The 114,052-nt window shown below is 61.0% G+C and carries 105 protein-coding genes (2 of these 105 cut by a window edge); 48 read left to right on the top strand and 57 right to left on the bottom strand.

Annotation, left to right across the window (positions count from 1 at the left end; all coding sequences use genetic code 11):
* From JJN09_RS23030 to JJN09_RS23005, 6 genes are all read right to left on the bottom strand, one after another.
* On the bottom strand, positions 1-272 hold the beginning of the coding sequence (locus tag JJN09_RS23030; RefSeq protein WP_249483930.1) for a DUF1190 domain-containing protein. The gene continues 427 nt to the left of window position 1, outside the view; 272 of the gene's 699 nt are visible here — the first part of the coding sequence; it begins with the start codon at positions 270-272; its stop codon lies beyond the left edge, outside the window.
* Between the two features lie 17 nt (positions 273-289).
* Entirely contained in the window at positions 290-715 is a 426-nt protein-coding gene (locus JJN09_RS23025; protein ID WP_085712345.1) for a DUF350 domain-containing protein, read from the bottom strand.
* Between the two features lie 13 nt (positions 716-728).
* Entirely contained in the window at positions 729-1,364 is a 636-nt protein-coding gene (locus tag JJN09_RS23020; protein WP_249483929.1) for a DUF2491 family protein, read from the bottom strand.
* A gap of 123 nt (positions 1,365-1,487) precedes the next feature.
* The gene (locus JJN09_RS23015; RefSeq protein WP_249483928.1) at positions 1,488-2,186 is read right to left on the bottom strand and encodes a PspA/IM30 family protein; all 699 of its coding nucleotides are present in this window, start codon (positions 2,184-2,186) and stop codon (positions 1,488-1,490) included.
* Between the two features lie 17 nt (positions 2,187-2,203).
* On the bottom strand, positions 2,204-2,872 hold the full coding sequence (locus JJN09_RS23010; protein WP_249483927.1) for a YjfI family protein: 669 nt from the start codon (positions 2,870-2,872) through the stop codon (positions 2,204-2,206).
* A gap of 154 nt (positions 2,873-3,026) precedes the next feature.
* Positions 3,027-3,581 carry a cysteine hydrolase family protein gene (locus tag JJN09_RS23005; protein ID WP_249483926.1) on the bottom strand — a complete coding sequence of 185 codons (555 nt, stop codon included), beginning with the start codon at positions 3,579-3,581 and terminating at the stop codon, positions 3,027-3,029.
* A 101-nt stretch (positions 3,582-3,682) separates the two neighbouring features.
* Between JJN09_RS23005 and JJN09_RS23000 the strand changes: the two genes are divergently transcribed.
* From JJN09_RS23000 to JJN09_RS22990, 3 genes are all read left to right on the top strand, one after another.
* The gene (locus JJN09_RS23000; protein WP_249483925.1) at positions 3,683-4,678 is read left to right on the top strand and encodes a GlxA family transcriptional regulator; all 996 of its coding nucleotides are present in this window, start codon (positions 3,683-3,685) and stop codon (positions 4,676-4,678) included.
* A gap of 178 nt (positions 4,679-4,856) precedes the next feature.
* Positions 4,857-5,966, top strand: a complete 1,110-nt coding sequence (locus JJN09_RS22995; RefSeq protein ID WP_249483924.1) for a DUF3182 family protein — start codon at positions 4,857-4,859, stop codon at positions 5,964-5,966.
* A complete protein-coding gene (locus JJN09_RS22990) occupies positions 5,956-6,714 on the top strand; it encodes a S9 family peptidase (RefSeq protein ID WP_007955615.1) in 759 nt (252 codons plus the stop codon). Before JJN09_RS22995 ends, JJN09_RS22990 begins: the two co-directional genes overlap by 11 nt.
* Here the strand turns inward: JJN09_RS22990 and JJN09_RS22985 are convergent, their stop codons facing one another.
* From JJN09_RS22985 to JJN09_RS22970, 4 genes are all read right to left on the bottom strand, one after another.
* Positions 6,715-7,704: a lysylphosphatidylglycerol synthase domain-containing protein gene (locus JJN09_RS22985; protein ID WP_249483923.1), complete on the bottom strand. Its 990-nt coding sequence runs from the start codon at positions 7,702-7,704 to the stop codon at positions 6,715-6,717.
* Positions 7,701-8,987 (bottom strand): cardiolipin synthase ClsB, encoded by a 1,287-nt coding sequence (gene clsB / locus JJN09_RS22980; protein ID WP_249483922.1) that lies wholly within the window; start codon positions 8,985-8,987, stop codon positions 7,701-7,703. The genes JJN09_RS22985 and clsB overlap by 4 nt, the downstream gene beginning before the upstream one ends.
* Positions 8,984-9,781, bottom strand: a complete 798-nt coding sequence (locus JJN09_RS22975) for an endonuclease/exonuclease/phosphatase family protein (protein WP_249483921.1) — start codon at positions 9,779-9,781, stop codon at positions 8,984-8,986. The genes clsB and JJN09_RS22975 overlap by 4 nt, the downstream gene beginning before the upstream one ends.
* Before the next feature lie 171 nt (positions 9,782-9,952).
* Positions 9,953-11,164 carry an MFS transporter gene (locus tag JJN09_RS22970; protein WP_249483920.1) on the bottom strand — a complete coding sequence of 404 codons (1,212 nt, stop codon included), beginning with the start codon at positions 11,162-11,164 and terminating at the stop codon, positions 9,953-9,955.
* A gap of 372 nt (positions 11,165-11,536) precedes the next feature.
* Between JJN09_RS22970 and JJN09_RS22965 the strand changes: the two genes are divergently transcribed.
* A complete protein-coding gene (locus JJN09_RS22965; protein ID WP_249483919.1) occupies positions 11,537-13,642 on the top strand; it encodes a mechanosensitive ion channel family protein in 2,106 nt (701 codons plus the stop codon).
* Positions 13,643-13,779: 137 nt separating this feature from the next.
* Here the strand turns inward: JJN09_RS22965 and JJN09_RS22960 are convergent, their stop codons facing one another.
* Positions 13,780-18,075 carry a DEAD/DEAH box helicase gene (locus JJN09_RS22960; RefSeq protein ID WP_249483918.1) on the bottom strand — a complete coding sequence of 1,432 codons (4,296 nt, stop codon included), beginning with the start codon at positions 18,073-18,075 and terminating at the stop codon, positions 13,780-13,782.
* Positions 18,076-18,393: 318 nt separating this feature from the next.
* On the opposite strand from JJN09_RS22960, the gene JJN09_RS22955 reads away from it, so the two are divergent.
* Together JJN09_RS22955 and JJN09_RS22950 are read left to right on the top strand one after the other, a co-directional pair.
* Positions 18,394-19,278 carry a sugar nucleotide-binding protein gene (locus JJN09_RS22955; protein WP_249483917.1) on the top strand — a complete coding sequence of 295 codons (885 nt, stop codon included), beginning with the start codon at positions 18,394-18,396 and terminating at the stop codon, positions 19,276-19,278.
* The gene (locus JJN09_RS22950) at positions 19,271-20,200 is read left to right on the top strand and encodes an NAD-dependent epimerase/dehydratase family protein (RefSeq protein WP_249483916.1); all 930 of its coding nucleotides are present in this window, start codon (positions 19,271-19,273) and stop codon (positions 20,198-20,200) included. Before JJN09_RS22955 ends, JJN09_RS22950 begins: the two co-directional genes overlap by 8 nt.
* Before the next feature lie 189 nt (positions 20,201-20,389).
* On the opposite strand, the gene JJN09_RS22945 is transcribed toward JJN09_RS22950, so the two are convergent.
* The 5 genes from JJN09_RS22945 to JJN09_RS22925 all read right to left on the bottom strand — a co-directional run bounded on the left by JJN09_RS22945 (position 20,390) and on the right by JJN09_RS22925 (position 24,461).
* The gene (locus tag JJN09_RS22945) at positions 20,390-21,088 is read right to left on the bottom strand and encodes an OmpW family protein (RefSeq protein WP_249483915.1); all 699 of its coding nucleotides are present in this window, start codon (positions 21,086-21,088) and stop codon (positions 20,390-20,392) included.
* A 247-nt stretch (positions 21,089-21,335) separates the two neighbouring features.
* Positions 21,336-21,854, bottom strand: coding sequence for a DUF3299 domain-containing protein (locus JJN09_RS22940; RefSeq protein WP_249483914.1), 519 nt, complete (start codon positions 21,852-21,854; stop codon positions 21,336-21,338).
* A gap of 11 nt (positions 21,855-21,865) precedes the next feature.
* Positions 21,866-23,131 carry an ABC transporter permease gene (locus tag JJN09_RS22935; protein WP_249483913.1) on the bottom strand — a complete coding sequence of 422 codons (1,266 nt, stop codon included), beginning with the start codon at positions 23,129-23,131 and terminating at the stop codon, positions 21,866-21,868.
* A gap of 1 nt (position 23,132) precedes the next feature.
* Positions 23,133-23,843: an ABC transporter ATP-binding protein gene (locus JJN09_RS22930; protein ID WP_249483912.1), complete on the bottom strand. Its 711-nt coding sequence runs from the start codon at positions 23,841-23,843 to the stop codon at positions 23,133-23,135.
* A 15-nt stretch (positions 23,844-23,858) separates the two neighbouring features.
* Positions 23,859-24,461, bottom strand: a complete 603-nt coding sequence (locus tag JJN09_RS22925; protein ID WP_249483911.1) for a DUF2796 domain-containing protein — start codon at positions 24,459-24,461, stop codon at positions 23,859-23,861.
* Between the two features lie 135 nt (positions 24,462-24,596).
* Between JJN09_RS22925 and JJN09_RS22920 the strand changes: the two genes are divergently transcribed.
* Positions 24,597-24,953, top strand: a complete 357-nt coding sequence (locus JJN09_RS22920) for a hypothetical protein (RefSeq protein WP_249483910.1) — start codon at positions 24,597-24,599, stop codon at positions 24,951-24,953.
* Between the two features lie 4 nt (positions 24,954-24,957).
* Here the strand turns inward: JJN09_RS22920 and trxA are convergent, their stop codons facing one another.
* Genes trxA through JJN09_RS22905 form a run of 3 tightly spaced genes read right to left on the bottom strand, consistent with a single transcriptional unit; the run spans position 24,958 to position 26,987 of the window.
* Complete coding sequence (gene trxA / locus JJN09_RS22915) at positions 24,958-25,830, bottom strand: thioredoxin (protein ID WP_249483909.1); 873 nt, start codon at positions 25,828-25,830, stop codon at positions 24,958-24,960.
* A gap of 39 nt (positions 25,831-25,869) precedes the next feature.
* Positions 25,870-26,526 (bottom strand): methyltransferase, encoded by a 657-nt coding sequence (locus JJN09_RS22910; RefSeq protein ID WP_249483908.1) that lies wholly within the window; start codon positions 26,524-26,526, stop codon positions 25,870-25,872.
* Positions 26,523-26,987: a hypothetical protein gene (locus JJN09_RS22905; protein ID WP_249483907.1), complete on the bottom strand. Its 465-nt coding sequence runs from the start codon at positions 26,985-26,987 to the stop codon at positions 26,523-26,525. The genes JJN09_RS22910 and JJN09_RS22905 overlap by 4 nt, the downstream gene beginning before the upstream one ends.
* Before the next feature lie 128 nt (positions 26,988-27,115).
* On the opposite strand from JJN09_RS22905, the gene nrdR reads away from it, so the two are divergent.
* The 12 genes from nrdR to JJN09_RS22845 all read left to right on the top strand — a co-directional run bounded on the left by nrdR (position 27,116) and on the right by JJN09_RS22845 (position 35,813).
* The gene (nrdR, locus tag JJN09_RS22900; protein ID WP_249483906.1) at positions 27,116-27,580 is read left to right on the top strand and encodes a transcriptional regulator NrdR; all 465 of its coding nucleotides are present in this window, start codon (positions 27,116-27,118) and stop codon (positions 27,578-27,580) included.
* Positions 27,577-28,710: a bifunctional diaminohydroxyphosphoribosylaminopyrimidine deaminase/5-amino-6-(5-phosphoribosylamino)uracil reductase RibD gene (gene ribD, locus JJN09_RS22895; RefSeq protein WP_249483905.1), complete on the top strand. Its 1,134-nt coding sequence runs from the start codon at positions 27,577-27,579 to the stop codon at positions 28,708-28,710. The genes nrdR and ribD overlap by 4 nt, the downstream gene beginning before the upstream one ends.
* A 47-nt stretch (positions 28,711-28,757) precedes the next feature.
* A complete protein-coding gene (locus JJN09_RS22890; protein ID WP_102620871.1) occupies positions 28,758-29,423 on the top strand; it encodes a riboflavin synthase in 666 nt (221 codons plus the stop codon).
* A gap of 16 nt (positions 29,424-29,439) precedes the next feature.
* Positions 29,440-30,531, top strand: a complete 1,092-nt coding sequence (gene ribBA, locus JJN09_RS22885) for a bifunctional 3,4-dihydroxy-2-butanone-4-phosphate synthase/GTP cyclohydrolase II (protein ID WP_065259547.1) — start codon at positions 29,440-29,442, stop codon at positions 30,529-30,531.
* Positions 30,532-30,622: 91 nt separating this feature from the next.
* The gene (ribE, locus tag JJN09_RS22880) at positions 30,623-31,099 is read left to right on the top strand and encodes a 6,7-dimethyl-8-ribityllumazine synthase (RefSeq protein ID WP_003228649.1); all 477 of its coding nucleotides are present in this window, start codon (positions 30,623-30,625) and stop codon (positions 31,097-31,099) included.
* Entirely contained in the window at positions 31,096-31,596 is a 501-nt protein-coding gene (gene nusB / locus JJN09_RS22875; protein WP_096820751.1) for a transcription antitermination factor NusB, read from the top strand. The genes ribE and nusB overlap by 4 nt, the downstream gene beginning before the upstream one ends.
* 18 nt (positions 31,597-31,614) lie before the next feature.
* A complete protein-coding gene (gene thiL / locus JJN09_RS22870) occupies positions 31,615-32,580 on the top strand; it encodes a thiamine-phosphate kinase (RefSeq protein ID WP_249483904.1) in 966 nt (321 codons plus the stop codon).
* Positions 32,577-33,080 carry a phosphatidylglycerophosphatase A gene (locus tag JJN09_RS22865; protein ID WP_096820753.1) on the top strand — a complete coding sequence of 168 codons (504 nt, stop codon included), beginning with the start codon at positions 32,577-32,579 and terminating at the stop codon, positions 33,078-33,080. Before thiL ends, JJN09_RS22865 begins: the two co-directional genes overlap by 4 nt.
* Positions 33,081-33,108: 28 nt before the next feature.
* Positions 33,109-33,846, top strand: coding sequence for an ABC transporter substrate-binding protein (locus JJN09_RS22860; protein ID WP_249483903.1), 738 nt, complete (start codon positions 33,109-33,111; stop codon positions 33,844-33,846).
* Between the two features lie 133 nt (positions 33,847-33,979).
* A complete protein-coding gene (gene ribA / locus JJN09_RS22855; RefSeq protein ID WP_065259552.1) occupies positions 33,980-34,597 on the top strand; it encodes a GTP cyclohydrolase II in 618 nt (205 codons plus the stop codon).
* On the top strand, positions 34,594-35,013 hold the full coding sequence (locus tag JJN09_RS22850; RefSeq protein WP_249483902.1) for an MFS transporter: 420 nt from the start codon (positions 34,594-34,596) through the stop codon (positions 35,011-35,013). The genes ribA and JJN09_RS22850 overlap by 4 nt, the downstream gene beginning before the upstream one ends.
* Positions 35,013-35,813 (top strand): cobalamin-binding protein, encoded by an 801-nt coding sequence (locus tag JJN09_RS22845; protein ID WP_249483901.1) that lies wholly within the window; start codon positions 35,013-35,015, stop codon positions 35,811-35,813. The genes JJN09_RS22850 and JJN09_RS22845 overlap by 1 nt, the downstream gene beginning before the upstream one ends.
* Positions 35,814-35,922: 109 nt before the next feature.
* On the opposite strand, the gene JJN09_RS22840 is transcribed toward JJN09_RS22845, so the two are convergent.
* The 5 genes from JJN09_RS22840 to JJN09_RS22820 form a co-directional block, all read right to left on the bottom strand.
* Positions 35,923-37,806: a TonB-dependent receptor gene (locus tag JJN09_RS22840; RefSeq protein ID WP_249483900.1), complete on the bottom strand. Its 1,884-nt coding sequence runs from the start codon at positions 37,804-37,806 to the stop codon at positions 35,923-35,925.
* A 154-nt stretch (positions 37,807-37,960) separates the two neighbouring features.
* Positions 37,961-39,859 carry a 1-deoxy-D-xylulose-5-phosphate synthase gene (dxs, locus tag JJN09_RS22835; RefSeq protein WP_249483899.1) on the bottom strand — a complete coding sequence of 633 codons (1,899 nt, stop codon included), beginning with the start codon at positions 39,857-39,859 and terminating at the stop codon, positions 37,961-37,963.
* Positions 39,860-39,950: 91 nt separating this feature from the next.
* Positions 39,951-40,838: a (2E,6E)-farnesyl diphosphate synthase gene (ispA, locus tag JJN09_RS22830; protein WP_249483898.1), complete on the bottom strand. Its 888-nt coding sequence runs from the start codon at positions 40,836-40,838 to the stop codon at positions 39,951-39,953.
* The gene (locus JJN09_RS22825; RefSeq protein WP_007894317.1) at positions 40,835-41,077 is read right to left on the bottom strand and encodes an exodeoxyribonuclease VII small subunit; all 243 of its coding nucleotides are present in this window, start codon (positions 41,075-41,077) and stop codon (positions 40,835-40,837) included. The genes ispA and JJN09_RS22825 overlap by 4 nt, the downstream gene beginning before the upstream one ends.
* Before the next feature lie 37 nt (positions 41,078-41,114).
* Positions 41,115-42,311: a Fic family protein gene (locus JJN09_RS22820; RefSeq protein ID WP_249483897.1), complete on the bottom strand. Its 1,197-nt coding sequence runs from the start codon at positions 42,309-42,311 to the stop codon at positions 41,115-41,117.
* A gap of 277 nt (positions 42,312-42,588) precedes the next feature.
* Between JJN09_RS22820 and JJN09_RS22815 the strand changes: the two genes are divergently transcribed.
* The 6 genes from JJN09_RS22815 to JJN09_RS22790 are packed head-to-tail and all read left to right on the top strand — an operon-like array spanning position 42,589 to position 52,778.
* The gene (locus JJN09_RS22815) at positions 42,589-43,380 is read left to right on the top strand and encodes a YfaP family protein (RefSeq protein WP_249483896.1); all 792 of its coding nucleotides are present in this window, start codon (positions 42,589-42,591) and stop codon (positions 43,378-43,380) included.
* 51 nt (positions 43,381-43,431) lie between these two features.
* On the top strand, positions 43,432-45,144 hold the full coding sequence (locus JJN09_RS22810) for a DUF2138 domain-containing protein (RefSeq protein WP_249483895.1): 1,713 nt from the start codon (positions 43,432-43,434) through the stop codon (positions 45,142-45,144).
* The gene (locus JJN09_RS22805) at positions 45,114-45,779 is read left to right on the top strand and encodes a DUF1175 domain-containing protein (protein WP_249483894.1); all 666 of its coding nucleotides are present in this window, start codon (positions 45,114-45,116) and stop codon (positions 45,777-45,779) included. Before JJN09_RS22810 ends, JJN09_RS22805 begins: the two co-directional genes overlap by 31 nt.
* On the top strand, positions 45,776-50,341 hold the full coding sequence (locus JJN09_RS22800; protein ID WP_249483893.1) for an alpha-2-macroglobulin: 4,566 nt from the start codon (positions 45,776-45,778) through the stop codon (positions 50,339-50,341). The genes JJN09_RS22805 and JJN09_RS22800 overlap by 4 nt, the downstream gene beginning before the upstream one ends.
* A 1-nt stretch (position 50,342) precedes the next feature.
* Positions 50,343-51,962, top strand: coding sequence for a DUF2300 domain-containing protein (locus JJN09_RS22795; RefSeq protein WP_249483892.1), 1,620 nt, complete (start codon positions 50,343-50,345; stop codon positions 51,960-51,962).
* Between the two features lie 3 nt (positions 51,963-51,965).
* Positions 51,966-52,778 carry a YfaP family protein gene (locus JJN09_RS22790; protein WP_249483891.1) on the top strand — a complete coding sequence of 271 codons (813 nt, stop codon included), beginning with the start codon at positions 51,966-51,968 and terminating at the stop codon, positions 52,776-52,778.
* Here JJN09_RS22790 and JJN09_RS22785 read toward each other — a convergent pair.
* The 15 genes from JJN09_RS22785 to JJN09_RS22715 all read right to left on the bottom strand — a co-directional run bounded on the left by JJN09_RS22785 (position 52,765) and on the right by JJN09_RS22715 (position 67,965).
* Positions 52,765-53,940: a diguanylate cyclase gene (locus JJN09_RS22785; protein WP_249483890.1), complete on the bottom strand. Its 1,176-nt coding sequence runs from the start codon at positions 53,938-53,940 to the stop codon at positions 52,765-52,767. The genes JJN09_RS22790 and JJN09_RS22785 overlap by 14 nt on opposite strands.
* A gap of 216 nt (positions 53,941-54,156) precedes the next feature.
* On the bottom strand, positions 54,157-55,242 hold the full coding sequence (locus JJN09_RS22780) for a macro domain-containing protein (protein ID WP_249483889.1): 1,086 nt from the start codon (positions 55,240-55,242) through the stop codon (positions 54,157-54,159).
* The gene (locus tag JJN09_RS22775; protein ID WP_249483888.1) at positions 55,239-55,883 is read right to left on the bottom strand and encodes a DUF4433 domain-containing protein; all 645 of its coding nucleotides are present in this window, start codon (positions 55,881-55,883) and stop codon (positions 55,239-55,241) included. The genes JJN09_RS22780 and JJN09_RS22775 overlap by 4 nt, the downstream gene beginning before the upstream one ends.
* The gene (locus JJN09_RS22770) at positions 55,880-56,461 is read right to left on the bottom strand and encodes a DarT ssDNA thymidine ADP-ribosyltransferase family protein (protein ID WP_249483887.1); all 582 of its coding nucleotides are present in this window, start codon (positions 56,459-56,461) and stop codon (positions 55,880-55,882) included. Before JJN09_RS22770 ends, JJN09_RS22775 begins: the two co-directional genes overlap by 4 nt.
* A gap of 185 nt (positions 56,462-56,646) precedes the next feature.
* The gene (locus JJN09_RS22765) at positions 56,647-57,567 is read right to left on the bottom strand and encodes a restriction endonuclease (protein WP_249483886.1); all 921 of its coding nucleotides are present in this window, start codon (positions 57,565-57,567) and stop codon (positions 56,647-56,649) included.
* A 129-nt stretch (positions 57,568-57,696) separates the two neighbouring features.
* Positions 57,697-58,128 (bottom strand): hypothetical protein, encoded by a 432-nt coding sequence (locus JJN09_RS22760; protein WP_249483885.1) that lies wholly within the window; start codon positions 58,126-58,128, stop codon positions 57,697-57,699.
* 466 nt (positions 58,129-58,594) lie between these two features.
* A complete protein-coding gene (locus JJN09_RS22755; protein WP_249483884.1) occupies positions 58,595-59,332 on the bottom strand; it encodes a helix-turn-helix transcriptional regulator in 738 nt (245 codons plus the stop codon).
* A 221-nt stretch (positions 59,333-59,553) separates the two neighbouring features.
* Complete coding sequence (gene ppa, locus JJN09_RS22750) at positions 59,554-60,081, bottom strand: inorganic diphosphatase (RefSeq protein ID WP_007990564.1); 528 nt, start codon at positions 60,079-60,081, stop codon at positions 59,554-59,556.
* Between the two features lie 112 nt (positions 60,082-60,193).
* Positions 60,194-61,006 (bottom strand): zinc-dependent peptidase, encoded by an 813-nt coding sequence (locus tag JJN09_RS22745; RefSeq protein ID WP_249483883.1) that lies wholly within the window; start codon positions 61,004-61,006, stop codon positions 60,194-60,196.
* Between the two features lie 4 nt (positions 61,007-61,010).
* Positions 61,011-61,661: a DedA family protein gene (locus tag JJN09_RS22740; protein WP_249483882.1), complete on the bottom strand. Its 651-nt coding sequence runs from the start codon at positions 61,659-61,661 to the stop codon at positions 61,011-61,013.
* Positions 61,662-61,898: 237 nt separating this feature from the next.
* A complete protein-coding gene (locus JJN09_RS22735; protein ID WP_249483881.1) occupies positions 61,899-62,360 on the bottom strand; it encodes an N-acetyltransferase in 462 nt (153 codons plus the stop codon).
* 115 nt (positions 62,361-62,475) lie between these two features.
* Positions 62,476-63,300 carry an ethanolamine ammonia-lyase subunit EutC gene (eutC, locus tag JJN09_RS22730; protein WP_249483880.1) on the bottom strand — a complete coding sequence of 275 codons (825 nt, stop codon included), beginning with the start codon at positions 63,298-63,300 and terminating at the stop codon, positions 62,476-62,478.
* 5 nt (positions 63,301-63,305) lie between these two features.
* Complete coding sequence (locus tag JJN09_RS22725; RefSeq protein ID WP_249483879.1) at positions 63,306-64,700, bottom strand: ethanolamine ammonia-lyase subunit EutB; 1,395 nt, start codon at positions 64,698-64,700, stop codon at positions 63,306-63,308.
* Between the two features lie 80 nt (positions 64,701-64,780).
* Positions 64,781-66,151, bottom strand: coding sequence for an ethanolamine permease (gene eat / locus JJN09_RS22720; RefSeq protein WP_249483878.1), 1,371 nt, complete (start codon positions 66,149-66,151; stop codon positions 64,781-64,783).
* Positions 66,152-66,444: 293 nt separating this feature from the next.
* Positions 66,445-67,965: an aldehyde dehydrogenase family protein gene (locus JJN09_RS22715; RefSeq protein WP_249483877.1), complete on the bottom strand. Its 1,521-nt coding sequence runs from the start codon at positions 67,963-67,965 to the stop codon at positions 66,445-66,447.
* Between the two features lie 299 nt (positions 67,966-68,264).
* Between JJN09_RS22715 and JJN09_RS22710 the strand changes: the two genes are divergently transcribed.
* The 4 genes from JJN09_RS22710 to JJN09_RS22695 all read left to right on the top strand — a co-directional run bounded on the left by JJN09_RS22710 (position 68,265) and on the right by JJN09_RS22695 (position 72,808).
* Complete coding sequence (locus JJN09_RS22710) at positions 68,265-70,184, top strand: sigma-54-dependent Fis family transcriptional regulator (RefSeq protein WP_249483876.1); 1,920 nt, start codon at positions 68,265-68,267, stop codon at positions 70,182-70,184.
* Positions 70,185-70,537: 353 nt separating this feature from the next.
* Complete coding sequence (gene mpl / locus JJN09_RS22705) at positions 70,538-71,887, top strand: UDP-N-acetylmuramate:L-alanyl-gamma-D-glutamyl-meso-diaminopimelate ligase (RefSeq protein ID WP_007958628.1); 1,350 nt, start codon at positions 70,538-70,540, stop codon at positions 71,885-71,887.
* Positions 71,884-72,531, top strand: a complete 648-nt coding sequence (gene ubiX / locus JJN09_RS22700) for a flavin prenyltransferase UbiX (protein WP_249483875.1) — start codon at positions 71,884-71,886, stop codon at positions 72,529-72,531. Before mpl ends, ubiX begins: the two co-directional genes overlap by 4 nt.
* A complete protein-coding gene (locus JJN09_RS22695) occupies positions 72,524-72,808 on the top strand; it encodes a YceK/YidQ family lipoprotein (protein WP_249483874.1) in 285 nt (94 codons plus the stop codon). Before ubiX ends, JJN09_RS22695 begins: the two co-directional genes overlap by 8 nt.
* Positions 72,809-72,850: 42 nt before the next feature.
* Here the strand turns inward: JJN09_RS22695 and JJN09_RS22690 are convergent, their stop codons facing one another.
* The 4 genes from JJN09_RS22690 to JJN09_RS22675 all read right to left on the bottom strand — a co-directional run bounded on the left by JJN09_RS22690 (position 72,851) and on the right by JJN09_RS22675 (position 78,643).
* Positions 72,851-75,256, bottom strand: coding sequence for a hypothetical protein (locus JJN09_RS22690; protein WP_249483873.1), 2,406 nt, complete (start codon positions 75,254-75,256; stop codon positions 72,851-72,853).
* Positions 75,257-75,680: 424 nt separating this feature from the next.
* Complete coding sequence (locus JJN09_RS22685) at positions 75,681-76,322, bottom strand: oxidoreductase (RefSeq protein WP_119428903.1); 642 nt, start codon at positions 76,320-76,322, stop codon at positions 75,681-75,683.
* Between the two features lie 27 nt (positions 76,323-76,349).
* Positions 76,350-78,077, bottom strand: a complete 1,728-nt coding sequence (locus JJN09_RS22680) for a C13 family peptidase (RefSeq protein ID WP_249483872.1) — start codon at positions 78,075-78,077, stop codon at positions 76,350-76,352.
* Positions 78,078-78,187: 110 nt separating this feature from the next.
* Positions 78,188-78,643 (bottom strand): MaoC family dehydratase, encoded by a 456-nt coding sequence (locus JJN09_RS22675; protein ID WP_007909575.1) that lies wholly within the window; start codon positions 78,641-78,643, stop codon positions 78,188-78,190.
* A gap of 193 nt (positions 78,644-78,836) precedes the next feature.
* Here JJN09_RS22675 and JJN09_RS22670 point away from each other — a divergent pair, with 193 nt between their 5' ends.
* The 3 genes from JJN09_RS22670 to JJN09_RS22660 are packed head-to-tail and all read left to right on the top strand — an operon-like array spanning position 78,837 to position 80,516.
* Positions 78,837-79,199 (top strand): CidA/LrgA family protein, encoded by a 363-nt coding sequence (locus tag JJN09_RS22670; protein WP_119428901.1) that lies wholly within the window; start codon positions 78,837-78,839, stop codon positions 79,197-79,199.
* Positions 79,199-79,915, top strand: coding sequence for an LrgB family protein (locus tag JJN09_RS22665; protein ID WP_096820777.1), 717 nt, complete (start codon positions 79,199-79,201; stop codon positions 79,913-79,915). The genes JJN09_RS22670 and JJN09_RS22665 overlap by 1 nt, the downstream gene beginning before the upstream one ends.
* 10 nt (positions 79,916-79,925) lie before the next feature.
* Complete coding sequence (locus tag JJN09_RS22660; RefSeq protein ID WP_249483871.1) at positions 79,926-80,516, top strand: LON peptidase substrate-binding domain-containing protein; 591 nt, start codon at positions 79,926-79,928, stop codon at positions 80,514-80,516.
* Here JJN09_RS22660 and JJN09_RS22655 read toward each other — a convergent pair.
* From JJN09_RS22655 to JJN09_RS22640, 4 genes are all read right to left on the bottom strand, one after another.
* A complete protein-coding gene (locus JJN09_RS22655) occupies positions 80,513-82,234 on the bottom strand; it encodes a hypothetical protein (RefSeq protein ID WP_249483870.1) in 1,722 nt (573 codons plus the stop codon). The two genes, JJN09_RS22660 and JJN09_RS22655, sit on opposite strands and share 4 nt — an antisense overlap.
* A 4-nt stretch (positions 82,235-82,238) precedes the next feature.
* Positions 82,239-85,667 carry a calcium-binding protein gene (locus JJN09_RS22650; RefSeq protein ID WP_249483869.1) on the bottom strand — a complete coding sequence of 1,143 codons (3,429 nt, stop codon included), beginning with the start codon at positions 85,665-85,667 and terminating at the stop codon, positions 82,239-82,241.
* A 148-nt stretch (positions 85,668-85,815) separates the two neighbouring features.
* Entirely contained in the window at positions 85,816-87,132 is a 1,317-nt protein-coding gene (locus JJN09_RS22645) for a bifunctional DedA family/phosphatase PAP2 family protein (RefSeq protein ID WP_249483868.1), read from the bottom strand.
* A gap of 54 nt (positions 87,133-87,186) precedes the next feature.
* A complete protein-coding gene (locus JJN09_RS22640; RefSeq protein WP_249483867.1) occupies positions 87,187-87,882 on the bottom strand; it encodes a DNA-3-methyladenine glycosylase in 696 nt (231 codons plus the stop codon).
* 177 nt (positions 87,883-88,059) lie between these two features.
* On the opposite strand from JJN09_RS22640, the gene JJN09_RS22635 reads away from it, so the two are divergent.
* The 13 genes from JJN09_RS22635 to JJN09_RS22575 all read left to right on the top strand — a co-directional run bounded on the left by JJN09_RS22635 (position 88,060) and on the right by JJN09_RS22575 (position 100,643).
* Complete coding sequence (locus tag JJN09_RS22635) at positions 88,060-89,331, top strand: glutamate-5-semialdehyde dehydrogenase (protein WP_249483866.1); 1,272 nt, start codon at positions 88,060-88,062, stop codon at positions 89,329-89,331.
* The gene (gene nadD, locus JJN09_RS22630) at positions 89,300-90,022 is read left to right on the top strand and encodes a nicotinate-nucleotide adenylyltransferase (protein WP_249483865.1); all 723 of its coding nucleotides are present in this window, start codon (positions 89,300-89,302) and stop codon (positions 90,020-90,022) included. The genes JJN09_RS22635 and nadD overlap by 32 nt, the downstream gene beginning before the upstream one ends.
* A 70-nt stretch (positions 90,023-90,092) precedes the next feature.
* Positions 90,093-90,587 (top strand): ribosome silencing factor, encoded by a 495-nt coding sequence (gene rsfS, locus JJN09_RS22625; protein WP_008087903.1) that lies wholly within the window; start codon positions 90,093-90,095, stop codon positions 90,585-90,587.
* A gap of 10 nt (positions 90,588-90,597) precedes the next feature.
* A complete protein-coding gene (gene rlmH, locus JJN09_RS22620; protein ID WP_009051038.1) occupies positions 90,598-91,065 on the top strand; it encodes a 23S rRNA (pseudouridine(1915)-N(3))-methyltransferase RlmH in 468 nt (155 codons plus the stop codon).
* Positions 91,066-91,075: 10 nt separating this feature from the next.
* Positions 91,076-92,971, top strand: coding sequence for a penicillin-binding protein 2 (mrdA, locus tag JJN09_RS22615; RefSeq protein WP_249483864.1), 1,896 nt, complete (start codon positions 91,076-91,078; stop codon positions 92,969-92,971).
* A 31-nt stretch (positions 92,972-93,002) separates the two neighbouring features.
* Complete coding sequence (gene rodA, locus JJN09_RS22610; RefSeq protein WP_085712360.1) at positions 93,003-94,106, top strand: rod shape-determining protein RodA; 1,104 nt, start codon at positions 93,003-93,005, stop codon at positions 94,104-94,106.
* A 17-nt stretch (positions 94,107-94,123) separates the two neighbouring features.
* A complete protein-coding gene (gene mltB / locus JJN09_RS22605; RefSeq protein ID WP_249483863.1) occupies positions 94,124-95,134 on the top strand; it encodes a lytic murein transglycosylase B in 1,011 nt (336 codons plus the stop codon).
* Positions 95,134-96,144 (top strand): septal ring lytic transglycosylase RlpA family protein, encoded by a 1,011-nt coding sequence (locus JJN09_RS22600; protein ID WP_249483862.1) that lies wholly within the window; start codon positions 95,134-95,136, stop codon positions 96,142-96,144. Before mltB ends, JJN09_RS22600 begins: the two co-directional genes overlap by 1 nt.
* Positions 96,145-96,331: 187 nt before the next feature.
* On the top strand, positions 96,332-97,489 hold the full coding sequence (locus JJN09_RS22595; protein ID WP_096820787.1) for a D-alanyl-D-alanine carboxypeptidase family protein: 1,158 nt from the start codon (positions 96,332-96,334) through the stop codon (positions 97,487-97,489).
* 84 nt (positions 97,490-97,573) lie between these two features.
* Positions 97,574-97,849 carry a DUF493 domain-containing protein gene (locus JJN09_RS22590; RefSeq protein WP_007958664.1) on the top strand — a complete coding sequence of 92 codons (276 nt, stop codon included), beginning with the start codon at positions 97,574-97,576 and terminating at the stop codon, positions 97,847-97,849.
* On the top strand, positions 97,849-98,496 hold the full coding sequence (gene lipB / locus JJN09_RS22585) for a lipoyl(octanoyl) transferase LipB (RefSeq protein WP_249483861.1): 648 nt from the start codon (positions 97,849-97,851) through the stop codon (positions 98,494-98,496). Before JJN09_RS22590 ends, lipB begins: the two co-directional genes overlap by 1 nt.
* Positions 98,497-98,521: 25 nt before the next feature.
* Positions 98,522-99,520 (top strand): lipoyl synthase, encoded by a 999-nt coding sequence (gene lipA, locus JJN09_RS22580; protein WP_162130488.1) that lies wholly within the window; start codon positions 98,522-98,524, stop codon positions 99,518-99,520.
* 175 nt (positions 99,521-99,695) lie between these two features.
* The gene (locus tag JJN09_RS22575) at positions 99,696-100,643 is read left to right on the top strand and encodes an LD-carboxypeptidase (protein WP_249483860.1); all 948 of its coding nucleotides are present in this window, start codon (positions 99,696-99,698) and stop codon (positions 100,641-100,643) included.
* 47 nt (positions 100,644-100,690) lie between these two features.
* Here the strand turns inward: JJN09_RS22575 and JJN09_RS22570 are convergent, their stop codons facing one another.
* From JJN09_RS22570 to leuS, 5 genes are all read right to left on the bottom strand, one after another.
* Positions 100,691-102,013, bottom strand: coding sequence for a lytic murein transglycosylase (locus JJN09_RS22570; protein ID WP_249483859.1), 1,323 nt, complete (start codon positions 102,011-102,013; stop codon positions 100,691-100,693).
* Positions 102,014-102,074: 61 nt separating this feature from the next.
* Positions 102,075-102,239, bottom strand: a complete 165-nt coding sequence (arfA, locus tag JJN09_RS22565) for an alternative ribosome rescue factor ArfA (RefSeq protein WP_249483858.1) — start codon at positions 102,237-102,239, stop codon at positions 102,075-102,077.
* Positions 102,240-102,380: 141 nt separating this feature from the next.
* Positions 102,381-103,418 carry a DNA polymerase III subunit delta gene (gene holA, locus JJN09_RS22560; protein ID WP_249483857.1) on the bottom strand — a complete coding sequence of 346 codons (1,038 nt, stop codon included), beginning with the start codon at positions 103,416-103,418 and terminating at the stop codon, positions 102,381-102,383.
* A 39-nt stretch (positions 103,419-103,457) separates the two neighbouring features.
* Positions 103,458-104,063: an LPS assembly lipoprotein LptE gene (lptE, locus tag JJN09_RS22555; protein ID WP_249483856.1), complete on the bottom strand. Its 606-nt coding sequence runs from the start codon at positions 104,061-104,063 to the stop codon at positions 103,458-103,460.
* Positions 104,064-104,150: 87 nt separating this feature from the next.
* Positions 104,151-106,757: a leucine--tRNA ligase gene (leuS, locus tag JJN09_RS22550; RefSeq protein WP_249483855.1), complete on the bottom strand. Its 2,607-nt coding sequence runs from the start codon at positions 106,755-106,757 to the stop codon at positions 104,151-104,153.
* Positions 106,758-107,011: 254 nt separating this feature from the next.
* Between leuS and JJN09_RS22545 the strand changes: the two genes are divergently transcribed.
* The gene (locus tag JJN09_RS22545) at positions 107,012-107,335 is read left to right on the top strand and encodes a hypothetical protein (RefSeq protein ID WP_096820794.1); all 324 of its coding nucleotides are present in this window, start codon (positions 107,012-107,014) and stop codon (positions 107,333-107,335) included.
* A gap of 105 nt (positions 107,336-107,440) precedes the next feature.
* On the top strand, positions 107,441-108,220 hold the full coding sequence (locus JJN09_RS22540; RefSeq protein WP_249483853.1) for a YdcF family protein: 780 nt from the start codon (positions 107,441-107,443) through the stop codon (positions 108,218-108,220).
* Positions 108,221-108,255: 35 nt separating this feature from the next.
* Here JJN09_RS22540 and lnt read toward each other — a convergent pair whose 3' ends face one another.
* From lnt to miaB, 5 genes are all read right to left on the bottom strand, one after another.
* Positions 108,256-109,779 carry an apolipoprotein N-acyltransferase gene (gene lnt / locus JJN09_RS22535; protein WP_249483852.1) on the bottom strand — a complete coding sequence of 508 codons (1,524 nt, stop codon included), beginning with the start codon at positions 109,777-109,779 and terminating at the stop codon, positions 108,256-108,258.
* A gap of 14 nt (positions 109,780-109,793) precedes the next feature.
* Positions 109,794-110,633, bottom strand: a complete 840-nt coding sequence (locus tag JJN09_RS22530; protein ID WP_007909641.1) for an HlyC/CorC family transporter — start codon at positions 110,631-110,633, stop codon at positions 109,794-109,796.
* A 5-nt stretch (positions 110,634-110,638) separates the two neighbouring features.
* Positions 110,639-111,133: an rRNA maturation RNase YbeY gene (ybeY, locus tag JJN09_RS22525; RefSeq protein ID WP_249483851.1), complete on the bottom strand. Its 495-nt coding sequence runs from the start codon at positions 111,131-111,133 to the stop codon at positions 110,639-110,641.
* Complete coding sequence (locus JJN09_RS22520) at positions 111,126-112,130, bottom strand: PhoH family protein (RefSeq protein WP_249483849.1); 1,005 nt, start codon at positions 112,128-112,130, stop codon at positions 111,126-111,128. Before JJN09_RS22520 ends, ybeY begins: the two co-directional genes overlap by 8 nt.
* Positions 112,131-112,373: 243 nt before the next feature.
* Positions 112,374-113,702 carry a tRNA (N6-isopentenyl adenosine(37)-C2)-methylthiotransferase MiaB gene (gene miaB, locus JJN09_RS22515; protein ID WP_249483848.1) on the bottom strand — a complete coding sequence of 443 codons (1,329 nt, stop codon included), beginning with the start codon at positions 113,700-113,702 and terminating at the stop codon, positions 112,374-112,376.
* 134 nt (positions 113,703-113,836) lie between these two features.
* Between miaB and JJN09_RS22510 the strand changes: the two genes are divergently transcribed.
* Positions 113,837-114,052 carry the 5' portion of a DUF1820 family protein gene (locus JJN09_RS22510; RefSeq protein WP_077045543.1) on the top strand. Its footprint extends 114 nt past the window's final position, so the window shows 216 of its 330 coding nt (coding positions 1-216); it begins with the start codon at positions 113,837-113,839; its stop codon lies beyond the right edge, outside the window.

Raw genomic sequence — 114,052 nt, 5'->3', positions numbered from 1 at the left:
TTCGGCACAAAGCGGCCGTCGGAATTTTTCTGACACCAGCCGGCGGCGAAGTCTGCGTCGCACTTGTCCTTGTCGTCATAGGCCGGGGCGATACGCCGGTGTTCAGTCAGGGCCGCGACATAGGCGTTCGAGCAGGCATCGGCGGCCACTTCGGCGTCGACGCACTGTTCCACGCTCTGGAAGTTGCGTTGTTCCTGGGCGGCCACTTCGCCGGAAATCGCCAGCGCCACCGAGGCCGCCAGGGACAGTTGAACGTACTTGCTTCGTTTCATCTCAGGCTTCCTGCCGATCAGTAGGACGGTGTCATGCACGCGGCATTGAGCATGCCAACGCTGATCGCCACCGCAGCGACGTAGATGCCGGCGGCAACTTCACCGTTGGCGATGCGTTGGGACGTGCCTTTGAGCACCAGTCCGGTCGCCAGGAATGCCAGCAATTGCACCGCAGCGGCGATGACCGCCCAGAGCACGAAATCGAGGACGTTGATCGAGTGGGCGATGATGTTGCTCGCCGGAATCGCGAAACCGATGATCGCACCCGACAGGGCGATGGCAGCCGCATTGTTGCCGCCGCGAATCAGTTCGAATTCCTTGTGCGGCGTGATGCGGGTGTAGACGAACTGAAACAGCATGAACAGCAGCACGGCGCCGATCAGGTAGGCGGCGAAACCGACCAGCGCGGCCTTGTTCAGGGAAACGGACAGCACTTCCAGCATGGGGAACTTCCTTTTAAATGGTGCTCAGATCGGTGGTGTACAGCGAGATGCCCAGCGATGTGCTCAGGCTGACGGTGCCTTCTTCGTCCTGTTCGACGGAGAACAGCAACAGCTCACGACGGTCGGTCAGGCCGGTTTCCCGGGCGTACAGCATCGAATGGTGTTCGATGGTGTAGGACTCGTCGGGATTGATCACTTGTTCGGTGAGCGGGACCAGTTCGGTCTGGCCGCGTTCGGTGCCCCATTCACGGGTGAAGGACACGCCCTCATGGCTGTAGGCCGGCAGGCCGATCAGGCTGTTCGGGCCCGCGAGGCGCTGCAGCTCGGCGTCACTGTTGACCGTGACGTAGCTGACGTAATTGAACAGCGTCACCGATTCGATCTGATCGTCACCGGTGACATGCACCTGCAGCCAGAAATCTTCGTTGTTCAGGTAATAGCGATGCAGCTTGTTCGACTGGCCGAGGTCGATCCAGCCGGCGCTCCAGATGGCCTGGGCATCGGGCACCCGTACCGAGGTGCTGCCATCGAGCAGCAGGCCGAGCGTCGAATCGAACCGGATCCCCTTGCCCTGTGCCAGGCCAAGCGGGCCGCCGACAGCTTCAGGTGCTGGAGCCGGGGTCCCCAGCAAGTTCTTTAACCATCCCATGGGTACATTCCTTGAAGCGGGTGGAGGTGTTCGTTGGCAAAACGCCGCTAGTGTACCGGCCTCGTGACAAACGAGCAGGCAAAAAAGAAGGGCACCCGGTGCCCTTCTGTTCTCTGGCTGGCCTTACTGAGCCGACTTCTGCTTCAGTCGCTCGAGGATCGCGTTGGCGCTGCCCTCGTTCGGCGTGATGCCGGCGTCGCGCAGTTTGCGCTCCAGGTCGTTGCCGGTCGTGGCATCGGCCAGTTCGTCCTGAGCGTTCAGCTCGGCCGCGCGTTGCTTCTGCTTTTCCTGCAGACGGTTCAAGGTGCCGACTGCGGTTTCCAGCTTGCCGTTGGCGCCGCCGCTGGCGATGGATGCGCTGACCTGCGCTTTCTGCACGCTGTCACGGGCCTTGGCCATGTCCACTTGCTGACGCAGGCTTTTGATTCGTGCTTCGGCCTTGTTGATGTCCTTGCGCATGTTGTCGGCGTAGGTGCCGAACTCGTCGCTCTGGGCCTTCTCGGTGGTCAGGTCGTTGGTCAGGGTCGAAATCGCTTCGGCCACTTCCATCGCCAAGTCTTCACGGCCAGCGTTCAGGGCCGAAACAGCCTTGGCTTCCAGATCCTTGATCTTGGCGTCGTACTCGCTCACGCGGTCGGCGGACAGTTTGTGCTTGGCCATGATAGTGACCAGTTCGCGACGGGCGTTGGACAGGGCGCTGTCGGCGTCACGGATTTCCTGATCGAGGATGCGCAGGGCCTGTTGGTCGACGATCGCTTCGCCGACTTCATTGGCGCCGCCGCGCAGTGCGGTGAACAACTTGTTCCAGATGGACTGAGTCATTGGACTTTCCCTGTTGATTACTTGAAGAAATGTTCGAAGGCTTCGCTGGCGCGCTGCACGTTATCGACCAGGGTTTTCACCTCGGTGACCACGTTGGTCAGGCTCGAGTCGGCGCTGAGTGCGCCGAACATGTTGTAAACGACCTGGCCATTGGGCATCGATTCGATGCCGATGGAAGACAGCGGGAACAGTTCACGGCTGCGCAGTACGGCATCGTTGAACGCGGGCACGTTGCTGATCGAATCGCGATCCACCAGCACGGTGTCAACGATGATTTGCTGACCAGCCAGGGCAATGTGAATCGGCAGGCCGCCGAATTCGTTCATTTCCAGCTTGAGGCTGGGTTCGGAGCTCTGGATCAGGGACAGCGTGATCTCTTGCGAAGCCACCTCGTCCAGTGCCTTGAAAGCGTTGTAGAGGCTATCGATGTTCCAGTTGTTGCCTGCGCTCATGTAATTCTCCGACATGAAAGAGCCAGCCAGAATCGGTTGGCGTAGCTGTTGCTCCATTTGCTTGAGCAAGCTTCGGTTTTCGGGAAGCACCCAAGTTTCGTGTTTCACATAACCGGCGGCAGCCAGGCCCGCGCGCATCTGCTTCATATAGAAGCTGGATGGTTTTTTCGCGGACGTTGTCGAGCGCACTCCCTTCGGGCTCTCCGATTTTGTTGCAGGGGAGTTGCTTTTCATGGCGATGACTCCGTTATGAACATCTCACGCGTGAGCCACACTACAACCAATTCAAAGTGCCATCAATGGCTCACGCGTGAGATTTTTTCAGTGCGCGAAAAAAGGCCCGCAACATGGCGGGCCTGTGTTTCTTGCGAAGGTTCGCGGGCGAGGATTAACGGCTGGTCGCGAGGAATTCATCCGCGGAAACAACGCTGGCGTAGGCGAAACCCAACGAAGACATGAACGCAGCGTGCACGTAGGCCGCCGGCACGGTCATGCCATTGAATTCCAGATCGCGGGTGGCGCAGGCATCGTGGATCACCGTGACGGTGTAACCCAGATCCGCCGCCGCGCGGGTGACGCCATCGATGCACATGTGGCTCATGCTGCCGACCACTACCAGTTCCTTGATGCCTTGTTCATCGAGGATCGATTGGAGTTCGGTTTCGCGGAATGAGTTGACGAAATGCTTGAGCACCACCGGTTCGTCGGCGCGGTTGAGCACCTTGGGGTGCAGCTTGGCGCCCTCGGAGCCCGGGGTGAAGAACGGAGCATCCGCCGAAGTGAATTCGTGACGGATATGGATCACCGGATCACCCGCTTCACGAAACGCCGCGATCAGCCGGGCGGCGTTATCGGCGGCGGCGTCGACACCGGCCAGCGGCCACTTGCCTTGGGGGAAGTAGTCATTCTGGATATCGACTACGATGAGCGCTTGCTTGGCCATGGGTGTGTCCTCGAAGTGTTTGTTGGGTGTGGAGTCAGTATTGGCGCTGGCCACGGTTTCGAGGATTGGCCGCACCGACAATAGACAGGGGAAAACTGACAATGGGTGCTGAAAGGGCCGTTGCCGAATTGGGCGTGTTGATTTACCCCGGCGCGCAACTGGCGGCGGTGCATGGCCTGACTGACCTGTTCGGCGTCGCCGATCGAATCGCTGTCGAACATCAGGCCGCGCAATTGCCACGACTGCGGGTGAGTCACTGGCAGGTCGAGAACGAGCAGGCACCGGTCAGGATCTACGACAGCCATCCCGCTGAAGAAACGGGCTTGCTGGCGGTGCTGATCCCGCCTTCGATCGCTGGGTTCAGCGCAGAGCAGGCATCGCCGGGATTGCTGCAATGGTTGCGCGATCAGCATGCTCGTGGCGCCACGCTGGGCGGTGTTTGCGTGGGCTCGTGGTTGCTGGCCGAAAGCGGTCTGCTCGACGGTCGCAGCGCCACCACTCACTGGACCTCGGCCAAGGCGTTTGCCGAGCGTTATCCAGACATCAAGCTCAAGGCTGATACACCGATTGTCGATGACGGCGACCTGATCACCACGGCCGGGCTGATGGCCTGGTCGGAGCTGGGGCTGCGACTGGTCGATCGTCTGCTGGGGCCGAGCATCGCCAGCGCCACCGCGCGCTTTCTGGTGATGGAACACAGCGACAGCGCCAGTGCCTGCGGCAGCAATTTCGCGCCGATCCTCAGCCATGGCGATGCGTCGATTCTCAAGGTTCAACACTGGCTGCAAAGCACCGGTGCGACTGACGTTTCGCTGGCCTCGATGGCTGAGCGCTCGGGACTGGAAGAGCGCACGTTCCTGCGCCGTTTCCGTGCCGCGACCGGCCTCAAACCCACCGAATACTGCCAGCACCTGCGGGTCGGCAAGGCGCGGGAAATGCTCGAGTTCACCAACGGCACCATCGATCACATTGCGTGGACGGTGGGTTATCAGGATCCGGGAGCGTTTCGCGCGATCTTCAAGAAAATCACCGGGCTGGCGCCGAGCGATTATCGGGCGCGGTTTGGCGTAACACCGCCGACGGCGCTGGCGAAATAGCGTCTTACGGTCGTGCAAAATACCGGGACCATGGCGCCGGTCGTGCAGATTGAAACGGGAGGGGTGCCAGTACGAAAAGGTTAATTCACTGATTTGCGTGAGGTTTCGCGCAGCAGCCGTTTGGCCTGATCTCTGCACCGTCTGACCTACATTCACCGAGCCGCTGGAAGGGGGACGCATGGCCCCGACACCTCGCAACAAAATAGTGGTCGCCCATTCCGTACGCCCCGGCGCGCCACAACACGAAGTGCAGACCAACAAGGCGCTGGCCCGCTGGCTGGCGCAGATTCTCGGGCTGAAATTCGGCGGCAGCTACGACGCGCAAAAGCACCGAGGTCGCGACCTGTATTTGCTGCCGACCCAAACCATCGTCGGCGCCGCCAAGGCCCATGAGCTGGGTATCAAAGGCCCGGACGATCTGTGGGGCGGTTTCGTCGAGCACGATTTCATCTGCACCAAAGCCATCAGCCATGGTTTGCGCAGTCACCTGGCCCACGCGCCGCAAGGCTGGTCGCCGCTGTTTTCCGAGCGTACGCGCAATGTCGTGCTCGACGGGCTCAGTGTGTTTGCGCTGGAAGATGCGCGACCTGCCGCCGAGCATCTGTTGTACAGCGCTCCGATCCGCCTCAAACCGATTCATGCGTGCGCCGGTCGCGGTCAGGAGGTGATCACGAGCCTCGACGCTTTCGACGAAATCCTCGCGCGTCCGGATATTGCCAAGCAGTTCAGCGAAGGCGTGGTGCTGGAACAGGACTTGAGCGAGGTGGTCACCCACAGCGTCGGTCAATCATTCATCGGGGACCGGGTGCTCAGTTACTGCGGTGATCAATACTTGACCGAAGACGCCCACGGCGAAGACGTGTACGGCGGCTCGAACCTGCTGGTGGTGCAGGGCGGCTACGAGGAATTGCTGACACTAAATCTGCCGGACGATGTGCGGCTGGCCATCGAACAGGCGCAGGTTTTCGACAGTGCAGCGGATGAAGCCTATCCACGGTTCTACGCATCGCGGCGCAACTATGACATCGCCCAGGGCCTGGACAGCGACGGCCAGCCACGCAGCGGCGTACTCGAACAATCCTGGCGCATGGGCGGCGCGAGCAGTGCGGAAGTGGCGGCGTTGCAGAGCTTCGTCAACGATCCGTCGATGCGCGCTATCCGAGTTTCGTCGGTGGAAACCTACATCGATCAGACCCTGCCGGCGGATGCCATCGAGGTCTATCGCGGCCCGGCCGAGAACAGCGACTTTCTCCTCAAATACGTAACGGTCAAATCCTATGACGGCTAGAAGCGAAAGCATTCAGATCGACATTGATGACGAACAGATGAGCGGGACGTTCCTCAGTCCCAAATCGAAAGTCCCCGGCGTGTTGTTTGTGCACGGTTGGGGCGGTAGCCAGGAGCGGGATCTGGAACGGGCCAAAGGCATTGCTGGTCTGGGCTGCGTGTGCCTGACGTTTGACCTGCGCGGGCATACCGGCGGCACCGGTATTCCGCTGAGCCGGGTCACCCGTGAAGACAACCTGCGCGACCTGTTGGCGGCCTACGACAGACTGCTCGCCCACCCGGCGCTGGATACCTCGGCCATTGCGGTGGTCGGCACCAGCTACGGCGGTTATCTCGCCTCGATCCTGACGTCGCTGCGCCCGGTGCGCTGGCTGGCACTGCGCGTTCCGGCGCTGTATCGCGACGAACAATGGCACACGCCCAAACGCGATCTGGACAAGGCCGATCTGCGCGATTATCGCGGCACGCTGGTGCGCGCCGACAGCAACCGCGCCTTGCACGCCTGCTCGCAATTCACCGGCGATGTGCTGCTGGTGCAGTCGGAAACCGACGACTACGTGCCCCACGCGACGATCATGAGTTACCGCGCCGCGTGTCAGCAGACCCACTCGCTGACCCACCGGATCATCGACGGCGCCGACCATGCCCTGAGCGATCCAACTTCTCAGCAGGCCTACACCTCGATCCTGGTCGACTGGATCACCGAGATGGTGGTGGGCGAACGGTTGAGCATCATTCAGTCGCGCTGATCAGGACTTTGGCTTTTTCTCGATCCGCAACGCCTTGGCCTTGGCTTCCACCACCAGATACATCACCACGGTGATCAGCAGCGGCAGCAGAAAATAGATCGCCCGATAGGCCAGCAATCCCGCCACCAGACTGCCGCGCGATGCTTCGTGTTGCAGCAGGGCGACAAACACCGCTTCCAGCACACCGAGCCCGGCCGGGATGTGGGTGATGACCCCGGCAATCGCGCTGATCAGCAGCACCCCGAGCACCAGCGGATAGTCGAGCTTGCCCGGCAACAGGGTGAAAATCACCGCCGCCATCAACGACCAGTTCAGCGCGCCGAGCAACAGTTGCAGGACGGCCATGCGCAGCGACGGCAGATTGATTTCCACCCCGCGAATCGACCACTCGCGCCGTTTGGAAAACTGGCAGGCGACCAGGTAACCGGCACTCAGCAACAGCAGCAACACGCCGATGCCCTGCAACGCATCGGTGCTGACTTTCCAGCCCGGCGGCATGCGCACCAGCCCGCTGCTGAACACCGCACCGGCGATGGTCATGTAGCCGAACCAGTTGGTGGCCAGGCTCAGTCCGAGGATTTTGGCGATGTTGCTTTTGCTCACGCCGAGCCGTGAGTACAACCGATAACGCATGGCGATCCCGCCGACCCACGCGCTCAGATTGAGGTTGAATGCGTAACTGATGATGCCCACCGGCAGGATCTGTTTCCAGGTCAGATCCTGACGAATGTAAGTGCGGCCAATCAGATCGAAACTGGCGTACACCAGAAAGCTCAACAGCGTCAGGCTCGAAGCGATGATCAGTGTGCGCACCTTGAAGTCGGCGAGGGTCTGCAGCACTTCAGTCCATTCGATGCGGCTGGCGAACATCGTCAGCAGGACGATCAGCGCGAGGAAAAACAGCAACGTCAGCGGACGCTTCCAGCGGCTCCAGCGAGACGTGGCCGCAGGCTTCAAATGGGTGGCGGCGGGAGCATCGGAACGGCTCATGACGGATCGCTCCCGGTGGTGCGGATAAAGGGTTTCAACCGTGGTTTGTGTGCCGGTAGCCAGCCGGCCATGGCCGGGAAATGGCGCAGGAAGTGAAACACCAGAAACCCCACGGTCATGTGCCAGAGGCGCCCGCGCGGCGACTTGCCGGCGTCCATCGCTTTGCAGTGGTTGTTGCTCAGATCTTCGAGACGTTCAAACAGATGACCATTGAAGGCGCGGTCACGGATCAGCACGTTGGCTTCCAGATTCAACGACAGGCTCAACGGATCGAGATTGCTCGACCCGATGGTGCTCCATTCCTCATCCACCAGCGCGACTTTGCCGTGCAGCGGACGCTCGCAATATTCGTGGATCTGCACCCCGGCCTTCAGCAGATAGTCGTAGGTCATGCGCGCTGCGAGTTTGGCCACCAGCATGTCCGGCTGGCCCTGCAGGATCAGCCGCACATCGACGCCGCGCCGGGCTGCGTTACGCATCTCGCGCAGCAAGCGGTATCCGGGAAAGAAGTAGGCATTGGCAATCACCACCCGCCGCCGGGCGCGGCGCAACACCTGCAAATAAACGTCTTCGATATCGGTGTGGTGCTGGTCGTTGTCACGAAATACCAGGCGGACCTGACCGTCGTGCTCGGTGAATGCCATCTCCGCCCGACGCTGGCGCCGGCGCTGCCACCAGAACCGCGCCCGACCGGGGCGACCGCTTTGCAGCAGGGCGAAATGATGGATGTCGGCCACCGCCGGGCCCTGAACTTCTACCGCGTAATCCTGCTTCGCCTCGGGGCCGAAATCCGCCAGGTGATCACCGGAAAAATTGATTCCGCCGATGAACGCAATCAGCCCGTCGACCACCACGATCTTGCGGTGCAGGCGCCGGAACCAGTTGGTGCGAAAACCCAGGCGTTTGGGCGCCGGGTCGAAGATTTGCAGGTGAACACCGGCCTCGCTCAACGCGGTCAGATAACCGGTGCTCAATTCGCCGCAGCCGAAGCCGTCAAGGCTGACGGTGGTGCGCACGCCACGCCGGGCGGCATCGATCAGAATTTCCTGCAACTCGTTGCCGACCTTGTCTTCGAAAACGATGAAGGTCTCAAGCAGGATTTCACTTTTCGCTGAACGCATGGCGTCGAAGACTCGCGGGAAATACGCCTCGCCGTTTTCCAGCAGTTCGACGCGGTTGTTGCCCTGCCAGCCATAGTCGACATCGACGTGACCGGGCTCGCGGATCGGCGGGGTGATGGTGATCGGTTCCACGGCGGATTTTTCCAGCGGTGCGCTGCTCATAGTTCGATCTCCACTGACAGCGGCACATGATCGGAGAGGTGCGACCAGGGGCGGTTGGCGAGCACCTTCGGCATCCTGGCCTTGAGGTTGCGCACGTAGATCCGGTCCAGCCGCAACGCCGGCCAGCGCGCTGGAAAACTGCGCGCCGGTTTGCCCTGATGCTCGGCAAACACTTCGTGCAGGCCGCAAGGTTTCAGCAGCGCATCGGCGCGCTGGCGCCAGTCGTTGAAGTCGCCGGCGACGATCACCGGAGCATCGTCGGGCAGGTCGGCGAGGCGTTTGCCCAGTAGCCTGAGCTGTGCGTTGCGATGACTTTCACGCAGGCCCAGGTGCACGCAGATCGCGTGCAATTCGCGATCGTCTCCCGGCAGGCGCAGGACGCAATGCAACAGACCACGGTTTTCATGACCGCTGATGGAAACGTCGAGGTTGTCGTGGCGCACGATCTGGAACTTCGATAGCAGGGCGTTACCGTGATCGCCCTCCGGGTACACCGCGTTGCGCCCGTAGGCAAACTGCGGCCAAAGGCTGTCGGCGAGGAATTCGTATTGCGGCATCGTCGGCCAGTTGTTGTAACGCTTGGGATGGTGTTCGTGGGTGCCGTGCACTTCCTGCAGGAACACCACGTCGGCGGACACGCTGCGGACCGCTTCGCGCAGTTCCGGGAGGATGAAACGCCGGTTCAACGCGGTGAAGCCCTTGTGGGTGTTGACCGTCAGCACGGTGAAGCGGCGCACCGTGGTGATGACGGTGGCCTGTTCATCGGTGACGCCGACCGGCTCGGGAATGCTCATGACGGCATGCCTGCCGAGGTGTGGCGCTTGCTGCGCCGAAGTGGGCCATCGATGTGAATCGCTGTCATGCCGTTCTCCCGTCGAAAGTCCTCGTACCGCCTCTGTCTGTGGATGACTGCGGGCGGTTCGGGAAAGTTTCGACGGGACTACGGACGGTCGGTATTCGCCGGATCAGTGGCCGGCAACGATGCGGGCGGAGCCTTCGGCGGGTTCGGCATACACCGGGCCGAGTCGGTCGAGGCGACCGCTCAAGGCTGTCAGCGCCAATGCCACCAGTACCACCAGCCCGCCGATCCATGCGGTGTGGATCAGGCCGATGTGCTCGACGATCAAACCGCCACCCCACGCACCGCCGGCAATACCCAGGTTGAACGCAGCGATGTTCAACCCCGACGCCACATCGACGGCTTGCGGCGTGTGATGTTCAGCCTGACGCACCACGTACACCTGCAAACCCGGTACGTTGCCGAAGGCGACCGCGCCCCAGACCAATACGGTGGCCAATGCCAGCCACGGATTGCCGGCGGTGAAAGTGAGGACGAACAGCACGGCGGCGAGCAGGGCGAAGATTATTTTCAGAGCGCTGATCGGCCCGCGTTTGTCGGCCAGTTTGCCACCCCAGATATTGCCGACGGCGACCGATACGCCGTACACCAGCAGCACCAGGCTGACCGTGCCGGCGCTGAAGCCCGAGATGTCCTGAAGAATCGGCGCCAGGTAGGTGAAGGCGATGAACGAGCCGCCGTAACCGATGGCGGTCATGGCGTAGACCAGCAGCAGGCGCGGTTGTTTGAGCACCTGCAACTGTTGCAGCAGCGAGGCCGGTTTGCTGTGGGCGATGTTTTTCGGCACATACAGCAAGCTGCCGATGAACGCGATGACACCCAGCGCCGACACGGCGAGGAAGGTTTCACGCCAGCCGAAATGCTGACCGATGAAGGTGCCCAGCGGCACGCCGGTGACCAGCGCCACGGTCAGCCCGGTGAACATGATCGCAATCGCGCTGGCGGCCTTTTCCTTGGGCACCAGGCTGGTGGCTATGGTCGAGCCGATGGAGAAGAACACGCCGTGGGCAAGGCCGGTGACGATCCGCGCCAACACCAGCGATTCATAACTCGGTGCCAGCCAGGCCAGCAGATTGCCGAGGGTAAACAGCACCATCAGCGACAGCAGCAACAGTTTGCGCGGGACTTTGCCGGTGAGCGCGGTCAGCACCGGCGCACCGATGGCCACGCCGAGGGCGTAGAGACTGACCAGCAGCCCGGCGGACGGCAGGCTGACGCCGAGATCGGCGCCGATGGTGGAAAGCAGGCCAACGATGACGAACTCGGTCGTCCCGATGGCGAAGGCGCTGAGGGTCAGCGCGAGCAAGGCAATGGGCATGACAGCACTCCGGTTGAGGATTGAATGGAGCGCAGTGTCGGGGTTTGGTGGGGGTGGAAAAATACAGGGATGGGCATTTGATATTTGATCTGGGAGCAAAGATCAAAAGCACCCCCTCAACCCAGCCCTCCCGAAACGTCGGACCGCCCCCAAGGGGGCGAGGGGGGATAGGGAGCCGATCTGCGTGGCTTTTCAATTCCTGCATTCGACCGGGAGCTTTCCGGTCGATATAGCTTGTGAGAGCAACTCAGTCGGCTCCCTCTCCCTCCGGGAGAGGGCTGGGCGGGCGGCGTTCCGATGAGGGCGCTCTTGAACTTTGCCGGTCAAATGTCGATCAGTTCCTTACACGTTCAACCAAGGGAGCTCTGCGTTTTGACCAGGTTCAGGATCGCAATTCTATTGGGGGCGCTGCTGTTTTCCGGCGGCCAAATGCTCCAGGCCGCCACATTGCCGGGTGTTCCGGCGGCCAGTGAAGAGCCGGCCAAACCGGAACCGATCGTGCAGGGCGGACTGCTCGGCGCCATCAGTTCCAGCATCGACGACGTGCAGGACAAACTCGATCTCAACGAACATCTGGTCGACGCCTGGCGCCTGCGCGCGGACCGGGCGGCGGATGAAGTCGACAGGCTGGTCAATCAGCCGTCGGATCGTTCCGGGTGGAGCGTGGCCGGAGACTTCATGATGCTGTCTGGCGTGTGGCTCGGGACCTTTGCCGTGTTGACCGTGCTTGGCAGCGTTCTGGCCAAGCGGATGCGCGAGGGCCGCTGGCTGCGTACCCGGCAGCGTAGTCAGGATCTGCTCGGCTACCTGTTGCCCTACACGCTGCCTGCGTTGATCTGTCTGCCGTTGACCCTGTACGTCAGCCACTTCCTGCCGGCCTCGGTCGGCCGGGCGCTGGCGCTGTGTTTTGCCTACGCCACCAGCAGCGGCATTTTTTCCACCTCGATGCTGTTGTGCGTAGTGGTGATGTTCAATACCGGACACAAGCGACGAGCGGTGCAGATCATCCGCGACTACTGCCCGAAACCGCTGTTCCTGATTGGCTTTCTCGCCGCGCTGAGTGACGCCCTGACCAGTCCGCAGATTGCCCGGCAACTGGGTGGCAACATCACCAGCAGCATCGCGGTGTTCACCGGTCTGCTGGCGTCGATCATCTTCGGCTTGCTGGTGATTCGCCTGCGCCGGCCGGTGGCGCACCTTATCCGCAATCGCTCGCTGGCCCAGCGTCTGAAACAACCATCACTGCAAGAATCGCTGCGGATCTTTTCCGGGCTCTGGTACTGGCCGATCGTGCTGATGGTGTTGGTGTCGGCGGTCAATTTGATCGGCATCGGCGAGGACAATCAAAAAGCCCTGCGTTGTGCGTTGTTCACCACGGTGCTGCTGATTGGCACGGTGTTTCTAAGCACGATTCTCCAGCACCTGTTCAAGTCGCAAAGAGCCGAGGCGATCCAGCGCAGCAGCGCCTACAAGGAGCGTTTTCTCAGCCTGCTGCATGCGTTGCTGCGGATCGTCATCGCGATTGCGTTCATCGATATTCTCGGGCGGATCTGGGGCGTGTCGCTGATTGATTTCGCGCAAAGCAGCACGGTTGGTCGGGCGATCAGCAATGCCTTGAGCAGCATCGGGTTGATCTTCCTCGTGACGTGGCTGTTGTGGGTGGTGCTCGACACGGCGATTCAGGAAGCGCTGAAACCGCCGGTCAGCAAACGCTCGGCACGTCAGCCCAGCACCCGGGTGAAAACCATCCTGCCGCTGCTGCGCAACGCGATCAAAATCATCCTGGTGGTGATCTGCGCGATCACCACCATGGCCAATCTGGGGATCAACGTGGCGCCACTGCTGGCGGGTGCCGGGGTGGTTGGCCTGGCCATCGGTTTCGGCTCGCAGCAATTGGTGCAGGACGTGATCACCGGGCTGTTCATCATCATCGAAGACACCCTGTCGATCGGCGACTGGGTGGTGCTCGATTCCGGGCATGCCGGCACGGTTGAAGGACTGACCATTCGCACCCTGCGACTGCGTGACGGCAAGGGCTTTGTGCACTCGGTGCCGTTCGGTCAAATCAAGGCTGTAACCAATCAATCGCGGCAGTTTGCGTTCGCGTTCTTTTCTGTGCAGTTCACCTACGACACCGATGTCGAAAAAGCCATCGAGCTGATCCGCGAAACCGGGGATTCGATCCGCGAAGACCCGTTCCTCAAATACAACCTGCAAGGGCCGCTGGATGTGTTCGGCGTGGACAGGATGGACCTTAACGGCGTGGTGCTGACCGCACAATTCCGTACGGTGTCGGGCGGGCAATACGCGGTGAGCCGTGCGTTCAACCAGCGTTTGAAAAAGCTTGTGGATAACAGCCCGTGGGTGCATTTCGCGCAGACTTATCCACAGCAGGTTTTGTTGCCCAAGCGACAGGAAGAAGAGGTGGCGCCGGAGCATTCGTCGGTGGTGTTGCCGGAGCAATCGCCGACTCAATAGGAGTTCTTGTGGTGCATGTGCCGACCCCTTCGCGGGCAAGCCCGCTCCCACAGGATTCGGTGTGATTCTGAACAGCAGGTGCACCACAAATAATTGTGGGAGCGGGCTTGCCCGCGAAGAGGCCAGATCGGTTTACATCAATGCCGGATCAGTTTGCTGCGCACCTGCTCCATGGAAACCTGATCCAGCTCCACCCAGAAATGCTGCTTGCCCGCGACCTCGGCAGCGACCGGCAAGCCGTCGCGATACACCAACCGATTGCTCGTCAGTGCTGGTACTTTCGCGCCGGGCAACAAGGTGCCGGCGAGGTTCAGCGGATCGACGCCACACACCGCGATCAGACTACCGTCATGAGGGCGGCGGCGTACTTCGCGCAACAGCGGAATCGCCTCGGGCAGGGCGAATTGTTCGCCGGCCAGACCACTGACAAACCGCCCGCCACGAATCTCGCCCCGTGCCTCCAGTCGATGAAAGGTGCGCAGAAGTTCGCGCCAGCTCGGCAGCCAGTCTGCCTCACGCTCCAGCAGACGCCAGAACACTACGCCGTAACGGCGCAACAAAGTCATGGCGATGTGTTCGAGGGTTTCGGGCGACGCAGTCTGGCTGTTTTCCACAGCCGACCCGCGGCGTAAAAGGGCCCAGCGCCCGGCATCGTCCATGCCTCCGACAAATGCCCCGCGTCCGCGTCGACTGCTGCGCTGCTGGCGCTTGCTCGCCGGGGTGATAAGTGCTCGCAACCCGGCAAAGCTGTCGGCATTCACCAGCCCGACGCCGACCAGCTCCTGCAAGGCGATTTCCAGTTCTGTTCGCAGCAGGTGCGCTTCATGAATCAGCTCATCGAAAAACAGCGCCCCGTGCTGGCTGAGAGCCTCGAAGACCTTCTGCGTTTTGGGCGACAGTTCACTAATCGGCGCCTGCTCGGCCAGCGAGCTCCACAACCCGACCTGACTGCGCGGCAACAGCACAACGGGCGTACTGCGCAACGCTGTACCGCTGGTCTTTTGCCGGGCGCTGAGGCGCATCCACACCAGTTTTCCGCTGCGGCACAGATCATCCAGCCAGCTTGGTGAATAGTCCTTGAGTCGCGCGGGAAGGATGTCGCTGTCCCACGCCGAAGCAGCAGCCGGATAGCCTTCGAACTGACCGACAATCGCTGGCAACACGGCGCTGCCCTGACCTCGGGTGGACGGGGACAAGTGCTGCCAGTCGAACAGGAAGCGCATGAAATCCTGCAACGCCACCGGTTCGATTTCCCGGCGCAAGCGCTTGACGGTGTAGCGGTGTATTCGCGCCAGCAGATGCCGTTCGCACCATTCTTCCGCCTTCAGTCCCGGCGTGAACTGGCCGCGCAGTACATAACCCTCGCGCTCCAGATGAGCGAGGGCTTGATGGACAGAGGTCGGCATCAAGGCCAGAGGTTCGACAATCGCCGCCAGCGGTAGCGGACCGAATGCGCCGAGCCGCGCGCGGATCAATTCGATCAGTGCATCATCGGCTGCCCATGTTTCGTCGAAACCGGGCAACGCTGGCAGTGCCGAATGCGCCTGTGGATAAAGCGCTTGCAGACAGGTCAGGCGTTCTCTCGCCAGCCACAGTGAATGCTCGGGATCGATCTGCAATCGGCAGGCTCGCCCGGTCTCGGCCAGGGTATTCAGCCAGTCGCGCCACTGCGGATTGACCTCGACTTCGTTGTCGCTGATGCAGGCCAGGCTCATCAGCGCTTCGTGCATTTCATCGGCGCTGTTCGGTGTCGGCCAGGCTTCTTCGCGCACAGCGTTGATCGCATCGGCATCCAGCGCGCCGAGATCATCGGTTGATTGCGGATCGCTCCAGCGGCGGTTGAGCACAGCCTGAGTGCGACGCTCTTCCAGCGGCGCGTCGTCGAGAAAGGTGTAGGGGCGGGCGCTGAGGATTTCCGCCGCCAGCGGCGAGGGCGCCGGAAGGTCACGGGCGATCAGCCGCACTTCGCCGCGCTCCATGCGCCGCAGCAGATTGAGCCAGCCCTCACTGTCCATCGCCTCGTGCAGGCAATCGTCGAGGGTCTGCTCCACCAGCGGGTGCTCGGGAATTTCCCGTTCGCCGGCGAGGTTTTCCAGGCAGGCGATCTGATCGGGAAACACGCTGGCGATCAGGTCTTCGCTTTTCATCCGCTGCAATTGCGGCGCGACTTTGCGTCCGCCCGTGTAGCGCGGCAGGGCCAGTGCCACGCCCGCATTCCAGCGCCAGCGCACACCGAACAACGGCGCATCGAGCACCGCTTGAGTCAGGATATGCTCGGCGCTGTTGCTGTGCAGGTAACGCCAGACCTCGTCCAGTTCGAAACTGTGGCTGGTGGACAGCGACAGCACGATCGCGTCTTCACTGGCGGCGGCCTGCAATTCGAAGTTGAAGGTGCGACAGAAGCGCTTGCGCAGGGCCAGCCCCCAGGCACGGTTGATGCGGCTGCCGAAAGGCGAATGGATGATCAGTTGGGTGCCGCCGGACTCGTCGAAAAACCGTTCCATCAGTAACGTATCTTGCGACGGCAGGGCGCCGAGGGTGAGACGGGCGCGGGCCAGATAATCCACAAGCTGTTCGGCGCTGGCCAGATCCAGACCGAGGGTTGCGGTCAGCCAGTCGAGGGCCGGTTGCAGGTTGCCGGGACTCGCACTCAGCAATTCGTCGAGCTGTGCTTGCAGGCGTGCCACGGCCATCGACAGTTCGGCGCTGCGACCGGGCGCTTCGCCGAGCCAGAACGGGATGGTCGGCGGCTGGCCCTGGGCATCTTCGACCCGCACCTTGCCGGTTTCCACCCGCAGAATTCGATAGGAGGTGTTGCCGAGCTGGAACACATCGCCAGCAATGCTTTCTACGGCGAAGTCTTCGTTGACGCTGCCGATGTTCAAACCCTGAGGTTCCAGCAACACGCTGTAGTCGGCGTTGTCGGGAATGGTGCCGCCGCTGGTCACGGCTGTCAGTCGCGCACCGCGTCGTCCTCGCAAAGTCCGGCTTACTGCGTCGCGATGCAGATAGGCGCTACGGATGCCCTGACGACCGTTGTAGCCCTCGGCGAGCATGCTCAGCAGCGCCTGATAATGTTTTTCGTCGAGGCGGGCATAGGGCTCGGCTCGGCGGAACAGTGCGAGCAATTCGTCTTCGGCCCATTCCTGACAACTGACCTCGGCGATGATCTGCTGGGCCAGCACATCCAGCGGCGCTTCTGGGATGTGCAGGGTATCGAGTTCACCCCGGCGCACGCAGTCGAGCAGCGCGGCGCACTCGATCAGGTCGTCGCGAGTGGTGGCAAACAGGCGCCCCTTGGGCGTGCCGCCGACCTGGTGTCCGGAGCGGCCGACCCGTTGCAGAAAACCGGCAATCGAACGCGGCGAAGCAATCTGGCACACAAGGTTGACCTCGCCAATGTCGATCCCCAGTTCCAACGATGCGGTGGCGATCAGCACCTGCAGCACGCCGCGCTTGAGGCGCTGCTCGGCGTCGAGGCGAAACTCCTTGGCGAGACTGCCGTGGTGCGCGGCCACCGCGTGCTTGCCGAGGCGTTCGCTCAGATGTCGACTCAAGCGTTCAGCCAGACGCCGGGTGTTGACGAAAATCAGCGTGGTGCGGTGTTCACGGGCGAGCGTGGCGAGGCGGTCGTAGACCAGCTCCCAAACGTCATTGGCCATCACGGCTGACAACGGCACCGGCGGCACTTCGATGCCCAGATCCCGTGGACGGGCGTGGCCGATGTCGATGATTTCGCACGGACGGTCATGACCCACCAGAAACCGCGCGACCGCGTCGATCGGCTTTTGCGTGGCCGACAGGCCGATGCGGGTCAGTGGTTCGGCGCATAACGCTTGCAAGCGTTCGAGGCTCAAGGCCAGATGACTGCCGCGTTTGCCGGCGGCGATGGCGTGGATTTCATCGACGATCACGGTACGTGTGGTGCCAAGCATTTTGCGCCCGGACTCGGAACCGAGCAGCACGTAGAGCGATTCCGGGGTGGTCACCAGAATGTGCGGCGCGCTTTTGCGCATGGCGGCGCGTTCTTTCTGTGGAGTGTCGCCGGTGCGCACGGCAGTGGTGATTTCCAGCGCGGGAAGATCCATTTGACGCAACTGATCGGAAATTCCGGCCAGCGGGTTTTGCAGGTTGATGCGTATGTCGTTGGATAGCGCCTTTAGCGGAGAGACATAGACCACCAGCGTTTCGTCGGGGAGACCGTCTGCGCTCTCCAGGCCACGGTGGACGAGGTCGTCGAGCACGGCGAGGAAAGCGGTGAGGGTCTTGCCGGAACCGGTGGGTGCGGCGATCAGCGTCGAGCGGCGCTGGCGGATCAACGGCCATGCGCGGGCCTGGGCGGCGGTGACCGTCGCGAATGTGCGGCTGAACCAGGCGCTGACGGCGGGGTGAAAGCCTGCCAGGGCCACGTCCTTGGGGAGGGGCAGATTCATGGCTATGGTTATGCGGGTGGGCGCCCGAAGATGCAAGTACCACTGGGGATCTTCAGTGATTTCCAAGGCCCCATCGCGGGCAAGCCCGCTCCCACAGGACCGCAGTGAGCGCAGAACCTGTGGGAGCTGGCTTGTCGGCCCGCCGCATCGCAGCGATAGGGCCAGTCGCTTCGGCACAAATCCCTAGCATCTACACTTTACGGGTGACGGTTGCGCACTAAACCCGCAAAATGCAACGATTCCGGCAATTATCGACGACGGTGCCACGAGCATCGTCGCTAAAGCCATCGTTCCAATCAGACTGGGCCTGCTGACTCTATGCGAATGCGCCTTATGTTACTGGGCGGCGGAAATGCCCTTGGGCAGGCGCTGATTCGCCTCGGTGCGGAGGAAGACATCGGTTTCCTCGCCCCCCGCCCGCCCGAAGACGGCTGGGATGCCGCGAGCCTGACACAACTGCTCGACGACACCCGTCCCGATGCGTTGATCAACCTTGCCTACTATTTCGACTGGTTCCAGGCCGAGACCGTCAGCGAAAGCCGTCTGTCGGGTCAGGAACGCGCCATCGAGCGTCTGGCCGAACTGTGCCAGCACCACAACATCGTGCTGGTGCAACCGTCCAGCTACCGGGTATTCGACGGTTCCCGTGCCACCGCCTACAGCGAAAAGGACGAGCCCGTGCCGTTGGGCCTGCGCGGTCAGGCGCTGTGGCGGATCGAGCAGAGCGTGCGGGCCACTTGCCCGCAGCATGTGTTGCTGCGCTTCGGCTGGCTGCTTGATGAGAGCCCGGAAGGTACTCTCGGACGCTTCCTCGCTCGCGCTGAGAAGCCGGACGAGTTGCTACTGGCCGATGACCGTCGCGGCAATCCGACCCCGGTCGACGATGCGGCCCGGGTGATTATCTCGGTACTCAAGCAACTCGATTGTGCCGCGCCGCTGTGGGGCACTTACCACTACGCCGGCCATGAGGCGACCACACCGCTGGCGCTGGGTCAGGCGATTCTCACCGAGGCCCGCAGCCTGCATCCGCTGGCGATCGAAGAACCGACCGCCCAGGCCCACGCCGCGCGTGAGGATGCCGCTGAAGAACCGCAACACGCGGTGCTGGCCTGCAAGAAAATTCTGCACACTTTCGGGATCAAGCCGCGCGCCTGGCGTGCCGCGCTCCCGGGCTTACTGGATAGGTTTTATCGCCATGGCTGACGGCCCTGTTTTAATCACCGGCGGCGCCGGTTTCATCGGTTCGCACCTGACTGACGCGTTGCTCGCCAACGGCCATTCGGTACGCATCCTCGATGACCTGTCGACCGGCAAACGCAGCAACCTGCCGCTGGACAATCCCAAGGTTGAACTGATCGTCGGCGACGTCGCCGATGCCGCTCTGGTCGCCCAGGCGATGCAGGGTTGCAGTGCGGTCGCGCACCTGGCCGCCGTGGCCTCGGTGCAGGCGTCGGTGGATGATCCGGTGAAGACTCACCAGAGCAATTTCATCGGCACGCTCAACGTCTGCGAAGCCATGCGCGAGGCCGGCGTGAAGCGCGTGCTGTTCGCCTCCAGCGCCGCAGTCTACGGCAACAATGGCGAGGGCGAGTCAATCAACGAAGACACGCCGAAAGCGCCACTGACGCCGTATGCATCGGACAAGCTGGCCGGTGAGCAGTACTTCGATTTCTACCGTCGCCAGCACGGTCTGGAACCGGTGATCTTCCGCTTCTTCAACATTTTCGGCCCGCGCCAGGATCCGTCTTCGCCGTACTCCGGCGTGATCAGCATTTTCAGCGAACGCGCGCAGAAAGGCTTGCCGATCACCGTGTTCGGCGACGGCGAGCAGACTCGGGATTTCATGTACGTCGAAGATCTGGTCGACGTGCTGGTGCAGGCCCTGGAAAAACCTGAAGCGCAAGTTGGTGCGGTGAACGTCGGCTGGAATCAGGCGACCAATCTCAAGCAGATGCTGGCTGCGCTGGAGGCTGTGGTCGGTGAGCTGCCGCCAGTCAGCTATGGTCCGGCGCGCTCCGGCGACATCCGTCACTCGCGGGCGAACAACGCTCGGTTGCTTGAGCGATTCAAATGCCCGACGCAAACGCCGATGAGCGTTGGCCTGGCACGTCTGCTCGGCCGCTGAGACTTTCGCAGACATGAAAAAGGCGCCTTGTGACAGGCGCCTTTTTCACGGCCGGAAATCGGATTTCAAACACATTTCCTGTAGCGAGGGAGCTTGCTCCCCGGTCGATTGCGTACATCGCCGTCAGTTCTGAGTCTGCCCGCCACCAAGCCTCATTCACCACCACGTGAACGTTCTTTGATTGCTCGCTTAGAACTTGTAGCCCAGACCGACCATGTACACAAATGGATCGACATCAACATTCACTTTCGCGCGCGTGCCCGGGGCCACGGCGTTGTTCTCGACGGTGGCGCGGGTGTCGATGTCGATGTAGCGCACCTGGGCGTTGAGCATGATGTTGTCGGTCAGCATGTAGTCGGCGCCGACCTGCCACGCCAGGCCCCAGGAGTTTTTCGCCTTGAAGTTGCTGAAGCCGTTGGACTGGGCTTCGCTGCCGACGTGCTCGTCGTAGATCCAGGTGTAGTTGATGCCGCCGCCAACGTAGGGCTGAAATGCCGATTTCGGATCCAGCGGGTAGTACACGACACTGAGGGTCGGCGGCAGGTGTTTCAGGGTGCCGAGCTTGCCGTTGGCGGCTGGCAGGGCAGTGCCCTTGATCTTCACGTCATGCTCGAACGGCGACGCGGCCAACAGCTCGATACCGATGTTGTTGGTCAGCATGTAAGCGAAGTTCAGACCCAGTTGGGTGTCGCTGCTCATGGTCGCCTTGCCGCCCAGGTTGGTGCCGCTCAGCGGACCCTGATCGACCTTGACGCTGGAGCTGTCGGCCTTCGGGTTGACGGTGATTGCACCGGCACGAACGATGATGTCGCCGGCTTCGTGGGCGTGGGCGAGCGGGGCTGCGAGCGCGAGGGCAAACAGCGAGGCACTGAGCAAGGACTTGTTCATGGAAGCTCCCAAAGGACGTTAAAAATGTTTGATGTCCTATGGTACGAATCCGTCTGATACGGTCTTTTGACTCAGCTCAATGAAACAGTGATGCCCCGGATTTCTGTGGAACTTTCATGGCCTCATCGCTGGCAAGCCAGCTCCCACAGTGATCGAGTCGTTAACAAATTTTGTGATCACCAACAAAACCTGTGGGAGCTGGCTTGCCAGCGATAGGGCCCTAACAAGCAATAAAGAACCAGCAGATTTACTCCGGCAGCTCGTAGACGTAAATCTTGTCCGCGTCCATCTGGTAGCCGGCATCGGCCAGTTCGCTGGTGGACGCCTTGACCTGCAACGGCCCCTCGACCCAGTACGGCTGATACAGCTCGTCGAGCTTCACGCCGACTTCACTTTTCACATGCACGATCTGGTTCGACGGCGGTGGCGGCACGTGGATGCAGGCGCCGAAGTACGGCACCAGCAGAAAGTCCGTGGTACGACCTTCTTCGCTGACCTCCAGCGGCACGATGTAACCCGGCAGGCGAATGTTCTGGCCGTCGAGGCTTTGCACTACCGGCGCGTTGGGCATGTCCTGCTTGGCCGCTGGCGCCGATTCGGCTGACAGTGCATCGCTCATCTTCGACAAGTCATGCAGCGGCGTCATGTTCGGCACTTCGGGGGCCGCGTCCGGCGGGATCATCTCCGACCAGGTCAGGTCTTTCGGCGCCGCTGCCCACACGGGCAGGGCGACCAGCAACAGCAGCGCAAGGACAGCGCGGGGCATGGTGAACATCCTCATAAACGGATCGACAGGCCATCGGCCAATGATTGGCGATACGCGCGCCAGGCCGGCACGCTGCCCATCAGCAGCGCGGCAGCCAGAATGCCACCGAGCAGCGTCCATTCATACTCGCTTGGCCATGCCAGCGGCAGATACAGCCCGTAATTGGCCTGCACATAACCCTGAGCGGCGGCGATGCCGATGTACAGCAACGCCAACCCGGCGACGACCCCGGTCAGTGCCAGAGCGAACGCTTCCAGCACCAGCAGGCTCGCGATGTGCCACGGCCGCGCACCCACCGAACGCAGGATCGCCATCTCGCGACGGCGTTCGTTGAGGCTGGTGAGAATCGCCGTGAGCATGCCGATCAACCCGGTCAGCACCACGAACAGCGAGACCACGAACAGCGCTTTTTCGGCGGTGCTCATCAGGCTCCACAGTTCTTGCAAGGCCACACCCGGCAGAATCGCCAGCATCGGCTCGCCACGGAATTCGTTGATTTCCCGTTGCAGCGCGAAGGTGGAAATCTTGCTGTTGAGGCCGAGCATGAACGCGGTGATCGCTTGCGGCGTCAGGTCCATGTTGCGCGCCTGATCGGCACTGATTCGGCCGTTGCCACGGGCCGGCACACCGTTGTGCCAGTCGATGTGGATCGCCTCCATGCCGCCGAGGCTGATGTGCAACGTGCGGTCCACCGGGGTGCCGGTGCGCTTGAGAATCCCGACCACGGTGAACGGTTTGTCGTCATGTTTGACCAGACTGATCGCCGCCACGCCGTGGGCCAATACCAGTTGGTCGCCGAGTTTGTAATGCAGCGCCTCGGCCACTTCGGCACCGAGCACCACTTCGAACGGATCGGTGGCGAAGGCGCGGCCATCGGCCAACTCCAGATGCTGCTGGCGACCGTACTGGTAATGCTCGAAATAGGCTTCGGTGGTGCCCATCACCCGGTAGCCGCGATGGGAGTCGCCGAGGGACATCGGGATCGCCCACTTCACTTTCGGGTTGCTGGCGAAATGTTCGAAGCTGTCCCAACGGATGTTGTTGGTGGCGTTGCCGATGCGAAACACCGAATACAGCAGCAGGTTCACCGAACCGGAACGGGCGCCGACGATCAGGTCGGTGCCGCTGATGGTGCTGGCGAAACTGGCCTTGGCTTCGGTGCGCACCCGCTCCACTGCCAGCAGCAGGCAGACGGAAAGGGCGATGGCGAAAGCGGTGAGCAGGGCGGTGAAGCGGCGGTTGGCGAGGCTGGCCATGGCCAGACGGAACAGATACATCTCAGACCTCGGCAGACGTGGCGGCGCGATTGAGTTCGGCCAGGGACAGGTGACGGTCGAACAGCGGCGCCAGGCTCTGGTCGTGGCTGACGAACAACAGGCTCGACCCGGCCTCACGGCACTCGGCGAACAGCAGGCGAATGAAGTTTTCCCGGGCGTCGTAATCCAGTGCCGAAGTCGGCTCGTCGGCGATCACCAGTTCCGGCTGACCGATCAGTGCACGCGCGGCGGCGACCCGTTGCTGCTGGCCGATCGACAGCGAGTCGGCGCGACGGCCAAGAATGCCTTCGTCCTTCAGACCCAAATGGGCGAGCAGGGTTGCGGCAGCCTGATCGACGCTGCCGTGACGTTGTTTCGCGCGTTCAGCGCGCAGCTTGGAAAAGTGGCACGGCAGCTCGACGTTCTCGCGCACCGAGAGAAACGGCAGCAGGTTGAATTGCTGGAAAATGTAGCCGGTGTGATCGACGCGAAAGCGGTCGCGAGCGCCGGCACCCAACTCGGTCAGCTCCTGGCCGAGCAGGCGAATGCTGCCGCGACCGGGCTTCTGCACCCCGCCGAGCAGACCGAGCAGGGTGGTCTTGCCGCTGCCGCTGGGGCCCTTGAGGAACAGGGTTTCACCCGGTTCCAGACGAAACGCCGTGATGTCCAGCAGCGGCGGGTGACCGGGCCAGTTGAAGCCCAGGTCGGACAGTTCGATGAGTGCTTGGGTCATGGTGCCGGTTCGTGATCAGAATTTCAGGGCGGCGGATTTGGCCGTCACTTCCGTGCCTTGCTGGCCGTTCGGGCTGATCAGTTGTACCTGAATTTTCTGGGTGGCCGGGAAGGTATTGAAGATATTTGCCAGATCCAGCGTGCTCAAAGCACCCGGCGCTGCGCAGGTGAACTGGTAGTGAGCGTGGATTTCGCTGTGATCGTGGTGATGCGCTTCACCGCCCTTGGCGTCTTCGTCGTGGTCATCGTCGTCGTGATCGTCGGCATCCGGCTTGTCGCCGAACAGCGGGCTCGACAGTTCCTGGCTGGAGACCTTGCAACCGGCGGCGGCCGGCAGGCTGAACAGCGCCAGCGGTTTTTCGAGTTGCGCGCGGGCGGCAGCGACCTTGGCTTTGTCGGCATCGCTGGTGGCGGTGTGTTCGAAGCCGACCAGGTTCATCGCCGGGCTGTCCAGCTCTAGTTCCAGAGTCTGGCCATCGAGCGCCGCGTTCAGGCGACCGACGCCATGTTCGTGGGCACCGAGGCTGCCATGTTCGTGATCATGATCGTGCTCATCGGCAGCCTGGGCGATGGCCAGCGGCAACAGGGCAAACGGCAAAGCGAGCAGCAGACGACGCATGGCGAACTCCGGGAAGTAAAGTGAAGAGTTTGTTATGTAATCTTATAACGAAAGTGCGCAGAGTTTGCCCGCCCGCTTGGCGTTGCACAAGTCCCATGGGAGCATGCAGGTCAGAAATGTGCGGGAGCGAAGCTTATGTTGCGGATACGCGGAACCGTCGGCGAGTTGCCGGTGGATTTGACCCTGGAACTGGATGAAAGCGACTGGGCGCGGCTCGGTGCGCAGTTGGGCGTGCAGGTGCAACCGGCCCAGCCGCAAGCAGCCGCGGCGCCGGTGGCGAAACCGGTCAATCAGGATGACGCGTTGTGGCAGGTCGCCAGGGATCTGTTGCGCAAGGCCGGGCAGCTCAGCGGGCCGGAGCTGTTGGATCAACTCGAAGGGCTGACCGGCAGCGCTGCGGCGGGCAAGCGCCTGTTGGTGCGCCTGCGTCATTCATCCGACGTGAAAGTGCTGAGCGGCGGGGATACGCCGCTCTACAGCTGGATCGAGTAAGCGCTTAGTACAGCGCCGCAAACACCTTGCGCCGGTAAGCGGTCACCAGCGGGTGATCGTTGCCCAGCAGTTCGAACACTTGCAGCAAGGTCTTGTGCGGCAGGCCTTCGCCGTAGCTGCGGTTGCGGATGAACAGTTTGAGCAAGGCATCCAGCGCCGCTTCGTATTGCTGACGGGCCAGTTGCTGGATCGCCAGTTGATACACCGCTTCATCGTCCTGCGGGTTCTGCGCCAGACGGCTTTTCAGGTCGGCGGCGTCCGGCAGGTCAAGGGCCAGGCCTAGGAACTTGATCTGTGCCTTGGCACCGGCCAGCGCGGCTTTGTGCTCGTCGCTCTTGACCGCGTCGAGCACGGTTTGCGCTTCGCCCAGTTCACCGCGCTCAGTCAGGCAACGGGCATACAGGATCAGCGCCTTGGCGTTGGTGTTGTCTTCATTGAGCATCACCACCAGCGCGGCTTCGGCATCGGCGTAACGACCTTCGTCGAACAGCGCCTGGGCTTGCTCGAACGGATCGGCGGCGGCGGGTGGCGGCATCTTCACATGCGGTTCGAGCAGGGCGCGCACAGCGGATTCCGGTTGGGCGCCGGCAAAGCCGTCCACCGGTTGACCGTCCTTGAACAGCACCACGGTCGGCAGACTGCGGATGCCGAAGCGGGCGACGATGTCCTGCTCGACGTCGCAGTCGACCTTGGCCAGCAGCAACTCGCCCTGATAGCTCTCGGCGATGCCCTGCAGCATAGGCATCAGCGCCTTGCATGGCGCACACCATTCGGCCCAGAAATCCACCAGCACCGGTTTTTGGAAGGAAGCTTCGATCACCGACTGGTCGAAGTCGGCCGTCGTGGCGTCGAAGATGTACGGCGTTTGCTGACTCATGGGGTATCTCGTAAAAGCGTGAATGGGGCAACTATACGGTCAGGCGCGGGCCGCGTGGTAGAGGCTGACATGGCGAAACTCTTCAGGCTCGGCCAGATCCGGCAGGGTCATGGCTTCGAGCATCTCGATGCGCCGGTACAGTGGATGACGGAAATCCCTGACCCGCGAATCCGCCACCAATGCTTCGCGGCCGCGACTGAGAAATGCGTCGAGCAGTGGCAGGTTTTCCCGGTCGTACAGTACGTCGGCCACCAGGATCAGATCGAAGCGATCTGCCTCGGTGAAGAAGTCCGTGGAATAACTCATCTGCACATCATTGAGTTCAGCGTTGGCCCGGCAGGCGGTAATGGCCAGCGGATCAAGGTCGCAGGCCACCACTTCCAGCGCGCCGGCCTTCACGGCGGCAATCCCGGCGATCCCGGAACCGGCGCCGAAGTCCAGTACGCGTTTACCACGCACCCACTCGGGGAATTCCGCCAGATAGCGTGCCACGGCCAGACCGCTCGCCCAGCAGAAGCTCCAGTACGGCGGTTCGTGGAGGATGCGCCGGGTTTCGTCCGGGCTGAATTCCCGGGCCATGTTGTCGCCATCGATCAGCCACAGTTTCAGATCAGTGTCCGGCAGCGGGCAGGCCACCAGCCGGGCATCGCCGAGCAACTCGCCCAGCGCCTGTTGCAGGTCTAGCGGTGCATTCATGGGGCTTTGACAAATTGCAGTTGGCCCAGTGCCTGGGTGGTCGGCTGGCTGATGGTCTGCGACGGCAGGTGCAGGATCAATTGGCCGGACTGGCTGGCGCGACCACGCATTTCGACCCGAGCACCGGCCGGGAAGGCGTCAGGGTTGAAACGCAGATGAAACGGCAAAATCTGGTTGTTGCCGATCAGGCTGGAACTGGCGAGCAATTGCTGCGGGCGACCTTTCTCGTCGATCACCAGCAGCGCCAGTTCGACTTCGGCGCCAGCGGGCACGCCTTGCAGGGTGCCGCTCAGTTCCCGTTGATACGCAGGCAGCGGGCCGAGGTCGGCAGCTTCTTTAGCCTTTTTCTGCGCTTGTTGCGGTGCGGGGCCCGGCGTTGGCGGCTGCGGCTTGGGCGCATCGCTGCCACAGGCCACCAGCAGGCTGAAAACACTGAGCAAAACGAGCGGTCGTAACGACATTGGCGGCTCCAGCAAAATGAAATCCATGGATCAAACGATCATGGCAGTCTGTATACCGCAAAGCCTATGGCTTGTCTTGCCACCGGGATGCGCTACCATGGCCCTCCCTTTTTTTGTTGCCAGCCACCATGCACTGTCCCTTCTGCGGTGCCAACGACACCAAGGTCATCGACTCGCGTCTGGTCGCCGAGGGCGAACAGGTGCGCCGCCGGCGTGAATGCCTGGCCTGCGGCGAACGTTTCACGACGTTCGAGACGGCCGAGCTGGTGTTGCCGCGCCTGATCAAAACCGACGGCAGCCGCCAACCGTTCGACGAAGATAAACTCCGCGCCGGCATGCAACGCGCCCTGGAGAAACGTCCGGTGAGCGTCGAGCGTCTCGAGTCCTCGCTGGTGCACATCAAACACAAGTTGCGCGCGACCGGCGAACGCGAGGTCAAATCCCTCGTGGTCGGCGAACTGGTGATGGCCGAGCTGCAAAAGCTCGATGAAGTCGCCTACATCCGTTTCGCTTCCGTGTATCGCCGCTTCCAGGACCTCAACGAGTTCCGCGAAGAGATCGACCGTCTCGCCCGTGAACCGGTGAAAGAATGACCAGCGCCGCCGAGCAGGCCATCCTCGACGCCCACTTCATGGCCCGGGCCTTGGAACTGGCGCGCAAAGGGCATTACACGACCCATCCCAATCCACGGGTTGGCTGCGTGATCGTGCGCGACGGGCAAATTGTCGGCGAAGGCTGGCATGAGCGTGCCGGCGAACCCCACGCTGAAGTGCACGCCCTGCGCGCCGCCGCTGAGCTGGCCCGGGGCGCGACCGCTTACGTCACTCTCGAGCCTTGCAGCCACCACGGCCGTACACCGCCGTGTGCCGATGCGCTGGTGAATGCCGGTGTTGGCCGGGTGGTCGCGGCAATGCGCGATCCGAATCCGCAAGTGGCCGGGCGCGGTTTGCAGCGTCTGGCCGATGCCGGTATCGCCACCGAAAGCGGTGTGCTGGAAGCCGAAGCGCGCAAGCTCAATCAAGGTTTTCTGAAACGCATGGAGCACGGCTTGCCGTTCGTGCGGGTCAAGTTGGCCATGAGCCTCGACGGCCGCACGGCAATGGAAAGCGGCGAAAGCCAATGGATCACCGGCCCTGCCGCGCGTTCTGCGGTGCAGCGTTTGCGCGCCCAAGCCAGTGTGGTGCTGACCGGCGCCGACACGGTGCTGGCCGACGGCGCACGACTGACCGTGCGCGGCGATGAACTGGGGCTGGACGCCGAGCAAACCGCGCTGGCCCTGAGTCGTCCGCCGCTGCGGGTGCTGATCGACGGGCGTCTGCGAGTGCCGCTGGATGCACCGTTCTTCAAGGCCGGTCCGGCGCTGGTCGCCACCTGCGTGGCCATCGAAGAACAGTACGCCCACGGCCCGGAATGCCTGATCGTGCCGGGTGACGACGGTCAGGTCGATCTGCATCAATTGCTGATCGAACTGGCCAACCGTGGCGTCAACGAAGTGCTGGTCGAGGCCGGTCCGCGACTGGCCGGCGCGTTTGCCCAACTCGGTCTGGTCGATGAGTTCGTGATCTTCATCGCCGGCAAGTTTCTCGGCTCCACGGCGCGTCCGCTGCTGGACTGGCCGCTAGCCTATATGAAGGATGCGCCGGAGCTGAAAATCACTGAAATTCGCGCGGTTGGCGATGACTGGCGAGTCACTGCAATCCCTCAGCCATCGACGAGCGTATAATTTTTCGCCATCGCGTCAGCGCTGGCTTCGTTCTCAAGGAGAACCCCATGTTTACCGGCATCATCGAATCCATTGGCAGTATCCGCGCACTGACCCCAAAGGGCGGTGATGTACGGGTGCATGTCGAAACCGGCAAGCTCGACCTGAGCGACGTCAAACTCGGCGACAGCATCGCGGTCAACGGCGTGTGCCTGACTGCTGTGGAACTGCCGGGCGACGGCTTTGCCGCCGACGTCAGTCGCGAAACCCTCGACTGCACCGCCATGAATGACCTGAAAAGCGGCAGCCCGGTCAATCTGGAAAAAGCCCTGACCCCGACCACCCGTCTCGGCGGGCACCTGGTCAGCGGTCACGTCGACGGTGTCGGCGAAGTGGTCTCGCGCAGCGACAATGCCCGCGCCGTGGAATTTCGCATCCGCGCGCCGAAAGAACTGGCCAAGTACATCGCTCACAAAGGCTCGATCACGGTTGATGGCACCAGCCTGACCGTGAACGCGGTCGATGGCGCCGAATTCCTGCTGACGATCATCCCGCACACCTTGAGCGAAACCATCATGGCGTCCTACAAGCCAGGTCGCCGGGTGAACCTGGAAGTCGACCTGCTGGCGCGTTATCTGGAGCGTCTGCTGTTGGGCGACAAGGCCGCAGAGCCGACCGCCGGCGGTACGATCACTGAAAGCTTTCTGGCCGCCAACGGCTACCTCAAATCCTGACTGAAGGGGGTGCCTTGTGGCGCTCAATAGCATCGAAGAACTGGTTGAAGACATCCGCCAAGGCAAGATGGTCATCCTCATGGATGACGAAGACCGCGAGAACGAAGGCGACCTGATCATGGCCGCCGAATGCTGTAAGGCCGAGCACATCAACTTCATGGCCAAGCACGCCCGTGGCCTGATCTGCATGCCGATGAGCCGCGAGCGCTGCGAAACCTTGAAGCTGCCGCTGATGGCGCCGCGCAACGGTTCCGGTTTCGGCACCAAGTTCACCGTGTCGATCGAAGCCGCCGAAGGCGTGACCACCGGCATCTCCGCCGCTGACCGCGCGCGCACCGTGCAAGCGGCTGCCGCGAAAGACGCGAAAGCCGAAGACATCGTCAGCCCGGGCCACATCTTCCCGCTGATGGCCCAGGCCGGTGGCACCCTGGCACGCGCCGGTCACACCGAAGCGGCTTGCGACCTGGCGCGTATGGCCGGTTTCGAGCCGAGCGGCGTGATCTGCGAAGTGATGAACGACGACGGCACCATGTCCCGTCGCGCCGAACTGGAAGCTTTCGCGGCCGAACACAACATCAAGATCGGCACCATCGCCGACCTGATTCACTACCGGATGATCCACGAACGTACCGTTCAGCGGATTGCCGAGCAGCCACTGGACAGCGAACTGGGCCAATTCAACCTGGTGACCTATCGTGATTCCGTGGAAGGCGACGTGCACATGGCACTGACCCTGGGCACCGTTTGCGCCGAAGAGCCGACCTTGGTTCGCGTGCACAACATGGACCCGCTGCGCGACCTGCTGATGGTCAAGCAACCGGGCCGCTGGAGCCTGCGCGCCGCCATGGCTGCGGTTGCCGAGGCCGGCAGCGGTGTGGTGTTGTTGCTCGGTCACCCGCTCGATGGCGACGTGTTGCTGGCGCATATCCGCGAAACCGGCGATCAGGCGGCGGTGAAAAAACCGACCACCTACAGCATCGTCGGTGCCGGTTCGCAGATCCTGCGTGACCTCGGTGTGCGCAAAATGCGCCTGATGTCCGCACCGATGAAATTTAATGCGATATCCGGTTTCGATCTGGAAGTTGTAGAATACGTGCCCTCCGAATAATGACCGGTTGTTTCCGGACCCGAATTCGCGGCAAATAAATCACTGAGGGACGCGAAACAGACGCGTCCCGGCTCTTTAAGAGATCTGACGAATGACCCTGAAGACCATCGAAGGTACCTTCATCGCCCCTAAAGGCCGCTACGCTTTGGTAGTAGGCCGTTTCAACAGCTTCGTGGTTGAAAGCCTGGTCAGCGGTGCAGTTGATGCCCTGGTTCGCCACGGCGTGAGCGAAAGCGACATCACCATCATCCGCGCACCTGGCGCCTTCGAAATCCCGCTGGTTGCGCAAAAAGTCGCCCAGAAAGGCGAGTTCGCAGCAATCATCGCCCTGGGCGCGGTCATTCGTGGCGGCACTCCGCACTTCGAATACGTGGCTGGCGAGTGCACCAAGGGCCTGGCCCAGGTGTCCATGGAGTTCGGCGTACCGGTCGCTTTCGGCGTCCTGACCGTTGATTCCATCGAGCAAGCCATCGAACGTTCCGGCACCAAAGCCGGCAACAAAGGTGCTGAAGCTGCCCTGTCCGCTCTGGAAATGGTCAGCCTGCTGGCGCAGTTGGAGGCCAAGTGATTAGCGACGAAAGCGATCGTTTCAACCCGCGCGATCCGAAACCTGCGGATGCCGGCAAGCCATCGAAGAGCGTCAAGCGCCGCGAAGCCCGTCAGCTCGCGACTCAGGCTCTGTATCAATGGCACATGGCCAAGGCTTCGCTGAACGAGATCGAAGCGCAATTCCGGGTCGATAACGATTTTACCGATGTCGATGGCGCGTATTTCCGCGAAATCCTGCACGGGGTTCCGGCCAGCCGCACCGAAATCGACAACGCGCTCACGCCTTGCCTGGATCTGGCGATCGAAGAGCTGGACCCGGTTGAACTGGCGGTTCTGCGCCTGTCCACCTGGGAACTGCTCAAGCGCGTCGACGTGCCGTACCGCGTTGTGATCAACGAAGGTATCGAACTGGCCAAAGTGTTCGGTTCCACCGACGGCCACAAGTTCGTCAACGGCGTTCTCGACAAGCTGGCTCCGCGCCTGCGTGAAGCTGAAGTCAAGGCGTTCAAGCGCTGATCAGCGCTTGATATCGCAATGGGCGAGTTTGAGCTGATCCGCAATTTCTTCGCCGCCGCGCCTTGTGCGCAGGGCGGCGAGGGCGTTGCACTGGGGATCGGCGACGACTGCGCCTTGCTGGCGGTTCCTTCCGGGGAGCAGCTGGCGATTTCCACCGATACGCTGGTGGCCGGCGTGCATTTCGCCGATCCCTGCGATCCGTTTCTGCTCGGTCAGCGCTCGCTGGCCGTGGCGGTCAGCGATCTCGCTGCCATGGGCGCCACGCCCGTTGCCTTTACCCTTGCCCTGACCTTGCCGACGGTGACCGCCGATTGGCTGCAAGCCTATGCCCGTGGTTTGAACCGTATGGCACAAAGCTGCAGCGTGGCGCTGGTCGGCGGTGATACCACCCGTGGGCCGTTGAGCCTGACTGTCACCGTGTTCGGGCGCGTCCCGGCCGGACAGGCACTGACCCGCAGCGGCGCGCAGCCGGGCGATCTGTTGTGCGTCGGCGGCGAACTGGGCAATGCCGCTGGGGCGTTGCCGCTGGTGCTTGGTCAGCGTGATGCGGAGCTGCACATCGCCCAGCCGCTGCTCGATCATTACTGGTCGCCGCAACCGCAACTGGCCCTCGGTCAGGCCTTGCGTGGCAAGGCCACTTCGGCGCTGGATATCTCCGATGGCCTGCTCGCCGATTGCGGTCACATCGCACTGGCCTCGAAGGTTCGCCTCGAAGTCGAGCGTGAGCGCGTGCCGTTGTCGGACGCGTTGGTGGCGTTTCTCGGTCAGCGCGGTGCCGAACGTGCAGCGTTGAGCGGTGGCGATGATTACGTGCTGGCGTTTACGCTGCCGTCCGTCGAGTTGCCGACGCTGCTGGCCGATGGCTGGCCGATCCATGTGATCGGGCGCGTGGCAGAGGGGCAGGGCGTGGTGCTGCTGGATCGCGACGGGCACGACATCACCCCGCAAATCCGGGGTTATCAACATTTTCAGGAGTCACCGTGACAGATCACCCGAAACAGGTTCCCGGCGAGTTCGTTCCGCCGTCGGTCTGGCGCAACCCCTGGCACTTCCTCGCGTTCGGCTTCGGTTCCGGCACCTTGCCGAAAGCACCGGGCACGTGGGGTTCGTTAGTTGCGCTACCCTTTATTCCGTTGTGGCAGATGTTGCCCGACTGGGGTTACTGGCTGATGCTCGGGATCACCATGCTGTTCGGCTTCTGGCTGTGCGGCAAGGTCGCCGACGATCTGCGGGTACACGACCACGAAGGCATCGTCTGGGACGAAATGGTCGGGATGTGGATCACCCTGTGGCTGGTGCCGGAAGGCTGGTACTGGTTGCTCGCCGGGTTCTTGATGTTCCGCTTCTTCGACATCCTCAAGCCATGGCCGATCCGCTGGATCGACCGGCATGTGCATGGCGGCGTCGGCATTATGCTCGACGACGTGCTGGCGGGCGTGTTCGCCTGGCTGGCGATGCAGGGACTGGTGTGGATTTTCGCCTGATTTCAAGGCGTGGATGAGGGACACAGGGATGGCTCGACGCGGGTTGGCGGTACTGGTTTTTACCCTGCTGGGTGTACTGGCCGGTGCGGTGGCACAGGCGCAGGACGCACCGCCGTCGGTCATTCACCTCGCCAGCGAAGAATGGGAAGACTACACCGCCGCCGACGGCCATGGTCTGGGCTGGGACGTGTTGCGCAAAGTCTTCGAACCGGCCGGCGTGACCCTGGACATTCGCTCTGTGCCGTACACCCGCTCGGTGGGCCTGGTGCAACTGAAGGAAGTCGACGCGCTGGTCGGCTCCTATCGCGGTGAAGCCGAGCAGGTGCTGTACCCGAAATGGAACTTCGACTCCGACCACATCTACGCCCTTGGTCTTGCCAGCAATCCGTCGCCGACCCAGGCGAACCTAGGCAAGTACCGACTGGCCTGGGTGCGGGGTTATCGTTATGAAACCTACCTGCCGAACGTCAAGCGCTTCAACCAGATCGAACGCCGCACCGGAATCCTGTCGATGCTCAAGCAGGGGCGGGCGGATTACTACATCGATGCCCTGACTGAAATCGAAGCAGTGGTGAGAAACGCCGCCGACCCTTCGCAATACCATTACTCGCATCTGGCGGAATTGCCGCTGTACCTCGGCTTCGCCGACACCCCGCAGGCCCGCGCACTGATGTCGATCTACGACCAGCGCATGGAACAACTGGTGAAAAGCGGCGAGCTGAAACCGATCTTCGAGCACTGGAAACAGCCGTATCCGTTCGAGTAAACGCGATGATCTCGGGCCTGTTATCAAACTTTTTGATCGTTATGGCCGATAATTCAGCCTAAGCACCTGCAGGAACCTGCTGTTACAATGCCGCCCAGCGAATCTTCAGACTTTTTAGATCAGGAGCACACCGGTGCCTGTCGTTTTTGTCGCCGCTTCCAAGCTGCCAACGCCTTTTGCGCAATTCACCATGCACGGTTTTCTCGATGAAGCCACCGGCCGCGAGCACGTTGTGCTGAGCCTGGGTGAGATTGCCGACGGTGCCCCGGTACTCGGCCGGTTGCACTCCGAATGCCTGACCGGCGATGCCTTGTTCAGTCAGCGTTGCGACTGCGGCTCGCAGCTGGAGGCCGCCCTCAAGGCGATCGCCCGTGAAGGTCGTGGCGTGTTGCTGTACCTGCGTCAGGAAGGCCGTGGCATTGGCCTGCTGAACAAGATCCGTGCCTACGAATTGCAGGACGGCGGCGCCGACACCGTTGAAGCCAACGAGCGTCTGGGCTTTGCTGCCGACCAGCGTGACTACGCCATGTGCCTGCCGATGCTTGAGCATCTGGGCGTGAAATCCCTGCGCCTGATGACCAACAACCCGCGCAAGGTCAAAGCCCTGACCGACATGAACATTGTCGTCGCCGAGCGCGTGCCGCTGCACACCGGCCACAACCCGCACAACAAACTCTACCTGGCGACCAAGGCCAGCAAACTCGACCACATGATGGGCAACGAGCATCAGGGCGAGGTAGACCGGGCGTGACCCGGGGGCAGGTGCGGCGCCGTCTGTCAGTCGCCTGGTGGAAATACCTGGCGCTGGCACTGGTGCCGCTGTTCGTGCTCAACGCCGTGTTCGGCGAAAGCGAAGCCATCCTGCCGGTGCTGGCGATGCCGTTGTTCATTGCCGGCGTGGCGTCGATGTTTGTCAGCCTGAAGTTTTTCGGCCGCTACAAACATGCGCTGATCGCCACGCAAAAAGCTCTCGATACCCCTGAAGAACCCGCTGCGTGGATTGCCCTTGCAGCTCGTCGTCGCACGGCGTTTCTGGCCGCAGGATTACCGGCCTGGATCGGCGCACTGGCGGTGTTCGTCGGCCTCGAAGCCGTTCCGCTGATGTTGCTGGCGCTGTCCACGGCGGTGCTGTTCTACCTCTACCGTATTCCGCGTCAACTCGGTTGATGCGCCGTCTCTGGCTGGCGGTTCTGCTGCTGGCCGTCAGCAGTGAAGCCCTGGCCGCCCTGCGCGTGGTCAGCCTCGCGCCATCCCTGTCTGAAATCGTCGTCGAGCTGGATTCGGCCGACCTGTTGGTGGGCGTGCTGGATGCCGGTGACCGGCCGTCTGCGATCAAGGATGTACCTTCGGTGGGCCGTTATGGCCAGCTCGATATTGAGCGGCTGCTCAGCCTCAAGCCTGACTTGTTGCTGTTGTGGCCCGGCAGTGTCGGCCCGGCCCAGCGCGATCAGCTCAAGCGCCTGAATATCCCGACCTTCGTTGCCGAACCTCACAGTCTCGAGCAGTTGACCAAGCAGATCGAAGCTATTGCTGCGCAGCTTGGTCGTCCTGAGCGTGGAGTTGAGCGGGCGACCGGGTTGCGGCGCAAGCTCGACGAGCTGCGCCAACGCTACCGACGGGAAACGCCGCTGCGGGTGTTCTATCAAGTCTGGGACAAGCCGCTGTACACCGTCGGTGGCGGGCAGATCATCAGTGATGCGCTTGAGGTGTGCGGCGCACGCAACGTGTTTGCCGACCTGACGCTGCCGGCGCCGCAGGTGAGCATCGAAGCCGTTTTACAGCGTGACCCCGAAGTGATTCTGGCCAGCGATCAATCGCAACTGAACGCATGGAACGCCTGGTCGCAGGTGGCGGCGGTCAAGCACGGGCAGTTGCTGCTGGTCACCGACAAAGGCCTGGAGCGTCCGAGCGGGCAGATGATCGAGGCGACCGCCAAACTCTGCCTGCTGATTGCGCCGGACCGCTGAGACCTCGGCGTCTATTTCGCGAGCAAGCTCGCTCCCACAGGGATTACGCTGAACCTGTGGGAGCGAGCTTGCTCGCGATGAGGCCCGTCAAAGCAGCGAAAATTCTGGATCAGAGCTGCGGCGTCCAGGTCACGCCGAACATGAATGCCCGACCTTCCTCGCGATAGCCATACTGACTGCCGTCATGGCTGTACAGCGCCCGGCTGTAACCCTTGTCCAGCAAGTTATCCACCTTGAAATCCAGCTTGATTTCGCGGTTCAGCGCCCAACTGCTGCGCAGTCCGAGCAGCGCATAACCACCCAATGGTTGCTGATTTTTCAGGTCGTCATAACTGCTGCTGACGGCTTGCCAACTGGCGCCTAAACCGAGAAGGTCGAATTGTCGATCCAGATCCCAGCTAAGCGTCCGGCGCGCACGGCGCGCCAGGGTGTGGCCGGTGTCGCGGTCGCGGGGATCGATGATCGCCACGCCGAGGTTGCTCTGCCAGCCCAGCAGTTCCTGTTTCAGCGCTGCCTCAAAGCCGTTGATCCGCGCCGAAGCGACGTTTTCCGGGCGTGAGTGGCTGCCGAAGATGATCGCGTCTTCCAGATCGGTCCGATACAGCGAGGCTTCGAGGCGGCTGCTGTCGCTCAACTGGCTGCGCCATTGCAGTTCGTAGCTTTTCGAGGTTTCCGGTTTCAGATCCGGGTTGCTGAAGTCCGGGTAATACAGGTCGTTGAAGGTCGGTGCACGGAAGCCTTCGCTGTAGCTGAGCAGCAGATCGTTGTCCGGGTTGACCGGCAATGTCAGCGTGCCGCTCCAACTGTTCTGACCGCCGAACTGCTGGTTATCGTCGCGGCGCAGGCCAAGTTCAGTGGAGAAACTGTCGGCCTGGAAACGATGCTGGATGAACGCGGCGCGGTTCCAGCGGCTGTCCTCGTCAAACGCGGTGCTGCTGTTGACCCGGTCCTCGTACCAGTCGCCACCGAGGATCAGGCTGTTGCGTGCATCGAGGGTAAGGTCGTTCTGCCAGGTCACCGAGTCACGGTAGGTGTTGAACACCGAGCGTTCGTCGCTGAGCTTGTCGAAGGACTTCTCACGGTTTTCGCTGTGGCCGAGCTCCAGGCGCGACTTCCAGCGCTCGTTGATCCGCGCGTCGATGTAGCTGCTGAAACTGCTGACGGTGAAGTCGCTGTAGGGCTGCTGCTGGAGTGAGTCGAAAGTCACCGGGTCGAAGCGCCCGAACGGGTTGTCGAACTCGCTTTTGCCACGGTTATCCAGCAGGTTGACGCCGACTTCGATGTCATCGGTCAGCGCATGGCTGAGGCTCAGGCTGATGGATTTGTTGCGATAGGCGTCGTGGTCGCTGTCACTGGGATAGGACTCGTGAGTGCGGTCGATCCCGGCGGTTTCATCGAGGCTGGCGCCGAGATTGAAGCGGGTTTTCTCATCACCGCCGGACAGGCCGACACTGCGCTCCCAAGTCTGGTTGCTACCAAATCCGATATGCATCCGAGGCTGCAATCCTTGTTCGCCGCCGCGCCGGGTGAAGATCTGAATCACCCCGCCAATCGCATCGCTGCCGTAGATCACCGAGCGCGAACCGCGCAGCACTTCGACGCGTTCGATCTGCTCGATGTTCAGGTGTTGCAGGTTGCTGTCGCCGGAAGTGGAGTTGCCGATGCGCTGGCCATCGACCAGCACCAGGCTTTGCGCCGACTGCGTGCCGCGAATGTAGATCCCGGGCAGGCTGCCGCGCCCGCCGGTTTGTGCCACTTGCACGCCCGGAACCCGTTGCAGCAGGTCGGTGACGTTGCTCGGTTGCAGACGTTCGATGTCTTCACGGGTGAACACGGTGTTGGCGGCACTGCTGTCGTTGCGTGCTTCCACCTGGCGGTTGGCGCTGATCAGCATGTCCGGCAGTTTCAGGGCCTGATCGCGCTCGAAAGTGTCGGCGAGGGTGTTGGCGGATGGCAGCAGCAGGAGGGGCAGGGCGAGACGCGAGAGGTTCATCGGCAGTCCATTGATCTTTCAGGTGTACACAAAATTTCCAGCAACACAAAGCACTGTGGGAGCGGGCTTGCCCGCGATGAGGTCGTCACAGTCAACATTAATGTTGGATGTTCCGACGCCATCGCGGGCAAGCCCGCTCCCACAGGGATGGTGATTACTTGTTGAGCAGAGTCAGGCGCTCGCGCACCGCCGCTTCGATCCCGGCCTCGTCCAGCCCGCACTCGGCCAGCATCTGCGCCGGTTTGGCGTGCTCGACGTAAACGTCCGGCAAGCCAAGGTGCAGCACCGACTTGAGAATGTTTTCACGAGCGAGGAATTCGCTGACCGCGCCACCGGCGCCGCCCATGATCGCGTTCTCTTCGAGGGTCACCAGCAGGTCGTGGCTGGCGGCGATTTCACGCACCAATGCTTCGTCCATCGGTTTGACGAAACGCATGTCGACCACGGTTGCGTCCAGCGTTTCGCCGACGTTCAGTGCTTCGGCCAGTTGCACGCCGAACACCAACAGGGCGACTTTACTGCCCTGACGACGAACCACGCCCTTGCCGATCTCGATCGGCTCGAGGTTCTTCTCGATGGCCGCGTTCGGGCCGGTGCCGCGCGGATAGCGCACCGCCGCCGGGCCGTTGTACAGGTGGCCGGTGGTGAGCATCTTGCGCAGTTCGTTTTCATCGCTCGGGGTCATGATCACCATGCCCGGGATGCAGCGCAGGAACGACAGATCGAAGCTGCCGGCGTGGGTCGGGCCGTCTTCGCCCACCAGACCGGCGCGGTCGATGGCGAACAGCACGTCGAGGTTCTGCACCGCGACGTCATGCACCAACTGGTCGTAACCGCGCTGCAGGAACGTCGAGTAGATTGCCACCACCGGTTTCGCGCCTTCGCAGGCCATGCCGGCCGCGAGCGTCACGGCGTGCTGTTCGGCAATCGCCACATCGAAGTAGCGCAGCGGGAAGCGTTCGCTGAACGCGACCAGATCCGAACCTTCCTTCATCGCCGGGGTAATCCCCACCAGGCGCGGGTCGGCAGCGGCCATGTCGCACAGCCATTCACCGAACACGCCGGAGTACTTCGGCCCGCCGGCCTTCTTCGGCGCAGCGGCCGGGGCGCCCAGCGGTTCGAGCTTGGTGATGGCGTGGTAACCGATCGGGTCGACTTCCGCCGGGGCGAAGCCTTTGCCTTTCTTGGTGACGATGTGCAGGAACTGCGGGCCTTTCAGATCGCGCATGTTGCGCAGGGTGGCGATCAGGGTCGGCAGGTCGTGGCCATCGATCGGGCCGATGTAGTTCCAGCCCAGCTCTTCGAAGAGGGTGCCGGGAACCAGCATGCCTTTGGCGTATTCTTCGGTGCGACGGGCGATTTCCCAGGCGCCGGGCAGGCGCGACAGGACCTTCTTGCTGCCTTCACGCATGCTCGCGTAAGTGCGGCTGGAAAGGATCTTCGCCAGATAGTTCGACAGGCCGCCGACGTTGCGCGAGATCGACATGTCGTTGTCGTTGAGGATCACCAGCATGTTGGCGTTCACTTCCGGCGCGTGGTTCAGCGCCTCGAAGGCCATGCCGGCGGTCAGCGCGCCGTCACCGATCACGGCAATCGCCTTGCGATCACTGTTCTGCAGGCGGGCGGCGATGGCCATGCCCAGCGCTGCGCTGATCGAGGTGCTGGAGTGGCCGACGCCAAAGGTGTCGTACTCGCTCTCGGAGCGACGCGGGAAGGCAGCGATGCCGTCCTTCTGGCGCAGGGTTTCCATGCGCTCGCGGCGACCGGTGAGGATCTTGTGCGGATAGGCCTGATGACCGACGTCCCACACCAGCCGGTCGTCCGGGGTGTCGAAGACGTAATGCAACGCGATAGTCAGCTCGATGACGCCCAGGCCGGCACCGAAATGCCCACCGGTCTGGCCGACCGTGTAGAGCAATTCCAGGCGCAACTCATCAGCCAGGGTTTCCAGCTCGGCTTCGCCTAACCGGCGCAGGCCGTCCGGCGTGTTCGCGCGGTCGAGCAGGGGCGTGGTCGGGCGCTTGCGGGGAATCTCATGGAACGTCGTGGGCATCAGGCGAATCGTTATAGGTATAAAAGATGCGGCAGTTTACCTGATGCATCGTCCCCTGCCCACGCGTTGGTCTTTTTTGGCAGATTAGCCTTCAGTTGCGCCGGTCGACGATATACCGGGCCAGATCGCGCAATGGCTCGGCAGCCGCGTCAAACGGTCGCAGCGCATGCAACGCCTGATCGCGCAGTTCCAGGGCATAGGCCTTGGCTGCGTCGAGGCCGAGCAGGGCCGGGTAAGTCGGCTTGTCGCGGGCAATGTCGGCGCCCTGGCGTTTGCCGAGGGTTTCGGTATCGCTTTCGACGTCGAGGATGTCGTCCTGCACCTGGAATGCCAGGCCGATGGCCTGTGCATAACTTTGCAGGGCCTTGAGTTCGTCCTTCTCGGCGCGGCCACTGGCCAGGGCGCCGAGCTTGACGCTGACTTCGATCAGCGCGCCGGTCTTGTGCCGGTGCATTTGTTCGAGGGCTTTCTGATCGAGCTTCAGACCGACCGAGCCAAGGTCGATGGCCTGGCCGCCGACCATGCCGGCCGGGCCCGCCGCGTGCGCCAGCGCCGTGACCTGTTGTAGGCGAATGTCCGCGCTCAGATCGCTCAGGCGAGGATCAAGCAGGGCGCTGAAGGCCAGGCTCTGCAAGCCGTCACCTGCAAGGATCGCGCAAGCTTCGTCGAATTTCTTGTGGGTGGTCGGCTGGCCGCGACGCAGATCGTCATCGTCCATCGCCGGCAAATCGTCGTGTACCAGCGAATACGCGTGGATCAGCTCCACCGCACACGCCGCGCCGTTGGCCTGCTCGGCCTTGCTGCCGAGGGCTTCGCACGCGGCGTAGGCTAGCAGCGGACGCACGCGTTTGCCGCCGTTCATCACGCTGTAGCGCATCGCTTCGTAAAGTCGCGCCAGCTCTGGCAGCGGTGCGTTGAACAGGGTTTCCAGTGCCGCATTGACCCGCGCCTGGCTGGTCGCCGAATACGCCGCGATCATTCTGGCTGATCCGCGTCGAAGGGTTCCTCGGCCAGCTCGCCATCGCGTTCCAGCAACACCTGGACCTTCTGCTCGGCCTGGGCCAGCGCTGCCTGGCAGTCACGGGTCAGGCCGATGCCCTGCTCGAAAGCGGTCAGCGAGTCTTCCAGCGACAATTCACCGTTCTCCAGACGCTCGACCAGCGTTTGCAGGTCGGCGAGGGACTGTTCGAAATCCAGTGCAGCTTTTTTGCGGGCCATGGCGGCTAATTCCGGTTGACGTTAAACCGGCGCGACACTAGCAGATAGGGGGTTTATGGGCAAATGAGCGGGCCGACGGACAAGGGTGCCAGTCGGTCGAATCGCCCGGATATTGAATCTGATACCGAGTGCTCCGCCCCCCGCCCGGAAGACGTTGCAGGCAGCCCTTTTCCAGCAGTTCCGCCAGATGTCGGGTGGCCGTGGCTTTGGAGACCTTGGCCACACTCTGGTATTGCGCCGCACTGATGCCGTGCTCGAAACCGCGTTCACCACCATCGAGCAGACGATTGAGCACTTTGATCTGCTCCGCCGACAGCCCGGATTCACGGTGCGCCTGCCAGAAGCGTGATTTTCCCAACACACTTTCAATCCGCGCGATGGCCTGTTGCAGACTGCGCAGCAGGGTTTGCAGGAACCATACGAGCCATTCGGTGATGTCCAGCGTGGCTTTCTGGCTCGATTCGAGAATCCGGTAATAGCCCGCACGATCGTCGAGAATACTGGCCGACATCGCATAAAAACGAATCGCCTGCGCTTCGCCCTGAGCCAGTGCCAGATCGGTAAGGGTGCGAGTCAGGCGCCCATTGCCGTCATCGAACGGGTGCAAGGTGACGAACCAGAAATGTGCGATACCGGCTCGCAGTAAAGGATCGAGGCCTGCCTGATGCTGACTGGCGTCGAACCACTTGAGAAAACTGTCGAGTTGTCGCTCAAGGCCTTGTCGCGGTGGCGCCTCGAAGTGCACGGTCGGACGGTCGATTCGTCCGGAAACCACCTGCATAGGCTCATCGCCGCGTAATGCGCCGACATTGATTGCTCGCGAAAGGAAACCACTCTCTTGATCTGGAAACAGCCACGAATGCCATTCCAGCAATCGTTTTAGCGTCAGCGGTTCGGCAAAACGTTGAGTGGCATCGAGCATCAGCTGTGCCAGCCCCTCACTGCGCTTACTGACGTTGTCGCCATCAGGCGATTCCAGCCCCAGGCGTCGTGCCAATGAGGAGCGCACGGATTCAACATTCAACTGTTCCCCTTCGATGGCCGAGGAGGTCACGATGTTCTGCAGCAACGCGTCCAGCTCAGTCTGAGCGCTCAGTGAATTGCCCACTGATCCCGCCATGCCCATCAATTGTCCCTGCGCCTGAACGCATTCGCGCAACAGCGCAGTGAGACGCTCTGCCTGCCAATTGAAGTCGGGCCAATCGGGTTGCTGCCAGATCCAGTGAGTTGCCATGAAATGCTGTTCCTGAGTGCGTGAGCCGAATAGAAATGCTATTCGGCTCATTTTGTGAGCCGAATATGACGCCTATTCGGCTCATCGTCCACCCGGGTGCGTGATTCCCACCGCATTTCAAGATGTATCCGATTGTTAAAAAACTGCCGAATCGCTAACCTTCGCGCCTTCTACGACCCGACAGTCACGGGTCTTTCAGACGAAACGCAGTTTTCACCGCTGTGAAGTACCGAGGATCGGGTGCAAGGTTTCGTTCAGGCATGGCAGGAGGCATCACATGCGTTCATTTCTTTTGCTGCTGATCGGCTTGGCCTGCGCGCCCGCGCTGCTGGCGGCGCCGAGCGCGGAGATGTCGGAACCGGTGGGCGGCTGGCGCTATAACGGTTTGCTCGATCGCAGTGAAAACCCGCAAGTCGCCTATCCCACGCCGCCGATCGATCGCGGCATCCAGCGTAATCGCACGATGATCCAGGGCCAGCTCAAAGCCATCGGTAACCAGCGCGGGCCGCACACCCTGGCGGTCAATGGCAATCCGCTGAACCTGTACACCGACGACGATGGGCGTTTCGCCCGGCCTTATGCATTCGGCGCAGGCTCCAACAGCGTCGAAGTGCGCAGCGCCGAAGGTCAGTCGCTCAAGCGCGTGCAATTCTACGAGGCGAACAACCTGCGCACACCGGCGCGGATTCGCGTGGTGCTCGGCTGGGACGATCCCAAGGCCGAACTCGACCTGCACATCATTACCCCTGACGGCCAGCATGCGTTTTTCGCCCACACGGCGTTGACCAACGGCGGCGGTCTGGACCCGGACGGCGTCGATGGCCCCGGCCCGGAAATGTTCACCATGACCGCGCCGCTGCATGGCACCTATCTGGTTTACGTCAACTATTGGGGCAACTTCGGCGACGGCGGCTATAACTTCGAGGAGGCCAGCAATCAGAACGAGGTCATCACCTCGCAGATCACGCTGGTGCTCAACGAAAACACCGTCGACGAAAAACGCGAAACATTCATCGTGCCCCTGCGGGCCATCGGTGATCTGCTGCTGGTCAAGACTTTCAACTATTAAGCATCCCGCACCACGGATGAACTGCCGAGCTTTGGGAACATGAGCGAGAAGATGAGCGAAAACACTGAGACCCCGGTTACCGATGCACCGGCCGCCAAACCTTCCCGGCGCTGGCCGTTGTTGGTGGCCGGGCTGTGCCTGGTGGCCGGCGTGGCGGGCGGGCTCGGCTGGCTGATGCACAAGCCCAAGCTGCCGGCGGCCGCGCTGGCCAGCGACAAGCTCGGTTTGAGCCGCCCGGACGCGCTGCTGGAAACCCGTTCCCTGAGCCAGTTGCCCAAGGACCTGCTGACGGTGCCGTTCCTCAAGGCCACGCTCACCGAGGATTTCGTCTTCTATTACGAGACTCACGCCGACCGTCTCGGGCTGATCGGCAGTCTGCGGCGGATCGTTTACGAACATGACCTGAAGTTGCAAGACAGTTTGATCGAGCAACTCTTCGATCAACCGGCAGACGTGGCGCTGTGGCGCGGCGCTGATGGTCGGCTTAAGGATTTCTTGCTGGTGATGGATCGCGGCGGCTTGGCCAAGCTGCTGGAACCGCTGGCGAAAGTCGCGCTGGATGACTCGCAACTGAGCGTCTTCAGCACCCTGAAAGTCGGTGGCGATGAAGTGCCGCTGTATCAGTTGACCTACAACGCCAGCAAATCCCTGTTGTTCGCCTCCCGTGGCGACAAATTGGTGGTGTTGTCCAACCCGACCAAATTCTACGACCCGGAAAGTGGCGCTTCCGAAGAGTCCGGCCATGTCTCGCCGCAAGCCTTGGCCGCGCTGCTCAACGGCGAAAAACTGTTCCCCGAAGCGTTCGGGCTGCCAGCTAAAACACCTGAAACCAAGCAGCGTCTGTCGGTCAATTCCAGCGTCCTCGCCATGGGTTACCAGCGCTTCATCCCGAACTTCGCCGGGCTGCGCTTCGACATGGACGACAAGGGCTGGCACAGCTTCCTCGCCATGGACGAACTGGAAAATCAGCCGGACTTCGATTTCAAACCGGTCTGGCAAGCCATGCCGCTGGGCGCCAGTGCCTGTGTGACCCTGCCGGTGGCCGCCGAACCACAGAAACCGTTGCTGGTGAAACTCGGCGCCGAAGAAGCGGTGGCGCAGACACTCACCGAGCACGTGGCCGGCGCGGCGGGCCTGTGCTGGTACGCCGACTCGCGACTGTACACGCCGTTGCTGGTGGCCAGTCTGAAAGACGAGGACAGCGGCAAACTCGACGGCGATATCGGCACGTTGTTCGATTCGATGGTCGGTGCCTATGAAGGCAACGTCGATGAGCACGCGTTCCCGGTGGTGGAAAAACAGGAAGGCCAGAGCCATCTCTGGCAGCGTCAGGTCAGCTCCAACTTCGGCCCGTATGCGGCCAAGGATGCCGAGAACCCGGACGCGATCACCGGCAAGGCTTTCATGAAAGTCAGCCTGGCGCGCCACGGTTCGACGCTGCTGTTTTCCCTCGATGACAAACTGGTCGACAAGGCCCTCGGCACCCTCGACAAGCGCTTCCCGCCGATGGCCGATGTGCTGCCCAAAGACGTGCTGATGCCGATCTACTTCGGCCCGGATTCGATGGCGCAACTGATGCAGCAGGAAACCCTCGACAGCCTGCCCCAGGACATGGAGCCGGTGTTCTACAACGCTGCGCAAACCTACCTGATCCCGAAACTGCGCACCCTCGGCGGCATGGGCAAATACGCCCTGACGTTGCCTGAAGGCAGTGAGCCCGACGGTCACTGGCAATGGCTGCCGCTGGAGTGGAAAGCGCTGTGACGGCATTGATCCGCAGCCTCGGCTTGCTGGCGCTGTTGCTCAGCGCCGGTGCCCGAGCCGTTGAGGCTCCGGCCCTCGATCCGCAGCAGTCCCAGGTCTTTCGCGCCTGGTTCGTGCGCATCGCTCAGGAGCAGTTGAGCAAAGGCCCGAGCCCGCGCTGGTATCAGCAGGACTGCGCCGGACTGGTGCGGTTTGCCGCCAACGAAGCGCTGAAAGTCCACGACGACAAATGGCTGCGCAGCAATGGCGTGTCCAATCGCTACCTGCCGCCGGAGCTGGCGTTGAGCGACGAGCAACGCAAGTTCGCCCAGCAATGGCAACAGGGCGGCGGCAAGGTCGGGCCCTACGTCAACGCGATCAAACTGATTCAGTTCAACAGCCATCTGATCGGCCGCGACGTGTCCCAGGCACGGCCCGGCGATCTGATGTTTTTCGATCAGGGTGATGACCAGCACCTGATGATCTGGATGGGCCGCTACATCGCCTATCACACCGGCACGACCACCCCAACCGACAACGGCATGCGTTCGGCAAGCCTGCAGCAACTCATGACATGGAAGGACACCCGATGGATACCCGACGCAGCCAACCCCAACTTCATCGGCGTCTATCGACTGAACTTTCTCTCCCAATGACCGGTGCCCGCATGCTGCGTTTACTGCCTTTTCTGTTGTTGCTAGCCCTGCCGTTTTCGGCCGTGAATGCCGAAGACACCGTGGAGCCAAGCGGCTACACGCCGGTCTCCGGTGAAAGCTTCTTCCTGCTGGCTGACAGCAGTTTCGCCAGCGACGAACAGGCGGTTGTGCGCCTCGAAGCGCCGGGCCGTGACTACCGTCGCTTCCGCATGGAGCCGTACGGCGGCGCCGACATCCGCGTGTACAAGATCGACAAGCCGCTGGACTTCCTCAAGCGCCAGAAGAACCTGCACCGTGTGGTCAGCGACGGCCAGTTCAAGGGCGAAGGCCTGTCGAACACCCTCGCGTACCTGTGGGACAACTGGTACCGCAAATCCCGTCGGGTGATGCAGCGTGCGTTCTCCTACGAGTCGCGTCAGCAAGTCACCGAAGAGGTGCCGGAACTGAAGATGGGCAACGCCATCGCTGCGCCGACGCCGTATGACGCGCAGCCGCAGTTCGCCTTGATTCCGGGCCTGCCGGTGGTCAGCCAGTTCCGCTATCCGCTGTGGCAGGCCAAGCCGATCCAGCCGCCGGAAGGCGTGAATCTGGCCGGCTCTTCCAGCGAGTTCGTCAGTGTCGCGCCGGGCAACGTCTACATACCGTTGGGCAACCTGAAACCGGGTCTGTATCTGGTCGAAGCGCTGATCGGCAAGTACCGCGCGACCACCATGGTCTTCGTTTCCAACACCGTCGCGGTGAGCAAGATTGCCGGTGATGAATTGCTAGTGTGGGCCGCGCGCAAACATGAAGGCAGCTCGGTGCCGAAGGTCAATGTGCTGTGGACCGACGGCCTCGGCGTGATGAGCAGCGGCGCCACCGACACCGATGGTTTGCTGCGCCTGAAACACGTCAGCCCCGAGCGTTCGTTCGTCATTGGCGAAGACGAAGAGGGCGGCGTATTCGTCTCGGAAAACTTCTATTACGACAGCGAAATCTACGACACCAAACTCTACGCCTTCACCGACCGGCCGCTGTATCGCCCGGGTGATTGGGTGTCGCTGAAAATCGTCGGTCGCGAATTCAAGAATGCGCGTGATTCGGTATTGCCGGGGGCGGCGGACGTCAATGTCAGCGTGCTTGATGCGACCGGTACCGAGTTGCAGAGTCTCGATCTGAAACTCGATTCGAAGGCCGGCACCCAAGGCCGTTTCCAGTTGCCGGACAACGCGGTGGCCGGTGGTTACGAGCTGCGTTTCAACTACAAGGATCAGGCCTACAGCAGCGCGTTCCGTGTGGCGGAATACATCAAGCCGCACTTCGAGATCTCGCTGAATCTGGCCAAGCAGGATTACCGCACCGGCGAACCGGTGAAGGGCAGCCTGGTGCTGCTGTACCCGGACGGCAAACCGGTGGCCAATGCCAAACTGACCTTGAGCCTGCGCGCCCAGCAACTGTCGATGGTCGACAACGAGCTGCAATACCTCGGGCAATTCCCGGTGGAGCTGACCAGCACCGAACTGACCACCGACAGCAAAGGCAACGCGACCCTCGACCTGCCAGCCGCTGACAAACCGAGCCGCTACATGCTTACGGTATTCGCCAGCGATGGCGCGGCGTATCGGGTCAAAACCACCAAGGAAATCCTCATCGACCGGGGCGCCGCCAGCTTCCGTCTGACTGCGCCGCAGCGTTTCAGCGCAGTCGGTGACAAGGTCGCGTTCAGCTATGCCAACGAGGGCGGCAGCGAACAGGCTCAGGCCGTGGTGCCGAGCAGCTACAGCTGGGTTCGTCTGGAAGACCAGACCACCGGCGAAGGCAAACTGACGGCGAAAGACAAAGGCTTCGGCGTGGCATTCGATCGTCCGGGCACCTACAACCTGTCGCTGAAAGATCAGCATGGCCGAGTGCTCGGCGCGACTGGTCATTCGGTCACCGGCGACGGCGTCAAGGCGGTGCCCGGCACCGTGGAAATCGTCCTCGACAAACCCGAATACAAGGCCGGCGACGAAGCACTGGCGCTGATCACATTCCCCGAACCAGTCAGCGATGCACTGCTGTCGCTGGAACGTGACAAGGTTGAAGCCACCGCGCTGCTGGCCAAGGGCGGCGACTGGCTGAAACTGGAAAAACTCAGTGAAACCCAATACCGCGCGCGCATTCCGGTGAAGGACAACTTCGCGCCGAACCTGACGTTCTCGGTGCTCTACACCAAGGGCGGTCAGTACAGTTTCCAGAACGCCGGGATCAAGGTTGTCGCGCCGCAGATCGACGTGGCGATCAAGACTGACAAAGAGACCTATCAACCGGGCGATACTGTGACGGTCGACCTGACCACGCAATTCGCCGGCAAGGCAGTGCCGGCGCACCTGACGGTCAGCGTGGTCGACGAAATGGTCTACGCGCTGCAACCGGAAGTCGCACCGACCATCGACCAGTTCTTCTATCACCCGCGCCGCAACAACGTGCGCACCAGCGCCAGCCTGTCGTTCATCAGTTACGACGTGGCGTTGCCGGGCAGCCCCGGCGCGCCGGGCAAGGCCAACCGCAGCGAACGCGGAGTGAAAGTACTGGAGCGGCCGCGTCGCGAAGACGTCGACACCGCTGCATGGCAGCCGGAATTGCTGACCGACGCCGACGGCAAGACTCGCTTCACCTTCAAGATGCCGGACTCGCTGACCCGCTGGCGCATCACCGCGCGGGCGATTGCCGATGACGGTCAGGTCGGGCAGAAGAAGCAGTTTGTTCGCTCGGAAAAACCGCTGTACCTGAAGTGGAGCGGGCCGAGCAAATTCCGCAAGGGCGATCAGCCGCAACTCGGCGTGTTCGCCTTCAGCCAGGCCGAAAAACCGGTCAAGGCTGAACTGGTGACGCACTACGCCGGCGCCGAACAGCGTTTGCCGGTAACGCTCAACAACGGCATCAACTACCTGCCGCTGCCGGCCTTCGCATTGGCAACCGGCGAATGGACAGCCGACCTGGTGCAGGACGGCAAAACCGCCGACGCCCTCGCTGTGCGCCTGACCGCGACCGGTGAAGGCTGGCAAGTGACGCAGACCCAGAGCCTCGACGTGGCCAGCGGCGACACGCCGTTGAGCCTGCCGGCGGACGCCACCGATATTCGCCTGCGTCTGGATGACAGCCCGCAAGCGCTGTTCCGTTCGGCCCTCGACGATCTGCTGAGCTATCCGTACGGCGGCGTCGAGCAGACCGCCAGCCGCTTGCTGCCGCTGAGCATCGCTTATCCGTCGCTGGCGTCGAGCCCGCAGATCCGCGACCGCTTGCGCCTGATCATGCAGAACAGCCGTCTGCGGCTGGTGCAGATGGCCGGGCCGTCGGCGAGCTTCACCTGGTGGGGCTTCGACGGCGAGCCGGATGCGTTCCTCACCGCTTACGCCTACTACGCCGACTGGAACGCCAGTCAGGAGCTGGAACTGACCTTGCCGCCGGAGCACTGGCAGCGGGTGTTGGAGGTTTACGCCAAGCAGTCGCCGAACACACCTTTGCTGCAACGGGCGCTGATCCTGTCGTTCGCCAAACAAATGCATCTGCCGGTCAACACGCTGCTCAGCGGCTTGATGGACGATCTGGCCAAGGCCGGTGAAGGCAATGCCGCGAACCTGATGGACGACGGTGAAGACAGTCTGGTGATGAGCGATCCGGATTCGGCGCTCGGTCTGGCGGCGGCGCGGGTCTTGACCGCATCGCTGGCCACGCAATCGAAAGTCGCTTTGCCGGACGCATTCAATCGTCAGTTGGGCGCTGCGCAACAGCGTTTGGCCGTCAGCTCTCAACCGTTTGTCGAAGCGCTGAACCTGTCGCTGCAACCGTTCGATCAGGCCCGTGCGACAGCGCTGCTGCAACGCCTGTTGCCGCAGCAATCGACCCTCGAACGTGCGCTGGCGCTGACCTGGCTGCAACGCAGCATCGCCCAGGCCTCGCCGACCATCGCGCTGGCACCGGGTGAAGGCTGGAAGAAAAACTACGGCGCGACCGGCGAGATGTACTGGACGTGGCAAGGTGCTGCGTCGGTACCGAGCGTGTTGTCGGTGTCGGGCACTCAGGAGCGTCCGTTGCGTGCCGCGCTGAGTTTCCAGACTCAACAACCGGCAGTCGATCCGATGGCTGTAACTATCACCCGTCGCTTGTCGCGTCTGGTGCCGGGTGACGAAGCCTTCACCTTCAAACTGGAGCCGGTCGGCACTAAACCGTTGTCCAGCGACAGCCTGTACCTGGACGAAGTGATCCTCACCAGCAAGGCACCGAAACCGCTGCGCTACGGCATGCTTGAAGTGCCGCTGCCGCCGGGCGCGGATGTCGAGCGCACCACGTGGGGCATCAAGTTGCAGGGCAAGGAGGGCACCGAGCCGACCGCGCTGGAGAAGGCACGTTTCGAACCGGGCCAACTGGCCTACGCGGTACCTGTGGATGCGCTGAGCGGTGAATTGCGTCTGCGGCATCTGGTGCGCTTCTCGCAGAAGGGCCAGTTCAACCTGCCACCGGTGCGTTTCACTCAGGTCTACGCACCGCAACATCAGGCCCAGGAAGCGAAAGCGGCCCTCGGTCAGGTCACGGTCAACTGACATGACCCGGCCGCTGCTGTGGCTGTTGATGTGTGTGATTCCTGCGCTGGCGACGGCGCAGGATGAACCGTTGCGCGTGGCCTACAAGGGCGAGTTGCTGTCGCTGAACACCACGCAACTGACCGCTCGCGAGCCGTTGCCTTCGTCTTTGAATACGCCGCTGGGCAGTCTGTGGAAGGTGTTCGTTTACGCGTGGCTGGTGGATACCGGCGCGCAAGAGCCGGCGTATGAATGTCGTGGGCAGTCGAAGGAAGAAGTCTATTGCTGCACTGCGGGCGGCAAGATCGAGCGTGATCAGGCGCTGGTGAAATCCTGCGGGTTGTATTTCGAACCGGCGCGGTTGGGCATAACCGTTGGCGATTGGAAAACCTATTGGCAGGCGCGACAGGCGCCGTCGTGGTTGTTGGACCTGCCATCGGTGCAACCGGCTACTCGGGTTTCCGTGGCTGACTTGCTGAAGGTTTTGTCTTTGTTGCCGGCTCAGGATCAGATGCGTCGTGTGCTGCTTGATGTCGTCTTGAACGCGGCGGACGGCAATGTCGTGGGTGAACTGGGCGGCCGCTTGCGGGTGAAAACCTGGAGCTGGCTCGGCGATCAGGACCCGCAATCACGCCAGGGCGGATTTGCCGGCTGGACGGAGGACGGCTCGCCGATCTGGGCTGGTGGCCGGGGTACCAGTCAGATGGTTTTGCGGCATTACGGTTCGGCGTTGGCGACGGTGTTGCCTGCTTCCTGGCCAGCGGAGGCCGGGCGATGCGTTGAGGTCGGACTGTTCTCGCGTTATCCGGTTTCGCGAGTGCTGTCGGGTGAGCGCGTTGCTGGCTCAGGCCCATTGCAGGGTGATTTTCGCGTCGAATTCGCTAATGGCAATGCGCTGGATATCCACAGCGATGGCGAACTGTTTCTGCTCAACGGCAAGCTTGTTGCTCGGCTGGATCGTGAGGAGTACGTCGCCCGCGTGCTGGAGCGTGAAGCCAAACCCGAACCCGCCGAAGCCGCCAAAGCATTGGCCGTGGCGATCCGCACGTACCTGCTGCAAAACGCCACGCGCAACGGCGAATGTTTGAGCATCGACGACAGCAGCACCCGCCAACGTGTTGCACCGCGTCCAGCTTCCGCCGAGTCGCGCAGCATCGCGGCGTGGACGGCGGATCTGGTGCTGGCCGGCAGCACCGTCACCTATCACTCCGATCAACCCGGCCCCGACAAACTCGCTTGGCAACAAGCGGTCGAGCAAGCCAATGCCGGCCAGCGTTACGACGCGATTCTGCTGCATGCCTATCCGCGCGGGAGCCTCAGCCGTTGGGACAACCCGGTGGCGTCCTGCGAAGCGCTGCCTGCCGCGCAAGACTGGCTGCAAAAACAGCGGCGCGGTTGGCGTCCGAAGCTGGAAAGCGAAACCGGCTACAACGAAGTCAGCACCTTCGCCGTCTGCAAACTCGCCTTCGGCCGACCCTTCGTCGACCGCGAACGCCAGCGCATCTATGTGCGCGGCGTGCTGACTTTGCAGGACCGCCTCGACCTGACTCACGAATACCTGCACCTGGCCTTTGAAGCACACCCCAACGGCCAGGATGAAACCTATATCGAAGGGCTCGCCCGTCACCTTTTGCTGGAATAGACCATGACACTCCGTTATCCACAGGTCTTGCTGTTGCTCTGCGCGCTCAATGCATTGCCGATGGCGATGGCCGCCGACAGCGTCAAACTCGACACCCCGATCGGTGGCTGGCGCAGCGGCGCGCCCGAGGGCGAAGGCGAAAACTTCCGCCAGACCGTCAACTACCCGGCCTCCTCGGTGAACACCCCGGTCGGCCAAGCCAATACCGCACGCATCAGCGGCGAAATCAAAGCCACCCCGAAAAGCAAAGAGCCCGGCCGCCTCATCGTCAACGGCGTCAGCATGCCGCTGAAAATCGACGACAGCGGCCGCTTTGACCGCCCGTTCTCCTTCCCCAACGGCAGCAACAGCGTCGAAGTCCGCAGTCCCGACGGCCAGCAACGCCACCGCACGCAATTCCTCAACGTCAGCGGCGGCGCCACCCCGGCCAAACTGCGCGTGCTGCTGTCCTGGGACAGCGACGGTACTGACCTTGACCTGCACCTCGTCACGCCTGATGGCGCGCATATCTGGTACGGCAACCGCGTCGCCCCCAACGGCGCTGCATTGGACGTCGACGTGACCACCGGTTACGGCCCGGAAATCTTCGCCATGCCGGCGCCGATCAAGGGGCAGTATCTGGTGTATGTGAACTACTTCGGCGGTGGTTATCGCGGGGATGACGAGGGTGGGGAAGAGGCGGTGCAGCCGCTGACCACGGCACAGGTGACGGTGATTACCGAGGAAGGGACACCGAGCGAGAAGATGGAGACGTTCATTGTGCCGATGCGGGCGGTCGGGGAGTTGACGTTGGTGAAGTCGTTCAGCTATCCGTGAGGCTCAGGTACAGCTTGCGCAAAGTCTGCACGCGGTTGCGTCCCAGATCCTTGGCACCGTACAGCGCTTCGTCGGCTTCCGAGAGCAGGCGTGACAGTTCGTAACCCGACTCCCGTGTCGTAACGACACCGATACTGACGCTGAGGACGCCGGCTCCCAGAGTCGTCAGTTCGGAAAACGCCTCACGAATCCGCTCGGCCACTTGCACGGCAATCTGTTCATCGGCGCCTGTCAGCAGACAGGCGAACTCTTCACCACCGATACGCCCAAACGCGTCACCCCTACGCAACTGATTGCTCATCACCCGACTGAAGGCGATCAATGCCTGATCACCGGCAGGGTGGCCAAAGGTATCGTTAAGACGCTTGAAGTGATCGAGATCGCAGAGCAAGAGTGCCGCGGTTTCCGTCCGGCGTTTGCCGATGGTCAGCAGTTGTTCGGCTTGCAGCAGAAATGCCCGACGATTGCCAATCCCCGTCAACGGATCGGTCAGTGCAGCCGCCTTGAATTTCCGTTCGGCGTGCTCCTTCACCATCGCCAGCGTCATGTAGGCGATGCCGATGACGTAGAGCATCGACTCGAACAGCATGAAAGAGAAAAAATGCGCGCCATCGCCGACGCCGGATCGCGATTGATCCAGCGGCAAACCCTCATCGATCAGGCTTCTGATGCCGTAGAACGCGGTGTGCCATAACGTCAGGAGCAGCGCGGGCGTGTAGGCAACGTCCAGACTTTTGCGGCTGCGCCAGAGTTCCATTGCCGTCAGCAGCCCATAGCCGAACGCGAGCAGCGAATACGCAACAACGCGGGCCGGCATCGCGTAGTAGAAAGCGGGGATCAGACACAGGGTCAACCAAATGATCGCACCGCCCACGATCCCCGGCACTGACGGCCTCCGACCGACAAACACCCGCATGGCCGTCCAGTTCAGCCCGGCGCTGAGCAGCAGGATCACATTGCCGATCACGATCGGAATGAAATCGACCCCTTTACCCCGCCAACTGACCAACAACATGCCCAGCGCGGCCAGCAACATCATGCAGCCCAGATACGCCAGCGGCCGCTCGCGGGTTTCGCGATACCAGGCGTGGAGGGTCAACAGGCCCATTAACAAGAAAACGAAGACCGAGACGACCAGCAGAGTCGGGATGTGGAGCGCCATTCCTTGGGTTCCCCGTGGGGTTCAATACCGAAATCCGGCCGGTGAAGGGTGTTGTCGCGCGGGATTTAGCACTGTGGGGGTTGGGGTTGGCAAGTGTTGTAGGTGTTGAGAGGGAGTATGCGATGAAGACTCAAATTGGGCAGCCACTTGCTGCCCGATTTTGGATATAGCGCCGTGGGAAGTCAGCTTGAGGTTTTCCAGAGCCTGATGAGTTACTCAGGCTAGTAACTCAGGTCGGAAGCTGCTTGTAGTCAGACGCTTCAGTGCAATATCAAGAGACTGATCATCAAACAGATTGCTCTTGCGAACAGCAGCTCCGGCGCCACCCTCCCAATGCTTCAGTGCTTCGCGCATGGCAGGAACAGACGCGCTGACGCCTTCCTGGCTCAGCAGCCAATCGACGGTCGCTAATAACTCCATTCCAAATGGCGATTCAAAGCCGTCAATCAACTCGGCAGTCTGCTCCAAGGCCTCGGCATATTCCTTGGCCTCGGTCTTGAGATAAGTCTGCAAAAAGGATTTGCGTTCTTGATCAAACCAGATCACATCGCTAATGCCAGCGTCACTGATTCGCTTGTCACAATGCAGATAGCTGCCATCAAGGTTATCGAGCAGATGTTCCAGACGGTTAGCGTACGGGCCGTATTTATGTGCGACAAACTGGAGGTTGAGCGGGTTTTCGGTGTCTGGCAGCTTCTCGATAGCGCGCTCAAGAAACCAGGCCAGTTTTTGGATTTCCAGCAGACTGCATTCCATGCCCAACACCCAATAACGTCTAACCAGTTCGGCGATAAGGGCACGGGCCGGTGTGAGTTTCTCTACACCGCTGCGCTTGGCGACATTCAGATATTGATTGGTAGGCTCGAACACCAGTACGTCGGCATCCAGATCACCCAAAACCTCAACGATTTGTTCGCGGACCTCAGGCCACTTCAATCCGCCGTTACCAGCACCTAGTGGCGGGACCGCGACGGATTTCACGTCGTTTTCAATCAGAAAACGACGCAGGTCGTGCAAACCTTCTGTTATCCAGGCCATTTGCGAAGGTGAGCGCCAGTGACGTTTGGTCGGAAAATTGACGATCCAGCGAGGCCCATCAAGTTCGTTGGTGGCTGTCACGTGCATCCTGCCCGTTTCTACTTCCTTGGCCTTGCACGCCGCTGCGTACAGACGATAGTTCTGCGCAAAGCGTTCTTTGAACATCAATGCGATGCCTTTACCCATCACGCCCACGGTGTTCACCGTGTTGACGAGGGCTTCGGTCTTGGCTTCCAGCAGGTTGCCCTGGATGAATCTGATCATTGGAAATACCATTTGGGACGCGCATGGACAGGCAACGTCAGGCCTCGAGCGGCGACGTCTTGTTCTATGCGTATTTTCATTGCATCGGTGTGGCACATGATGCCCAGCAGTCCCGTAATCGGTAGATGATGGTAGATCAGCGCTTCGGCCTGATAACGCTCCATTTTGCGAGGGTCATCAGGATCGCGCTTGAAGTCGCGCCGTTGAAGGATAGACCAATCGATCTGGTCGAGATTCGCCAGATCGTTGTAATAGTCTGTCCAACTCGGATAGGCATGTGCGTTTGTGAAGACAAACGGCAGGCCGAGCTCTTCAACGCGATAAAGGCTTGAGACCAGAATCACGATCTCGTCATTGCTGCGTTGCTGCACACTCCAGCCAGAGTGAATGTTCTGCATCATCACCGAGAAGGGCGTGAAATAGAAGGGCACGTAGTCGGCCAGAACACCTTCGGGTTCAATAGGCACCTGACGGGAACGGCGCTTGTCGATCAAGTCGACGTTGCCTATGTTCACGTACTGAGGTGCCTGCACGTCCGAGTTTGCGCAATGCAGACCGTTGTCCAGAATCCAGGGCAGGTTATCGCGATGGACGATACGCCAAATCAGAGCTTTCTCTGGATTCAGGCTGGTGTAGTTCATTGATAAAACATTCTCTGGTTCACGCTGGTCTGCACATTAACATCGGCTGCCTGCAATTTAGCTACGCAAAGTGCATCGACTTCTTCGCTGGGGGTGAAGATTTTGAAGAAGGCGTCAGGTTTAACAACCCCCGGTGCGAGACATTCGGCCATGCAGATGCTTTTGCAGTGAGGGTCCAGGTAATCGCGACTGCTCATGACATCCCACTCGATAGCTTCGAACCCCTGTTCGTAATCAAGTAGCTGTATTGAGTCGCCTGCTAACGGGTGGCGTGGAATAACTTTCCAGCCGTATTGCTTGGCCGTTGATCTGTAGACCGAGATCAGCACAAATTGGGCTTCCGGCCTGTTGCGCTGCACGCTTCCGTCAAATGGATTTTTCGCAAACCAGTGGAAGGGGACGTAGTTATCGAGCTGCAGAGCCTGCCGCTTTTTCAGGATTTCAGCATCTGCGACGTCTTTGAAACCCGAGAGGCCGGCGCGAGGTTTCAAGCCATCCCTGAAAATTCCATCCAGGTTTTCAACCGAAGTGAGATGGTAGAGAAGCTTCTGATCCTTGATGCTTTTAACGTCCGACATAGTGGTCTCCTTGACCTGCACATCAACTTAAACTGGATTCAGTCCCGGCCTCGCCCCGTGCTGATGTAACCCTCGATCCGTAGGGGTTGGTAGAACAGTCGATGTGATTCTAGTGTGCCATCACTTTTAACCACAAGCTGAATATGGGAATTGATTGACAGGGCCGAATTGCAAGGCTCCTGAATTCACTCCTCATCAAAGTAATCGCGATCCAGCGTCGGCAGGCGTAACAAACGAGATGTCACACCCACCTCATGATCCATCATCAGGTGCACTAGACGCGTCCCGTCTACCAACACAATGCCGTCCACCGATTTGGCGAAGTCGACGGCGTGCGCCGTAAAGCCAGAAGTGGTTATAAACACACCGCGTTTGGCTTTTTGTCCTGCGAGCGCGCCATAGAACGCCTGTAACTCAGGTCGGCCAACCGTGTTCTGCCAACGCTTGGCCTGTACGTAAACCTTCTCCAGCCCCAGTTTATCGAGCGAGATAATGCCGTCGATGCCGGCATCACCCGAACCTCCGACACGTTGCAAGTCATTGCGGCTGGCGCCGTAACCCAGGCGATGAAGCACATCCAGCACGATCACTTCAAAGCGATTAGGGCTGACTTGCAGCAAGTTGTCCAAAAGGTCGGCGGCCGTGGCGTCGCGCAATTCCTTAAGCGCTCGCTCCAGCCGGTCGTCGGGGCTTTCGGTGGCGGAGGCCAGATCGGGCTCAACGCTTGGCTGGTCATCCAGAGGTTCGGCATCTGGGGCAACTTTCAGCTTTACGTTCATGTATCCGATTGCCAAATGCTCCACGTCCTTGGCTGACAGTGGAAGTGTGTGCTCTTTGGCGTACTGCACCCCCGCATCGGTCAGCTTCCAATAGCCGCGCTTTGCACTGCTCGAAAGACCGGCACGCTTGAGTCGGTCGTGCGCCCAGCCTGATCGGTTCTTGTAGGTAGCCTGACCACTGGCGATCAGTTCTTCGCGCTGATCTTCAGTCAGTTGCAGCATTTTTGCCGCTGCTTCGTGGGCGTCCCGAGCGATTGCACCCTCGGGTTTTGTGGCGAGAAAACGCAGGATCGGCTCAATGAACTGATCGTAGGTTGGAACGGACATGGGCGCATCCCTGTGCTGAAAGTGTTTTCGTGCTGATCGGATGGCGATTGTAAATCAACGGTTGATATGGAGGGCTTCGCGACGAAAGCGTTGGCAGGTGAAAGCGTAAGTCGCTATGTCAGTTCAACATCATTTCGGAAAAACACCGCAAAGCGCATTGCCTTGGTAACCATGGACGATCGGTCCCAACATCATGAATGGGCCGCAGGCGTAGAAAGGGGATGGCACTGTTTGTTGCGAGTCGAGCAGAACGGCTTCGTTTCCGAACTCGTCGTTGCCGAAGGACTGCTCGAAATACGATGTACACACCGGCAGTTTCAATGGCACCGGAATGATCAGTGCCCAAACGGTTATCCCGCACCATTCCCGTGTAGGCGTCGATGTGACCGTTCTGCTGATTTGCGGTGTGATGGACCGATAGCTTTGCGCTTTATAAGCATCTGTCTTGACGGTTGTCTTTTCCGGGAGCGATACGATTGCTCCAACGCAGCCTGAAAGACAAAGGCACAAGGCTGCTGTCAGGCCAGCGGATTTCATGTTTGAAGTGATGGTTTTGGGCATCGATGTTGAACGTCCTTGTGGGGGTGGCTTGAGCAATCAGAGTTGCCGTCGCTTCCAGCAGGCGGGGCTCTGTTGTGCGATGAGTTGTGCAGGCGCCCTTGCACAGCGCTCTGACTGTAAACCGACACCCGACCGACTTTTCAGCAGGCATTAAAAAGCCGGCTTGTGGCCGGCTTCTCGGGGACTGGCTTGGTTTATTTTTGGTAAACCGCGCCAGCCTTCAAAACGTACACCCGGATCTTGCGTCCGGCTGTGGGACTTGGTCAGACAGTGGTCTGCCGCGTCAGGCGTCATCTGGGCCGCAGGGCGGGTCGATGCGCGAATGTGGGGCGCAGGATACTGAGTTTTGCTTCTGATTCCCAGCTTGAAGTGCGGTTTAGAGCTATCAAACTGGAGAAAATCCAGGATTTGTACCGACTTTCAGGGCCTCATCGCCAGCAGGCTGGCTCCCACAACCACGGGCACATCAGAGAAACGGCACAACCGGCCGCCGCTTGCCCAGCGTCGACCACCAGAACACCCACCCCAATACATGAATCCTCTGCTCCTCGATCTGCGTGGCTCGGAAGATTTCGTCCGGGTATTCGGCGCTGTTGTGGCTGCGCAGGCGCAGGGCATTGCCGGGCATGCGGTGCAGGTATTTGATGCGCAGCATGCCGTCGTGTTCGATGGCGTAGATTTCGCCGTCCACCACCTGGGTGAGGCCGCGGTCGATGGCGAGTGTGGAGCCGTCTTCGATCTTCTCGGCCATGCTGTTGCCGATCATGTGGGTGCAGATGGCGTCGGTGTGGCGGATTTCCAGGGTTTCGAGGTGGCTGCGGGGCAGGCGGATGGTTTGCTCCGGGTCCTTGATGACATGGGTCTTGTCGGAGCCAGGAGCTGTCGGGGCTTCCTTGTAGAGCGGCAGTTCGATGTCGGTGGATTCAAGCACCGTATAGACGCCTTGAATCGCCTGGGCATCCAGCGTGTCGCCGGCGGTGTACAGGTGCGGCGCTTCTTTGGGGCCTTCACCGGTTTTCAGCCACTGGCTGTTGACGGACAGCAGGCGCGCGACTTCTTCCATGCGGTACGCGGGTACGCCCCGGGTGTACCAGTTATGAACATTTTGGGCTTCCGTGCCCCAGAACTTTGCGAATCCCGTGGTGGTGATGTTCGCAGCTTCCAGGAGTGCCTTGAATCTTGGACCGCTAGTGTTCTTTCTCATAAACACGAGTCTACGGCCGGCCTAGAGCGGTTTGAATAAACCATGCGTTCAAAATCGAGGCAAATTTTGCGACGGGATGTAAGACGTACTTGTGGGAAATTACACACACTAAAACTTTTCTGTAGGTCGCTATAAACAAGCTGTTTAAGCACCTATCGGGCAGGCACAAAAAACCCCGGATCAACCGGGGTTTTCTTCAAGCGTGTCGCAGGTCGCGAGGCTTAGCCTTTGTAGGCAGCAACCGACTTGGTGATCGCTTCGCGGGCGGCGTCTGCACCGGCCCAGCCTTCGATTTTCACCCATTTGCCTTTTTCGAGATCTTTGTAGTTCGCGAAGAAGTGCTCGATCTGCTGGATCAGCAGGGCTGGCAGGTCGGTGTATTCCTTCACGTCCACGTACAGCTGGGACAGCTTGTCGTGTGGAACTGCGATGACTTTGGCATCGCCGCCGCCGTCGTCGGTCATGTTCAGGATGCCGACTGGACGAGCGCGGATCACCGAACCTGGAGCAACCGGGTAAGGGGTTACGACCAGCACGTCCAGGGGATCACCGTCGTCAGCCAGGGTGTTCGGGATGTAACCGTAGTTGGCCGGGTAGAACATCGGGGTGGCCATGAAACGGTCAACGAACAGGCAATCGCTGTCTTTGTCGATTTCGTATTTGATCGGCGCGTGGTTGGCCGGGATCTCGATCGCGACGTAGATGTCGTTCGGCAGGTCTTTGCCAGCCGGAATCTTGCTGTAGCTCATTGGGCGTTGCCCCCGTTAGTAGACCAAAACACTTGGCCGGATTGACCAAAAAGTGGCGGCGATTATAGGCATATTCCACCCGCGATGCCATGCACCGAAGGTCGTCCAGGCCTTACTCGTGTGCCTGATAGACCGGGTCCGTGGCCTGAAGTTGCTTCAGTCGGGCCAGTGGATCCTGTCGATAGAAAAGCTGCAGCTGCGCATACACCTGTGGATAAGCCTCGTGCAGCAGATCCGGGGCGCTGAAAAAGTACTCGCTGGTGACGGCGAAGAATTCGGCCGGGTTCTCGGCGGCATACGGGTCGATGGCGGTTTCGGCGTCGGGATGGCGGTCGAGCTGGCGGTTGAGATCGTCGTAGGCCGCTTGCATCACCTGGGCCCAGTCGCTGACCCGCATGTCGGCGTGCAGCGGTGGCAGGCCGTTGGCATCGCCGTTGAGCATGTCGAGTTTGTGCGCGAGTTCGTGGATTACCAGGTTGTAGCCTTCCCAGCCACCACTGGCCATCACCCCGGGCCAGGCGAGGATGATCGGCCCTTGCTGCCAGGCTTCACCACTGTGCTCGCCGTCCCACTCATGCTCGACACCGCTGGCATCGCGATGGCGCTGGGGGCTGAGGAAGTCATCCGGATAGAGGACGATTTCGTGAAAACCCTGGTACCAGTTCAGATCGCCCAGATGCAAAAGCGGCAATTGCGCCTGGGCGGCGAGCAGCAGGCGTTGTTCCTGATGCAATTCGACGCCGGGCAGGGCGGTCAGGTGTTTGTCTTCAAGGAACAGAACGCTGGCTTCGCGCAGCCACTGATCTTCATCGGCACTGATGCCATCGAGGAAACTCAAGTGGTGACGCACCCGCTGCCACATGTCATCGGCAATCGGGTGCTTCGCCAGAATGCGCCGGCGTCGCCAGGCGCTCAACGACCACATGGACTTAGTTCGATTGGGCTTTGGCGCCGCCCATACGGCTGCGAACCACGCCAATGATCATCGGTACCAGCGACAGCAAGATGATGCCGACCACCAGCAGCGACAGGTTTTTCTTGATGAACGGTACGTTGCCGAAGAAGTAGCCCAACGTCACCAGACCACCGACCCACAGGACGGTGCCGAACACGCTGAAACCGAAGAAGCGCGGGTAAGGCATTTTTGCAACGCCAGCAACGAACGGCGCAAAGGTGCGGATGATCGGCAGGAAGCGCGCCAGAGTCACGGTTTTGCCGCCGTGCTTGTCGTAGAAATCGTGGGTCTGTTGCAGATAGTCGCGGCGAAAGATCTTCGAATTCGGATTGCTGAACAGCTTTTCACCAGCCGTTCGTCCGATCACGTAGTTAGTGCTGTCGCCAAGTATCGCTGCCAGCATGAGCAGGCCGCCCAGCAGCACCGGGTCCATGCCGCCACCTGCGGCGACGGCGCCAGCGATGAACAGCAGCGAATCACCCGGCAGGAATGGCATGACCACCAGGCCGGTCTCGCAAAAGATCACCAGAAACAGGATGGCGTAGATCCAGGTCCCATAGTTGTTCACCAGCATGTCGAGATAGACATCGAGATGCAGGATGAGGTCGATCGGGTTGAAATCCATGTGGGCACCTGTGGTGACGGCCCGACTCGGCAGGCCTGTGCGGATGATTCGGTGTAAGCCTACAAGCGGGTGTAGTTTTTCTTACAAGCCGGAAAGCTCAGGATTATACGAGCTGATAGGTGAAAAGCGCGTTGGTTTTGTAGCGGGGAGTTTCGAGGGGGAACGAGGCGCCAGCCTTGGTGGCGAGGAGGTTTGCTCCTTCGCCACGATGGCCAGCTTGCGCATTGTTAGAAAAAATCAGAGTTCGTCGCTGATCGGCAGCACGTAGTTTTTGAACTCGGTGTCTTCCTTGAACCCGATGGATTCGTAGGTTTTCTGCGCTACTTCGTTGTCGGCGCTGGTCGAGACGCGCATACGCACGGCCTGGGTTTCCTTGGCCATTCTCTTTGCGGTGCGGATCAGGTTGTCAGCGACCAGTTGGCGGCGGGCGTCTTCGGCGACGTAGATGTCGTTGAGGATCCATACTCGCTTGAGCGACAGCGAGGAAAAGCTTGGATAGAGCTGGCAGAAGCCCATCAGTTTCTTGTCGTCATCATCGGCCAAAGCCAGGTAAATGACCGACTCCTTGCGCCTCAGGCGTTTTTCAAGGAATGCCCGGGACGAGTCCGGATAGGGCAGGGAACCGTAGAACTCGCGATATTTGACGAACAGCGGGGCCAGCAGGTCCAGGTGTTCGAGGGTCGCTTGAATAATCCGCATGATAGGTCTCGTCTTCAAGTGGCTGTCTTCAACTGCTCTGACGGCGATGGGAAACCCGTGCGGCCGTGCATCGATCCTGCCTGAAACCGGCGCAGAAACGCAATGCGGAAACGGTTCAGGCCGGGGGCGGATCGAGTAGGAAATTACTCTTCATATCTGCACCGGCTTCCGATTCCAGCGTCTGAACCTGCGCTTCGTCCTTCAGATTGACGCCCGACAGCTGTCGCCGACAGGCTTCACGCATCAGATACAGCAAGCGATGGGCCGCCATGCCATAGCTGAGGCCCTCCAGCCGCACATTGGAGATGCAATTGCGGTAGGCATCCGTGAGGCCGACCTTTGGATTGTAGGTGAAATATAAACCCAGGCTGTCCGGCGAACTGAGGCCGGGGCGCTCTCCAATCAGCATCACAACCATTTTTGCGCCGAGCAACTGGCCGATTTCATCGCCAACCGCCACTCGGCCTTGCTCTACCAGCACTACCGGCGCGGTCGACCATTCGTCGGCGGTCATTTGTTCTTCCAGGCGGGTGAGAAACGGCAGGGTATGCCGATGCACCGCCAGCGCCGAAAGGCCGTCCGCCACGACGATCACCAGATCCACGCCGCCCGGATGTGCCTGGGCGTATTCACGCAGGGCTTGCGCCGATTGATCGCTCAATTTGCGCCCCAGATCCGGGCGTTGCAGGTAACTGTTGCGATCCACCGCTGCGCTGTGCAACAACAGGCTGTCACGTTGACGCTCGGCCAGTTGGGCACTGAGCCCGGCGTGATCGAAGGGCAAATGCACTGCATCGCGGGCCTGAGCATGGGCGAACTGGAAATCCAGCTGCGCGCGGGTCGGCAGGCTGGTGCCGGTGCGGCCGAGGGCAATGCGCGCCGGGGTCAGGCGACGCAGCTCCAGCCATGGGTTTTGCGGATCGACGGGCGGTTTTTCCATCTGACTCATCCCAGTTGCGCCAACGCCTGGCGAAAGGCCGGCGGCAGGTTGTTGCCGAAGCGGACCTTGCCGTCCGCCTGGGTGAAGATGCCCATGTTCGCCAGCCACTGCTCGAACTCCGGCGCCGGTTTCAGGCCCAGGGTCTGGCGCGCGTAGAGGGCGTCGTGGAACGAAGTGGTCTGGTAGTTGAGCATGATGTCGTCGGAGCCGGGGATGCCCATGATGAAATTGATCCCCGCCACGCCCAACAGGGTCAGCAGGGTGTCCATGTCGTCCTGGTCGGCTTCGGCGTGGTTGGTGTAGCAGATGTCGCAGCCCATCGGCACGCCGAGCAGCTTGCCGCAGAAGTGGTCTTCGAGGCCGGCGCGGATGATCTGCTTGCCGTTGTAGAGGTATTCCGGGCCGATGAATCCGACGACAGTGTTCACCAGAAACGGCTTGAAATGGCGCGCCACGGCGTAGGCCCGGGTTTCGCAGGTCTGTTGATCGACGCCGTGGTGGGCATTGGCCGACAGCGCGCTGCCCTGGCCGGTCTCGAAATACATCAGGTTCTGCCCAAGCGTGCCGCGATTGAGGCTCAGCCCGGCGTCATAGCCTTCCTGCAAGATATTCAGGTTGATGCCGAAACTGGCGTTGGCCGCTTCGGTGCCGGCAATCGACTGGAACACCAGATCCAGCGGCACTCCACGGTTGATGGCTTCTATAGAAGTGGTGACGTGGGTCAGCACGCAGGCCTGGGTCGGAATGTCGTAGCGCTGGATGATCGCGTCGAGCATTTCCAGCATCGCGCAGATCGAGGCGATGCTGTCGGTGGCCGGGTTGATGCCGATCATCGCGTCGCCGTTGCCGTACAGCAGGCCGTCGAGAATGCTCGCGGCGATACCGGACGGTTCGTCGGTCGGGTGATTGGGTTGCAGCCTTGTGGATAACCGTCCGCGCAGACCGAGGGTGCCGCGAAATTTCGTCACGACGCGGATCTTCTGCGCCACCAGCACCAGATCCTGCACGCGCATGATCTTCGACACGGCAGCGACCATTTCCGGCGTCAGGCCGGGGGCGAGGGCGCGCAGGCTCTGTTCATCGGCCGCTTCGCTCAACAGCCAGTCGCGAAAGCCGCCAATCGTGAGGTGGCTGACGACCGCAAAGGCCTGTTTGTCATGGCTGTCGATGATCAGTCGGGTGACTTCATCGGATTCGTAGGGAATCAGCGCTTCCTGAAGGAAGTGCGTCAGCGGGATGTCGGCCAGTGCCATTTGAGCGGCGACTCGCTCGCCATCGTTGAGTGCAGCGACGCCGGCCAGAAAATCCCCGGAGCGCGCCGGACTGGCTTTGGCCATCACGTCCTTGAGGCTGTCGAAGCGGTAGGTCTGGGCGCCGACGGTATGGGCAAATGCGGCCATGGGGCGCGTTCCTCCTGAATGAATGCTTTTAGTGCAGGCACCGAGCCCAGGGCCCGGTGCCGGTGCAACTCGGATAACTTTTAAATACCTTCGAGCATAGCGTCTGCCGGTGCTTCGGAGCGTTGCTTGGCGGTCAGCTGGAAGTACAGGTAACCGGCGGCCATGAAACCGAGGAACACACAACCGATCAGCGTGTTGAACCAGGCCATCGCCACCAGGCACACCACCGCCAGGAACAGCGCGATAGCCGGCACCACCGGATAACCCGGCGCGCGGAAGGAGCGCTCCAGGTTCGGCTCGGTTTTGCGCAGTTTGAACAGGCTGAGCATGCTGATGATGTACATCACGATGGCGCCGAACACCGACATGGTGATCATCGCTGCCGTCAGGGTCATGCCTTGCAGATTGACCAGTCCGTCGCTGTAGATCGCCGCGATGCCGATCACACCGCCGGCCAGAATCGCCCGGTGCGGAGTCTGGAAACGCGACAGCTTGGCCAGGCTTTTCGGCAGATAACCGGCCCGGGCCAGGGCGAAGAACTGCCGCGAGTAACCGAGGATGATCCCGTGGAAACTCGCCACCAGCCCGAACAGGCCGATCCACACCAGCATGTGCATCCAGCTTGAATTGTTGCCGACCACTGCTTTCATCGCCTGCGGCAGGGGGTCGTTGATGTTCGACAGCTGACGCCAGTCGCCAACGCCGCCCGCCATCACCATCACGCCGATGGCCAGGAACACCAGGGTCAGGATGCCGCTGACGTAGGCTTTGGGAATCGTGCGTTTCGGATCCTTGGCTTCCTCGGCCGCCATGGCCGCGCCTTCGATGGCGAGGAAGAACCAGATCGCGAAGGGAATGGCGGCGAAAATGCCGGGAATCGAGCCCATCGTGAACTCATTGGCGCCCGACCAGCCGTTCAGCACGAAATTGCTGAAGCTGAAGCCCGGTGCAACCACGCCCATGAACACCAGCAGTTCGGCAACGGCGAGCACGGTGACCACCAGTTCGAAGGTCGCGGCGATACTGACGCCCAGGATGTTCAAGGTCATGAACACGAAATACGCGCCGACCGCCGCGACTTTCGGGTCAAGCTCCGGATATTGCACATTGAGATAGGCACCGATGGCCATGGCGATGGCCGGCGGGGCAAAGACGAACTCGATCAGCGTGGCGATCCCGGCGATCAACCCGCCTTTCTCGCCGAACGCCCGACGGCTGTAAGCAAACGGCCCGCCCGCATGGGGAATCGCGGTGGTCAGTTCGGTGAAGCTGAAGATGAAGCAGGTGTACATGGTCGCGACCATCAGGGCCGTGACCAGGAAACCCAGGGTTCCCGCCGTGCCCCAGCCGTAACTCCAGCCGAAGTATTCGCCGGAAATCACCAGGCCGACGGCAATGCCCCAGAGATGCAGGGTGCCGAGTGTGGGTTTGAGCTGTGTGGTGGAAGTCATAAGTCCTCTCTGTCTTTTTTATTGTTCGATCTGTTGGACTTTCGGGTGCAGCGGTTGAGTGGGTGGATGCTGTTCACGCAGCGGCAGTGTTCGCGCAAATCCTGAATGACGGGTACGCAAGGCCCGTGCCAGAGCGGCCAGGCTTTGTGTTGTGTCATGGAGGATGCCATCGCTGGCAAGCCAGCTCCCACAGTTTTCTGTGGTGTTCGGACTTGCGCAGATCCCTTTTGGAGCTGGCTGCCAGCGATAGTTATTTGGAGGGCGACACCGATATTTCGGTGCCGCCCGGTTTTTTAGAAGAAGCCCAGCGGATTGATGTCGTAGCTCACCAGCAGGTTTTTGGTCTGTTGGTAGTGGTCGAGCATCATCTTGTGGGTTTCACGGCCGACGCCGGACTTCTTGTACCCGCCGAACGCGGCGTGCGCCGGGTACAGGTGGTAGCAGTTGGTCCACACACGACCGGCCTTGATGGCGCGGCCCATGCGATAGGCGCGGTTGATGTCGCGGGTCCAGAGGCCGGCGCCCAGGCCGAACTCGGTATCGTTGGCAATCGCCAGGGCTTCGGCTTCGTCCTTGAAGGTAGTGATGCTCACCACCGGGCCGAAGATTTCTTCCTGGAACACACGCATCTTGTTGGTGCCCTTGAGCAAGGTTGGCTGGATGTAATACCCGGTCGACAGGTTGCCCTCGAGTTTTTCCACCTTGCCGCCGGTCAGCAGTTCGGCACCTTCGCCCTTGGCGATTTCCAGGTACGAAAGAATCTTGTCGAATTGCTGCTCGGACGCCTGAGCGCCGACCATGGTGTCGGTGTCCAGCGGGTCGCCACGTTTGATTTGCAGGACTTTCTTCATCACGACGGCCATGAATTCGTCGTAGATCGATTCCTGTACCAGTGCACGGGAAGGGCAGGTGCAGACTTCGCCCTGGTTGAAGAATGCCAGGACCAGGCCTTCGGCAGCCTTCTCAATGAAGCTTGGCTCGGCCTTCATGATGTCTTCGAAGAAGATGTTCGGCGACTTGCCGCCCAGTTCCACGGTGGACGGAATGATGTTCTCGGCGGCGCATTTCATGATGTGCGAGCCGACCGGGGTCGAGCCGGTGAAGGCAATCTTGGCGATGCGCTTGCTGGTGGCCAGGGCTTCGCCGGCTTCTTTGCCGAACCCTTGCACCACGTTGAGCACACCCGGCGGCAGCAGGTCGCCGATCAGCTCCAGCAGCACGCTGATGCCCAGCGGGGTTTGCTCGGCAGGCTTGAGCACCACGCAGTTGCCAGCGGCCAGGGCCGGGGCGAGTTTCCACGCTGCCATCAGGATCGGGAAGTTCCACGGGATGATCTGGCCAACCACGCCCAGTGGTTCATGAATGTGATAAGCGACGGTGTTGCCATCGATCTCGGCGGCGCTGCCTTCCTGGGCGCGCAGGCACCCGGCGAAATAGCGGAAGTGGTCGGCGGCCAGCGGAATGTCGGCGTTGAGGGTTTCGCGGATGGCTTTGCCGTTGTCCCAGGTTTCGGTGATCGCCAGCAGTTCGAGGTTCTGTTCGATGCGGTCGGCGATTTTCAGCAGGATCAACGAGCGGGCCTGGACGGACGTCGAGCCCCAGGCATCGGCAGCAGCGTGGGCGGCGTCCAGTGCCTTGTCGATGTCTTCGGCAGTGGAACGCGGGAATTCGGCAATCGGTTGGCCGTTAACCGGCGAGGTATTGGTGAAGTACTGACCTTTGACAGGCGCGACGAACTCGCCGCCGATGTAGTTACCGTACTTGCTCTTGAACGAGACTTTGGCGCCTTCAGTACCGGGGTGAGCGTAACGCATGATGTTCTCCTTGGCTGTTGTACTTATCAGAGAGACGCGCATGAGCGCTTGCTATAAGCGTAGAGCAAAGGTCGGGCCACTGCCGTGCAGGTCAGGCAAATCAAGGCCTTGCGTGATTTCTGTCGGACAAGTGGCAAGCATCTGTGGCGGTTTCGGTACAGCTCGGGTGACAGTTTGTACCGCCTCTGGCACAAGCTGTGACCGGGCGGTCTTGCCAGCATTGCAAAGACCGGTTGGCTGGAGGATGCTGGGCACCACTTCACGCATGGGCCGATGAGCCTCGGGGAGAATAATAAGAAATGCACGACAACCATTTGAGTCGCCATGCCCAACAGGTTCTTACCGTCACCCAGGGCAAGCCGCACCTGCACGGCCCCGGTGCCGACCCGTCGATTGCCCGCTCGTGGCTGCGTTGTCTTGAGGATTATCACCTCGACCCGGCCCTGACCATGGCGCCGACCGTGCTCGAACACGGGCGTGTCCTCGAAAGCCGCGAACGGCTGCAACAGGTGTTGCAGATCGCCGGCAATGAAATGAGCAGCCTGCATCAACAACTCTCCGGCGCCGGTCACGCGGTACTGCTGACCGACGCGCGCGGGGTGATCCTCAACTGCGTTACCGCCCCCGCCGAACGCAAGATCTTCGAACGCGCCGGCCTCTGGCTGGGTTCCGACTGGAGCGAAGCCTGCGAAGGCACCAACGGCATCGGCACTTGCCTGGTGGAACGTCAGGCCCTGACCATCCATCAGGACGAACACTTCCGTGGCCGCCACACCGGCCTGACCTGTTCGGCGAGCCCAGTGTTCGACCCCCACGGCGAACTGTTGGCGGTGCTCGATGTTTCCTCCGCGCGGCATGACGTCTCGCGCCAGAGCCAGTTTCACACCATGGCGCTGGTCAATCTGTCGGCGAAGATGATCGAGAGCTGCTATTTCCTGCGCTGCTTCGATAACCAATGGTTGTTGCGATTCCATCTACAGGCCGAATCCGTCGGGCTGTTCAGCGAAGGTCTGCTGGCGTTTGACGGGGAAGGGCGGATCAGTGCGGTCAATCAGAGCGCGTTGAACCTGCTCGGGCACATTCGTGGTGGTTTGCTGGGCAAACCGGTGGAGGCGTTTTTCGATTGTTCGCTGGATGAGTTGCTGGGGCGTGCGAGTGCCAATGCCAGCGCCAGTTGGCCGTTGCGTACTCGCGACGGGCGGCATCTGTTTGCGGTGCTGCGCGGCGAAACCCGTCGGCCGCTGCCGGTCGCGCCGGTTCCCGTGCCTGTCGAAGCGCCACGTCTTGCAGGCATTTGCCTGGGCGATGCTGCGTTGCAGGCAGATTTCCGCAAGTCGCTGCGGGTATTCGAGCGCGACGTGCCGCTGCTGATCAATGGCGAAACCGGCTCCGGCAAGGAAGCGTTCGCCAAGGCTGTGCATCAGGCCAGTCAGCGCGCAGGCAAAGCGTTCGTCGCCCTCAACTGCGCGGCGATTCCCGAAAGCCTGATCGAGAGCGAACTGTTCGGCTATCGCGGCGGCAGTTTCACCGGGGCGCGCAAGGACGGCATGCGCGGCAAGTTGCAGCAGGCTGACGGTGGCACGCTGTTCCTCGATGAAATCGGCGACATGCCGCTGGCCTTGCAGACGCGCCTGTTGCGGGTGCTCGAAGACCGGCAAGTGGTGCCGATCGGCGGCGAGCCGGAAGCGGTCAACGTGCGGATCATCAGCGCCACGCACCGCAATCTGTTGGGTCGGGTTGGCGATGGCAGTTTCCGTGAAGATTTGTATTACCGGCTCAACGGGCTGGAAGTGGCGCTGCCGCCGTTGCGTGATCGTGAGGATAAATCCGAGCTGCTGGATTTCCTGCTGGCCGAAGAGGCGGGCGGGGAAACGATTCTGATCGAAGAACCGGCGCGCCAGGCCTTGCTGGGGTTCAACTGGCCGGGCAATGTGCGGCAGTTGCGCAATGTGCTGCGCACGCTGGCGGCGTTGTGCGATGAAGGGCGGATCGGGCTGAAGGACTTGCCAGCGATGTTCCGGCAGGTACAGCCGCTGCTGGTCAAAGTCGATGAGTCGTCATCCGGTCAGCCGCTGGAGGATGCCGAGCGGCTGGCGCTGCTCAATGCGTTGGAACACACGCGCTGGCACATGACCCACACGGCGCAACAACTGGGCGTCAGTCGCAATACGCTTTATAGAAAGCTGCGCAAGCATGGGATTGAGCGGCGTGTCAGTTAGAGGCCCCTCACCCTAGCCCTCTCCCAAGGGAGAGGGAACTGACCGCGGTGTCTTTTGCCATACGTCGACCTGAGCGACTGAGTCGATTATGGGACTGACCGAGGTGTCTTTTGCCATACGTTGACCTGAACGACTGAGTCGATTATGGGTTCGGATCTGAGTTCACCGCGATGTATCAGGTCAGCGTACCTCGAGAGAACGCGACGGTCGGTCCCCTCTCCCTTGGGAGAGGGCTAGGGTGAGGGGCGCGATCTCAAGTCGGACACACATTCAGACCTCCACCCTCAATCACCTAAAGAGTGCGATTTCCCCCTCCCTGCGCTAACCTGCGGCCATGTTTTACGAGGTCGACTATGCACATTCATATTCTGGGTATCTGCGGGACTTTCATGGGCTCGATGGCGGTTCTGGCCAAAGAGCTGGGCCATCACGTGACCGGCTCCGATGCCAACGTCTATCCACCGATGAGCACCCAGCTCGAAGCCCAGGGCATTCAACTCACCCAGGGTTACGACCCGGCGCAGCTTGATCCGGCACCGGATCTGGTGGTGATCGGCAACGCCATGTCCCGCGGCAATCCGGCAGTGGAATATGTGCTGAACAAAGGCCTGCCGTACGTTTCCGGCCCGCAGTGGCTGGCGGATCATGTGCTGCAAGGTCGCTGGGTGCTGGCGGTTGCCGGTACTCACGGCAAGACCACCACCAGCAGCATGCTCGCCTGGGTGCTGGAACATGCCGGCATGAGCCCGGGCTTCCTGATCGGCGGTGTTCCGCAGAATTTCTCGGTGTCGGCGCGTCTGGGCGGCACGCCGTTCTTCGTGATCGAGGCCGACGAGTACGACAGTGCGTTCTTCGACAAGCGCTCGAAGTTCGTCCACTACCGTCCGCGCACCGCGATCCTCAACAACCTTGAGTTCGATCACGCTGACATCTTCCCGGATCTGCCAGCCATCGAACGCCAGTTCCACCACTTGGTGCGGACCATTCCAAGCGAAGGCCTGGTGATTCACCCAACCACCGAACCGGCCTTGCAGCGCGTGATCGAGATGGGCTGTTGGACGCCGGTGCAAACCACCGGTGCTGGCGGTCAGTGGCAGGTCAAGTTGCTGAAAGACGACGGCTCGGCGTTCGAAGTGATGTTCGAGGGCGTGTCCCAAGGCGTGGTCGAGTGGGAATTGACCGGCCAGCACAACGTTGCCAACGCCTTGGCCACTCTGGCCGCAGCACGTCACGTCGGCGTTGTGCCGTCGATGGGCATCGCCGGGTTGAGCGCGTTCAAGAGTGTCAAACGCCGGATGGAAAAAGTCGCGGAAGTGCGTGGCATCACCATCTACGACGACTTCGCCCACCACCCGACCGCAATTGCCACGACCCTCGACGGCCTGCGCAAACGCATTGGCGATGCGCCGCTGATCGCAATCATCGAGCCGCGCTCCAACTCGATGAAGCTCGGCGCACACCGTGACGGCTTGCCGGACAGCGTGGTCGATGCCGATCAGGTGATCTGGTACGCCCCGGCCAACCTCGGCTGGGACTTGGCGGGCACTGCCGCGCTGTGCACCGTGCCATCGATCGTCAGCGATTCGCTGGAGGGCATCATCGAGCGCGTGAAGAGCCAGGCCCAGCCCGGCACTCACGTGGTGATCATGAGTAACGGCGGCTTCGGCGGCCTGCACGGTAAACTCGCCGAGGCGCTGAAATGAGCACTCGTTTGGCGAGCAATGGCCCGGAACGCATCACGCTGGCGATGACCGGCGCGTCCGGCGCCCAGTACGGCTTGCGCCTGCTGGACTGCCTGGTGCGCGAGGATCGTGAGGTGCATTTCCTGATCTCCAGGGCCGCGCAACTGGTGATGGCCACCGAGACGGATGTGTCGCTGCCGGCCAAGCCACAATTGATGCAGGCGTTCCTCACCGAATACACCGGGGCTGCCGCAGGGCAGATCCGCGTGTATGGCAAGGAAGACTGGATGTCGCCGGTGGCCTCGGGCTCCGGGGCGCCGGCGGCGATGGTGGTGGTGCCGTGCTCGACGGGCACGCTGTCGGCCATTGCAACCGGGGCCTGCAACAACCTGATCGAACGCGCAGCGGACGTGACGTTGAAAGAGCGTCGCCAATTGATTCTGGTGCCGCGCGAAGCGCCGTATTCGAGTATTCACCTGGAACACATGCTCAAGTTGTCGAACATGGGCGTGACCATCCTGCCGGCTTCGCCGGGCTTCTATCACCAGCCCCAGACAATCGATGACCTGATCGATTTCGTAGTGGCGCGGATTCTCAATCTGCTGGGCATCCCCCAGGACATGCTGCCGCGTTGGGGCGAGCACCATCTGAGCAGCGATGAATAAGCTGCTGGCGATTGCGTTGGCGCTGCAACTGACCGGATGCGCCACGGCGCGCACGCTCGATGCTGCAAAACCCGGCGCGCCGGTGGTGTTTTCCGGCACGCGGCTGGATCTGTATGCGATGAATGGCGGGTGTTGTGCGATGGACCGGTTCGGGGCCGATGCGCCGAGCTATCCTGGGGTCGACCTGCCGGCCAGTGCGTTGCTCGATACGCTGTTGTTGCCGTTGTCGTTGCTGACGGTGATCGGTGTAGGGTTCCAGGCGACCGGGGGACTATGACAATCAACGGCTCGACCAGACAGGACGAGCCGTTGATATCTCCTACAGCGTGATCGTCTCGGGAGGAAAGACGATGTCGTTGGAGAAAATGTCCTTTCCGACGGGCAGCTCAAGAATGCGTTTACCGGCTTTCGCTACATCATCGATCAATACGTCATATTCATCTCGATTCAGGTCCCCGGCCCGCGTGCGGGCTTCGAGGGTTTCTGCATGGGGCTGACTCGAAGCCGTGGCGCGTGCAAGCGCCTGAATGTATATGTCGTCCACCGTGGCCGCACGGGTCATGCCTGAGTTGACCAGCCACACACGTCTCGAAGTGAATCCTATCGGTGACATCGAAACATGGCCTTCCATCTTCATGCTCGGGAACCAAGCTTTTGCGCCCGCCAGCTTGATCCGTTCCGGGTTGTAGACGCGATTATCCTGTCCTGGAACGACCTCGACACCGCGGGTATCGAGCAAGTAGCAAAACAGGATGCGTTGAGCGTTTGGCGGCGAAACGATACGGCGGGTCTGGCCTGATTCGTTGCCTGTCGATGGATCCTGCGATTGGCTGTTGGACGTGGGCGTGACGCCTTTGACTTCATTCGCGAAGTCCATTGCGGTCCTGAGGCTGAACATCCCGCTGACGGACGATCGGCTTGTGGAACCTTCGGTGGATACGGTCTTTGGACGCATGGTGCCGGGTCGGGCAAGTTCGAAGGGTGTCTGGTCGTCCACTTTGAACACGGCTGGGATGTCGTCTCTATACAGGAAATTATATTTGTTGCGCTTGAAGCCACTGCGTTGCAACAACTCTCGGAAGAAAGGTGCGGTCAGACTGGCCTTCAGAAGGCTCGTACCTTCCCCCTGGTTTCTCAATCTGATGATCTCGTCTCGTATTTCCGGCAGAAACGGTTCGAAATGTTTTGAGTCGGTTACGACCTGCGTACGAACTTGATGGGTCTTGACCCATGTGGGTACGTCATCATTGATCAAACTCTTGAACTGCCCTGTTGGCGAGATTTCATTGCAAAGTCGCGCCAGTTGAAGGGTGGATAGATTGTAGGGCTGGAATCGGGCGATGACTTCTTCTTGTGATTTGAGCGGCGAGTAAGGGTTAGTCCACAGCCGCAGGTAGTCGATCAACTGTTCACGCCTGGAAGGATATTCCCGTTGTGTGATCCATCCTGGTGGTTTCCCGGTGAGCGCAACTTCCTGACGAAAACGCACGATGTCGGGGCCTTCGATCCTGTACAGGTTCCAGATGTCGATATCCCGCCAGAAGGGCCGAAAAACTGTTTCTTTATAGACCGAATACCCGGTCGCTCTGACGATGGTCAGCTCGGAGCCCTGACGGAACGCTACTTGGGTGAGCGGTCCATGATTGTCATCCAGGCCAGGCTTGCGCTGCATTTCGACGTATCCATGAAAGTTCGACTTGTCGAGATTCCAGGTGTAGTAACGCTGATCACCGTACGCCGGGGTTGCGTTCGTTTTCCTGGATGTGTCGGGTGTCGGCAGGCGCGGCAACGGGGTTTGTGGGGCGGGAGTGCTGCGGTGCAAGGTGACGGACTCGAGGTGCTCTGCCCATTTGGCGGGGGTAAGTTTCTGATGCTCCAGGAGACGGTTGAACATGTCGCGGTCCATCTCCGGCCCCAGCCAGCGGCGAAGCTCCTCGTACAGGTAGGCGTTCTCCATACGTTGTGGCCGAACCCTGGCCCACTGAGGCTTCTTGCCGGTACTGTGTGCTTCGGTGCGAAAGCGGGTGATCTCTGTGCCCTGCAGGCCGTAGAGATCCCAAATGTCGCGGTCTGTCCAGGCGGGCAGCAGGTCAGCCGGTTGATCGATGGAGTGAATGGGGGGCTCAATACGGACGAACGCTCCGCTTTCGTCCATGAAAGCATGATGTGACAGAGGCCCGACAGATTCATCCAGCCGCATTTTTCGGTGCATGACTATATAGCCATGGTGATTGGTGGCCGCGTTGTCCCATACGTAGTGTCGGGTGTCGATGTAAACGACCGCAGTGTCCGCTTGTGGCTGGGGTGTTTGCTTCGGCTGTGGCAGCAGTGCCTGTGCCAGGCTGTCGTCTGCGTGGTCTATCTGCCGATGTCTCGGCGACTCTGCTGGACGTCTGGTGTTTTGCGGATCGCCGACTCGCCAGGTATTGCTTTCGGCATCGAAGTGCAGGGCCGGTCCCGAGGGTTGCACTTCCTGTGGAAGCTTGGCCCGGTAGGTTCCGACGCCGTCGTCCCAATCCACCATGACGGTCGTGGTCGTGGTGTATTGCACCTCGGCGTAAATGCGCCCTCTGTGGACGCGCAACCCTTCGTCATTGACAGCGGGCAAAAGCGTTCGCGTCTGTGGCGGTAATTCGTAGTGGCGAATCGATTCGGTCGAGCGCAGATCGCTGGATGAACTGCTCTCACTGTTCCTGATCGCAGGGATCAAATCCTGAATATGCATTGTGGGCGACGCGTTGCTTGAAGACGGCCGTGTCACCCACTGTTGGCTGGACGCATGGGTGTCGGGTTCTCCGGATCGAATCAACTCTGGAAGCCCAAGACGCGGAAGTGACGAGGGGGGCAGTGTAGCTGGGGGGGTGTGAGGCGTACCGGTGTTTTTTGGTGCCGGGCTTTTGGGTCTCATCGAGGAATCCTTTCTTTGATCGCCTGGCGTTGGGAACTTGTCATCCAATGAGGAATGGCAGGCGCAGGCATGCTGGGGCCAGCACGTTATCCATGAAAGGGAAGCGGTGTGAGGTATAAGGATAGGACAGGGGCGTTGATTCGATTCAGATCATTTCTGTCAGTGGTCAGCCCGGTGCGAGAACCTCGGTCACCCGCTAGTGGTTCAGTGGATCCGCATCGAACTGGCCCGCGACGAGCATTCATTTACCGAGTTTGCGCAGCTCATCCGACTCGACGATCCGCACCCCGTCCTGTTCCTCCAGCGCCAGGCGCCACATGGCGCGCGCCAGTTGGCAGGCTTCGATGCCGCGGTACTTGCCGGGAATCAGTTTCGAGAACGGCGCGGCAAGCTGTTCGCCCAGGCGTGGCTCGCTGCGCTCCCCAAGCAGCAGCGATGGCCGACAAATGGTGAGCTGCGGCCAGTCCTGCGCGCGCAATGCGTGCTCCATCTCGCCTTTGACCTTGTTGTAGAAAATCGAGGATCGGCGATCAGCCCCCAGGGCACTGATCACGATCAGGTGCCGTGCACCCATTTCCCGGGCGCGTTTGGCGAACGCTACCACCATGTCCAGATCCACGGCGCGGAACGCCTCTTCGGAGCCAGCCTGTTTGATGGTGGTGCCGAGGCAGCAATAGGCGATGTCGACGCGACCGGCCAGTTGCGGCAGGAAGGTTTGTGGATCGCCAACCGGGTTTTCCAGATGGGGATGTTCGGCAAGCGGCCGGCGTGAAGGGGCCAGCACGCGAGTGATCGTCGGTTCGTTGAGCAAGCGGTCGAGCAGATGCTCACCGGTCAGCCCGGTGGCTCCGGCAAGCAAGACATGCTGAGGCGTCAAGTACATAGTGTCTCTCCCTTGATACTGTTCAGCTTAGTTGCTCTTTGTCGCTCCGTCGTTCAACGCAGCACTTTGCAATGCTTTTCTCGCTTGCTGTTTACGCAGCAGTTGCCAATGCGCCAGCACGGTTTTCGGCGCCCATATCTGCGGTTCCGAGGCTTCGAAATTGTCCGCCAGTTCGCGTTCGGCAACGGTGGCCTTGGCCAGTTTAAAGGCTTGTTCAAGGTCGTCGGTCTGGTTCAGCGCCTGGGCAAACAGGGCATCGCCGAAGTAGGTGAAGTTGGCTTCTTCGGAGCAGCCGAACGATACGCGGTCGGCGCGCGAGGCGGTCATGATCAGCGTACGTTCGTCCTTCAGCGCCGGAATGAAGCCGCCGGAATAGCACGAGGAAATGACGATGATCTTGTCGCGATTCTTTAGCGGTGCGAGCACGGCGGCGAGTTCGTCGGCGGGCAGGTCGGCCAGTTCCATGCGCGGCTGGTCTAGCACCAATTCGTGTTCGGCGGTGCCGTGGCTGGTCAGGTAGATGAACACCAGATCTTCCGGGCCGCTGCGTTCGGCCAGGGTCAGGGCTGCGCGGCGCAGGTTTTCGCGGGTGGCCATGGGCCGGTCACCGAGGTGGTCGCGATGGTTGACCAGACGAATCTGGCCAAAGGCACCGAAGCGGCTGGCGAGCATGTTAGCCACGTAATCGGATTCGCGCAGGAACACGCTCTGTTTGCCGTCGCCGCCGAGGGTCAGGGAGTACAACTCCACCGCCGGGGTCGAGGCTGGCACATTGGCCAGCGCTTCCTCGAGCAGGCGGCCCTGGGCCAACAGACCGAGTTCGAGTGTGTCGGGCAGCAATTTGCCGTCGGCGTCGCGCACGCGCTGGCCGTTGATCCAGGTGCCGCTGAGCACGCTGCCGTCAGTCAGCACCAGCGTGCCTCGGCCCGCGTAGCTGTCGCTGTCGAACCCGCCGATGTAGAAACTGCCGTCGGACAGATTCAAGCGGCCCTGGCCACTGAAGCGCCAGTCGTTGAAGGAGCCGATGTAGTGGCTGCCGTCAGCGCCGATCAATTCGCCCTTGCCGGTCAGCGCGCCTTCCTTGAACTGGCCGAGCCAGACGTCGCCGTCAGCGTTTTCGTAGCGGCCCTTGCCGTGTAGCTGATTGTTCTTGAAGCCGCCGACATAGATATCGCCGTCGGCGCTGTTGAAAGTGCCGTTGCCTTCGAGCTGTCCATTGATGAAATGGCCGGTGAATTGATTGCCGCTGGCATCGCCGCGCTGGCCTTCACCGTTCGGTTTGCCGTTTGCGAACTGACCCTGATAGGAGCTGCCGTCATCCAGCTCCAGGCGGCCGAGCCCGGAATACTGGTCGGCCTTGAATTCGCCGCGATAGGTCATCGCGTTTTCTTTGAGGGTGCCTTCGCCTTCGCGTCGGCCGAGCTTGAAGCCGCCGGTGTAGCTGCCGCCATGGGTGGTCAATGTGCCCTGGCCGTCGAACAGGCCTTGCTGGAAATTCCCGCGATAGACCTCGCCGTTGCTGCCGTGCCATTCGCCCTGACCATGCCACTGGCCCTTGTCGAACTCGCCCGCGTACCAGCTGCCGTTCGGGTAGTCGACCCGGCCCTGGCCTTGCAGCAGACCGTTGACCAGCTCGCCGCGATAGCGTCCGCCATCGGGCAGGCGCGCATCCGGGGGCAGCAGCGATTCGCCGTCGCCGCAAGCGGTGAGCATCAGGGTCAAGGCAAGCGGTGCAAGAGCAGCAAGTGAGCGCATAGCGGGATCCGGGCAATTAGGCGACCGAGTATGCCGCAGCTATGTGACCTTATACAGCCGGCAGAGGGGAGTGGATGCGAAACAGCGTGAGCCGCTTCGCATCCCGGCACTCAAACGAAGCAGAGCGACAGCGGTTCGGCGATGTAGGCCGGTTTGTCCGAGCCTTCGATCTCCAGGGTGGCGGTGGCCTTGAGCAGCCACTGGCCCGGTTTCTTCTCGGTCACTTCACCGAGATCGACCTTGAGCCGGACCTTGGAGTTGACCTTGACCGGCTGGATGAAACGCACGCTGTCCAGGCCGTAGTTGACCACCATCTTCACGCCTTGCGGCAGGATCAGGATGTCTTCCATCAGTTTGGGGATCAGCGACAACGACAGGAAACCGTGTGCAATGGTGCTGCCAAATGGCGTTTGCGCGGCTTTGACCGGGTCGACATGGATGAACTGATAATCCCCGGTGGCTTCGGCGAACAGGTTGATGCGCTCCTGATCGATAGTGAGCCATTCGGAACGTCCGAGTTCCTTGCCGACATAATCTTTGAGCTCTGCAACTGGAACATAGGGCATTGAGACTCTCCTTGGGTTCATCGGTTTTATAGTTTTTCAGGTGGGGGATTTGACCGCCCTGCGAACCACTGTAGATCATCATGACGATTTGCTCAGGTCAACCGACCATGCTTTTGGCGAATGCCGATCCATAGCGCAGGCGTGCTTATAATGCCCGGCCCGTGCTTGGCGGGAAGTCGGACGGAGATGACGGATGTTGCTACGCGGCCTGACCATGCTGGTGCTGTTTCAATTGCTCGGCACGGCCCTCAATCATTTGCTGTTGCCGGTGCTGCCGGGGCCGATCATCGGTCTTTTGCTGCTGCTGGTATTCCTGATCGTGCGCGGTGAAGTCGGCGAACCGCTGAGCCTCGCCGCCGGCAGCCTGTTGCGTTATCTGCCGTTGCTGCTGGTGCCGCCGGCGGTGGGGGTAATGGTTTACGCCACGGCGATTGCCGCGGATTTCTGGGCCATCGTCGGTGCGCTGGTGGTGTCGCTGATTCTGTCCATGGCCTTCGCCGGCGTGCTGATGCAGCGCCTGGTCAAGCGTCACGCGCCGCATTCGGAGGAATCCTGATGCTGTTCGACTGGCAAGGTGCCTGGGCTTCGGTGATTCACCATCCACTGTTCGGCATCGGTATCACTCTGGGTGCCTATCAACTGGTGCTGGCGGCGTTCGAGAAAACCCGCTGGATTTTCCTGCAACCGGTGCTGGTCTCCATGCTGTTGGTGATCGGCGTGCTGGTGGGTTGTGGCCTGACTTACGTCGAGTACCGCAAGAGCACCGAGATCCTCAGCATTCTGCTGGGCCCGGCGACCGTCGCGCTGGCGGTGCCGCTGTATCTGAACCTACGGCGCATCCGCCAATTGTTCTGGCCGATTTTTACTACGCTGGTGATAGGCGGAGTGGTCGCCACGGGCATGGGCGTGGCGCTGGGCTGGTGGTTCGGTGCCGATCACATGATCCTGATGACCATGGCGCCCAAGTCAGTGACCTCGCCGATCGCCATGCTGGTGGCCGAACAGATCGGTGGCGTCGCAGCACTGGCGGCGGTGTTCGTGTTGATCACTGGGGTGATCGGCGCGATCTTCGGCCCGGCGCTGCTGACCCGCCTCGGCGTGCACAGCCCCGAGGCGCGTGGCATGGCGCTGGGCATGACGGCGCATGCGGTCGGTACGTCGGTGGCGTTGCAGGAAAGCGATGAGTGCGGTGCCTTCGCGGCGCTGGCGATGAGTCTGATGGGCGTGGCCACGGCGGTGTTCCTGCCGTTGGCGGTGTCGATGGTGGTGTAAGGAAATGTCTATGAGTCTGCCGCTTTTTCCGCTGAACACGGTGCTGTTTCCCGGCTGCAACCTGGATCTGCAGATCTTCGAAGCACGCTACCTGGACATGATCGGTCGCTGCATGAAGCAGGGCGGCGGTTTCGGTGTGGTGTGCATCCTCGAAGGCCATGAAGTGGGCGCCGCCCCCGAGGGTTTCGCCATGGTCGGTTGTGAAGCGCGGATCACCGATTTTCAACAGCAGGACAATGGACTGCTGGGCATCCGGGTGCAGGGCGGGCGCCGGTTCATCGTGCAGCGCACCGACGTGCAGCGCGATCAACTGATCGTCGCCGAAGTCGAGTGGCTGGACGATGAACCTGAACAGCCGTTGCAGGATGAGGATGCTGATCTGGTGGCCTTGCTCAAGGCCCTGGCCGAGCACCCGATGGTCGAGGCGCTGAACATGGGCATCGAGGCGTCGGGGCAGCAGTCGCTGGCCAATCAGTTGGCCTACCTGTTGCCGTTCGCCGAGGAAGACAAGATCGACCTGCTGCAACTCGACGATCCGCAGCAGCGACTGGATGCGATCCAGGCGCTGCTTGATGAGTTGCAGGGCGAGTTGTTTGCTTAAGGCGTAGTCGGTGGTTCGGGCCAGACGATGTCGTTGGCGAACCATTCCTTGCCCTGATCCAGTCTCAGTATCGGCTTGCCTGCCTGGTCAACCTTGTCGATCAGGTCGTCATATTGGTATCGGTTGTCGGCGCCTTGATGGGTTCGTTCTTCAATGTCTATTCGTGATTGGTAACCTGCCTCATAAGCGATGTCTTCGACTTTCGCGGCTCGAGTCCGGGTAGAGTCGAGCAGCCAGAGGCGTTCCGATTCGATGCCACGTTTCGACGTTGAAATCAGCGCTTCGAGCTCATCATCAGGAAACCACGCACCCTTGTCTCTGGCACCGGAATTGAGAAGGTGATTCTCCTCATTCAGGACGATTTCCATTTTTCGCGTGTCGATGATGTAGATAAATATGATCCGCTGATCATGTCGGATGGTTTCGTAGTTGCGTTCGGAATCGAGTTCTACATCGGATACGTCAGACCAGTCGTTGTCGGAATTGCCTGATTCAAGGTCCGATTCACCGGGCCTGCGTCCGGGGTGTTTGTTTTTCTGGTTGTTGTAGCGCAGGTATCTCGCATCGGGTGAATCAGTGCCTCGACCGGCATATTGATGGACCAGTTTGAGGCTGACGGTTGCGCTGATCGGTTTCTCGGTCGTTGCTCCACGGGGATGTTTCATCCGCGGCAACATTCGGTCATCGTTGTAAAGCTCGAAGGGTGTCCGTTCATCAGCCCTGAACAGGGCCGGGATGTCTGTGCGGTACAGGCAGTCGCTGCCGTTACGCATGTACCCCAGTTTTGCAAGAAATCCGTCGAGGAATTCACGACTGACGCTTTCGCTGAAATCGCCATAGTCACCCAGACGACTGATCAACAGCTTGCCGTTTCTCAGTGGCAGGAGCAGGGGTTCTATTTCCTGATGCAGTGCGTCGAAGCGTGCGGGGTCGTCCGCGTCCAGGGAGCGCTGTTTGTGCTGGCTGACCCATTCCGGAAGCGCTGACGGATGGGCGATCAAGTCGTCGCGCAGTCGGACGTGTTGCAAGGGCGACAGATTGAACGAGCGCAACGCCATGACTCGCTCACCATGAGTCATCTGCGGATACAGCCGCACGAAGTGTGCATCAAGCAGTTCGGACTTGGCGGCTTTCAACTGTGCGGGCATCGATGTGATTCGCGGCTGTCTGGCGGGCACCGCTGTTTCACCTTCACGGGTAACTGCAATCGGTCGTTTAAGTGGATTGTCTGTGCCGGTCTGTCGAACGTGGCTCCAGGTCAACTCGCCGGTGTTTCTGTATAGCGCAGGCCCCGGAGCAAGTCTTTTGTATAGATCCATTGCCCGATAGGTGCCCAGATTCGGATCGAATTCCACATACACGGTGCCGTGGTCTTTCACATCGACGAATTTTCGTCCGACGACATAACGCAAGCCTTCCTCGTTGGCCGGTTGCATGTTGCGCAGTAAACCAGGGCCCAACAGGTAGCTGTTCAACGCGGTTGCCGATACTCGCGGCAGGTCTGGCAAATCCGATATCTCGACTCTCGAGGGGCCGGGTATCGCTGCGGTTGGCTGGTTGTGATCCGGGATTCGATTGCCTGCTTTTAACAGGTCGGAAAGTGAAAGATGTGACTGTGGGATCAGGGCGTGTGGTTGTAGTCGGGGAGGTTGAACTGCAGGATCGGCGGGTGGGTTGATCCTGGGTGGGGTTATCGGTGAGGGTGTTTTGGGGCGCATGGTGTCATTCCTTGACAATGATCAGGTGCTCGATCGATATCGAACGGGCCGGGTCGCTTTCGAGTCTCCAGCTGTTGTGGGTGACGTCGTAGAAAATCCTGCCGGGAGCGGCATCGCGCAAACGCAGGTTCAGAACCTGCAAGTTACTGCTTTCAAGTGCATCGTGCTGCTGGTGTTCCCTGACATCCTGTACCAGCGCCGCAACCGAGTAGTAGGTTCGAGCATCGACTGCGCAGAGCCCGATCACCTCGAACAGGGCATTGATTCGGTAACGGTTCCCCGATGAGACCACCACCTCGACGGTTTCCAGTGGCAGTTGTGGATCGTTGCTGTCCGGCAGATGGATATGCACGCTGCCGATCTTGAGCAGGTCGTCCTTGATGGCGAGGTCGCGCAGGGTGGTTTTTTCCAGCAGAAGGTGGGTATGAATGCGCCAGGTGGACGAGCCGGTAACTCTGGCGTCGGCGTCGGCGGTGGACAGTCGGATGGAGAGGTTGCTGGCGGGAAAAAGCTCATAGCTCGCCGATCTTCCTTCCAGCCAATAGGACGCGTTGTGCTCGGTTGCCAGAAAGTCGACTCGTTGCGGCGTGTTCTTCAGTGTGCGTTTGGCGACAGTGGGGCTGACGAACAGGTATCGACCCGCCCGCTCGCGCAACGATGCGCGACTGTCGATAAGCCGGTAGCCAGGGTTTTTTGCATCCTGCAGGTAGGAGTTCCGGGGGTAGTCCAGACGGTAGGACACGCCATCACGCATCACCAGTGTCAAGGGATGGTTCATCGCCCACCCGGCGGCCATGTTGCCGGCGCCTCTGTCGCTTTTTCTGCCCTGGCCCTCAATCACATTGCCATAGAGCGATAGTCGGGAGCCCTGAGCGAAGGTGATGATGAAACTGACATCGTCGTAATTGAGGAACGTGAAGGCCTCCTTTTCCGTAATGCTCACGGCATAAGTGGCTCTGACGGCGACAATTTCCTGACTGTCATAATCGACGTAGACGGTGCTGTGTGAAGGGAGGCTGTCCCTCGGGGCGATCAGGGCTGCGCGTCGCGTCTGGCGAGAAACGAAATAATGCGAGTGAGGTCGAGCCGAGACAACGAGCGGATGATCGTTGATCTGCACCGGAGAGGCCTTGGGTACGCCTGCGGTGAGGATTGTGACGCTGACAGGCAGGTCGTCCGGCTCCAGAGTTTCGGCAGGCCACGCTGGCAGCAAGTGAAAACCGTCTTGGGTTATGAACGTCCATTTATCGTTGTGCAGGATGCGTTTGCCTTCGACGCTCTGGTAAACGGCCTCAAGTACCAGTTCACGCGGCCGGGGATCGTCGTCGCGCAGTGATTCGATCACCAGAGCGTTTTGGCGGATGTACCAGCGCTGGATGGCTTCGAGCGATACGCCCAGGTAGACCTTGCTCGGCTCCTTGCCGTCCTCGGTGATGGATACATGGAGACTCATCGGATCGAGAAAGTAGGTATCGCTGCCGCTGCCGCCGTCGACAGTGCCGTGCAGTCCGCGAACTGAAATCTGGTCATTCCCGGCCCCGGCATTCACACGGTCATTACCATTGGCGGTAATAAAGTCCGCCTGGTCGGAGCCGGTCACGCGATTGGCTGCGCCGGCAAGGGTTTCGACCTTTTCGATGGAGTTGAGCGTCGAATGCAACACCGGTTTGTTCTTCGGATCCGCGGAGCGCAACAACAGCTTGCCGTTTTTCAGATCGATGTCATAACCGAGATAGCGCGGAGGATCGGGGATGTGATCCAGGTGCTTGTGCGTACCCTGCAGCCATAACAGATCGATACCGTCCCCTCCCGACAGCTCGCCGGCCTTGATAGGGTCGATTGAAAGTGTTTCGGATGCCGACTGAAAGAGAAAAGAATCCTCCTTCTCGCCGCCGTGCAGGACTTTTCTGCCGCTGCCATAGCTGAAGAAGTTGGCTTTGTTGCGTACGCCCTTGACGCTGTCATTGCCTCCTCCGAGGCTCCAGAATACCCCCTTGGCCGGATCGCTCTTTGTCTTGGTGACAATGGCATCCGAGGTCGGCAGGCCATTCCTTGCATCATAAAAATCATCGGTGTCGCTGATCTCCGGCCTGTTCTCGGTGACGTACGGTGATTCCCCTCGGGCCTCATCCCACTGAAAGCGATAGAGGCGAGTGGGCTGCAGCGTCACTTCGAAGCGGCCATTGACGATGGCGTCTACGGTTTCCTTGAATTCATTGTCGAGCCAGCCAAGGCTACGGGTCTTCAGGGCTTTGGCGTAATCGTCGGTGGTTTTGGCGATCAGGTAGCGATCCATCAGCTCTTTGTCCTGATCCTGCCCGGTGAACGCGAACCAGCCGGCGCGCCAGCGTTCGTTGACCGTCAGCTCGATGTAGTCGTCGATGTCATCGACCGCCCGCACCGCGCCATAGATTTTTGCCCCGACAATCATGATTGCCGCGGCGGCTATGCCTATCGGGCCAGCCGCCTGAAACCCCATCAATGCTGCGCAGCCGAGTGCCAGTGACAACACGCCGCTGAACACACTCAGTCCCCCGGTGACATACAGATCCTGTGCCTCCTTGCCCTTAGCCTTGGCGGCATCGTTGAAGGATTTGATGGCGGTGTAAATATCGAAGGGGAGCGTCAGCACGCTGGCAATCAGTCCCGCTCCGCGACACAGCCACCTGCCCATGGAGGTCTTGCCGAATTGTTCGAAGGCGATGGATCCCTGGCGGATCATCTGTTCGCCAGTCTTGCTCAGCGCGTACTCGACGCCCAATGAGGTGATTTCCGCTACGCCTCCGCCAACATTGATAAGCGCTTCACCCATATCGCCTTTCTTGAGGGCGTCGATGGCGCCGATGTACGCGCTGTAGAGCCCGTACGCCTGCATTCCGACGCCCATACTGGCCATCCCGCGGCTTTTGGTTTTGTCGATCCAGTCCGGTAAGTACTCAGGTAGCGGGTCTCTGCGAATGTCCAGGCGTTGGGTGGCGTTCAGTAAATGGTTGATCTTGTTCATGGCGTCTGCGAACTCGCCTGCGGGCATCTCGCGCATCAGCGGTGCCGCATCGGGGGAGCGTTGGGTGACGATTTCGTAGAGCAGGGGCGGGATCTGCTGGTTTTCCGGCGAGGGAACGGCACGCATCCGCTGTTCCATCTGAACGGTGTCGAACTCCAGTGCGTCGATGAACGTTTGGTCAGGTTCGGAAAAGTAGGTGTTGTTCGTTGATATGGCTTGTCCGTTGATTCGGCCACCCAAGGCTTGAAGCGTCTGGCGACTGACACTGAATTCGCCGATGCGCAGAGGTCCGAACAGCAAGTCCACGTCTGCAAGCCCGGGTGCTTTGCCCGAGGGCAGGCGGGGCGGCTCCGGTTGGATATTCAGGTCGGATATTTTGATCGGAGCTGACGGTCGGTCAGGCCGGGAAAGATGGTTTGGTTGATTCATCAAAGTCATTGCTCTTTTCACAAGTCCGTTTGTGGTGCTGCTGCCGAAATGTGGCATGGGGCACGGACTTGTTCATGAGCTTTTACTTTGCCGGATGTGTGTTAACGCTCACCGCCGCCGCCAGCATCGGTGAGCGTTGAATGCAGCGTCAGTAGGCGTATCGCAACAAAGTGTGTGGCAAATGCCGCAATACAAAAAATCCGAACAGGGCGATCAGTGCCGGCAATACCAGCCACCAGACTTTCTGCGGCATCGCATCAAGGGGCGCGTTGCGCTGAATCAGCCACAGGCTCGCTGCGCAGACGCAGGCGGCGAGCATTGCACCGGCCAGCACATCTGTCGGCCAATGTGCCCCCAGATAAACCCGTGACAAGGCAATCGCCAGTGCCGGTATGCAGCCGAGCAACAGCCAGGTCAGGCGTAGCCGCGGCGGTTGCCCGCGTCCGGCCAGCACCGCGAGGGTCAGGAACAGTGCGAACGATCCCGAAGCGTGACCGCTGGGCATGCTGTAACTGGTAAGCGGATCAGTCAGTACCTCCGGACGTACTCGGGCGAAAAACAATTTGGTCCCGGTGTTGGCCAAGGCAGTGACAAGCAGGGTGCCACCCACGAAGATCGCGTGTCGCCACTGACGGCATAACAGCAACAGGCCTGTCAGCAAAACGCTGAACACCAGCATGTTGCGAAACTCGCCAATCAGGGTAAAGACCACCGCGACCTCGTCGAGCACGGCACTGCGGTGTTCCTGCACGAGGGTCATGACGCCCTGATCGAGCGCAGTGAGATACGGGTAACCGACAAACAGACCGATCAGGATCAACAGGCTCATGCTGCTGATCCAGACAGTTGCCCGGCGATGGCGGCGCAGGCTGCTGTTGGCACTGAGACCGACCATTACCGCAATGCTGCCGGCGACGATCCCGGCTTGCAGCCAGAAACCTTCCGGCAACGGCAGACGAATCGCCGCCCCGGTGGCCCAGCCCGGCAGCAGGTACGCGAGGCTCCAGCCCGCTGCTGCCAGCAGACTGACGGCCGCGAAACGCGGGAAGGGCATGTCGCACATCCCGGCGACCATCGGCAGCATCGGACGCAACGGACCGATGAAACGTCCGACCAGCAGGCTGGCGATACCGTAGCGCTGGAAATAGGTCTCTGCGCCCGACATCCATTCCGGATGATGGCGCAGGCCCGGCAGACGTCGGATGTTCTGATGGAAGTGGCGGCCGAGGAAATACGAAATCACATCGCCGAGGATCCCGCCGAGGAAACCCAGCAACAGGGTTTCGCTCAACGACAGCGCACCGCTGCCGGCCAGCACCGCCACCGCAAACAGCAACACGGTGCCTGGAACAATCAGTCCGGCAATCGCCAGGCACTCAACGAAGGCCACGACGAATACCGCAGCGGCCAACCACTGCGGGTTGGCGGCCAGCCACCCGGTCACACTATCGAGCCATGGGCCCATACAACACACTCCATTTCATTGATGTCCCTGGTCGGCGGACCGCAGAGGGGTAATTCACAGTAGAAAGTAATCGCGTCCTTCGACCTGGCCCCGGCGCAGCGGGTTCCGGGTGCACCACTGGGCGTAAGCCGCATCGACGAAGCGATACATCAAATGCTCGTCACGCCCATGGGGGATGCCCAGGCGGGTGGTCTGGATGATGTGGCTCGGTGCGGGGCCGGTGTCTTCCACCAGCAGTATCTCGTGGTCGAAACGCTTGGCATCCCACACCGGCACTTTCAGCCCCATGGCCTTGCACAGCAGGGTCTGCCCGGCGCAGAGCTTTTGCGATGGTCGCGGGCGACCCTGAGCGTCGGGGTTGTTCAGCAGCATCTGCGCCAGACTGGCCGGGCCGCTGATTTCATCGACCCATGGATAGGCCGATTTGATCAGCACCGCATTGCCAGGGCCTTGGGCGCTGAAGTTCAGTGAATCGCCGCCACGGGCGTAGTACATATAGATGTGGCCGCCTTCCAGAAACAAAGCCTTACGCTTTTCCGTATAGCCGAGGGAGGCGTGGCTGCCTTTTTCTTCGCAGTAATACGCTTCGGTTTCAATGATCCGGGCGCTCAGCCACAGATCGCCGACCCGGTGTCGGATGACTTTGCCAAGCAGATCCCGGGCAAGCGTCTGGGCGTCACGGTCGAAAAAAGCGTCCGGAAGGCCCATCGGCAGGCGCTCGGCGTGGGCACGAACGGTCAGATTGGACATGGCAAACGGTGTTTATCCAAGCGAAAGAGGTCGTGATGATAACAATCCGAGCCTTAATTACGGCTGAACATCGGCAAATCGCCGTCCATTTCGACCATCCGCCCGTCACCGCTGTTAGTCCCGGGACGCGACAGCTATAATCTGCCGCTTTCCTCTTTGCCAAGACCCCAGCAGACCATGACTGAGTCCGTTCTTGACTACATGACCCGATTGGGTCGCGCCGCCCGCGAAGCTTCCCGGGTCATCGGCCGTGCCAGCACCGCGCAGAAAAACCGCGCCCTGCTGGCTGCCGCCAATGCTCTGGACGCCGCCCGCGCGGAGCTTGCGGCAGCCAATGAACAGGATCTGGCCGCCGGTCGCGCCAACGGTCTGGAACCTGCGCTGCTGGAACGTCTGGAACTGACCCCGGCGCGTATCGACGGGATGATCGTCGGTCTGCGTCAGGTGGCGGCCTTGCCGGACCCGGTCGGTGCGATCCGCGACATGAGCTTCCGTCCGTCGGGCATTCAGGTCGGCAAGATGCGCGTGCCGCTGGGCGTGATCGGGATCATCTACGAGTCCCGTCCGAACGTGACCATCGATGCCGCGAGCCTGTGCCTGAAGTCCGGTAACGCGACCATCCTGCGTGGCGGTTCCGAGGCGATTCATTCCAATCGTGCGATTGCCGCCTGCATCCAGCGTGGTCTGGCCGAAGCCGAGCTGCCGGCCGCCGTGGTGCAAGTGGTGGAAACCACCGACCGTGCCGCCGTTGGCGCCCTGATCACCATGCCCGAGTATGTCGACGTGATCGTGCCGCGTGGTGGCCGTGGCCTGATCGAGCGCATCAGCCGTGACGCGCGGGTGCCGGTGATCAAGCACCTGGACGGCATCTGCCACGTCTATGTCAGCGAACACGCCGACCTGCCGAAAGCCCAGCGCATCGCCTTCAATGCCAAGACCTATCGCTATGGCATCTGCGGTGCGATGGAGACCCTGCTGGTCGATCAAAATGTTGCGAAGGATTTCCTGCCGTCGATGGCTGCCCAGTTCCGCGAAAAAGGTGTCGAGCTGCGTGGTTGCGAGCGCACCCGGGCGATCATCGAGGCCGTGCCGGCCAGCGAAGAAGACTGGAGCACCGAGTATCTGGCGCCGATTCTGTCGATCCGCGTGGTCGACGGACTGGACCAGGCCATCGAACATATCAACCACTACGGCTCCCATCACACCGATTCGATCGTCAGCGAAAACCTCGCCGACACCCGCCAGTTCGTGGCTCAGGTCGACTCGGCGTCGGTGATGATCAACACCCCGACCTGCTTCGCCGATGGATTCGAATACGGATTGGGTGCCGAGATCGGCATTTCTACTGATAAGCTGCACGCCCGTGGCCCGGTGGGCCTTGAAGGACTGACCTGCGAGAAGTACATCGTGGTCGGTGATGGCCAGTTGCGCGGCCAGGCGACGGTCTGACTTGTCCGACCTCGACCTGAAAGCGCCGAAATCCGGCAGAAAGCCTTGCCCCCAGCGCATTGGCGTCCTGGGCGGGACGTTCGACCCGGTGCATGTCGGCCATTTGCGTGGCGCGCTGGAAGTCGCCGAAGCGCTGGCCCTCGATGAGCTGCGCATGATGCCCAGCGCCCGGCCGCCGCATCGCGATACCCCGCAGGTGTCGGCGCAGGATCGGCTGGCAATGGTTGAATGTGCGGTGGCCGGTGTGCCGCCGCTGGTGGTGGACGCCCGCGAATTGCAGCGGGACAAACCGTCCTGGACCATCGATACCCTGGAGTCGCTGCGCGCCGAAATGGCCGCCGAGACCCAGGTTTTTCTGCTTTTGGGCTGGGACGCATTTTGCGGCCTGCCCACTTGGCACCGCTGGGAGGAGTTGCTCCAGCATTGCCACATCCTGGTGCTACAGCGCCCGGACGCCGACAGCGAACCGCCGGATGCCTTGCGCAACCTGCTGGCAGCGCGTTCGGTGAGCGACCCGCTGGCCCTGAAAGGGCCGAGCGGACAGATTGCATTCGTCTGGCAGACACCGCTCGCGGTCTCCGCCACCCAGATCCGTCAACTGCTGGCCAGCGGTAAGTCGGTACGTTTCCTGGTGCCCGACGCGGTCCTGGCCTACATCGATGCGCACGGTCTGTATCGTGCGTCGAACTGAACAAGGCGTGCTCAAGTAACACGATCATCGTGGGACGAGACGCCGAATACATGAGCAAAACGAGTTTTATATGACTGACAAAGACCAAACCAAAGTAAAGCGCAAAGGCACGTTCAAGAGCGCTCCGCTGCCAGAGCCGGTCAACACCAACGAGCCGCTGAAAGGTGACGAGCTGGTCAAGATTGCCGTGGCCGCCCTTGAAGACGTCAAGGCCCAGGACATCCAGATCATCGATGTGCGCGACAAGCAAAGCATCACCGACTACATGATCATCGCCACCGGTACTTCCAACCGCCAGATCAACGCGATGCTGGACAAGGTTCGCGAAGAAGTGAAAAAGCAGGGCGCCAAGCCACTGGGCGAAGAAGGCAAGGGCGACAGCGACTGGGTGCTGCTGGACCTGGACCTGGTGATCGTGCACATGATGACTGCCTCGGCGCGTCAGTTCTACGACCTGGAGCGCCTGTGGGCCGGTGCCGAACAAAGCCGTGCGGCAGACGCCAAGCACCACAGCCCGGAAAACACCCACGAGCACTTCACCAAGCTCAACAAAGACCAGCTGTAAGGGACGCGCTGTGCGACTGCGACTGATCGCCGTCGGTTCACGCATGCCCAAGTGGGTGGAAGAAGGCTGGCATGAATATGCCAAGCGTCTTCCGTCCGAACTGGCGCTGGAACTGGTGGAAATACCGCTCAATACCCGTGGCAAGAATGCCGACGTGGCCCGCTTCATCCGTCAGGAGGGCGAAGCCATGCTGGCCAAGGTCGGGCAGAACGAGCGGATCGTCACCCTCGAAGTGCACGGCAAGCCCTGGAGCACCGAGCAACTGGCGGTCGAACTCGACCGTTGGCGGCTGGATTCGCGCACGGTCAATTTCATGGTCGGCGGCCCGGAAGGGCTGGCGCCGGAAGTCTGTGCCCGCGCGGATCAGCGCTGGTCGTTGTCGCCGTTGACGCTGCCGCACCCGTTGGTGCGCATCCTCATCGGCGAGCAGTTGTATCGTGCCTGGACCGTGTTGTCCGGCCACCCTTACCACAAGTAATCCTGCCCTCATGTCCCAGCCGATCCGCATCAAGGACCACGAAAAAGACGCCCGTCTGGTGCGTAGCCGCGTCGTGTTCGGGGCCATTGCGGTGGTATTGCTGATCTGCGTGCTGATTGCCCGGCTGTATTTCCTGCAGGTCATCCAGTACGAGTATCACTCGACCCTGTCGGAAAACAATCGGGTGCATGTCCAGCCGATTCCGCCGACCCGTGGGCTGATCTTCGACCGTAACGGCGTGGTGGTGGCGGACAACCGCCCGAGCTTCAGCCTGAGCATGACCCGCGAGCGCTCCGGCGACTGGCAGCAGGTGCTCGATGTGATCGTCGAGGTGCTGGAGCTGACGCCGGAAGACCGGGTGATTTTCGAGAAGCGCATGCGTCAGGGGCGCCGGCCGTTCGAGCCGGTGCCGATCCTGTTCGAGCTGACCGAAGAGCAGATTGCCCGCGTCGCGGTGAACCAGTTCCGCCTGCCGGGCGTGGAAGTGGTCGCGCAACTGGTGCGTCACTACCCGCAGGGCGCGCATTTTGCGCACTCGGTGGGTTACATGGGGCGGATCAACGAGAAAGAGCTGAAGACCCTCGACCCGGTCAATTACAGCGGCACCCACCACATTGGCAAAACCGGCATCGAGCGTTTCTACGAAGCCGAGCTGCACGGCCAGGTGGGTTACGAAGAGGTCGAGACCAATGCCCGGGGCCGCGTACTGCGCGTGCTCAAGCGTACCGATCCGGTGCCGGGCAAAGACATCGTCCTGAGCCTCGACATCAAATTGCAGGAAGCCGCCGAAGCCGCGCTGGGCGGGCGACGCGGCGCGGTGGTGGCGCTGGACCCTCGCACCGGCGAAGTACTGGCGATGGTCAGCCAGCCGAGCTTCGACCCGAACCTGTTCGTCACCGGCATCAGCTTCAAGGCCTACGCCGAGCTGCGCGATTCCATCGACCGGCCGCTGTTCAACCGCGTGTTGCGCGGTCTGTACCCGCCGGGTTCGACGATCAAACCGGCGGTAGCGATTGCCGGTCTGGATGCGGGCGTGGTGACGGCGTCGAGCCGCGTGTTCGACCCCGGTTATTACATGCTGCCCAACTACGATCACAAATACCGCAACTGGAACCGTACCGGGGACGGCTTCGTCGATCTCGATACGGCGATCATGCGGTCCAACGACACCTACTTCTATGATCTGGCGCACAAGCTCGGCATCGATCGGTTGTCGGCGTACATGAACAAGTTCGGCATCGGCCAGAAGGTCTCGCTGGACATGTTCGAAGAGTCCCCAGGCCTTATGCCATCCCGAGAGTGGAAGCGTGCGACCCGTCGTCAGGCCTGGTTCCCGGGCGAGACCCTGATTCTCGGGATCGGCCAGGGCTACATGCAATCGACCCCGTTGCAACTGGCCCAGGCCACCGCGCTGGTGGCCAACAAGGGTGTGTGGAACCGCCCGCACCTGGCCAAGACCGTCGAAGGCGAGAGGCCCAAGGACGAAAACCCGATGCCGGACATCGTTCTGCGCGATCCGTCGGACTGGACCAAGGTCAACCACGGCATGCAACAGGTGATGCACGGCGCCCGGGGGACCGCGCGCAAAGCGGCTATCGGCGCGCAATATCGGATCGCCGGCAAGTCGGGTACGGCCCAGGTGGTCGCGATCAAGCAAGGCGAGAAATACGACCGCTCCAAAGTGCAGGAACGCCACCGCGACCACGCCTTGTTCGTGGGTTTCGCACCGGCCGACAGCCCGAAGATCGTGGTGTCGGTGATGGTCGAGAACGGTGAGTCCGGTTCCGGCGTCGCGGCGCCAGTGGTGCGTCAGGTGATGGACGCCTGGTTGCTGGATCAGGACGGACGATTGAAGGCCGAATACGCCAGCCCTATCAGTGCGGAGGCTACGGCCCGTGAAGAATAATTTCGATCGCATGCTCTCCAGCGAGGATGTGATGCGTCGCCGGGCGACGCTGTTGCAACGCTTGCATATCGATGGTCCCTTGCTGGTTTTGCTGTTGATCCTGGCTGCCGGCAGCCTGTTCGTACTGTATTCGGCCAGCGGCAAGAGCTGGGACCTGCTGGCCAAACAAGCGACGTCGTTCGGCATCGGCCTGGTGTCGATGATCGTCATCGCCCAGTTCGAACCACGGTTCATGGCCCGTTGGGTGCCGCTCGGCTATGTGGTCGGGGTGGTGTTGCTGATGGTGGTGGACATCATGGGCCACAACGCCATGGGGGCGACCCGCTGGATCAACATTCCCGGGGTGATCCGCTTCCAGCCGTCGGAATTCATGAAGATCCTGATGCCGGCGACCATCGCCTGGTATCTGTCCAAACGCACGCTGCCGCCACAGCTCAAGCACGTCGGGATCAGTCTGATGCTGATCGGCGTGCCGTTTATCTTGATCGTGCGTCAGCCGGATCTTGGCACCTCGCTGCTGATTCTGGCCGGTGGCGCGTTCGTGCTGTTCATGGGCGGGCTGCGCTGGCGCTGGATCCTCAGCGTGCTGGCGGCCGCCGTTCCCGTGGCGATCGCCATGTGGTTCTTCATCATGCACGACTACCAGAAGCAACGGATCCTGACCTTCCTCGACCCGGAAAGCGATCCGCTGGGCACCGGCTGGAACATCATTCAGTCGAAAGCCGCCATCGGTTCCGGCGGTGTGTTCGGCAAGGGCTGGCTGCTCGGCACCCAGTCGCACCTGGACTTCCTGCCGGAAAGCCACACCGACTTCATCATCGCGGTGCTGGGCGAAGAGTTCGGGTTGGTGGGTATCTGCGCGCTGTTGCTGATCTATCTGCTGCTGATCGGTCGCGGCCTCGTGATTACCGCCCAGGCCCAGACGCTGTTCGGCAAATTGCTCGCCGGCGCCTTGACCATGACGTTTTTTGTTTATGTTTTCGTCAACATCGGTATGGTCAGTGGCCTGTTGCCGGTGGTGGGGGTGCCGTTGCCGTTCATTAGCTACGGCGGAACTTCGCTGGTGACACTGCTGTCAGCGTTTGGGGTTTTGATGTCGATCCATACGCATCGCAAGTGGATCGCACAGGTTTGAATAAGGTGAAGAGTTCAATGCAAGTAATGCGTGACTGGGCGACACGACACGCACCGTGGCTCGGCCTGGTAGGCATCCTTGGCAGCGCGCAGGAAGCGATGGCCGGCGATTACGAAGGCTCGCCCCAGGTGGCCGAATTCGTCGGTGAAATGACCCGCGACTACGGTTTTGCCGGCGAACAACTGATGGCGGTGTTCCGCGAGGCGCAGCGCAAGCAGGCGATTCTCGACGCGATTTCCAAACCCGCCGAACGGGTCAAACAGTGGAAAGAATACCGGCCGATGTTCCTCACCGACGCGCGCATCGCCCGTGGCGTGGACTTCTGGCGCCAGCACGAGGCCGTGCTGGCCCGCGCCGAGCAGGAATACGGCGTTCCGGCCCAGGTCATCGTGTCGATCATCGGCGTTGAGACCTTTTTCGGACGTAATACCGGTAATTACCGGGTGATCGATGCCTTGTCCACGTTGGGATTCGACTATCCTCCCCGTGCCGAATTTTTCCGCAAGGAACTGCGTGAGTTCCTGCTGCTGGCTCGCGAAGAACAGGTCGACCCGCTGACCCTCAAGGGGTCCTACGCCGGGGCGATGGGTCTGCCGCAGTTCATGCCGAGCAGCTTTCGCGCCTACGCGGTGGATTTCGACGGCGACGGGCACATCAATATCTGGAACAACCCGGATGATGCGATCGGCAGCGTCGCCAGCTACTTCAAGCGTCACGGCTGGGTAGCCGGCGAGCCGGTGGTCAGTCGTGCCGATGTGCGCGGCGAGCAGGTGGATGAAGGCCTGACCACTGGCATCGAACCGACGAAAACCGTCGGGGAGTTGCGAGCGCTGGGCTGGTCAAGTCATGATGCGCTGCGCGATGATATGCCGGTTACTGCATTTCGCCTGGAAGGCGACAATGGCCCGGAATACTGGATGGGCCTGAAGAATTTCTACGCGATCACGCGTTATAACCGCAGCGTGATGTACGCCATGGCTGTACATCAACTGTCTGAAGAGCTGGTAAAAGCACGGGGCGTCAAGTAATGCAGGCATTGCCTATCAACAAACCCCTGAAGCTGGTGGCATTCGCTGCGTTGGCAGTGCTGGTCGCCAGTTGCTCGACCAGCCGTTCGCCGAGCCAGAAGACTTCGTCCACTGCTGTTCGCGCGCAGCCGGGCCTGGATATCAACCGGGCCCACAAGGACGGCGCGCCGTGGTGGGACGTCGATGTGTCGCGCATCCCGGACGCCACGCCGACCCTGCACACCGGCCCGTACAAGGCCAACCCTTACACCGTGCTGGGCAAGACCTACTTCCCGTTGCAGGAATCCAAGACCTACGTGGCCTCGGGCACTGCGTCCTGGTATGGCACGAAGTTCCACGGTCAGAACACCGCCAATGGCGAGGTCTATGACCTGTACGGCATGAGTGCCGCCCACAAGACATTACCGCTGCCAAGTTACGTTCGGGTGACCAACCTGGACAACAACAAGAGCGTGATCCTGCGGGTCAACGACCGTGGGCCGTTCTACTCGGACCGGATCATCGACCTGTCCTACGCCGCCGCCAAAAAGCTCGGTTATGCCGAAATCGGCACCGCGCGGGTCAAGGTCGAGGGCATCGATCCGCAACAATGGTGGGCCGCCAAGGGCCGTCCGGCGCCTTTGATGCTCAACGAGCCGCAAGTCGCGCAGAATACCACCCCGGTGATCACGGCTTCGGCCGGCACCATCGAGCAGTGGACTCCACCGCCGCAGCAACATGCCTCTGACACTGTACCCGTACAGATCAGCGCAAAAAAAAACGCTTCTGCACCAGCGTCTGGCCAGTATCTGCAGGTGGGCGCGTTCGCCAACCCGGACGCTGCAGAACTCCTGAGGTCGAAGCTCAGCGGGATGGTGAGCGCTCCGGTGTTCATCAGCTCGATCGTGCGCAATCAGCAGACCCTGCACCGGGTACGCCTGGGACCGATCGGTTCGCCGGGTGAAATTGCCCAGGTACAGAACAGCGTGCGCTCGGCCAATCTTGGTTCGCCTAGCGTGGTCACCGAGTAAGTAATACGTAGCACTTGATTGACGGTTCACCAGCGATTGGGGGGTGAGCCAGGTTGTTGGCTCGTCGAAGAACAAAAGCCCGGCAGAGGGTGACTGGAGTGAGCAACTGAACACGCGATGACTCGTTAGAAAGTCATCTGATTAATTTTGCCTTCGGGCAGTTTCCATTAGCGATTTCGAGAGACGGATGAACATCACCACCTTTGCCAAACGCCTGTGTCTGCTAGTCCCGCTGCTCCTCTCGCCAGCCGCCTTCGCGGCCGAGATGATGCCGTCGCCACCTCAACTGGCCGCAAAAGCCTACGTGCTCATGGACGCCAGCAGCGGCAACGTGCTGGTGGAGAACAACGGTGACCAGCGTCTGCCACCGGCCAGCCTGACCAAACTGATGACCGCGTACATCGCTACGCTGGAAATCCGTCGCGGCCAGATCGGTGAAAACGATCCAGTGACCATCAGCGAAAACGCCTGGCGCACCGGCGGTTCGCGGATGTTCATCAAAGTCGGCTCGCAAGTGACCGTCAGCGACCTGCTGCACGGCATCATCATCCAGTCCGGCAACGACGCCAGCGTCGCGGTTTCCGAGCACATCGCCGGCAGCGAAGACGCCTTCGCCGACCTGATGAACAAAACCGTCGCCGATCTGGGCATGACCAATACCCACTTCATGAACCCGACCGGTCTGCCGAACCCTGAGCACTACTCGTCGGCTCACGACATGGCGATCCTGGCTCGCGCGATCATCCACGAAGACCCGGCTCACTACGCGATCTACTCGCAAAAAGAGTTCTTCTGGAACGGCATCAAGCAACCTAACCGCAACCTGCTGCTGTGGCGCGACAAGACCGTTGACGGTCTGAAGACCGGTCACACCGACGAAGCCGGCTACTGCATGGTGTCCTCGGCTGTACGTGACGGCATGCGCCTGATCGCCGTGGTGTTCGGCACCAATAGCGAAGTGGCTCGCGCCGCTGAAACCCAGAAGCTGCTGACCTACGGTTTCCGCTTCTTCGAAACCCAGACCTTCTATCAGAAAGGCACCGAACTGGCTCAGGCCCCGGTGTGGAAAGGCACCACCAATCAAGTCAAGGCCGGCCTGGCTGAAGACCTGACCATGACCCTGCCGAAAGGCCAGCTGAAAAAGCTCGCTGCCAGCATGACCATGAACCCGCAACTGACCGCGCCAATCGCCAAGGGCGACGTGATCGGTAAAGTCGAAGTGAAACTGGACGACAAGGTGGTGCACAGCGCCGACCTGATCGCCCTGGACGCTGTCGAGGAGGGTGGTATCTTCCGCCGCATGTGGGATAGCATCCGTCTATTCTTCTACGGCTTGTTCAACTGATTCGAGTTGACCAGCATGGCCCCGTTCCAGTCCGGAGCGGGGCCTTGTTCGTTACCGGGCTTACGCTTACGAGGCCGTTACGCCATGACCGATACCGAAGTAAAGGCTCCAAAGATCGAATTTCCGCAGGTTGATTATCCGGTTAAGGTGATCAGCGATACGGGCGTCGGCAACAAAGACAAGATCATCGACATCGTCAAGAAGCACGCCAAGATCAACGATGAGCGTGTGGACGAACGTCAAAGCAGCAACGGCAAGTACACCACCATTCAGTTGCACATTGTCGCGACCGACCAGGATCAGCTGTACAACATCAACAGCGAACTGCGGGCGACCGGTTTCGTGCACATGGTGTTGTGATGTCCGGCACGCTGGGCTTTCGCGAGCTTGGCCAGATGGCTTACGAGCCGGTCTGGCATGCCATGCAACGCTTTACCAACGAACGCGGCAGTGAGGCCGCCGATGAAATCTGGCTCGTCGAACACCCGCCGGTGTTCACTCAGGGCCAGGCCGGCAAGGCCGAACACCTGCTGCTGCCGGGGGATATCCCGGTGGTGCAGGTCGACCGCGGCGGGCAGGTGACCTACCATGGCCCCGGCCAACTGGTGGCGTACCTGCTGCTGGATGTGCGCAAACTGGGTTTCGGTGTACGAGACCTGGTCACGCGCATGGAGCGGTGCCTGATCGAACTGCTGGCCAGCTACGGTGTAACCGCAGCAGCCAAGCCAGACGCTCCCGGCGTCTACGTCGACGGAGCCAAGATCGCTTCTCTGGGTTTGCGGATTCGCCACGGTTGTTCCTTTCATGGCCTGGCCCTGAATGTGGACATGGACCTGGAACCGTTTCGACGGATTAATCCCTGCGGCTACGCCGGGCTGGCAATGACCCAGCTGAGCGACCATGCAGGATCGATTGAATTTGCCGAGGTAAGTGCCCGGCTGCGCGCGCAGCTCGTCAAACACCTCGACTATGCTGAGCAGACGACCCTGACGGGCGGAATCGACTGATATGACTACTGATGCAGTGCAAACCATGATCCCGACGCTCGACGTGACCGAGCGCCCGGCCCCGCGTCCCAAGGTTGAAGCGGGCGTCAAGCTGCGCGGCGCCGAGAAGGTTGCACGCATCCCGGTGAAGATCATTCCGACCACCGAACTGCCGAAGAAACCCGACTGGATCCGCGTGCGCATCCCGGTTTCGCCGGAAGTCGACCGCATCAAGAGCCTGCTGCGCAAGCACAAGCTGCACAGCGTGTGTGAAGAGGCGTCCTGCCCGAACCTGGGCGAGTGCTTCTCCGGCGGCACCGCGACCTTCATGATCATGGGTGACATCTGCACCCGTCGCTGCCCGTTCTGCGACGTGGGTCATGGCCGTCCGAAGCCACTGGACGTCAACGAGCCGGAAAGCCTGGCCATCGCCATCGCCGACTTGAAACTCAAGTACGTGGTGATCACCTCGGTTGACCGCGACGATCTGCGTGACGGCGGTGCCCAGCACTTTGCCGACTGCATCCGCGAAATCCGCAAACTGTCGCCGAACGTGCAGCTCGAGACCCTGGTCCCGGACTACCGTGGCCGCATGGACATCGCTCTGGAAATCACCGCGGCCGAGCCGCCGGATGTGTTCAACCACAACCTGGAAACCGTGCCGCGCCTGTACAAGGCTGCGCGTCCGGGTTCGGATTACCAGTGGTCGCTGACCTTGCTGCAACGCTTCAAACAGATGATGCCGCACATTCCGACCAAGTCCGGCCTGATGCTGGGTCTGGGCGAGACCGACGACGAAGTCATTGAAGTCATGAAGCGCATGCGCGAGCACGATATCGACATGCTGACCCTGGGCCAGTACCTGCAACCGTCCCGCAGCCACTTGCCGGTGCAGCGTTTCGTGCACCCGGACACCTTCGCCTGGTTCGCCGAGGAAGGTTACAAGATGGGCTTCAAGAACGTTGCGTCCGGCCCGTTGGTGCGTTCTTCGTACCACGCTGACGAGCAGGCGAAACTGGTCAAGGCCGAGCTGCTCGGGTCCTGATTCAGCGCTGAATGAGGAAATGCCCGCCGAGGCTTCAGTGCCCGGCGGGTATTTTTTTGCCCGTCCTACGACAACAAGCAACTTTTCCTGCAACCTGCGAGGGAACAGAGCCTCTTCTGTTTGTCTCCGTTCCTGACTACTGTGTCCGCACGACCTCACACAGGGAGATTCATGGATGACTGTTCGACCGACCCAAACCCTTTTCCCGCACAAACCTGTGCCGGCGTTGCCCTCGGAAGGCCTGATAGGCGTCATTGCGCCAGCCGGCCCTGGTGCGCTGGATACTGAAAAGGCCGTTCAGTGGATGCGCGCCCGGGGTTACAGATTGCGGGTGTTCCCCGGCGTCTACGAGAAAGATGGTTATCTGGCCGGCAGCGACGAGGTGCGGCTCAACGATCTGCACGCCGCGTTCGCTGACGAAGAGGTTGATGCGATCATTTGCCTGCGGGGTGGTTACGGCACGCCAAGGTTGCTGGACCGGATCGACTACGATCTGTTGAGCCGTAACGCCAAGCCGTTCGTTGGCTACAGCGACATCACCGCACTGCATCTGGCCATCAGTCGCTACGCCGGGTTCGTGACCTTTCATGGGCCACTGTTGAATGCCGACTTGCTGGGGGACAAGGAACCGCCGACGGTGACGTCGTTCTTCGCCATGCTGCGCGGCCAATTGAAGGCCGGCAGTGTGTTGAGTCATCCGGTGGCGTATCCATTGACCACGGTAGAGCCCGGCATTGCCCACGGGCGTTTGCTGGGCGGCAATCTGGCGATGATCGCCGCGACCCTGGGCACGCCTTACGAAATCGATGTCGAAGGGGTGATTCTGCTCATCGAGGACGTCAACGAGCCGCTGTATCGGATCGACCGCTTGCTGACCCAGATGCGTCTGGCGGGAAAATTGGCCAGATTGCGCGGCGTGTTGGTCGGGGATGTGGCCGGCGTGGACATCGAGGCCTTGAACCGTTTGCTCAAGCAGACCTTTGAACCGTTGCGGATTCCGGTGCTATCGGGTTGGCGCAGCGGGCATTGTGATCCGAACCTGACGTTGCCGATGGGGGCGCTGGTTCGGCTGGATGCGGGGAAGAAGGAGTTGATGCTGGAGCAGGATGTGGTGATTCGGTAGCCGAATCCCAAAACAAGACCGCCGCCTGAAGAGGCGGCGGTCTTTTTTTACTGGCTACGCAAGCTTTCCAGCAGCTTGTGCGTCGGGTAACCGTCTGCCGGCCAGCCAAACGATTGTTGCGCACTGCGGATCGCCTTGCGCGTGTTGGCGCCGATGATGCCGTCGGCGGTGCCTGCGTCGTAGTTGCGCGCAGTCAGCAGGTTTTGGAGCTCGATACGCTCGGTGCGACTCAGCGGCAGATCATCTTTTGGCCAGGTGCCATTGATCAGTCCTGCGCCGTTGAAGCGTTCGGACAACAGGCTGACGGCCAGGGCATAGGACGACGAGTTGTTGTACTTGAGGATCGCCCGGAAGTTGTCGAGGATCAGGAACGCCGGGCCACGATAGCCGGCTGGCAGCAGCAGAGCGGCTGAGAGTTGCTCGGAACCGGCCGGTGCCTGCCCGCCGTTGGGCAGGATCACACCCAGTTGCCGCCATTCGGCGACGCTCTTGCGAATAGCACCGTCCGCCAGGGTGTAGTTGAAACCGCTCGGCAGTTGCACTTCGAAGCCCCACGGCTGGCCACGCTGCCAGCCGGAGCTTTGCAGGTAATGCGCAGTGGATGCCAAGGCGTCGGCCGGGCTGCCCCAGATATCACGCCGACCGTCACCGTCAAAATCCACCGCGTGGGTGTTGTAAGTGGTCGGGATGAACTGCGTCTGCCCCATGGCACCGGCCCAGGAGCCGAGCATTTTCTCCGGCGTGATGTCGCCCTGTTGCAGAATCTGCAGCGCCGCGATCAGTTGCGCATGGGCAAAGCCCGGGCGGCGACCTTCATAGGCCAGGGTCGCCAGGGAATTGATCACCGATTTGGTACCCTGGAACTGGCCGAAATTGCTTTCCATCCCCCACACCGACACCAGCGCCTGGCGATCGACGCCATAGCGTTGTTCGATGCGTTGCAGGATGTCGGCGTACTGGTTGATCAACGCCTGGCCTTTACGCACTCGTAGCGGCGACAGGGCGCCATCCAGGTATTCCCATACCGGCCGGGCGAACTCCGGCTGGCTGCGGTCGGCGCGGATCACGCTGGCGTCGAAGCTGACATTGGCGAAGGCACGATCAAAGACGTCGGCGCGAATACCGGCGGCCAAGGCGTCCTTGCGGAAACCGGCCTGCCACTCGGCAAAGGTCTGGGTCGGTTGCAGGTCGAGGTCGTCCCCGGTCGGCACTACCGGCGGGACGATCGCAGGGGCCGTGGCAACAGGAGCGGTCTGAAGCGGTTGAGCGTCGGCGGCGGTGGGTTTTTCCGCGCAGGCGACAAGCAGTATGAAGCTTGTGGCAGCGATCAGTTGGCGAAAGGGCCAACGACGGGAAAGACTAAGGGGCATGCACAGGTCCAGAGGATACGAATCAGGTGCAGACCTTAACATGAGGAAGGGGTGCTGCGCTTCAAGCGGCCAGAAAGTAAAAAGCCTCCCAGCTGTCAGACTGGAAGGCTTCGCGGCGGTAGCTGCCCTTACCCTTGGTGGGTCGTTCCTGGCGGCTGCGGAACAGGGGTTGGGCGACGATGGATTTGGCCTTGTTATGGCCATGTTTCGATGGCTTTTTGCTCATGAGGGTTCTCGCGAGTGAGTGGGTTTTGCGCGGCAAATGATCTGCCGATGTCGAGCGTCTGTCTATAGGATAGAAGGCGGGATGTTCTGTAGGAAATGGTCTGTACAAAGAAAACGGGATCGCACAGCGCGATCCCGTATTTCATTCGGCGGGCAATGACAGACGCTGACCAGCCATCAACAGCGCCAATCGGCTCAGGCTCATCCACGGCGAACCGGCAGCCTGACCCTTGATCTGCGCATCGATGCGCTGGGCCTCGAGCAGCAATTGCGCCCAGCGTTGCGCCGAGTAGCGTTGCAGGGCCTTGCTCATCAACGGTTTACGTTTGTCCCAGACCGGCGGTTTCGCCTGACTGAAGCACTTGTCCAGCGGCGTGCCCTGGCTGTACTGCAACGAGATATTGGCCAGCAGGCGCAACTCCCGCGCCAACGCCCAGAGAATCACCGGCGGTTCGACCCCTTCACCGCGCAGCCCTTCGAGCATGCGTAGCGCGTGAGCCGGTTCGCCGTTGAGCACCGCGTCGGTCAGGCCGAACACGTCGAACCGCGCACTGTCGGCCACGGCCGCCTGTACGGTTTCGACGCTGATCTGCCCGCCCTCGGCCATCAGCTTGAGCTTCTCGATTTCCTGGGCGGCGGCAAGCAGGTTGCCTTCAACCCGCGCAGCAATCAGTTCGACCGCGTCCTGACTGGCCGACAATCCGGCCTGGGACAGGCGCTGACGGATCCAGCTCGGCAACTGGTTGGCGTCCACCGGCCAGATCTGGATGAACTGGGTCTGCTGACCCTCGACCAGCGCCTTGCCCCACTTGGTCTTCTGCGCGCTGCCGTCCAGCTTGGGCAGACTGATCAGCAGCACCGTGTCTTCAGCGGGGCGCGAGCAGTATTCGATCAACGCGGCGGCACCCTTGTCGCCGGGCTTGCCGGAGGGCAGGCGCAGTTCAAGCAGGCGCTTTTCGGCGAACAGCGACATGCTTGCACCAGCCAGCAACAACGTCCCCCAGTCGAAATTGGCGTCGGCGGCGAAGACCTGGCGTTCGTCGAAACCCTGCTGACGGGCAGCGGAGCGAATGGCGTCGGCAGCTTCCTGGCACAGCAGCGGGTCATCGCCGCTGATGATGTAGACCGGCGCAAGAGCGCCTTGCAGGTGCTTGCCGAGTTGGGCGGGAGCGAGCTTCATAAGAGACGGCGAACGGGGCGCCTGAGCGCCCCGATCGTCTTACTGCTTAGGCAGTTCGAGCGGCGACTGACGCGGGGTTTCCGCTTCAGCCTTCTGCGCCGCTTCCAGTGCGTCAGCTTCAGCCTTGGCCCGGTCGTTGGCGGCCTGTTGCAAGGCTTCCAGTTGGGCCGGCGTCAGCTGTTGCAGACGCAGCATCATGCGTTGTACCAGTTCACGGCGCGTTTCACGACGAGCATCGTTGGCTTCCTGGTCGGAGCCCACCAGGTTGTTGCCGTCGTGGATGAACACTTTCTGTACTTCAAGCTTGTCGCTCTTGAGCAGCAGGTTCTTTTCGCCACGAATATCGTAGTTGAGCACGGTGCTCACCTGATACTCACCAGTGGTGCCGGCGCCAGCGTAGCTGAGGATGCGCTGGGATTCCTGCTCATTGGCCAGGTAGAGCTTGTACGGCGCGCCAGAGACGATCTTGACGCCGCTGGCTTCCAGCAACTGACGCAGTTGCGTCACGGTTTCGCCGTAGGCGTTGCGGGCGCTCAGATCGAGCTCCTTGATCGACAGTTCATTGGTGCCAGTGCCGCGCAGCTGGAAACCGCAGGCGCTCAACAGGACAGCGAGGCCCATCACCAGCAGATTGCGTTTGATCATTGTGTTGCTCCCCTTGAAACCATGTGGGCCGGTCTTGCGGCCCGAAAGGTTTTACAGGGCGCCAGGCAAACCCGGCGCCCGATCCAATTAGCTGGCGACGATATTGACCAGTTTCCCGGGCACTACGATCACTTTGCGAATAGTCAGGCCGTCGACGAAACGCAGCACGTTTTCGTTGGCGCGGGCTGCGGCTTCCACTTCTTCGCGGGTGGCGGCAGCCGGCATTTCGATCTGGCCACGCAGCTTGCCGTTGACCTGGATGACCAGGGTCAGGCTGTCCTGCACCAGTGCGCTTTCATCCACCACCGGCCAGTTGGCGTCGATCACAGGATCGGCATGACCCAGCTGATTCCACAGCTCGTGGCTGATGTGCGGAGTGATCGGAGCCAGCAGCAGAGTAACGGCTTCCAGACCTTCCTGAACCAGTGCACGATCCTGCTCGTTACTTTGAGCGGCTTTTTCCAGCACATTCATCAGTGTCATCACCTGGGCGATGGCGGTGTTGAATTTGTGGTTCTGGCCGACGTCGTGGCTTGCTTGCTTGATGGCCTGGTGAGTCGCACGGCGAACGACTTTCTGTTCGTCGTTCAGGCTGGCGATATCCAGCTTGCCCGGCAGGCCCTGGCTCACATGGGTTTGGGCAAGGCGCCAGACGCGCTTGAGGAAGCGATGCGAACCTTCGACGCCGGAGTCGGACCACGCAGCGCTCATATCTGGTGGCGAGGCGAACATCATGAACAGACGGCAGGTATCTGCACCGAACTGGTCAATCATCGACTGTGGGTCAACGCCGTTGTTCTTCGACTTGGCCATCTTCTCGGTGCCACCGATTTCCACCGGCAGGCCGTCGGTTTTCAGCTTGGCACTGGTCACGTTGCCTTTGCTGTCGCGTTCGAGGTCCACGTCCGCCGGGTTGAACCAGGTGTAGGCACCGTTGGCTTCGCGACGATAGTAAGTCTCGGCGATCACCATGCCCTGGGTCAGCAGGTTCTTGAACGGCTCGTTGGAACTCACCAGGCCTTCGTCGCGCATCAGCTTGTGAAAGAAGCGCGCGTAAAGCAGGTGAAGAATCGCGTGCTCGATACCGCCGATGTACTGATCCACCGGCAGCCAGTGATCGGCCGCGGATTTTTCCACCAGGCCGCCTTCGAAGTGCGGTGAGGCGTAACGGGCGTAGTACCAGGACGACTCGACGAAGGTGTCCATGGTGTCGGTTTCACGCTTGGCAGGCTGGCCACATTTCGGGCAGCTGCACTCGTAGAACTCGGGCATGCGCGCCAGCGGCGAACCGGCGCCGTCCGGCACCACGTCTTCCGGCAGTACGACAGGCAACTGGTTTTCCGGCACCGGCACGTCACCGCAAGTATCGCAGTGGATGATCGGGATCGGGCAGCCCCAGTAGCGCTGACGGCTGATGCCCCAGTCACGGAGACGGAACTGGGTGCGCGAGGCGCCGAGTTCTTTCTTGATCAGGGCGACTTCCATGGCGTCGAACGCGCCGGCGAAGTCCAGGCCGTCGAACTCGCCGGAGTTGATCAGCGTGCCGTGCTCCCCGTAGGCGTCTTGCCATGGCGCCGGGTTGGTTTCACCCGAACTGGTGCGAACCACGGATTTGACCGGCAGGTTGTACTTGTGGGCGAACTCGAAATCACGCTCGTCGTGAGCCGGCACAGCCATGACCGCGCCATCGCCGTAGTGCATCAGCACGTAGTTGGCGACCCACACCGGCAGTTTTTCGCCGGTCAGCGGGTGCTCGACGAACAGGCCGGTCGGCAGGCCTTTCTTCTCTTGAGTGGCGACATCGGCTTCGGCGACGCTGCCGCCCTTGCATTCAGCGATGAACGCTTGCAGCTCAGGATTGTTCTTGGCAGCAAGGGCCGCCAGGTGGTGCTCAGCAGCCACGGCAACATACGTTGCGCCCATCAGGGTGTCCGGACGGGTAGTGAAGACTTTCAGGGTTCCGCTTTCGCCGATCGAGTCAACGTTGTACGGGAACTGTACTTCCATCCCGCGCGACTTGCCGATCCAGTTGCGCTGCATGGTCTTGACCTGTTCCGGCCAGCCGGTCAGTTCGTCGAGACTTTCCAGCAGCTCATCCGCGTAGGCGGTGATCTTGAAGTAGTACATCGGGATTTCGCGCTTTTCGATCAGCGCACCGGAGCGCCAGCCGCGACCGTCGATCACCTGTTCGTTGGCCAGAACGGTCTGGTCGATCGGGTCCCAGTTCACGGTACCGTTCTTGCGGTAGATCACGCCTTTTTCGAACAGGCGGGTGAACAGCCACTGCTCCCAACGGTAGTAATCAGGCTTGCAGGTAGTGACTTCGCGCGACCAGTCCACCGCCAGGCCCAGGCTGCGCAGCTGGGATTTCATGTAGGCGATGTTTTCGTAGGTCCACTTGGCCGGGGCCACGTTGTTCTTCATCGCGGCGTTTTCCGCCGGCATGCCGAAGGCGTCCCAACCCATTGGTTGCAGAACGTTCTTGCCGAGCATGCGCTGGTAGCGGGAGATCACGTCGCCGATGGTGTAGTTGCGCACGTGCCCCATGTGTAGCTTGCCGCTGGGGTAAGGGAACATCGACAGGCAGTAGTAAGTCTCCTTGCCTGGCTGTTCACTGACTTCAAAGGACTTTTGCTCGTCCCAGAACGACTGGGCGGCGGCTTCGATTTCACGGGGCTGATATTGTTCGTGCATGGCTACTTTTGTACTGGATAGGGGTGGCCTAATCCTCTTCAATGCGACATCCGGAGCGGGCCGGACGGGCTGGAAGTGGAGTTACAGGAAGCGCCGTAGCATACATGACCGCGCTTGGCCTAGGGAAACCCTGATTGCAGCCGTTTGACCGGGCAAAATCGCGGCGAGGGCCGTTGGTCGCGGCGTGCAGCCGGTTTGTGCAGCGAAGCTAAGCTCTAACTGGGGAGTGAGTCTTATCTTCAATGAGGTGAGGGATGGTGGAGTCACAGCAAAAAAACGTTACCAAACCCGAGTTGTACGAGCGGTTGATCGATCGTTTGGGGACAGCCCTGGACGCTGCAAAAACCGCTGTCCGGCTGCGCGACGAGCGCCCCCTGGAGCTGGAATTGCGTGGCTTGAGCCCCGCCGAGTTCGAACTGGTCAAGGCCTATCTGGATCGCAGTGAGCGTGAAACCCACGGATACCTGTCACAGGCAGTGAAGCAACTCGATGCACCCCGTTCGGCCAAAGTCATCTGGCTCAAGGACAAGGCGCCCGGCAGAGACACCGTCAAGGTTCGCACTCTGCAGGCCAAGTAAACGCATGGCAGGTCAAAAAGCGGATCTTTTTCAACGGGATCCGACCCTACTGGTTGTCGCGCTGTATCAACCCACTTAGGCTTCGGGCATCTCTGGAGATGCTCGATGCCTTTTCGTTATTTCATTAAACAACTTCTGTTGCCGCCCGGCCTTCTCTTGCTGCTGTTGCTCGTCGCCTGGTGGGTGCGACGTTCGCGGCCGCGATTGGCTGGGCTGTGTTTTGCCCTGGGATTTGGCGGCTTTCTGCTCATGAGCCTGCCGGTGGTTGTGCAATGGGGCGCCAAGGCCCTGGAGCGCGAACCGCCGTTGCCCCGGGATTCATGGACAAGCCTTGCGCAACGTGCCGATGCGATTGTGGTGCTGGGTTCCGGCCGCGAGCGCGGCGATCTGGCCTGGGGCGAAGATCAGCCGACTGGCGTGGGACTGGAGCGGCAGCGTTATGCGGCGCGGTTGGCCAAGGCCTCAGGGCTGCCGATTCTGACCAGCGGTGGCCTGCATTACGGTACTCCACCGAGCGAAGCCAAGCTGATGGCCGATTCTCTACGCGATGATTTCGGTGTGACGGTGCGTTGGCAGGAAGGAGAGAGTCGCACCACGTGGGAGAACGCCGAATTCAGCGCCAAAATGCTGTTGCCGGAAGGCGTCAAACGCATCGTGCTGGTGACCCAGGCCTGGCATATGCCGCGTGCGGTGTGGAGTTATCAACAGGCTGGGTTCGAAGTGGTGCCGGCGCCGGTCGGTTTCCTCGGCACTGACAATGCCCGGCCGTTTGGCGGCTGGCTGCCGGAATTCAAGTCGATCTGGCAGAGCGGGCAGCTGATGAATGAGGCGGTGGGGCAGATCGGCTATTCGCTGTTCTACCGCGGGGATGACACCGCCGATTGATCACTCCCGCGCAGAGCGCGGGAGTGAGCGGGTTTTCAAAGGGTCTTGGACATCCGGTTAGTCATCAGTGCCCAGCCAAACAGCACCACGCACAGGATGATCAGCGGCCACGAGCGCCATTGCAAATACGGTGTCAGGTTATGCATCGGCACCACTTCGCCGTAGAGCACGCCTTGTTCGAACTGCGGAATGCGCTCGGTAATCTGCCCGAACGGGTTGATCAGGCCGGTCACGCCGTTGTTGGTGGCTCGAATCATCCAGCGCCCGGCTTCGAGGGCGCGCATCTGCGCCATCTGCAAATGTTGCAGAGGGCCGATCGAGGTGCCGAACCAGGTGTCGTTGCTGATGGTCAGCAGCAGGTCGCTGCGTGCCGCCAGGCTTGCAGCAAACTCCGGGTACACCACTTCGTAGCAGATGAACGGTGCAATCTGATAACCCTTGGCCTGCAACAAGGCCTGATCGGCAGGGCCGCGGGCGAAGTCGGACATCGGCAGGTCGAAAAATGCGATCAGCCCACGCAAGATGTCCTGCAGCGGTACGTACTCGCCGAACGGCACCAGTTTTTGCTTCAGGTAAGTACCGTCGCCTTCGCCAACTACGGTGATGCCGTTGAAGAAGCGCTTCTCGTGACGCACCGTCTGGCGAATCGGCACACCGGTGATCAGCGCCGATTTACGCTCGGCGGCGAAGTTGCCCATCATGTTCAGGTAGCCCTCGGCGGACTCCTTGAGCACCGGGACGGCGGTTTCAGGCCAGATCAGCAGGTCCACCGGTTTCGAACGGAAGCTCAGGTCGCGGTACAGCGCCAGTTGTGCGTTGAGTTCGGCCGGGTCCCATTTCATGCTTTGCGCGACGTTGCCCTGAATCGCGGCGACACTCAGCGCGGGACCGGCGGGGCTGGTCCAGGCATGCCCCTTCAGTGCGATGCCCGCCACCCACGGCCCGACCAGCAACAGTAAACCTGCGGCGATAAAACCTTTGCGACCGGTTTGCAGCAGGCGCGGTGCGTTGTAGATCAGTGCGGCGGTCAGCGCCAGGACGAACGACACCAGCCACATGCCGCCCACTGGCGCGAGCCCGGCAAGTGGGCCATCGAGCTGGCTGTAACCGGAATACAACCACGGAAAACCGGTGAGGAACCAGCCACGGAACGCTTCCTGGCCAACCCACAGCGCAGCGAAGGCCAGGGCATCGGCCAGTGGCGCCTCATTGCGACGCAGCCAGCGCGCCCAGAGCCAAGCGGGGAGGGCGAAGAACCAGGCAATGGCCGCCGTGAAGATCAGCATCAGGAACCCGGCCAGCAGCACCGAAGCGCCACCGAAATGGTGGATGCTGTAGTAGATCCAGCTGGTGCCGGCGCCGAATAGGCCGAAACCGAAGCACCAGCCCCGACCCAGGGCCTGGCGCGGACTCAGCTCGCGCAAGCCAGCGTAGAACAGGCCGACTGCCAGCAGGGCCAGCGGCCAGAGATCGAACGGTGCCAGCGCGAAGGTGGTGATTGCACCGGCCGCCACGGCCAGCAGGTTACCGGGCCAGCCGGGGCGGGTTGTCCAGCGCATTTCAGTCCTTAGATTTAACGAGCAATGGGCGTCAGTCGCAGCAAATGAATCCGACGGCTGTCGGCGTTCAGGATGCGGAAACGATAGGCGCCGATTTCAGTGATTTCGTTGCGTTTTGGCAAGTGCCCGAACGCGCTCATCACCAGCCCGCCGACGGTGTCGAACTCGTCGTCGGAGAATTCGCTGTCGAAAAACTCGTTGAAGTTCTCGATCGGCGTCAGGGCCTTGATCAGGAAATCACCGCTGGGCAGCGGCTTGATGTAGCTGTCTTCTTCGACGTCGTGTTCGTCTTCGATGTCGCCGACGATTTGCTCAAGCACGTCTTCGATGGTCACCAGACCCGCCACTCCGCCGTATTCGTCGATCACGATGGCCATGTGGTTGTGGTTGGCGCGGAACTCACGCAGCAACACGTTCAGGCGCTTGGACTCCGGCACGAAGGTGGCCGGGCGCAGCAGATCCTTGATGTTGAAGCTGTCGCCGTTCTCCTTGAGGATCAGCGGCAGCAGATCCTTGGCCAGCAGCACGCCCATCACGTCGTCATGGCTTTCGCCGATGACCGGGTAGCGCGAGTGGGCCGAGTCGACCACGGCAGGGAGGAATTCGCGGGGTGTCTGGGTCGCCTTGATGCTGATCATCTGCGAGCGCGGCACCATGATGTCGCGTACTTGCAGGTCAGCCACCTGGATGGCGCCTTCGACGATGGCCAGCGCTTCGCTGTCCAGCAGTTTGTTTTGATGTGCATCGCGCAGCAGCTCAAGCAGCTCCTGGCGGTTCTTCGGCTCGTGGGCAAAAGCCTGGGTCAGTTTACCCAGCCATGACTTCTGCCCGTTGCTCGATCGATCTTCGCTCATAGCGATTACTCTGAATCCTTTGTTGTAACGATAGGGGATGTTTCGGTTTCGTCGTCCGCGTACGGATCGGGATAACCCAATTCGGCAAGCAACTCGCGTTCCAGTGCTTCCATTTCCTCGGCTTCCTCGTCATCTATATGGTCGTAACCAAGCAGATGCAAGCAGCCGTGAATGACCAGATGTGCCCAGTGGGCCTTTAGTTCCTTGCCCTGTTCGGCAGCTTCACGCTCAACCACCGCCACGCAGATCACCAGATCGCCCAGCAATGGAATGTCGAGAAACTCGTCGGGCACTTCGGCGGGAAAGGACAGGACGTTGGTCGCGTAATCCTTGTGGCGCCAGGTGTGATTCAGTTCGCGGCCTTCTACTTCGTCGACCAGACGAATGGTCATTTCCGAATCAGCGGTGCGCTGGCGCAGGGCCAGTTCGCACCATTGGCGGAAATCGGATTCGTTCGGCGCAGACGCTTCGGTCGCGATTTGCAGGTCAAGCTCAAGCATCGTGGCGATTGTCCTTCGGTGTTTCATCGGCCACGCGATTCTCGAAGCGCTCGTAGGCTTCGACAATGCGTTGCACCAGCGGGTGGCGCACGACGTCTTTGGGCATGAAGTGGGTGAAGCTGATACCCGGCACATCCTTCAGGACTTCGATGACGTGATGAAGTCCGGATTTGGTACCGCGCGGCAGGTCGACCTGAGTGATGTCACCTGTGATCACGGCCGTGGAGCCGAAACCGATCCGGGTGAGGAACATTTTCATCTGCTCGACGGTGGTGTTCTGGCTCTCGTCGAGAATGATGAAACTGTTGTTCAGCGTGCGGCCACGCATGTAGGCCAGCGGCGCGACTTCGATCACCTGACGCTCGATCAGCTTGGCCACGTATTCGAAGCCGAGCATCTCGTAGAGTGCGTCGTAGAGCGGGCGCAGGTACGGGTCGATTTTCTGCGACAGGTCGCCAGGCAGGAAGCCGAGTTTTTCACCCGCTTCGACCGCCGGACGCACCAGCAGGATGCGGCGGATCTGCTCGCGTTCCAGGGCATCCACGGCGCAGGCCACGGCCAGGTAGGTCTTGCCGGTGCCGGCCGGGCCGATGCCGAAGTTGATGTCGTTGCCGAGAATTTCCTTCACATAGCGCAGCTGATTCAAGCCGCGTGGGCGAATCATGCCTTTCTTGGTGCGCAGGGCGACGGAGGCTTCGGCGGGGGCGTGATTGTCCAGCTCAACGACGGACGATTCCTGAAGGAACAGGTGAACCGTGTCTGGCGACAGCTCTGAACCTTTGGTTTCCCGGTACAGTCGACGAATCAGATTTTCCGCAGACGTTGTGAGCTTGGGGTCGCCGATCAGCTCGAACTGATTGCCGCGGTTGCGGATCTCGATGGTCAGGCGCTGTTCGATCAGGCGCAGGTGCTCGTCGAACTGCCCGCACAGATTGGCGAAGCGGCGAGCCTCAAAAGGCTCGAGGATAAAACGATGAGGTTCTATGGGTGCGTTCAAGGTCGTATTTAGCCGCCCTGGGGCAATTAGGATGAAATCAAGGATAACGCCAGTGGCGTGGGTGCGAAAGCTCTTAAATGGATGAGCCTATTCTCAAGAACAATGCAGGCCACTGTGGGAGCTGGCTTGCCAGCGATAGCGGTACGACAGGCGACATATTGGTCGGGGCTGATGGCCTCATCGCTGGCAAGTCGAATCGTCGCACCGCAGCTCCCACAGAATTCTCAGTGTTTCTGATATTTGTTACTGGATCAGCGAGCCGCGCAGCGAGTGCGGTTGTGCCGCATCGATGTGCACGTCGGCGAACTGGCCGATCAGGGTCGGATTATCGCAGCGGAAGTTGACGATACGATTATTCTCGGTACGCCCCTGCAGTTCGCCCGGGTCTTTTTTCGAGTAATCGGTCACCAGAATCCGCTGAGTCGAGCCGACCATTTGTCGGCTGATCTCGAAGCCTTGCTGGTTCAAGCGATGTTGCAAGGCATTCAGGCGTTCTTTCTTCAGCTCTTCCGGGGTGTCGTCGGCCAGGTCGGCAGCCGGGGTGCCCGGGCGCTGGCTGTAGACGAACGAGTAGGAAAAGTCGAAACCGACGTCGGCAATCAGCTTCATGGTCTGTTCGAAATCTTTCTCGGTTTCACCCGGGAAGCCGACGATGAAGTCCGAGCTGATGCAAATGCCCGGTACGGCGGCGCGCAGTTTACGCAGCTTGGATTTGTACTCCAGCGCCGTGTGGTTGCGCTTCATCGCGGCCAGGATCCGGTCCGAACCCGATTGCACCGGCAAGTGCAGGTGCTTGACCAGTTCCGGTACGTCGGCGTGGGCCTGGATCAGGCTGTCGGAGAATTCCAGCGGATGCGAGGTGGTGTAGCGGATGCGGTCGATGCCGTCGACGGCCGCGACGACACGGATCAGTTCGGCCAGATCCGCCAGGCGCCCGTCGTGGGTCGTGCCGCGATAACCGTTGACGTTCTGCCCCAGCAAGGTCACTTCACGCACGCCGTTTTCGGCCAGGTGGATGATCTCGGCGATCACGTCGTCGAACGGTCGGCTGACTTCTTCGCCGCGGGTGTAAGGCACCACGCAGAACGTGCAGTACTTGCTGCAGCCTTCCATCACTGACACGTAGGCACTCGGGCCGTCAATGCGCGGCTCGGGCAGGTGGTCGAACTTTTCGATTTCCGGGAACGAGACGTCCACTTGCGGCAGCTTGCTGATGCGCGCGGCGTCGATCATTTCCGGCAGGCGGTGCAGTGTCTGCGGGCCGAACACTACGTCAACGTACGGGGCGCGATCACGGATCGCCGCGCCTTCCTGGCTGGCCACGCAACCGCCGACGGCGATTACCATGTCCGGGTTGGCCAGTTTCAGTTCGCGCCAGCGACCGAGCTGGGAGTACACCCGGTCCTGGGCGCGTTCGCGGATCGAGCAGGTGTTGAGCAGAATCACGTCGGCGTCTTCCGCCCGCGCCGTGACTTCCAGGGCCTGGTGTTCGCCCAGCAGATCGACCATGCGCGAGCTGTCGTACTCGTTCATCTGGCAACCGTGGGTTTCGATGTAAAGCTTCTTGGCCATGGAATAGGGTCGTCACGTGGTTCAAAGAACCGCGCATTATAGGGAACATGTCCCCAGGTTCCTACCGTTGCGCGTCCAGTGGCTATGCTATAGTTCGCGCCCTCATTTTTACCCCGATGTGTTGTCCGCCCGCCATGACCAAACGCGAAGCTCCAATCTACAAGGTGATATTCCTCAACCAGGGCCAGGTGTTCGAAATGTACGCCAAGCAGATCTATCAAAGTGATCTGTGGGGCTTCCTGGAAGTGGAAGAGTTCGTCTTTGGCGAGCGCACCCAGGTGGTCGTCGACCCGAGCGAAGAGAAGCTCAAGGCGCAGTTCGAAGGCGTGGTGCGCAGCTTTGTGCCGATG

Source organism: Pseudomonas sp. HS6, assembly GCF_023375815.1.
In the GTDB taxonomy this organism is placed as follows: Bacteria; Pseudomonadota; Gammaproteobacteria; order Pseudomonadales; family Pseudomonadaceae; genus Aquipseudomonas.
This window is presented reverse-complemented; position numbering and strand designations above follow the sequence as displayed.

Excerpts from the sequence above, each read along its gene's own strand:
- JJN09_RS23025 (WP_085712345.1), bottom strand. The coding sequence starts at position 715 with ATGCTGGAAGTGCTGTCCGTTTCCCTGAACAAGGCCGCGCTGGTCGGT.
- JJN09_RS23020 (WP_249483929.1), bottom strand. The coding sequence starts at position 1,364 with ATGGGATGGTTAAAGAACTTGCTGGGGACCCCGGCTCCAGCACCTGAA.
- JJN09_RS23015 (WP_249483928.1), bottom strand. The coding sequence starts at position 2,186 with ATGACTCAGTCCATCTGGAACAAGTTGTTCACCGCACTGCGCGGCGGC.
- JJN09_RS23010 (WP_249483927.1), bottom strand. The coding sequence starts at position 2,872 with ATGAAAAGCAACTCCCCTGCAACAAAATCGGAGAGCCCGAAGGGAGTG.
- JJN09_RS23005 (WP_249483926.1), bottom strand. The coding sequence starts at position 3,581 with ATGGCCAAGCAAGCGCTCATCGTAGTCGATATCCAGAATGACTACTTC.
- JJN09_RS23000 (WP_249483925.1), top strand. The coding sequence starts at position 3,683 with ATGGGTGCTGAAAGGGCCGTTGCCGAATTGGGCGTGTTGATTTACCCC.
- JJN09_RS22995 (WP_249483924.1), top strand. The coding sequence starts at position 4,857 with ATGGCCCCGACACCTCGCAACAAAATAGTGGTCGCCCATTCCGTACGC.
- JJN09_RS22990 (WP_007955615.1), top strand. The coding sequence starts at position 5,956 with ATGACGGCTAGAAGCGAAAGCATTCAGATCGACATTGATGACGAACAG.
- JJN09_RS22985 (WP_249483923.1), bottom strand. The coding sequence starts at position 7,704 with ATGAGCCGTTCCGATGCTCCCGCCGCCACCCATTTGAAGCCTGCGGCC.
- clsB (WP_249483922.1), bottom strand. The coding sequence starts at position 8,987 with ATGAGCAGCGCACCGCTGGAAAAATCCGCCGTGGAACCGATCACCATC.
- JJN09_RS22975 (WP_249483921.1), bottom strand. The coding sequence starts at position 9,781 with ATGAGCATTCCCGAGCCGGTCGGCGTCACCGATGAACAGGCCACCGTC.
- JJN09_RS22970 (WP_249483920.1), bottom strand. The coding sequence starts at position 11,164 with ATGCCCATTGCCTTGCTCGCGCTGACCCTCAGCGCCTTCGCCATCGGG.
- JJN09_RS22960 (WP_249483918.1), bottom strand. The coding sequence starts at position 18,075 with ATGAATCTGCCCCTCCCCAAGGACGTGGCCCTGGCAGGCTTTCACCCC.
- JJN09_RS22955 (WP_249483917.1), top strand. The coding sequence starts at position 18,394 with ATGCGAATGCGCCTTATGTTACTGGGCGGCGGAAATGCCCTTGGGCAG.
- JJN09_RS22950 (WP_249483916.1), top strand. The coding sequence starts at position 19,271 with ATGGCTGACGGCCCTGTTTTAATCACCGGCGGCGCCGGTTTCATCGGT.
- JJN09_RS22945 (WP_249483915.1), bottom strand. The coding sequence starts at position 21,088 with ATGAACAAGTCCTTGCTCAGTGCCTCGCTGTTTGCCCTCGCGCTCGCA.
- JJN09_RS22940 (WP_249483914.1), bottom strand. The coding sequence starts at position 21,854 with ATGCCCCGCGCTGTCCTTGCGCTGCTGTTGCTGGTCGCCCTGCCCGTG.
- JJN09_RS22935 (WP_249483913.1), bottom strand. The coding sequence starts at position 23,131 with ATGTATCTGTTCCGTCTGGCCATGGCCAGCCTCGCCAACCGCCGCTTC.
- JJN09_RS22930 (WP_249483912.1), bottom strand. The coding sequence starts at position 23,843 with ATGACCCAAGCACTCATCGAACTGTCCGACCTGGGCTTCAACTGGCCC.
- JJN09_RS22925 (WP_249483911.1), bottom strand. The coding sequence starts at position 24,461 with ATGCGTCGTCTGCTGCTCGCTTTGCCGTTTGCCCTGTTGCCGCTGGCC.
- JJN09_RS22920 (WP_249483910.1), top strand. The coding sequence starts at position 24,597 with ATGTTGCGGATACGCGGAACCGTCGGCGAGTTGCCGGTGGATTTGACC.
- trxA (WP_249483909.1), bottom strand. The coding sequence starts at position 25,830 with ATGAGTCAGCAAACGCCGTACATCTTCGACGCCACGACGGCCGACTTC.
- JJN09_RS22910 (WP_249483908.1), bottom strand. The coding sequence starts at position 26,526 with ATGAATGCACCGCTAGACCTGCAACAGGCGCTGGGCGAGTTGCTCGGC.
- JJN09_RS22905 (WP_249483907.1), bottom strand. The coding sequence starts at position 26,987 with ATGTCGTTACGACCGCTCGTTTTGCTCAGTGTTTTCAGCCTGCTGGTG.
- nrdR (WP_249483906.1), top strand. The coding sequence starts at position 27,116 with ATGCACTGTCCCTTCTGCGGTGCCAACGACACCAAGGTCATCGACTCG.
- ribD (WP_249483905.1), top strand. The coding sequence starts at position 27,577 with ATGACCAGCGCCGCCGAGCAGGCCATCCTCGACGCCCACTTCATGGCC.
- JJN09_RS22890 (WP_102620871.1), top strand. The coding sequence starts at position 28,758 with ATGTTTACCGGCATCATCGAATCCATTGGCAGTATCCGCGCACTGACC.
- ribE (WP_003228649.1), top strand. The coding sequence starts at position 30,623 with ATGACCCTGAAGACCATCGAAGGTACCTTCATCGCCCCTAAAGGCCGC.
- thiL (WP_249483904.1), top strand. The coding sequence starts at position 31,615 with ATGGGCGAGTTTGAGCTGATCCGCAATTTCTTCGCCGCCGCGCCTTGT.
- JJN09_RS22860 (WP_249483903.1), top strand. The coding sequence starts at position 33,109 with ATGGCTCGACGCGGGTTGGCGGTACTGGTTTTTACCCTGCTGGGTGTA.
- JJN09_RS22845 (WP_249483901.1), top strand. The coding sequence starts at position 35,013 with ATGCGCCGTCTCTGGCTGGCGGTTCTGCTGCTGGCCGTCAGCAGTGAA.
- JJN09_RS22840 (WP_249483900.1), bottom strand. The coding sequence starts at position 37,806 with ATGAACCTCTCGCGTCTCGCCCTGCCCCTCCTGCTGCTGCCATCCGCC.
- dxs (WP_249483899.1), bottom strand. The coding sequence starts at position 39,859 with ATGCCCACGACGTTCCATGAGATTCCCCGCAAGCGCCCGACCACGCCC.
- ispA (WP_249483898.1), bottom strand. The coding sequence starts at position 40,838 with ATGATCGCGGCGTATTCGGCGACCAGCCAGGCGCGGGTCAATGCGGCA.
- JJN09_RS22825 (WP_007894317.1), bottom strand. The coding sequence starts at position 41,077 with ATGGCCCGCAAAAAAGCTGCACTGGATTTCGAACAGTCCCTCGCCGAC.
- JJN09_RS22820 (WP_249483897.1), bottom strand. The coding sequence starts at position 42,311 with ATGGCAACTCACTGGATCTGGCAGCAACCCGATTGGCCCGACTTCAAT.
- JJN09_RS22815 (WP_249483896.1), top strand. The coding sequence starts at position 42,589 with ATGCGTTCATTTCTTTTGCTGCTGATCGGCTTGGCCTGCGCGCCCGCG.
- JJN09_RS22810 (WP_249483895.1), top strand. The coding sequence starts at position 43,432 with ATGAGCGAAAACACTGAGACCCCGGTTACCGATGCACCGGCCGCCAAA.
- JJN09_RS22805 (WP_249483894.1), top strand. The coding sequence starts at position 45,114 with ATGGCTGCCGCTGGAGTGGAAAGCGCTGTGACGGCATTGATCCGCAGC.
- JJN09_RS22800 (WP_249483893.1), top strand. The coding sequence starts at position 45,776 with ATGACCGGTGCCCGCATGCTGCGTTTACTGCCTTTTCTGTTGTTGCTA.
- JJN09_RS22795 (WP_249483892.1), top strand. The coding sequence starts at position 50,343 with ATGACCCGGCCGCTGCTGTGGCTGTTGATGTGTGTGATTCCTGCGCTG.
- JJN09_RS22790 (WP_249483891.1), top strand. The coding sequence starts at position 51,966 with ATGACACTCCGTTATCCACAGGTCTTGCTGTTGCTCTGCGCGCTCAAT.
- JJN09_RS22785 (WP_249483890.1), bottom strand. The coding sequence starts at position 53,940 with ATGGCGCTCCACATCCCGACTCTGCTGGTCGTCTCGGTCTTCGTTTTC.
- JJN09_RS22780 (WP_249483889.1), bottom strand. The coding sequence starts at position 55,242 with ATGATCAGATTCATCCAGGGCAACCTGCTGGAAGCCAAGACCGAAGCC.
- JJN09_RS22775 (WP_249483888.1), bottom strand. The coding sequence starts at position 55,883 with ATGAACTACACCAGCCTGAATCCAGAGAAAGCTCTGATTTGGCGTATC.
- JJN09_RS22770 (WP_249483887.1), bottom strand. The coding sequence starts at position 56,461 with ATGTCGGACGTTAAAAGCATCAAGGATCAGAAGCTTCTCTACCATCTC.
- JJN09_RS22765 (WP_249483886.1), bottom strand. The coding sequence starts at position 57,567 with ATGTCCGTTCCAACCTACGATCAGTTCATTGAGCCGATCCTGCGTTTT.
- JJN09_RS22760 (WP_249483885.1), bottom strand. The coding sequence starts at position 58,128 with ATGCCCAAAACCATCACTTCAAACATGAAATCCGCTGGCCTGACAGCA.
- JJN09_RS22755 (WP_249483884.1), bottom strand. The coding sequence starts at position 59,332 with ATGAGAAAGAACACTAGCGGTCCAAGATTCAAGGCACTCCTGGAAGCT.
- ppa (WP_007990564.1), bottom strand. The coding sequence starts at position 60,081 with ATGAGCTACAGCAAGATTCCGGCTGGCAAAGACCTGCCGAACGACATC.
- JJN09_RS22745 (WP_249483883.1), bottom strand. The coding sequence starts at position 61,006 with ATGTGGTCGTTGAGCGCCTGGCGACGCCGGCGCATTCTGGCGAAGCAC.
- JJN09_RS22740 (WP_249483882.1), bottom strand. The coding sequence starts at position 61,661 with ATGGATTTCAACCCGATCGACCTCATCCTGCATCTCGATGTCTATCTC.
- JJN09_RS22735 (WP_249483881.1), bottom strand. The coding sequence starts at position 62,360 with ATGCGGATTATTCAAGCGACCCTCGAACACCTGGACCTGCTGGCCCCG.
- eutC (WP_249483880.1), bottom strand. The coding sequence starts at position 63,300 with ATGGAAAAACCGCCCGTCGATCCGCAAAACCCATGGCTGGAGCTGCGT.
- JJN09_RS22725 (WP_249483879.1), bottom strand. The coding sequence starts at position 64,700 with ATGGCCGCATTTGCCCATACCGTCGGCGCCCAGACCTACCGCTTCGAC.
- eat (WP_249483878.1), bottom strand. The coding sequence starts at position 66,151 with ATGACTTCCACCACACAGCTCAAACCCACACTCGGCACCCTGCATCTC.
- JJN09_RS22715 (WP_249483877.1), bottom strand. The coding sequence starts at position 67,965 with ATGCGTTACGCTCACCCCGGTACTGAAGGCGCCAAAGTCTCGTTCAAG.
- JJN09_RS22710 (WP_249483876.1), top strand. The coding sequence starts at position 68,265 with ATGCACGACAACCATTTGAGTCGCCATGCCCAACAGGTTCTTACCGTC.
- mpl (WP_007958628.1), top strand. The coding sequence starts at position 70,538 with ATGCACATTCATATTCTGGGTATCTGCGGGACTTTCATGGGCTCGATG.
- ubiX (WP_249483875.1), top strand. The coding sequence starts at position 71,884 with ATGAGCACTCGTTTGGCGAGCAATGGCCCGGAACGCATCACGCTGGCG.
- JJN09_RS22695 (WP_249483874.1), top strand. The coding sequence starts at position 72,524 with ATGAATAAGCTGCTGGCGATTGCGTTGGCGCTGCAACTGACCGGATGC.
- JJN09_RS22690 (WP_249483873.1), bottom strand. The coding sequence starts at position 75,256 with ATGCATATTCAGGATTTGATCCCTGCGATCAGGAACAGTGAGAGCAGT.
- JJN09_RS22685 (WP_119428903.1), bottom strand. The coding sequence starts at position 76,322 with ATGTACTTGACGCCTCAGCATGTCTTGCTTGCCGGAGCCACCGGGCTG.
- JJN09_RS22680 (WP_249483872.1), bottom strand. The coding sequence starts at position 78,077 with ATGCGCTCACTTGCTGCTCTTGCACCGCTTGCCTTGACCCTGATGCTC.
- JJN09_RS22675 (WP_007909575.1), bottom strand. The coding sequence starts at position 78,643 with ATGCCCTATGTTCCAGTTGCAGAGCTCAAAGATTATGTCGGCAAGGAA.
- JJN09_RS22670 (WP_119428901.1), top strand. The coding sequence starts at position 78,837 with ATGTTGCTACGCGGCCTGACCATGCTGGTGCTGTTTCAATTGCTCGGC.
- JJN09_RS22665 (WP_096820777.1), top strand. The coding sequence starts at position 79,199 with ATGCTGTTCGACTGGCAAGGTGCCTGGGCTTCGGTGATTCACCATCCA.
- JJN09_RS22660 (WP_249483871.1), top strand. The coding sequence starts at position 79,926 with ATGAGTCTGCCGCTTTTTCCGCTGAACACGGTGCTGTTTCCCGGCTGC.
- JJN09_RS22655 (WP_249483870.1), bottom strand. The coding sequence starts at position 82,234 with ATGCGCCCCAAAACACCCTCACCGATAACCCCACCCAGGATCAACCCA.
- JJN09_RS22650 (WP_249483869.1), bottom strand. The coding sequence starts at position 85,667 with ATGAATCAACCAAACCATCTTTCCCGGCCTGACCGACCGTCAGCTCCG.
- JJN09_RS22645 (WP_249483868.1), bottom strand. The coding sequence starts at position 87,132 with ATGGGCCCATGGCTCGATAGTGTGACCGGGTGGCTGGCCGCCAACCCG.
- JJN09_RS22640 (WP_249483867.1), bottom strand. The coding sequence starts at position 87,882 with ATGTCCAATCTGACCGTTCGTGCCCACGCCGAGCGCCTGCCGATGGGC.
- JJN09_RS22635 (WP_249483866.1), top strand. The coding sequence starts at position 88,060 with ATGACTGAGTCCGTTCTTGACTACATGACCCGATTGGGTCGCGCCGCC.
- nadD (WP_249483865.1), top strand. The coding sequence starts at position 89,300 with ATGGCCAGTTGCGCGGCCAGGCGACGGTCTGACTTGTCCGACCTCGAC.
- rsfS (WP_008087903.1), top strand. The coding sequence starts at position 90,093 with ATGACTGACAAAGACCAAACCAAAGTAAAGCGCAAAGGCACGTTCAAG.
- mrdA (WP_249483864.1), top strand. The coding sequence starts at position 91,076 with ATGTCCCAGCCGATCCGCATCAAGGACCACGAAAAAGACGCCCGTCTG.
- rodA (WP_085712360.1), top strand. The coding sequence starts at position 93,003 with ATGCGTCGCCGGGCGACGCTGTTGCAACGCTTGCATATCGATGGTCCC.
- mltB (WP_249483863.1), top strand. The coding sequence starts at position 94,124 with ATGCAAGTAATGCGTGACTGGGCGACACGACACGCACCGTGGCTCGGC.
- JJN09_RS22600 (WP_249483862.1), top strand. The coding sequence starts at position 95,134 with ATGCAGGCATTGCCTATCAACAAACCCCTGAAGCTGGTGGCATTCGCT.
- JJN09_RS22595 (WP_096820787.1), top strand. The coding sequence starts at position 96,332 with ATGAACATCACCACCTTTGCCAAACGCCTGTGTCTGCTAGTCCCGCTG.
- JJN09_RS22590 (WP_007958664.1), top strand. The coding sequence starts at position 97,574 with ATGACCGATACCGAAGTAAAGGCTCCAAAGATCGAATTTCCGCAGGTT.
- lipB (WP_249483861.1), top strand. The coding sequence starts at position 97,849 with ATGTCCGGCACGCTGGGCTTTCGCGAGCTTGGCCAGATGGCTTACGAG.
- lipA (WP_162130488.1), top strand. The coding sequence starts at position 98,522 with ATGATCCCGACGCTCGACGTGACCGAGCGCCCGGCCCCGCGTCCCAAG.
- JJN09_RS22575 (WP_249483860.1), top strand. The coding sequence starts at position 99,696 with ATGACTGTTCGACCGACCCAAACCCTTTTCCCGCACAAACCTGTGCCG.
- JJN09_RS22570 (WP_249483859.1), bottom strand. The coding sequence starts at position 102,013 with ATGCCCCTTAGTCTTTCCCGTCGTTGGCCCTTTCGCCAACTGATCGCT.
- arfA (WP_249483858.1), bottom strand. The coding sequence starts at position 102,239 with ATGAGCAAAAAGCCATCGAAACATGGCCATAACAAGGCCAAATCCATC.
- holA (WP_249483857.1), bottom strand. The coding sequence starts at position 103,418 with ATGAAGCTCGCTCCCGCCCAACTCGGCAAGCACCTGCAAGGCGCTCTT.
- lptE (WP_249483856.1), bottom strand. The coding sequence starts at position 104,063 with ATGATCAAACGCAATCTGCTGGTGATGGGCCTCGCTGTCCTGTTGAGC.
- leuS (WP_249483855.1), bottom strand. The coding sequence starts at position 106,757 with ATGCACGAACAATATCAGCCCCGTGAAATCGAAGCCGCCGCCCAGTCG.
- JJN09_RS22545 (WP_096820794.1), top strand. The coding sequence starts at position 107,012 with ATGGTGGAGTCACAGCAAAAAAACGTTACCAAACCCGAGTTGTACGAG.
- JJN09_RS22540 (WP_249483853.1), top strand. The coding sequence starts at position 107,441 with ATGCCTTTTCGTTATTTCATTAAACAACTTCTGTTGCCGCCCGGCCTT.
- lnt (WP_249483852.1), bottom strand. The coding sequence starts at position 109,779 with ATGCGCTGGACAACCCGCCCCGGCTGGCCCGGTAACCTGCTGGCCGTG.
- JJN09_RS22530 (WP_007909641.1), bottom strand. The coding sequence starts at position 110,633 with ATGAGCGAAGATCGATCGAGCAACGGGCAGAAGTCATGGCTGGGTAAA.
- ybeY (WP_249483851.1), bottom strand. The coding sequence starts at position 111,133 with ATGCTTGAGCTTGACCTGCAAATCGCGACCGAAGCGTCTGCGCCGAAC.
- miaB (WP_249483848.1), bottom strand. The coding sequence starts at position 113,702 with ATGGCCAAGAAGCTTTACATCGAAACCCACGGTTGCCAGATGAACGAG.